109 protein-coding genes, 3 tRNA genes and 2 pseudogenes (2 of these 114 cut by a window edge) are annotated in these 113,457 nt (G+C 70.2%); 57 read left to right on the forward strand and 57 right to left on the reverse strand.

The genetic code is table 11. The features are described 5' to 3' along the window. From AB0G04_RS24505 to AB0G04_RS24520, 4 genes are all read left to right on the forward strand, one after another. A protein-coding gene (locus AB0G04_RS24505; protein ID WP_360986989.1) for an FAD-dependent monooxygenase crosses the window boundary here: on the forward strand, positions 1-409 show its 3' end. It extends 839 nt beyond the left edge of the window; 409 of the gene's 1,248 nt are visible here — the last part of the coding sequence; its start codon lies beyond the left edge, outside the window; its stop codon occupies positions 407-409. Between the two features lie 8 nt (positions 410-417). Further along, positions 418-906, forward strand: a complete 489-nt coding sequence (locus tag AB0G04_RS24510) for a MarR family transcriptional regulator (RefSeq protein WP_360986992.1) — start codon at positions 418-420, stop codon at positions 904-906. Positions 907-1,079: 173 nt separating this feature from the next. Then, positions 1,080-2,063: a sigma-70 family RNA polymerase sigma factor gene (locus AB0G04_RS24515; protein ID WP_360986995.1), complete on the forward strand. Its 984-nt coding sequence runs from the start codon at positions 1,080-1,082 to the stop codon at positions 2,061-2,063. A 128-nt stretch (positions 2,064-2,191) separates the two neighbouring features. Next, the gene (locus AB0G04_RS24520) at positions 2,192-3,172 is read left to right on the forward strand and encodes an NADPH:quinone oxidoreductase family protein (RefSeq protein ID WP_360986998.1); all 981 of its coding nucleotides are present in this window, start codon (positions 2,192-2,194) and stop codon (positions 3,170-3,172) included. Between the two features lie 107 nt (positions 3,173-3,279). Here AB0G04_RS24520 and AB0G04_RS24525 read toward each other — a convergent pair. The 4 genes from AB0G04_RS24525 to AB0G04_RS24540 form a co-directional block, all read right to left on the reverse strand. Next, positions 3,280-3,354: transfer RNA gene (locus tag AB0G04_RS24525), tRNA-Val, on the reverse strand. Between the two features lie 25 nt (positions 3,355-3,379). Then, positions 3,380-3,859 (reverse strand): peroxiredoxin, encoded by a 480-nt coding sequence (locus AB0G04_RS24530; protein WP_360987000.1) that lies wholly within the window; start codon positions 3,857-3,859, stop codon positions 3,380-3,382. Positions 3,860-3,936: 77 nt separating this feature from the next. Continuing rightward, positions 3,937-4,368 (reverse strand): DUF3052 domain-containing protein, encoded by a 432-nt coding sequence (locus AB0G04_RS24535; protein ID WP_043525386.1) that lies wholly within the window; start codon positions 4,366-4,368, stop codon positions 3,937-3,939. A gap of 99 nt (positions 4,369-4,467) precedes the next feature. After that, a complete protein-coding gene (locus AB0G04_RS24540) occupies positions 4,468-6,708 on the reverse strand; it encodes a transketolase C-terminal domain-containing protein (RefSeq protein WP_360987003.1) in 2,241 nt (746 codons plus the stop codon). A gap of 187 nt (positions 6,709-6,895) precedes the next feature. Between AB0G04_RS24540 and AB0G04_RS24545 the strand changes: the two genes are divergently transcribed. After that, positions 6,896-7,300 (forward strand): YjbQ family protein, encoded by a 405-nt coding sequence (locus AB0G04_RS24545; protein ID WP_360987006.1) that lies wholly within the window; start codon positions 6,896-6,898, stop codon positions 7,298-7,300. A 186-nt stretch (positions 7,301-7,486) separates the two neighbouring features. Then, positions 7,487-10,225, forward strand: coding sequence for a pyruvate dehydrogenase (acetyl-transferring), homodimeric type (gene aceE, locus AB0G04_RS24550; protein WP_360987009.1), 2,739 nt, complete (start codon positions 7,487-7,489; stop codon positions 10,223-10,225). Between the two features lie 38 nt (positions 10,226-10,263). On the opposite strand, the gene AB0G04_RS24555 is transcribed toward aceE, so the two are convergent. Continuing rightward, positions 10,264-10,803: a dihydrofolate reductase family protein gene (locus AB0G04_RS24555; protein ID WP_360987012.1), complete on the reverse strand. Its 540-nt coding sequence runs from the start codon at positions 10,801-10,803 to the stop codon at positions 10,264-10,266. 86 nt (positions 10,804-10,889) lie between these two features. Between AB0G04_RS24555 and AB0G04_RS24560 the strand changes: the two genes are divergently transcribed. The 4 genes from AB0G04_RS24560 (at position 10,890) to AB0G04_RS24575 (ending at position 15,425) form a co-directional block, all read left to right on the forward strand. Then, positions 10,890-11,120, forward strand: a complete 231-nt coding sequence (locus AB0G04_RS24560) for a hypothetical protein (RefSeq protein ID WP_360987264.1) — start codon at positions 10,890-10,892, stop codon at positions 11,118-11,120. After that, positions 11,093-13,006, forward strand: a complete 1,914-nt coding sequence (locus AB0G04_RS24565) for a methyl-accepting chemotaxis protein (protein WP_360987254.1) — start codon at positions 11,093-11,095, stop codon at positions 13,004-13,006. The genes AB0G04_RS24560 and AB0G04_RS24565 overlap by 28 nt, the downstream gene beginning before the upstream one ends. Positions 13,007-13,031: 25 nt before the next feature. Next, positions 13,032-14,438 (forward strand): glutamate--tRNA ligase, encoded by a 1,407-nt coding sequence (gene gltX, locus AB0G04_RS24570; protein ID WP_360987015.1) that lies wholly within the window; start codon positions 13,032-13,034, stop codon positions 14,436-14,438. Between the two features lie 321 nt (positions 14,439-14,759). Further along, the gene (locus AB0G04_RS24575) at positions 14,760-15,425 is read left to right on the forward strand and encodes a hypothetical protein (protein ID WP_360987018.1); all 666 of its coding nucleotides are present in this window, start codon (positions 14,760-14,762) and stop codon (positions 15,423-15,425) included. On the opposite strand, the gene AB0G04_RS24580 is transcribed toward AB0G04_RS24575, so the two are convergent. Beyond that, positions 15,406-16,008: a TetR/AcrR family transcriptional regulator gene (locus AB0G04_RS24580; protein WP_360987021.1), complete on the reverse strand. Its 603-nt coding sequence runs from the start codon at positions 16,006-16,008 to the stop codon at positions 15,406-15,408. The genes AB0G04_RS24575 and AB0G04_RS24580 overlap by 20 nt on opposite strands. A gap of 72 nt (positions 16,009-16,080) precedes the next feature. Continuing rightward, entirely contained in the window at positions 16,081-16,305 is a 225-nt protein-coding gene (locus tag AB0G04_RS24585; protein ID WP_360987023.1) for a hypothetical protein, read from the reverse strand. Positions 16,306-16,618: 313 nt separating this feature from the next. Between AB0G04_RS24585 and AB0G04_RS24590 the strand changes: the two genes are divergently transcribed. The 5 genes from AB0G04_RS24590 to fabF all read left to right on the forward strand — a co-directional run bounded on the left by AB0G04_RS24590 (position 16,619) and on the right by fabF (position 21,333). Next, on the forward strand, positions 16,619-17,773 hold the full coding sequence (locus AB0G04_RS24590; RefSeq protein WP_360987256.1) for a helix-turn-helix domain-containing protein: 1,155 nt from the start codon (positions 16,619-16,621) through the stop codon (positions 17,771-17,773). A 159-nt stretch (positions 17,774-17,932) separates the two neighbouring features. Continuing rightward, entirely contained in the window at positions 17,933-18,862 is a 930-nt protein-coding gene (locus AB0G04_RS24595) for an ACP S-malonyltransferase (RefSeq protein WP_360987026.1), read from the forward strand. Continuing rightward, positions 18,859-19,809: a beta-ketoacyl-ACP synthase III gene (locus AB0G04_RS24600; protein WP_360987029.1), complete on the forward strand. Its 951-nt coding sequence runs from the start codon at positions 18,859-18,861 to the stop codon at positions 19,807-19,809. The genes AB0G04_RS24595 and AB0G04_RS24600 overlap by 4 nt, the downstream gene beginning before the upstream one ends. Before the next feature lie 53 nt (positions 19,810-19,862). Continuing rightward, positions 19,863-20,105, forward strand: coding sequence for an acyl carrier protein (locus AB0G04_RS24605; protein ID WP_106316632.1), 243 nt, complete (start codon positions 19,863-19,865; stop codon positions 20,103-20,105). A 1-nt stretch (position 20,106) separates the two neighbouring features. Next, positions 20,107-21,333 carry a beta-ketoacyl-ACP synthase II gene (fabF, locus tag AB0G04_RS24610; protein WP_360987032.1) on the forward strand — a complete coding sequence of 409 codons (1,227 nt, stop codon included), beginning with the start codon at positions 20,107-20,109 and terminating at the stop codon, positions 21,331-21,333. Between the two features lie 1,354 nt (positions 21,334-22,687). Here fabF and AB0G04_RS24615 read toward each other — a convergent pair. Together AB0G04_RS24615 and AB0G04_RS24620 are read right to left on the reverse strand one after the other, a co-directional pair. Beyond that, positions 22,688-24,418, reverse strand: a complete 1,731-nt coding sequence (locus tag AB0G04_RS24615) for a glycoside hydrolase family 3 N-terminal domain-containing protein (RefSeq protein WP_360987035.1) — start codon at positions 24,416-24,418, stop codon at positions 22,688-22,690. Positions 24,419-24,509: 91 nt separating this feature from the next. Next, complete coding sequence (locus AB0G04_RS24620; protein ID WP_093611019.1) at positions 24,510-25,001, reverse strand: DUF3145 domain-containing protein; 492 nt, start codon at positions 24,999-25,001, stop codon at positions 24,510-24,512. A gap of 245 nt (positions 25,002-25,246) precedes the next feature. On the opposite strand from AB0G04_RS24620, the gene AB0G04_RS24625 reads away from it, so the two are divergent. Then, positions 25,247-25,573 carry a hypothetical protein gene (locus AB0G04_RS24625; protein WP_360987038.1) on the forward strand — a complete coding sequence of 109 codons (327 nt, stop codon included), beginning with the start codon at positions 25,247-25,249 and terminating at the stop codon, positions 25,571-25,573. Positions 25,574-25,634: 61 nt separating this feature from the next. On the opposite strand, the gene AB0G04_RS24630 is transcribed toward AB0G04_RS24625, so the two are convergent. Further along, on the reverse strand, positions 25,635-26,252 hold the full coding sequence (locus AB0G04_RS24630) for a carbonic anhydrase (RefSeq protein WP_360987041.1): 618 nt from the start codon (positions 26,250-26,252) through the stop codon (positions 25,635-25,637). 179 nt (positions 26,253-26,431) lie between these two features. Here AB0G04_RS24630 and AB0G04_RS24635 point away from each other — a divergent pair, with 179 nt between their 5' ends. Then, on the forward strand, positions 26,432-27,370 hold the full coding sequence (locus tag AB0G04_RS24635; RefSeq protein ID WP_360987044.1) for an alpha/beta hydrolase: 939 nt from the start codon (positions 26,432-26,434) through the stop codon (positions 27,368-27,370). A gap of 207 nt (positions 27,371-27,577) precedes the next feature. Next, a complete protein-coding gene (locus AB0G04_RS24640; RefSeq protein ID WP_360987047.1) occupies positions 27,578-29,701 on the forward strand; it encodes an AAA family ATPase in 2,124 nt (707 codons plus the stop codon). 1 nt (position 29,702) lies between these two features. Here the strand turns inward: AB0G04_RS24640 and AB0G04_RS24645 are convergent, their stop codons facing one another. Beyond that, entirely contained in the window at positions 29,703-30,629 is a 927-nt protein-coding gene (locus tag AB0G04_RS24645) for a superoxide dismutase (protein WP_360987050.1), read from the reverse strand. Positions 30,630-30,761: 132 nt separating this feature from the next. Here AB0G04_RS24645 and AB0G04_RS24650 point away from each other — a divergent pair, with 132 nt between their 5' ends. The 3 genes from AB0G04_RS24650 to AB0G04_RS24660 all read left to right on the forward strand — a co-directional run bounded on the left by AB0G04_RS24650 (position 30,762) and on the right by AB0G04_RS24660 (position 33,657). Further along, the gene (locus AB0G04_RS24650; RefSeq protein WP_360987053.1) at positions 30,762-31,679 is read left to right on the forward strand and encodes a cation diffusion facilitator family transporter; all 918 of its coding nucleotides are present in this window, start codon (positions 30,762-30,764) and stop codon (positions 31,677-31,679) included. Between the two features lie 170 nt (positions 31,680-31,849). Beyond that, a complete protein-coding gene (locus AB0G04_RS24655; RefSeq protein WP_360987056.1) occupies positions 31,850-32,794 on the forward strand; it encodes a PfkB family carbohydrate kinase in 945 nt (314 codons plus the stop codon). Further along, positions 32,791-33,657 carry a 5'/3'-nucleotidase SurE gene (locus tag AB0G04_RS24660; protein WP_360987059.1) on the forward strand — a complete coding sequence of 289 codons (867 nt, stop codon included), beginning with the start codon at positions 32,791-32,793 and terminating at the stop codon, positions 33,655-33,657. Before AB0G04_RS24655 ends, AB0G04_RS24660 begins: the two co-directional genes overlap by 4 nt. A gap of 35 nt (positions 33,658-33,692) precedes the next feature. Here AB0G04_RS24660 and AB0G04_RS24665 read toward each other — a convergent pair whose 3' ends face one another. Then, positions 33,693-34,037 carry an STAS domain-containing protein gene (locus AB0G04_RS24665; protein ID WP_360987062.1) on the reverse strand — a complete coding sequence of 115 codons (345 nt, stop codon included), beginning with the start codon at positions 34,035-34,037 and terminating at the stop codon, positions 33,693-33,695. 287 nt (positions 34,038-34,324) lie between these two features. Here AB0G04_RS24665 and AB0G04_RS24670 point away from each other — a divergent pair, with 287 nt between their 5' ends. The 3 genes from AB0G04_RS24670 to AB0G04_RS24680 all read left to right on the forward strand — a co-directional run bounded on the left by AB0G04_RS24670 (position 34,325) and on the right by AB0G04_RS24680 (position 37,027). Next, positions 34,325-34,702, forward strand: a complete 378-nt coding sequence (locus AB0G04_RS24670) for a hypothetical protein (RefSeq protein ID WP_360987065.1) — start codon at positions 34,325-34,327, stop codon at positions 34,700-34,702. 106 nt (positions 34,703-34,808) lie between these two features. Further along, entirely contained in the window at positions 34,809-36,287 is a 1,479-nt protein-coding gene (locus AB0G04_RS24675) for a serine/threonine-protein kinase (protein ID WP_360987068.1), read from the forward strand. A gap of 113 nt (positions 36,288-36,400) precedes the next feature. Further along, on the forward strand, positions 36,401-37,027 hold the full coding sequence (locus AB0G04_RS24680; RefSeq protein ID WP_360987071.1) for a hypothetical protein: 627 nt from the start codon (positions 36,401-36,403) through the stop codon (positions 37,025-37,027). A gap of 4 nt (positions 37,028-37,031) precedes the next feature. Here the strand turns inward: AB0G04_RS24680 and AB0G04_RS24685 are convergent, their stop codons facing one another. Further along, the gene (locus tag AB0G04_RS24685) at positions 37,032-38,807 is read right to left on the reverse strand and encodes a 5'-nucleotidase C-terminal domain-containing protein (protein ID WP_360987074.1); all 1,776 of its coding nucleotides are present in this window, start codon (positions 38,805-38,807) and stop codon (positions 37,032-37,034) included. 105 nt (positions 38,808-38,912) lie between these two features. Further along, positions 38,913-40,556, reverse strand: coding sequence for an arginine--tRNA ligase (gene argS, locus AB0G04_RS24690; protein WP_360987077.1), 1,644 nt, complete (start codon positions 40,554-40,556; stop codon positions 38,913-38,915). Positions 40,557-40,744: 188 nt separating this feature from the next. On the opposite strand from argS, the gene AB0G04_RS24695 reads away from it, so the two are divergent. Further along, positions 40,745-41,173: a protein phosphatase gene (locus AB0G04_RS24695; RefSeq protein ID WP_360987080.1), complete on the forward strand. Its 429-nt coding sequence runs from the start codon at positions 40,745-40,747 to the stop codon at positions 41,171-41,173. Here AB0G04_RS24695 and AB0G04_RS24700 read toward each other — a convergent pair. From AB0G04_RS24700 to AB0G04_RS24715, 4 genes are all read right to left on the reverse strand, one after another. Beyond that, a complete protein-coding gene (locus tag AB0G04_RS24700) occupies positions 41,163-41,564 on the reverse strand; it encodes a hypothetical protein (protein WP_360987083.1) in 402 nt (133 codons plus the stop codon). The genes AB0G04_RS24695 and AB0G04_RS24700 overlap by 11 nt on opposite strands. Beyond that, positions 41,561-42,373: an ABC transporter-binding protein gene (locus AB0G04_RS24705; protein ID WP_360987086.1), complete on the reverse strand. Its 813-nt coding sequence runs from the start codon at positions 42,371-42,373 to the stop codon at positions 41,561-41,563. Before AB0G04_RS24705 ends, AB0G04_RS24700 begins: the two co-directional genes overlap by 4 nt. An 84-nt stretch (positions 42,374-42,457) precedes the next feature. Then, complete coding sequence (locus AB0G04_RS24710; RefSeq protein ID WP_360987089.1) at positions 42,458-42,748, reverse strand: hypothetical protein; 291 nt, start codon at positions 42,746-42,748, stop codon at positions 42,458-42,460. Between the two features lie 63 nt (positions 42,749-42,811). Then, positions 42,812-45,064 carry a DUF6250 domain-containing protein gene (locus tag AB0G04_RS24715; protein ID WP_360987092.1) on the reverse strand — a complete coding sequence of 751 codons (2,253 nt, stop codon included), beginning with the start codon at positions 45,062-45,064 and terminating at the stop codon, positions 42,812-42,814. A gap of 379 nt (positions 45,065-45,443) precedes the next feature. Between AB0G04_RS24715 and urtA the strand changes: the two genes are divergently transcribed. The 8 genes from urtA to AB0G04_RS24755 all read left to right on the forward strand — a co-directional run bounded on the left by urtA (position 45,444) and on the right by AB0G04_RS24755 (position 53,195). Further along, the gene (urtA, locus tag AB0G04_RS24720) at positions 45,444-46,742 is read left to right on the forward strand and encodes an urea ABC transporter substrate-binding protein (RefSeq protein ID WP_360987095.1); all 1,299 of its coding nucleotides are present in this window, start codon (positions 45,444-45,446) and stop codon (positions 46,740-46,742) included. A gap of 87 nt (positions 46,743-46,829) precedes the next feature. Continuing rightward, positions 46,830-47,714 carry an urea ABC transporter permease subunit UrtB gene (gene urtB, locus AB0G04_RS24725; protein ID WP_360987098.1) on the forward strand — a complete coding sequence of 295 codons (885 nt, stop codon included), beginning with the start codon at positions 46,830-46,832 and terminating at the stop codon, positions 47,712-47,714. Continuing rightward, complete coding sequence (gene urtC / locus AB0G04_RS24730) at positions 47,711-48,808, forward strand: urea ABC transporter permease subunit UrtC (RefSeq protein ID WP_360987100.1); 1,098 nt, start codon at positions 47,711-47,713, stop codon at positions 48,806-48,808. Before urtB ends, urtC begins: the two co-directional genes overlap by 4 nt. After that, positions 48,805-49,608 (forward strand): urea ABC transporter ATP-binding protein UrtD, encoded by an 804-nt coding sequence (gene urtD / locus AB0G04_RS24735; RefSeq protein WP_360987102.1) that lies wholly within the window; start codon positions 48,805-48,807, stop codon positions 49,606-49,608. Before urtC ends, urtD begins: the two co-directional genes overlap by 4 nt. Before the next feature lies 1 nt (position 49,609). Next, positions 49,610-50,293 (forward strand): ATP-binding cassette domain-containing protein, encoded by a 684-nt coding sequence (locus AB0G04_RS24740; protein WP_360987104.1) that lies wholly within the window; start codon positions 49,610-49,612, stop codon positions 50,291-50,293. Positions 50,294-50,377: 84 nt separating this feature from the next. After that, positions 50,378-52,054, forward strand: coding sequence for a hypothetical protein (locus AB0G04_RS24745; RefSeq protein ID WP_360987106.1), 1,677 nt, complete (start codon positions 50,378-50,380; stop codon positions 52,052-52,054). Beyond that, positions 52,054-52,620, forward strand: coding sequence for a TetR/AcrR family transcriptional regulator (locus AB0G04_RS24750; protein WP_360987108.1), 567 nt, complete (start codon positions 52,054-52,056; stop codon positions 52,618-52,620). Before AB0G04_RS24745 ends, AB0G04_RS24750 begins: the two co-directional genes overlap by 1 nt. Next, entirely contained in the window at positions 52,617-53,195 is a 579-nt protein-coding gene (locus AB0G04_RS24755) for a TetR/AcrR family transcriptional regulator (RefSeq protein ID WP_360987110.1), read from the forward strand. The genes AB0G04_RS24750 and AB0G04_RS24755 overlap by 4 nt, the downstream gene beginning before the upstream one ends. Before the next feature lie 36 nt (positions 53,196-53,231). Here AB0G04_RS24755 and AB0G04_RS24760 read toward each other — a convergent pair whose 3' ends face one another. From AB0G04_RS24760 to AB0G04_RS24770, 3 genes are all read right to left on the reverse strand, one after another. Further along, positions 53,232-53,939 carry a hypothetical protein gene (locus tag AB0G04_RS24760; RefSeq protein WP_360987112.1) on the reverse strand — a complete coding sequence of 236 codons (708 nt, stop codon included), beginning with the start codon at positions 53,937-53,939 and terminating at the stop codon, positions 53,232-53,234. Between the two features lie 116 nt (positions 53,940-54,055). Next, positions 54,056-54,919, reverse strand: coding sequence for a GDSL-type esterase/lipase family protein (locus tag AB0G04_RS24765; RefSeq protein ID WP_360987114.1), 864 nt, complete (start codon positions 54,917-54,919; stop codon positions 54,056-54,058). Positions 54,920-54,968: 49 nt separating this feature from the next. Continuing rightward, complete coding sequence (locus AB0G04_RS24770) at positions 54,969-56,015, reverse strand: substrate-binding domain-containing protein (protein WP_360987116.1); 1,047 nt, start codon at positions 56,013-56,015, stop codon at positions 54,969-54,971. Between the two features lie 138 nt (positions 56,016-56,153). Between AB0G04_RS24770 and AB0G04_RS24775 the strand changes: the two genes are divergently transcribed. The 3 genes from AB0G04_RS24775 (at position 56,154) to AB0G04_RS24785 (ending at position 59,989) form a co-directional block, all read left to right on the forward strand. After that, positions 56,154-58,094 carry an EAL domain-containing protein gene (locus AB0G04_RS24775; protein ID WP_360987118.1) on the forward strand — a complete coding sequence of 647 codons (1,941 nt, stop codon included), beginning with the start codon at positions 56,154-56,156 and terminating at the stop codon, positions 58,092-58,094. 153 nt (positions 58,095-58,247) lie between these two features. Further along, positions 58,248-58,763 carry a SigE family RNA polymerase sigma factor gene (locus AB0G04_RS24780; RefSeq protein ID WP_360987120.1) on the forward strand — a complete coding sequence of 172 codons (516 nt, stop codon included), beginning with the start codon at positions 58,248-58,250 and terminating at the stop codon, positions 58,761-58,763. Further along, positions 58,760-59,989: a hypothetical protein gene (locus tag AB0G04_RS24785; protein WP_360987122.1), complete on the forward strand. Its 1,230-nt coding sequence runs from the start codon at positions 58,760-58,762 to the stop codon at positions 59,987-59,989. Before AB0G04_RS24780 ends, AB0G04_RS24785 begins: the two co-directional genes overlap by 4 nt. 45 nt (positions 59,990-60,034) lie before the next feature. On the opposite strand, the gene AB0G04_RS24790 is transcribed toward AB0G04_RS24785, so the two are convergent. After that, the gene (locus tag AB0G04_RS24790) at positions 60,035-61,495 is read right to left on the reverse strand and encodes a glycosyl hydrolase (protein WP_360987124.1); all 1,461 of its coding nucleotides are present in this window, start codon (positions 61,493-61,495) and stop codon (positions 60,035-60,037) included. Positions 61,496-61,778: 283 nt separating this feature from the next. Between AB0G04_RS24790 and AB0G04_RS24795 the strand changes: the two genes are divergently transcribed. Beyond that, positions 61,779-62,570 (forward strand): metallophosphoesterase, encoded by a 792-nt coding sequence (locus AB0G04_RS24795; protein ID WP_360987126.1) that lies wholly within the window; start codon positions 61,779-61,781, stop codon positions 62,568-62,570. On the opposite strand, the gene AB0G04_RS24800 is transcribed toward AB0G04_RS24795, so the two are convergent. Genes AB0G04_RS24800 through AB0G04_RS24815 form a run of 4 tightly spaced genes read right to left on the reverse strand, consistent with a single transcriptional unit; the run spans position 62,560 to position 68,199 of the window. Further along, positions 62,560-63,303: an endonuclease/exonuclease/phosphatase family protein gene (locus AB0G04_RS24800; protein WP_360987128.1), complete on the reverse strand. Its 744-nt coding sequence runs from the start codon at positions 63,301-63,303 to the stop codon at positions 62,560-62,562. The two genes, AB0G04_RS24795 and AB0G04_RS24800, sit on opposite strands and share 11 nt — an antisense overlap. A gap of 1 nt (position 63,304) precedes the next feature. Further along, complete coding sequence (locus tag AB0G04_RS24805; RefSeq protein WP_360987130.1) at positions 63,305-65,296, reverse strand: prolyl oligopeptidase family serine peptidase; 1,992 nt, start codon at positions 65,294-65,296, stop codon at positions 63,305-63,307. A gap of 15 nt (positions 65,297-65,311) precedes the next feature. Continuing rightward, positions 65,312-66,610, reverse strand: a complete 1,299-nt coding sequence (locus AB0G04_RS24810) for an SPFH domain-containing protein (protein WP_360987132.1) — start codon at positions 66,608-66,610, stop codon at positions 65,312-65,314. Continuing rightward, a complete protein-coding gene (locus AB0G04_RS24815) occupies positions 66,607-68,199 on the reverse strand; it encodes an SPFH domain-containing protein (protein WP_360987134.1) in 1,593 nt (530 codons plus the stop codon). Before AB0G04_RS24815 ends, AB0G04_RS24810 begins: the two co-directional genes overlap by 4 nt. Positions 68,200-68,480: 281 nt before the next feature. On the opposite strand from AB0G04_RS24815, the gene AB0G04_RS24820 reads away from it, so the two are divergent. After that, a complete protein-coding gene (locus AB0G04_RS24820; RefSeq protein ID WP_360987136.1) occupies positions 68,481-70,154 on the forward strand; it encodes an alpha/beta hydrolase-fold protein in 1,674 nt (557 codons plus the stop codon). 211 nt (positions 70,155-70,365) lie between these two features. Here AB0G04_RS24820 and AB0G04_RS24825 read toward each other — a convergent pair whose 3' ends face one another. After that, positions 70,366-70,830, reverse strand: coding sequence for a MarR family transcriptional regulator (locus AB0G04_RS24825; RefSeq protein ID WP_360987138.1), 465 nt, complete (start codon positions 70,828-70,830; stop codon positions 70,366-70,368). A 71-nt stretch (positions 70,831-70,901) separates the two neighbouring features. On the opposite strand from AB0G04_RS24825, the gene AB0G04_RS24830 reads away from it, so the two are divergent. From AB0G04_RS24830 to AB0G04_RS24840, 3 genes are read left to right on the forward strand one after another with little or no spacing between them, the layout of a single operon-like run. Then, positions 70,902-71,837, forward strand: coding sequence for an LLM class flavin-dependent oxidoreductase (locus AB0G04_RS24830; RefSeq protein WP_360987140.1), 936 nt, complete (start codon positions 70,902-70,904; stop codon positions 71,835-71,837). Between the two features lie 22 nt (positions 71,838-71,859). After that, a complete protein-coding gene (locus AB0G04_RS24835) occupies positions 71,860-72,798 on the forward strand; it encodes a nucleoside hydrolase (RefSeq protein ID WP_360987142.1) in 939 nt (312 codons plus the stop codon). A gap of 9 nt (positions 72,799-72,807) precedes the next feature. Continuing rightward, the gene (locus tag AB0G04_RS24840) at positions 72,808-73,860 is read left to right on the forward strand and encodes a DUF2293 domain-containing protein (protein WP_360987144.1); all 1,053 of its coding nucleotides are present in this window, start codon (positions 72,808-72,810) and stop codon (positions 73,858-73,860) included. 46 nt (positions 73,861-73,906) lie between these two features. On the opposite strand, the gene AB0G04_RS24845 is transcribed toward AB0G04_RS24840, so the two are convergent. From AB0G04_RS24845 to AB0G04_RS24855, 3 genes are all read right to left on the reverse strand, one after another. Next, complete coding sequence (locus AB0G04_RS24845; protein WP_360987146.1) at positions 73,907-74,626, reverse strand: hypothetical protein; 720 nt, start codon at positions 74,624-74,626, stop codon at positions 73,907-73,909. A gap of 166 nt (positions 74,627-74,792) precedes the next feature. Next, positions 74,793-75,992 carry a mannosyltransferase family protein gene (locus AB0G04_RS24850; RefSeq protein WP_360987148.1) on the reverse strand — a complete coding sequence of 400 codons (1,200 nt, stop codon included), beginning with the start codon at positions 75,990-75,992 and terminating at the stop codon, positions 74,793-74,795. After that, positions 75,980-76,954: a glycosyltransferase family 2 protein gene (locus AB0G04_RS24855; RefSeq protein ID WP_360987150.1), complete on the reverse strand. Its 975-nt coding sequence runs from the start codon at positions 76,952-76,954 to the stop codon at positions 75,980-75,982. The genes AB0G04_RS24850 and AB0G04_RS24855 overlap by 13 nt, the downstream gene beginning before the upstream one ends. Positions 76,955-77,270: 316 nt before the next feature. Here AB0G04_RS24855 and AB0G04_RS24860 point away from each other — a divergent pair, with 316 nt between their 5' ends. After that, entirely contained in the window at positions 77,271-78,092 is an 822-nt protein-coding gene (locus AB0G04_RS24860; protein WP_360987152.1) for an MIP/aquaporin family protein, read from the forward strand. On the opposite strand, the gene AB0G04_RS24865 is transcribed toward AB0G04_RS24860, so the two are convergent. Continuing rightward, the gene (locus AB0G04_RS24865; RefSeq protein ID WP_360987154.1) at positions 78,010-78,477 is read right to left on the reverse strand and encodes a hypothetical protein; all 468 of its coding nucleotides are present in this window, start codon (positions 78,475-78,477) and stop codon (positions 78,010-78,012) included. The two genes, AB0G04_RS24860 and AB0G04_RS24865, sit on opposite strands and share 83 nt — an antisense overlap. A 61-nt stretch (positions 78,478-78,538) precedes the next feature. Beyond that, the gene (locus AB0G04_RS24870) at positions 78,539-79,486 is read right to left on the reverse strand and encodes an alpha/beta hydrolase (RefSeq protein ID WP_360987156.1); all 948 of its coding nucleotides are present in this window, start codon (positions 79,484-79,486) and stop codon (positions 78,539-78,541) included. 67 nt (positions 79,487-79,553) lie between these two features. Between AB0G04_RS24870 and AB0G04_RS24875 the strand changes: the two genes are divergently transcribed. Next, complete coding sequence (locus tag AB0G04_RS24875) at positions 79,554-80,132, forward strand: GNAT family N-acetyltransferase (RefSeq protein WP_360987158.1); 579 nt, start codon at positions 79,554-79,556, stop codon at positions 80,130-80,132. After that, on the forward strand, positions 80,129-80,893 hold the full coding sequence (locus AB0G04_RS24880; RefSeq protein WP_360987160.1) for a PaaX family transcriptional regulator: 765 nt from the start codon (positions 80,129-80,131) through the stop codon (positions 80,891-80,893). Before AB0G04_RS24875 ends, AB0G04_RS24880 begins: the two co-directional genes overlap by 4 nt. 38 nt (positions 80,894-80,931) lie before the next feature. On the opposite strand, the gene AB0G04_RS24885 is transcribed toward AB0G04_RS24880, so the two are convergent. Continuing rightward, positions 80,932-81,738 (reverse strand): hypothetical protein, encoded by an 807-nt coding sequence (locus tag AB0G04_RS24885; RefSeq protein WP_360987162.1) that lies wholly within the window; start codon positions 81,736-81,738, stop codon positions 80,932-80,934. Positions 81,739-81,843: 105 nt separating this feature from the next. Here AB0G04_RS24885 and AB0G04_RS24890 point away from each other — a divergent pair, with 105 nt between their 5' ends. Then, positions 81,844-82,221 (forward strand): DUF732 domain-containing protein, encoded by a 378-nt coding sequence (locus tag AB0G04_RS24890; RefSeq protein WP_360987164.1) that lies wholly within the window; start codon positions 81,844-81,846, stop codon positions 82,219-82,221. A 406-nt stretch (positions 82,222-82,627) separates the two neighbouring features. Here the strand turns inward: AB0G04_RS24890 and AB0G04_RS24895 are convergent. The 4 genes from AB0G04_RS24895 to AB0G04_RS24910 all read right to left on the reverse strand — a co-directional run bounded on the left by AB0G04_RS24895 (position 82,628) and on the right by AB0G04_RS24910 (position 84,801). Beyond that, a tRNA-Ile gene (locus AB0G04_RS24895) sits at positions 82,628-82,701 on the reverse strand. Positions 82,702-82,751: 50 nt separating this feature from the next. Further along, on the reverse strand, positions 82,752-82,922 hold the full coding sequence (locus tag AB0G04_RS24900; RefSeq protein WP_360987166.1) for a hypothetical protein: 171 nt from the start codon (positions 82,920-82,922) through the stop codon (positions 82,752-82,754). Between the two features lie 21 nt (positions 82,923-82,943). After that, positions 82,944-84,209, reverse strand: coding sequence for an NAD(P)/FAD-dependent oxidoreductase (locus tag AB0G04_RS24905; protein WP_360987168.1), 1,266 nt, complete (start codon positions 84,207-84,209; stop codon positions 82,944-82,946). A 519-nt stretch (positions 84,210-84,728) separates the two neighbouring features. Next, a tRNA-Asn gene (locus AB0G04_RS24910) sits at positions 84,729-84,801 on the reverse strand. Positions 84,802-85,004: 203 nt separating this feature from the next. Here AB0G04_RS24910 and AB0G04_RS24915 point away from each other — a divergent pair. Beyond that, positions 85,005-85,325, forward strand: coding sequence for a hypothetical protein (locus AB0G04_RS24915; protein ID WP_360987170.1), 321 nt, complete (start codon positions 85,005-85,007; stop codon positions 85,323-85,325). 136 nt (positions 85,326-85,461) lie between these two features. Here AB0G04_RS24915 and AB0G04_RS24920 read toward each other — a convergent pair whose 3' ends face one another. The 10 genes and pseudogenes from AB0G04_RS24920 to AB0G04_RS24965 all read right to left on the reverse strand — a co-directional run bounded on the left by AB0G04_RS24920 (position 85,462) and on the right by AB0G04_RS24965 (position 95,286). Beyond that, positions 85,462-86,355, reverse strand: coding sequence for a hypothetical protein (locus tag AB0G04_RS24920; RefSeq protein ID WP_360987172.1), 894 nt, complete (start codon positions 86,353-86,355; stop codon positions 85,462-85,464). 494 nt (positions 86,356-86,849) lie between these two features. Continuing rightward, positions 86,850-87,974 carry a YihY/virulence factor BrkB family protein gene (locus AB0G04_RS24925; RefSeq protein ID WP_360987174.1) on the reverse strand — a complete coding sequence of 375 codons (1,125 nt, stop codon included), beginning with the start codon at positions 87,972-87,974 and terminating at the stop codon, positions 86,850-86,852. 158 nt (positions 87,975-88,132) lie between these two features. Then, a complete protein-coding gene (locus tag AB0G04_RS24930; RefSeq protein ID WP_360987176.1) occupies positions 88,133-88,945 on the reverse strand; it encodes an ABC transporter permease in 813 nt (270 codons plus the stop codon). A 1-nt stretch (position 88,946) separates the two neighbouring features. Beyond that, positions 88,947-89,705: an ABC transporter permease gene (locus AB0G04_RS24935; RefSeq protein WP_360987178.1), complete on the reverse strand. Its 759-nt coding sequence runs from the start codon at positions 89,703-89,705 to the stop codon at positions 88,947-88,949. Beyond that, positions 89,705-90,628 (reverse strand): ABC transporter ATP-binding protein, encoded by a 924-nt coding sequence (locus tag AB0G04_RS24940; protein ID WP_360987180.1) that lies wholly within the window; start codon positions 90,626-90,628, stop codon positions 89,705-89,707. The genes AB0G04_RS24935 and AB0G04_RS24940 overlap by 1 nt, the downstream gene beginning before the upstream one ends. Positions 90,629-90,662: 34 nt before the next feature. Beyond that, on the reverse strand, positions 90,663-91,193 hold the full coding sequence (locus AB0G04_RS24945) for a hypothetical protein (RefSeq protein ID WP_360987182.1): 531 nt from the start codon (positions 91,191-91,193) through the stop codon (positions 90,663-90,665). Beyond that, positions 91,190-93,055: a DNA primase gene (gene dnaG, locus AB0G04_RS24950; protein ID WP_360987258.1), complete on the reverse strand. Its 1,866-nt coding sequence runs from the start codon at positions 93,053-93,055 to the stop codon at positions 91,190-91,192. Before dnaG ends, AB0G04_RS24945 begins: the two co-directional genes overlap by 4 nt. 93 nt (positions 93,056-93,148) lie before the next feature. After that, positions 93,149-93,340, reverse strand: a pseudogene (locus AB0G04_RS24955) (LAGLIDADG family homing endonuclease); the annotation flags it as partial. 492 nt (positions 93,341-93,832) lie between these two features. Next, positions 93,833-94,027 (reverse strand): annotated as a pseudogene (locus AB0G04_RS24960) (CHC2 zinc finger domain-containing protein); the annotation flags it as partial. A gap of 47 nt (positions 94,028-94,074) precedes the next feature. Continuing rightward, the gene (locus AB0G04_RS24965; protein WP_360987184.1) at positions 94,075-95,286 is read right to left on the reverse strand and encodes a deoxyguanosinetriphosphate triphosphohydrolase; all 1,212 of its coding nucleotides are present in this window, start codon (positions 95,284-95,286) and stop codon (positions 94,075-94,077) included. Positions 95,287-95,331: 45 nt separating this feature from the next. Between AB0G04_RS24965 and AB0G04_RS24970 the strand changes: the two genes are divergently transcribed. Further along, positions 95,332-96,897, forward strand: a complete 1,566-nt coding sequence (locus tag AB0G04_RS24970) for a methyl-accepting chemotaxis protein (protein WP_360987186.1) — start codon at positions 95,332-95,334, stop codon at positions 96,895-96,897. Between the two features lie 17 nt (positions 96,898-96,914). Here the strand turns inward: AB0G04_RS24970 and AB0G04_RS24975 are convergent, their stop codons facing one another. Next, a complete protein-coding gene (locus AB0G04_RS24975; protein WP_360987188.1) occupies positions 96,915-97,268 on the reverse strand; it encodes a VOC family protein in 354 nt (117 codons plus the stop codon). Between the two features lie 275 nt (positions 97,269-97,543). Here AB0G04_RS24975 and AB0G04_RS24980 point away from each other — a divergent pair, with 275 nt between their 5' ends. The 8 genes from AB0G04_RS24980 to AB0G04_RS25015 all read left to right on the forward strand — a co-directional run bounded on the left by AB0G04_RS24980 (position 97,544) and on the right by AB0G04_RS25015 (position 105,714). Continuing rightward, positions 97,544-97,891, forward strand: coding sequence for a hypothetical protein (locus AB0G04_RS24980; RefSeq protein ID WP_360987190.1), 348 nt, complete (start codon positions 97,544-97,546; stop codon positions 97,889-97,891). Positions 97,892-97,936: 45 nt separating this feature from the next. Further along, entirely contained in the window at positions 97,937-98,983 is a 1,047-nt protein-coding gene (locus AB0G04_RS24985; protein WP_360987191.1) for a DUF4388 domain-containing protein, read from the forward strand. Positions 98,984-99,019: 36 nt separating this feature from the next. Then, positions 99,020-99,508 carry a roadblock/LC7 domain-containing protein gene (locus AB0G04_RS24990; RefSeq protein WP_360987193.1) on the forward strand — a complete coding sequence of 163 codons (489 nt, stop codon included), beginning with the start codon at positions 99,020-99,022 and terminating at the stop codon, positions 99,506-99,508. A gap of 52 nt (positions 99,509-99,560) precedes the next feature. After that, positions 99,561-99,932 (forward strand): hypothetical protein, encoded by a 372-nt coding sequence (locus tag AB0G04_RS24995; protein WP_109591698.1) that lies wholly within the window; start codon positions 99,561-99,563, stop codon positions 99,930-99,932. 221 nt (positions 99,933-100,153) lie between these two features. Beyond that, a complete protein-coding gene (locus tag AB0G04_RS25000; protein WP_360987195.1) occupies positions 100,154-101,773 on the forward strand; it encodes a family 43 glycosylhydrolase in 1,620 nt (539 codons plus the stop codon). 79 nt (positions 101,774-101,852) lie between these two features. Continuing rightward, positions 101,853-102,929 carry a DUF2786 domain-containing protein gene (locus tag AB0G04_RS25005; protein WP_360987197.1) on the forward strand — a complete coding sequence of 359 codons (1,077 nt, stop codon included), beginning with the start codon at positions 101,853-101,855 and terminating at the stop codon, positions 102,927-102,929. Between the two features lie 306 nt (positions 102,930-103,235). Then, a complete protein-coding gene (locus AB0G04_RS25010; RefSeq protein ID WP_360987199.1) occupies positions 103,236-104,219 on the forward strand; it encodes an arabinan endo-1,5-alpha-L-arabinosidase in 984 nt (327 codons plus the stop codon). Position 104,220: 1 nt separating this feature from the next. Then, positions 104,221-105,714: a family 43 glycosylhydrolase gene (locus tag AB0G04_RS25015; RefSeq protein WP_360987201.1), complete on the forward strand. Its 1,494-nt coding sequence runs from the start codon at positions 104,221-104,223 to the stop codon at positions 105,712-105,714. 87 nt (positions 105,715-105,801) lie between these two features. On the opposite strand, the gene AB0G04_RS25020 is transcribed toward AB0G04_RS25015, so the two are convergent. From AB0G04_RS25020 to AB0G04_RS25035, 4 genes are all read right to left on the reverse strand, one after another. Then, complete coding sequence (locus AB0G04_RS25020; RefSeq protein WP_360987203.1) at positions 105,802-106,920, reverse strand: hypothetical protein; 1,119 nt, start codon at positions 106,918-106,920, stop codon at positions 105,802-105,804. Between the two features lie 48 nt (positions 106,921-106,968). After that, entirely contained in the window at positions 106,969-107,841 is an 873-nt protein-coding gene (locus AB0G04_RS25025) for a hypothetical protein (protein ID WP_360987205.1), read from the reverse strand. Beyond that, on the reverse strand, positions 107,841-108,959 hold the full coding sequence (dusB, locus tag AB0G04_RS25030; RefSeq protein WP_360987260.1) for a tRNA dihydrouridine synthase DusB: 1,119 nt from the start codon (positions 108,957-108,959) through the stop codon (positions 107,841-107,843). Before dusB ends, AB0G04_RS25025 begins: the two co-directional genes overlap by 1 nt. A gap of 65 nt (positions 108,960-109,024) precedes the next feature. Continuing rightward, entirely contained in the window at positions 109,025-109,333 is a 309-nt protein-coding gene (locus AB0G04_RS25035; RefSeq protein WP_360987207.1) for a hypothetical protein, read from the reverse strand. A 140-nt stretch (positions 109,334-109,473) separates the two neighbouring features. Between AB0G04_RS25035 and AB0G04_RS25040 the strand changes: the two genes are divergently transcribed. Beyond that, positions 109,474-109,956, forward strand: a complete 483-nt coding sequence (locus AB0G04_RS25040) for an XdhC family protein (protein ID WP_360987209.1) — start codon at positions 109,474-109,476, stop codon at positions 109,954-109,956. Between the two features lie 7 nt (positions 109,957-109,963). On the opposite strand, the gene AB0G04_RS25045 is transcribed toward AB0G04_RS25040, so the two are convergent. The 5 genes from AB0G04_RS25045 to AB0G04_RS25065 form a co-directional block, all read right to left on the reverse strand. After that, on the reverse strand, positions 109,964-110,668 hold the full coding sequence (locus tag AB0G04_RS25045; protein WP_360987211.1) for a hypothetical protein: 705 nt from the start codon (positions 110,666-110,668) through the stop codon (positions 109,964-109,966). A gap of 33 nt (positions 110,669-110,701) precedes the next feature. Then, positions 110,702-110,932, reverse strand: a complete 231-nt coding sequence (locus AB0G04_RS25050) for a hypothetical protein (RefSeq protein ID WP_360987213.1) — start codon at positions 110,930-110,932, stop codon at positions 110,702-110,704. Positions 110,933-110,970: 38 nt separating this feature from the next. Further along, positions 110,971-112,350 carry a glycine--tRNA ligase gene (locus AB0G04_RS25055; protein WP_360987215.1) on the reverse strand — a complete coding sequence of 460 codons (1,380 nt, stop codon included), beginning with the start codon at positions 112,348-112,350 and terminating at the stop codon, positions 110,971-110,973. A gap of 68 nt (positions 112,351-112,418) precedes the next feature. Next, entirely contained in the window at positions 112,419-112,913 is a 495-nt protein-coding gene (locus AB0G04_RS25060) for a hypothetical protein (protein WP_360987217.1), read from the reverse strand. 16 nt (positions 112,914-112,929) lie between these two features. Next, positions 112,930-113,271 carry an antibiotic biosynthesis monooxygenase family protein gene (locus AB0G04_RS25065; RefSeq protein ID WP_360987219.1) on the reverse strand — a complete coding sequence of 114 codons (342 nt, stop codon included), beginning with the start codon at positions 113,269-113,271 and terminating at the stop codon, positions 112,930-112,932. Positions 113,272-113,274: 3 nt separating this feature from the next. On the opposite strand from AB0G04_RS25065, the gene AB0G04_RS25070 reads away from it, so the two are divergent. Beyond that, positions 113,275-113,457 carry the 5' portion of a DUF6703 family protein gene (locus tag AB0G04_RS25070; protein ID WP_360987221.1) on the forward strand. It continues 96 nt past the right edge of the window, so 183 of the gene's 279 nt are visible here — the first part of the coding sequence; the start codon lies at positions 113,275-113,277; its stop codon lies off the right edge, out of view.

Raw genomic sequence — 113,457 nt, forward strand, 5'->3', positions numbered from 1 at the left:
TACGGACTTCCACCCGCTCATCCGGCGACTGATCGACACGGCCGAACTGGACGCCACCGTGCTCAACCTCTTCGCCACCGGCCGGCGCCCGCGGCGGTGGGTGGTGCCCCGGGCGACGATGATGGGCGATGCCGTGCACACCATGCCGCCGTTCGGCGCGCACGGCGGCAACACCGCGCTCCGCGACGCCGCCCTGCTCGGCCACAGGCTGGTCGAGGCACGGGCGAGCGGCAGGCCGGTGGAGGAGGCGATCACCGACTATCAGGACGAGATGGTGCCGTACGCCTTCCGCGCCGTCGACACCGCCGCCGGGCTGATGCGCCGCCTCACCGGGGCCGCGGCTGCCCCGCACTGGCTGCTGACCCGCGTGTTACCTCGGCTGCACCGGGTGACCGTACCGGAGGCATGATTGCGGGCATGTCCCACGAGCCGGCCCGTGCGTCCGCGACAGCCGACCTCATGCGCGCCGGGCGGGAGACCGCACGGCTGTCCACGGTCTTCCGGTACGCCATCGCCGAGCGGCTGGGCCTCACCGTGAGCGACCTGGAATGCCTGGACTACCTGGCGGAGGTCGACTTCGCCACCGCGGGCCAGGTCGCCGAGCGGACCAACCTCACCACCGGGGCGGTGACCAGCATGCTGCGCCGGCTCCAGCAGGCGGGCTACGTGACGGCCGAGCGCGATCCCGGGGACCGCCGGCGGATGATCGTCACCCTGCGGCCGGAGCGGATCCCCGAGCTGGAGCGACCGTACGAGCGGTTCGCCGAGGGGGCGGCGCGGCTCATCGAGGGCTACAGCGTCGACGAGCTCATGCTGCTGGTCCGGCACTATGACCGCATGCAGGCGATATACCTCGCCGAGCTTGACCGCCTCCGCACCGGCGACACCGCCCAGCAATCCGCCTGAGATGTCGTCGCCCCGCCGGGCGCGGCACTCGCGCCGCCCGAGTCCAGGACATGGTTGCGGTGTTTGAATGAGCATCGTGGACGGCAATCGCGGCCTCGGCAGGTGGCATCCGACCCAGCCCGCCTCACGTCCGGAAGGCACGTTCGGCGTTCCTCCGCAGGGCGGTGTGAACCGTGCCGGACAGGGGTGACTTCGCCGGAGTCGCCGAGCCGTTCCGGCGTGAGCTCCTCGCGCACTGTTATCGCATGCTCGGCTCGATCCAGGATGCCGAGGACGTGGTCCAGGAGACCTACCTGCGTGCCTGGCGATCCTACGGTGGGTTCGAGGGACGTTCCTCGATACGTACCTGGCTCTACAAGATCGCGACCAACCGGTGCCTGACGGAGCTGACCAGGCAGAGCCGCCGGGTGCTTCCCTCGGGAATCGGTGACCCGGAGCCGGATCCCGATACGATCCCGCAAGCCGGCGGCACCGACGTGAACTGGCTGCAGCCGGCGCCGGATGCGATGGTCCTGCCGGATGCGGCCGACCCCGCGACGATCGTCGCGGCGCGTGCGTCCGTGCGGCTGGCGCTGATCGCCAGCCTGCAATATCTCCCGCCGAGGCAGCGGGCGGTGCTGATCCTCCGGGACGTGCTGGCGTTTCCGGCCGTGGACGTCGCGGTCATGCTCGGCACCACGACAGCGTCGGTCAAGAGCGCGCTGCAACGGGCCCGTGGACGGCTGGCAGAACTCGCTTTGACCGATGGCGGGATCACGGAGCCGTCCGGGCCCGACGCTCGCGAGCTCCTCGCTCAGTACATCGCGGCATTCGAGAACGCCGACGCCGCAGCGCTGGAGCGACTGCTGCTGAAGGACGCCACCCTGGAGGCGACACCGCTGCGTACCTGGTTCGCCGGCCGGAGTGTCTGCGTCCCCTTCCTGCACCGCCACCTGCTGGGCTCACCCGGTGACTGGCGCATGCTTCCCACCAGCGCCAACGGGCAGCCCGCCGCGGCCGCCTACCTGCGGGACCGGCACGGGGACCACCAGGCGTATGGAATCTGTGTCCTCACCGTCAAGGGCGCGGGCATCCACCGCATCTCCTCGTTCGGCGATCCGAGCCTGGTGGCCGCGTTCGGGTTCGCGCCGCGTCTGGCGCAGGCACAGCGGACTTGACCGGGAGCAGTTTCGGCAAGGTGAGCCGGTGAGCGATTCCTTCGCCGCTCCCGCCGGGTCTTCCTGGGTGCAGGCAGCCGGCCTGTCACCGACCGAAGGAAGCCACCGTCAAGAGCATCTCCTCCACCATGCGCGCCCTGCAGCAGACGTCGCTGAACGGCCCTCAGGACCTGCGCCTGATCACCGGCGCTCCGGTACCGTCGCCGGGTATCGGCCAGGTCCTGATCCGGGTGACCGCGGCAGGCGTCAACTTCGCCGACATCCAGCAGGCCACCGGCACCTTCGCCGGTGGCCCGAACCCGCCGTACGTGGCGGGCATCGAGGGCGCCGGTGAGGTCGTCTCGGTAGGCGAAGGGGTGGCCGGGCTCGAGCCCGGCACCCATGTCATCGGTGTCGGCATCACCGGTGGCGCCTTCGCCGAGTACATGCTGCTGCCCGCCGCTTCGGTGATCCACGTGCCGGCGGGCTGGACCGACGAGCAGGCACTCGGCCTGGTCGTGAGCCTGCCGACCGCGCTGGCCGCACTCAAACCGCTGGGCCACCTCACCTCGGGGCAGACCGTCCTGATCCACGCCGCAGCGGGAGCGACGGGCCAGGCCGCGGTCACGATGGCCAAGCACTACGGCGCAACCGTGATCGCCGCGGCCTCGCCGGAGAAACACGACGTGGTCCTGAGCCTGGGGGCCGACCACGCCATCGACTCCCGCGGCACGGACCTCGCCGCCGAGGTCATGCGGCTGACCGGAGGTACGGGCGCCGACCTCGTCCTGGAGTCCGTCGGCGGCCCCGCCCTGGAAGCCGGCCTGGCGTCGGCCAAGCGGGTCACCGGCCGGGTCGTCGTCTACGGGATGGCCGCAGGAGAGGCGACGATCACCAACTGGGACCTGATCTACAGGCACCAGGTTCATGTCATCGGCCTCAACATCGGCACCCTCATCCAGGACGCACCGTCGACCTTCGGCGAGGTGATGGGTGAGATGTTCGGCCTCCTGGCATCCGGAGTGCTCCGCCCCGGCCGGCCCACGTGCTACCCGCTCGCCGAAGGGCCGAAAGCACTGACGGAACTGGAAGCGCGAGCCACCGTCGGCAGACTGGCACTGCTGCCCTGACAATGCCGCCGGTCATCACCGGAACCGGAACTCATGGGCCGGTCACGGAGCTTGAGACGGGAGCGGGTCACCGGAATTCCGGCGGCCCGCTCCGCTGCTGCTCGGACTGGTGGGCGCGGTAGGTTTCGAACCTACGACCCCTCGCTTGTAAGGCGAGTGCTCTCCCACTGAGCTACGCGCCCGGCATGAATCACCGGAGCCGTCATCCTACCCTGCCGCCGATCGTGGTCCGAGAGCGGCGAGGGCGGTACGCCAGGCGCTCTGGTCGCGGGCCTCGCCGGGGCCGTTCATCTCGGCGTAGACGACGGTGCCGTCGGTGTCCACCAGGAACGTGCCGCGGTTGGCGATGCCGCGTTCGTCGTCGAAGACGTCGTAGGCCCGGGCCACCTCGCCGTGCGGCCAGAAGTCGGCGAGCAGCGGGAAGTCGAAGTTCTCCTGGCCGGCCCAGACCTTGTGGCTGTACACGGAGTCGACGCTGACGGTGAGGACCTGTACCCGGTCGTTGGCGTACTCGGCCAGGTTGTCCCGGATCTCGGTGAGTTCGCCCTGACAGCGGCGACTGAACGTGAGGGGGTAGAAGACCAGCAGGACCGCTTTGCGACCGCGGAAGTCACGGAGGCGTACTTCCTGGTTGTTCTGGTCCTTGAGGACGAAGTCCGGGGCTTCGCTGCCCACCTCGATCGGCATCCACCCACCCTAAACCAGGCCAGCACCGCTGGGTCGGCGCCGCCTCGGGCGCCGACCTGGAGTGGGGTGGTAGTGAGCTACTTCTTCTTGGCGCCCCGGGGGGAGACCAGGCGTGCACCGGTCCAATCCTTGCCGGCGTTCACCGTTGAGGTCTGCTGCAGGCCCGCCGTGGGGGCCGATTCGCTGATCTCGCTCGGCTCGACGTGTCCGTCGCGGCCGGCCTTGGGGGTCAGCAGCCACACCACGCCGTTGTCGGCGAGAGGGCCAAGGGCATCGGTGAGGATCTCGAAAAGGTCACCGTCGCCGTCGCGGTACCACAACAGCACCGCATCGACGACCTCGTCGGTGTCCTCGTCGACCATGTCACCGACGCGTTCGGTCAGGGCGTCACGGAGATCCTCGTCGACGTCATCGTCGTACCCCATCTCCATGACCACCATGTTCGGCTCGAGGCCGAACCGGTCCGCCAGGCTACGTACGCCGTCGGCCTGACCCGCGGTCGCGCTCACTGTCCAAATCCTCCTAGCCGTCAAAAATGCACCGGAACCTGGGGGTAGTCCACACATTCCGGCGCCGGTGCGCAAGTGGCGCACCGAGTGTGTGGCAATTTACCGTGCCAGCAGCGCGTGGGCACCCTGTGTGATGGCATCCTCTCCCACCAGAACCTGCTGGGCTGCCGGACCGAGGGGAACCGGCACGTCAGCGGCCGCGACGCGGCGTACGGAGCCGACGAATGAGCCGTCCACGAGAGCGGCGAGTACGCCCTCGCCGACGCCGCCGGAGCGCCGCGTCTCGTCGACGATCAGCACCCGGCCGGTGACGGTGGCTTCGCGTACCAGGTCAGCGGCGGGTAGTGGGTTGAGCCAGCGCAGATCGACGACCCGCGAGCCGTATCCGTCGGCGGCCAGTTGAGCGGCGACACGCAGCGCCATCCGGACGCCGTTGCCGTACGTCACGATGGTCAGGTCCTGGGCGGTGCCCAGCCCGTAGGTGCGGGCCCGGCCGATCGGCACGTGGTCCTCGGCCCACGAACCGGGGGCCGGATAGGTCGCCAGCCACTCGCTGTCGCCTTGTTGATAGAGGTCCCTCGTCTGGTAGAGGGCGACCGGTTCGAGGAACACGCAGACGCTGCCGTCGACCTCCGCGGCGGCGAGGCAGGAGCGCAGCATCGGCGCGGCGTCGGAGGCCCGGGCCGGCACCGCGACGACGAGGCCGGGCACGTCGCGCAGGGCGGCCACGGTGTTGTCGTTGGCCAGGTGCCCGCCGATCCCGAACGGGCTCGCCAGGCCGGGCACGCGCAGCACCATCGGGTTGCGGTAGGCACCTGACGAGAGATACGCCATACCGGCCGCCTCGGCCCGCAGCTGGTCCGCCCCGCCGTGCAGCGCCGAGAGGCAGTCGAGTTCCGGTACCGGGAGCAGGCCGCCCAGTCCGGCGCCGGCGGCGAGTCCGAGGATGGTCGTGGTGTCGGGCGGGCTGTCGAAGACCCGTTCGGCGTGGTGCCCGGACAGCCCGGTGGTGACGCCGTGCCGTCCGCCGCGGGTGGTGGCCGGGCCGAAGAGCAGCATCCGCGGGTTCACGGCGAGGGCGTCGGCGAGGGTGGCGGTGATGGTCTGCGCGAGGGTCATCGGCCCGGCGTCCTCGGGCAGCCGGCCGTCGAAGACGCGCAGCCGGGTGGGTGCCCCGGCGCCGAGTGCCCGGCCGGCGTGCTCGGAGACGGCGTGGGCGGCGCGCAGCGGGCGGCGCGGGGCGAGGGTCGCGACGACCTCACCGGCGGAGGCGAGTTTGGGTTCGCCGAGCACTTCCTCGGCGGCTTTGCGGACCTGCCAGCCGACCTCGTCGTAGCGGGTGATCACTTCGTCCGGGCCGTACAGCCCGGCCTCGATGAGCAGTCGCGCGGCGGTGACCAGCGGATCGCGGTCCAGGCCGTCGCCGGGGTCCGGGTCGCCGGGGCTGCCGAGCAGCAGGACGGTGGACAGGTGCAGGACGGCGGGGCGGCGCTCGGTGCGTACGAACTCCGCCGCCTCGGTCGCCGCGTCATAGGCCGCGGCCAGGTCGCAGCCGTCGGCGTAGGAGTAGCGCAGGCCGGGCCGGCCACGCAGTGCCGCGGCCACCCAGCCGTCCGGGCCGGGTCCGCCGGGTGTGTTGTCCTCGCAGATCAGCAGCAGCGGCACCCGCTGGCCGGCGAGTTCGAGCCGGCCGGCCGCGTGCAGGGCCGCGGAGGCGGCGGCACCGCCGGCCCCGCCGTCGCCGAACGAGGCCGCCACGATCGCGTCGCCGGGCCAGGTGGTGCCGGTGGACCGGGTGAGGGCGTGTGCCAGCCCGACGGCCCGGGGCAGGTGGCCGCCGGGTGCGGAGATCGCCGGGATCAGGTGCAGGGCCGGGTTGCCGAAGATCTTGGCGCGGCCGCCGGTCGCCGGGTCCCGGACGGAGGCGACGACTCCGCGCAGGACGTCGCGGGCGGCTTCCTCGAGGCGCGGGCCGGAGTCGTGCCCGGCCGCACCGGGCCGGCCGGCCGCCCGTACGCAGTAGAAGGCCGCGGAGCGGTGGTGCAGCAGCACCGGGTCGTCGCCGCGCAGCGCCGCGGCGACCGCCGCATTGCCCTCGTGCCCGGCGGAGCCGATGGTGTGGAAGCCCTCGTTGAAGCTGCGCAGCCAGCGTGCGGCGAGGTCGAGGTGGCGGCTGGTCAGCTGGGCGTCGAAGAGTTCCCGGGCACGGGCACCGGTCAGGCCCGCACCGTCCCGGACCGGGTCGCCGGGGGAACGCCCGGATTCCGGTGGGCGGAGGGACGAGACCGCATCGCGGAACCGCTCGTCGAGGCTTTGCGGAGTGGTCACGCGATTCAGCATTCCCGACCGCGGCCGGTGATGCCACTGCGAGGACGATCGATCTGGCGCACACGGGCCGTCACCCGGTGGTGTACTCAGGGACATGATCTTGTGGGCCGCCGTCGCGCGCCTGGCGCAGTGCGTGTGCTGGCTGGCCGGCACCGCGTTCGTGTTCCTGCTGCTCGATCTGTACACATAGGCTCGGCGGATGCGCACCGAAACGATCACCGTACGGACCGGCGGGTCTCCGGCCGTCGTGGACATCACCAGCGAGGCGGCGGACTTCGCCCGCTCCGAGGGGGACGGCCTGCTGCACGTCTTCGTGCCGCACGCGACCGCCGGGGTGGCGATCATCGAGACCGGGGCCGGTTCGGACGACGACCTGCTGACCGCGATCGACGATCTGCTGCCGACGGAGGACAAGTGGCAGCACCGGCACGGGTCGCGCGGCCACGGCCGCGATCATGTCCTTCCGGCCTGGATCGCCCCGTACGCCACGTTGCCGGTGATCAACGGCCAGATCGCGCTCGGTACATGGCAGTCGATATGCCTGGTGGACACCAATGGCGACAACCCGATCCGGCAGGTGCGTTTCTCCTTCGTGAACGGCTGAGATCGGGACGTGTCCACAAAGTTACTGGTCAGTACGTGTGTCGAGCATCGCTGAGACACCCCGTAGACGTGACGACGCACACCGTAAGGGGGCAGGATGGAGACCTATTCCGCGCGATTCGCCACCTTGACCCATGAGGCGGACGGGTAGCACGGACGTCCGACACTCACACCAAGAGGATTGCCTGTGGCCACGGAGCGCAAGCGCCCGGTGATCAGCGATGGCCTGCCGAGCCAGCTTCCCGACATCGACCCTGAAGAAACCAACGAATGGGTCGAGTCGCTCAACGGAGTCATCGACGAACGCGGCGCGAAAAGAGCCCGTTATGTGATGTTGCGCCTGCTGGAGCGGGCCCGGGAGCGACAGGTCGGCGTGCCGCCACTGACGTCCACGGACTACATCAACACCATCCCGCCGGAGCGTGAGCCCTGGTTCCCCGGTGACGAGTTCGTCGAACGGCGGATCCGGGCCTACATCCGGTGGAACGCGGCGATGCTGGTGCACCGCGCGCAGCGGCCGGAGATCGGCGTCGGCGGTCACATTTCGACGTACGCGTCGAGCGCCAGCCTCTACGAGGTCGGCATGAACCACTTCTTCCGGGGCAAGGACCACCCGGGCGGCGGCGACCACATCTTCTACCAGGGTCACGCCTCCCCCGGCATGTATGCGCGGGCCTACCTGGAGGGCCGTCTCAGCACCCACCAGCTCGACGGTTTCCGCCAGGAGCTGTCGCACCCGGGTGGCGGCCTCCCGTCGTACCCGCATCCGCGTCTCATGCCGGACTTCTGGGAGTTCCCGACGGTCAGCATGGGTCTCGGCCCGCTGAACGCGATCTACCAGGCGCGCTACAACCGGTACCTGCACAACCGCGGGATCAAGGACACCAGCCAGCAGAACGTCTGGGCGTTCCTCGGCGACGGCGAGATGGACGAGGTCGAGTCGCTCGGTGCGATCGGCCTGGCCGCCCGCGAGGAGCTGGACAACCTCACCTTCGTGGTCAACTGCAACCTGCAGCGCCTCGACGGCCCGGTTCGCGGCAACGGCAAGGTCATCCAGGAACTGGAGGCCTTCTTCCGCGGTGCCGGCTGGAACGTGATCAAGGTCGTCTGGGGCCGGGAGTGGGACTCGCTGCTCGCCGCCGACCCCGACGGCGCGCTGGTCAACCTGATGAACGTCACCCCCGACGGCGACTACCAGACCTACAAGGGCGAATCCGGGGCGTACGTCCGGGAGCACTTCTTCGGGCGCGACCCGCGCACCCGCAAGCTCGTCGAGGGCATGACCGACGACGAGATCTGGAACCTCAAGCGCGGCGGGCACGACTACCGCAAGCTGTACGCGGCCTACAAGGCGGCCACCGAGCACACCGGCCAGCCGACCGTCATCCTGGCCAAGACCGTCAAGGGCTGGACGCTCGGGTCGCACTTCGAGGCCCGGAACGCCACGCACCAGATGAAGAAGCTCACCCTGAACGACCTGAAGGGCTTCCGGGACCGGCTGTACCTGGACATCAGCGACAAGCAGCTCGAGGAGAACCCGTACCTCCCGCCGTACTACCACCCCGGCGAGAAGTCCGACGAGTTCCAGTACATGATCGAGCGGCGCCGTGAGCTCGGCGGGTCGATCCCGACCCGGCGTACCAAGGCGAAGTCGCTGGCGATCCCGGACTCGAAGGTGTTCAGCGGCCTCAAGGGCGGCAGCGGCAAGCAGAAGGTCGCCACCACGATGGCGTTCGTCCGGCTGCTCAAGGACCTCATGAAGGACAAGGAGTTCGGGGCCCGCTGGGTGCCGATCATCCCGGACGAGGCCCGCACGTTCGGCATGGACTCGCTCTTCCCGACCAAGAAGATCTACTCGCCGCACGGCCAGACGTACACCTCCGTGGACCGGGAACTGTTCCTGTCCTACAAGGAGGCGACGAACGGGCAGATCCTGCACGAGGGCATCAACGAGGCGGGTTCCACGGCCAGCTTCATCGCGGCCGGCACGTCGTACGCGACGCACGACGAGCCGATGATCCCGCTGTACATCTTCTACTCGATGTTCGGGTTCCAGCGCACCGCCGACGAGCTGTGGGCGGCCGCCGACCAGATGACGCGCGGCTTCCTGCTCGGCGCCACCGCCGGCCGGACCACGCTCAACGGGGAGGGCCTGCAGCACGAGGACGGGCACTCGCTGCTGATCGCGGCGACCAACCCGGCCGTGGTGTCCTACGACCCGGCGTTCGGGTACGAGATCGCGCACATCATGGAGAACGGCCTGCACCGCATGTACGGCGAGAAGCAGGAGAACATCTTCTACTACCTCACCATCTACAACGAGCCGGCGATCCAGCCCGCCGAGCCGGCCGACCTCGACACCGAGGGCCTGCTCAAGGGCATCTACCGGTTCAGCGAGAGCTCGCTCAAGGAGGGCCCGAGGGCGCAGCTGCTCGCCTCCGGCACCGGCATGCGGTGGGCGCTCAAGGCACAGGAACTGCTCGCCCAGGACTGGGGTGTGAGCGCCGACGTCTGGTCGGTCACGTCCTGGACCGAGCTGCGCCGCGACGCGATCCAGGCGGAGGAGTACAACCTGCTCCACCCGAGCGACGCGCCGCGCAAGCCGTACATCCAGCAGAAGCTGGAGTCCTCCGAGGGCCCGTCGGTTGCGGTCAGCGACTGGATGCGGGCCGTGCCCGACCTGATCTCCCGCTGGGTGCCGAACGGCTACACCTCGCTGGGCACCGACGGGTTCGGCATGAGCGACACCCGGCACGCCCTGCGCCGCCACTTCCACGTGGACGGCGAGTCGGTGACCGTGGCGACGCTGCGTGAGCTGGCACTGCGCGGTCAGATCCCGGCGCACGTGCCGGGCGAGGCCGCCAAGAAGTACGCGATCGACGACGTCAACGCCGCGCCGGTGGGCGAGACCGGCGGCGACTCGTAGGAACCACGATGAGGGGGCCCGCGGGCCCCCTCATCGCCCTATGCGGGTCCGTAGTTGATCACCTCGACGCCGGTGGCCGACCGCCAGCTGCCGGTGTGTGCCAGAGCGATCCGGGTGCCCTCCTCCCAGAGCCTGCGGCCCTCGCCGGCCACCACCGGAAAGATCATGATCCGGTACTCGTCGATCAGGTTGTGCCTGGTCAGATAGTTGACGAGGCTCCCGCTCCCGTTGATCAGGAGGGTGTCGGAGCCGGTTCTCAGCTTCGCCACCGCCTCGGCCACGTCGCCGTCCAGGAAGCTGGCGTTCCACTCGGCCTGATCGGCGGTGAGCGTCGTGGTGGCGACGTGCTTGGGCATCCCGTTCATCTTGGCGCCGAAATCACCGGTCTCGGCGGCCATCCGCGGCCAGGCCGCCTTGAAGCCCTCGTAGGTCTTGCGGCCGAGGAGCAGCGCGTCGGCCTCCCGGAGGTTGTCGGCCTGCCAGGCGCCGAGTTCCTCGTTGAAGTACGGGCCACTCCAGACCGGCTCCTCGAAGACACCGTCGAGGGTCACGTACTCCACCGCCACGATCTTGCCCATGGTTCTCACCTCGTTGCTCGCCGGGTCGTCGGGTCGAAAACGGCAACGAGCGGGCGGCGAGGTGGTCGCGGCGCGATGATCGGGATGTGGGATTCCGAATCAGCCACAAACTGCTCCTTCTCGGCCTGGGGAGCGTTCTGGTCACCGCTGTCGTGCTGGTGGCCGTCGGCGCCTGGCAGTGCGGCCGCTTCGCCGACAACACCGAACGCGAGGTGCTGCGGCAGAACCGGTCGCGCTCACGCAGAGTGCCGCCGACGCCGGCGCCCTGGTCGCGACCGTCGGCGACGAGATCCAGCAGAGCATGGACCGGAGCATGAACAGCGCCTCGGCGTTCCTCGCCCAGAACGGCGGGATGCGGTTCACGGACAGACGGGTCACCTGGACGGCCACCAACCAGGTCTCCCAGGGGGCGACGAGAGCCGCGCTGCCCCGCGTCGAGATCGGCGGCAGGTGGCTCGGGCAGAACACGGATCTGAAGCGGACCACCCCGTTCGTCGACGACGCGAAAACTCTTTCCGGCGCGACCATCACCGTCTTCCAGCGGATGAACGCGGCCGGTGACCTGCTGCGGGTCGCCACGACGGTGAAGTCGGCGAAGGGCACCCGCGCCATCGGGACGTACATCCCGGCCACCGCGGACGGCAAACCGAACGCCGTGGCGGCCGCGATCAAGGACGGCAAGCAGTACCGCGGCGTCGCGGCGGTGGTCGGCACGCCGTACGCCTCGGTCTACGACCCGATCAAGGACGCGGCCGACGCCGTGATCGGCGCGCTCTACGTGGGCGTCCCGCAGGCCGAGGCGCTGGTGAACCTGACCGCGACGATCAGCGCGATGAAGATCCAGACGAACGGGTGGGTCTCGGTCTTCAGCACGGCCGCCGCCGACCGCGGCCGGGTCGTCGCCTCCAGCATCGAGGGCATGGCCGGGCAGAACATGCTCGACGCCGCCGACGCCGACGGCACCCGGTACGTCGAGGAGATCGTCACCGGCGCCCCGCAACTCGCCGGCGGTGCCATCCAGCAGGCGAAATACCGGCTGCCCGGGGCCGCCGGCGCACCGGCCGGGAACACCACCACGACGGTTGCCTACTACGCGCCGTACCAGTGGGCGGTGACAGTGGGCGGCTACGACGCCGACGCCGGCGCCGCGGTCACCGCGGTCCGGGAGGGACGCGGCACGATGCTGACCGCGTTCGTGATCGCCGCGGTGCTGCTGGCCCTGGCCGGCGCTGCGGCGGCGTACCTGCAGGCGTCCCGGATCGCGCGCCGCATCGCCGCGCTGACCGGAGCGCTGACCCGGCTCGCCGGCCGCGACCTCACCGTACGGATCGACGATCGGGGGCGCGACGAGATCGGCGAGGCCGGTGCCGCGCTCAACACGGCCGCCGGCGAGCTCCGTACCGTCATGCAGGAGGTGATGAACGCCTCCGAGGAGGTCACCGGAACCGCCCGGCGGGTCTCGGCCACCGGCGGGGAGATGTCCTCCGCGACCGACACCGCCGCGAACCGGGCCGGCACGGTGAGCGCCTCAGCGGACGCGGTGTCGCACGTGGTGCAGACCGTCGCCGCCGGCGCCGAGCAGATGGGCGCGTCGATCACCGAGATCTCGCACAACGCGCAGGAGGCCGCACAGGCCGGCCGGGACGGGGTCGGCCTGACCGCCGCGGCCGCGGACGTGATCACCGAACTCCGGGCCTCGACCGCGAAGATCACCGATGTGGTGCAGCTGATCGCCAGCATCGCCGAGCAGACCAATCTGCTGGCCCTGAACGCGACCATCGAGGCCGCACGCGCCGGCGAGACCGGCAAGGGCTTCGCGGTGGTCGCCGGTGAGGTCAAGGAGCTGGCCCAGGAGACCGCCAGGGCGACCGAGGACGTCACCGGGCGGGTGGCCGCGATCAACGCCGACACCGCCCGCGCGGTCACCGCGATCGATGCCATCTCGGCGCGGATCGCCCAGGTCAACGATTACCAGACGGCCATTGCGGCAGCGGTCGAGCAGCAGGCCGCGACGACCGCCGAGATGGCCCGCAACATCGCCGAGGCGGCCGGTGGCAGCCGGGACATCGCCGACGGCATCGGCACCGTGAGCGGGGCGATGCAGAGCACCCGCGCGTCGGTTGCGGAGTCGCACCGGGCCGCGGACGAGCTGACCGCCACGGCCAATCGGCTGACCGGGCTGGTCGGGCGGTTCACCGTCTGAACCGAACCATCGGTACGCTGGGTCCGTGACTGTTCGCGTACGTTTCGCACCCTCGCCCACCGGGATGTTCCACGTCGGCGGCGCCCGCACCGCGCTGCAGAACTGGATCTACGCCCAGCAGCACGGCGGTGTCTTCGTGCTCCGAATCGAGGACACCGACGCGGCCCGCAACAAGCCGGAGTGGACCGAGGGCATCCTCTCGGCACTCGACTGGATCGGCATTGAACGCGGGACGTACGAGGGCCCCTACTACCAGTCGTCCTACGCGGCCGACCACACCGCTGCCGCCACCCGTCTCTACGGAGAGGGCCGGGCGTACTACTGCGACTGCAAGCGCGAGGACGTCATCGCGCGCACCGGCAACACCCACATCGGCTACGACGGCTTCTGCCGCGAGCGGGCGCTGGGACCGGGCGAGGGGCGGGCGCTGCGCTTCCGGACCCCCGACGAGGGCGAGACCGTGGTCGAGGACCTGGTCCGCGGCAAGCCGACCTTCGAGAACAAGCTGCTCGAGGACTTCGTCATCGCCCGCAGCGACGGCTCGGCGGTGTTCCTGCTGGCCAACGTGGTCGACGACATGAGCCTCGGGATCACGCACGTGTTCCGCGCCGAGGAGCACCTGCCCAACACCCCCAAGCAGCAGCTGCTCTGGGAGGCGCTGGGCGCGACCCCGCCGGTCTGGGGTCACGTGCCGGTGATCGTCAACGAGAAGCGGCAGAAACTGTCGAAGCGCCGCGACAAGGTCGCCCTCGAGTCGTACCGGGACGAGGGTTATCTGGCCGCCGCCATGCGCAACTACCTGATGCTGCTCGGCTGGTCGCCGACCGGTGACCGGGAGATCGTCCCGTGGTCGGTCATCGAGGAGGAGTACCGGATCGAGGACGTCAGCCACGCTCCGGCGTTCTACGACGTCAAGAAGCTGCGGGCGTTCAACGGCGAGTACATCCGCGCCCTGACGCCGAGCGAGTTCACCCAGGTCTGCGCGCCGTGGCTGACCGGCACCGAGACCATTCCGGCCCCGCCGTGGGCGCCGGCGAGTTTCGACGCCGACGTCTTCATGACGATCGCCCCGCTCGCGCAGACCCGGATCGCGGTGCTGTCCGAGATCGTGGAGAACGTCGACTTCCTCTTCCTGGACGAGCCGGTGCACGACGAGGCGTCGTGGGCCAAGGCCATGAAGGAGGGCGCGGCGGAGATCCTGGACGACACCGCGGCCGCCTTCGGCGCACTCGGCGACTGGTCGGCCGAGTCGTTGAAGACGGCGCTCGAGGGTGTCGGTGAGGCTCGAGGTCTCAAATTGGGCAAGACTCAGGCTCCGGTCCGCGTCGCTGTGACGGGCCGCACCATCGGCCTGCCGCTCTTCGAATCGATCGAACTGCTCGGCCGGGAGCGCACGCTGGCCCGTATCTCCGCTGCTCGCGCTCGTCTCTGACCGATTCGCCCCCTTTGCTGAACGGCTTACCGTATTCGACGGCCGGCTGGCCATAGCCGGTCGTCGAATACGGTGATGCTCTCCGTCACCAGGGTGACCACCGACCCCATCGATTGCGGGGAGTGGGTACTATTCGGCGGCTGATCGACCGCCGTCCGGTCGTCCTGGCCATCCCACACATGGTTCGAATTCACCCTGTCTCGAGATGCGGCCGGGGCTGAGTGCGGGAAGGCTGGGGGGACGGGCCGTGTACCGGTTCCACCGACCGGGTACGAGCAGCGGTCAGCGATCCATGTCCATCCACGGGGGCGGGGAGGTCGGATGGTGCGGGGGACGATCACGAGGCTGGTGACGACGATCACGGCGGTGGCCGTGGCGGTGGCGCTGGCGTTCGCAGCGGTACCGGCGACGGCTCAGGCCGCGCCGAAGTCGCCGCCGAAACCCGACGCGTTGCAACTGGTCGGTACCGGTATCGAAGAAACAATTCTCGTCAAGCAGGACGAACGGCCGAAGCTGTTCCAGATGCTGCTCAGCGAGGTGAACTGGCTGGCGCAGGCCTCGGGGTCGACCAGCGGTGTGCCGAAGCCCGCGGACCTGGGCCCGAAGTTCACCGTGACCCTGCTGGTCAAGAATGCGCCGAATCAGCTCTACCACCTGTACCCGATGGCCGAGGGCGGCCCGCGGGCACACCGGCCGGCGAAGCAGCCGTCCGGCAAGAAGACCGACGCCTGGTTCTACGGCCGGCTCTCGATGCCCGAGTCGCTGCGACTGGGCGGTGCTCCGCTCGAGGGCAAGCCGGACGTCGTGCAGAGCGGCATCGGTGGCGGCGTCGGCACCGACCTGGCGGTCGAGGAGGTGAACCCGGTCGAGGAGATGACCGTGGCGTTCGCCGAGTTCCGTCGGCTGTTCCTGCTCAACGGAGCGGTCCTGCTGGTGATCCTGACCGGTCTGGCCGGCATGGCGTTCCTCATCCGCCGGCGGGTCTGACACCCTCCGGCCGATCGGCGCTCTTCCGGGGCGTCGCCGAGTTCTCGACCAGGCGGACCAGGTCCTCCAGGTCAGCGTCGAACTCGGCGGCGCCCTCGAGCATTTCCCCCGCCGTTCCGGGCAGCCCACCGGTGACCTCACCGGTCGTGTAGCCGAGCAGGAACGCACAGATGAGCCGGGCCTGCCGGGGCACCTCGGAGTTGGGGACCCCGGCGTCGGCCAGGATGCCCTGCAGCGCGGCGGCCATCCAGGAGGCCGAGGGCCCGGCCGCGGAGCGGTTCAGCAGTAGCGGAAAGGCGCTCGGGTGGGCGCGCGCCAGCGAGCGGACGGCCCGGCCGAGCGCGCAGAGCCGGCGACGCCAGTCCACGTCGGCCGGGTTCTCACCGACCGCGGTGCCGAGCTCCAGGTGCAGCAGGTCGACCAGACCGTCGAGGAGGGCGTCCTTGCCCCCGACGTACGGGTAGAGGGCCATCGACGTGAGCCCGACCCGCTCCGCGACGGCACGCATCGACATGGCGGCCAGCCCGCGCTCGTCCACGAGAGCGAGCGCCTGATCGAGGATCTGCCGTCTCTTGTCGTCCACCACGCCAACCTGACCAGTCCGGCGCCCCGAGAACCCGGAAACGCGCCCGTCACTCACCCGTACGAGGCACTGCTAGCACCAGCGGCCGGGTGGGCGGCCGCGACCGGCGGCGCGACGGCGCGGCCGGACCGCGCCGTGCAGGTGTGCTCCGGCCCATCCGCGTAGTTCGGTACGACAGCCGACCCGTTCGGTGCGCGGGTCCACGATCAGCTCCTCGTCGGCCGGCGACACTGCCGGCGAGTCGTCGAGGGCGGGATCCCTGTCGGAGCACGCGAACGCGTCGTCCCGTTCCATCATCTCGCCTCCTCGATCCGTGGCCTCGGCGCAAGTGTCCGTCGGCGCCGACTTTTCATCGGCACCTCAACGCCCGGTGTTAACTCCCGACGGACCGACGTCCGACACCTTGCCAGGTCACCGACCGAAATCACGGGAGAGGCGCACCGCTACGCCGGTCAAATGTCATAAAAACCCCTAAACAGTGCATAAAACTCGTTTCTGGTGCATGTCAGCCCGATTCCGGTCGCGGGCCCCGGCGTGACACGCTGGGCCGGTGGCAGACAACGACACCGGTACAGCAGCCGGGGCCAAGCCGGACACCACGGCGAAACCCCTGGCCCCGGGCACGCTGCGCCGCATCGAACGGCAGGCCGGCGCGCTGGCCAGCGCCGCCGTCGCCCGCATGGATGAGACGCTGCCATGGTTCCGCGCGCTCCCGGCCGACCAGCGATCCTGGGTGATGCTCGTCGCACAGGCCGGAGTGCGCTCCCTCGTCGAGTGGCTGCGCTCCGGCGGCACGGTCGCCGCCAGCACCGAGATCTCCGACGAGGTGTTCGCCGCGGCGCCCCGCGCACTGGCCCGGGTGATGACGCTCACCCATACCGTGCAGCTGATCAAGGTGACCGTCGACGTCGCCGAGGCCGAGGTGCCCGGCTACGCCGAGTCCGGCGAGCAGGACGCGCTGATCCAGGCCATTCTCCGGTTCTCCCGGGAGATCGCCTTCTCGGCGGCCCGGGTCTATGCCCGCGCCGCCGAGTCGCGCGGTGCCTGGGACGCCCGGCTGCAGGCCCTGCTCGTCGACGCCCTGCTGCGCGGCGACTCCTCCGACGTGCTGGCCAGCCGGGCCGCAGCGCTGGGCTGGGCGGACGCGCCACCGGTCGCGGTGGCGGTCGGCCGCTCCCCCGGCGGCGACCTCACCGCGGTGCTGCACGCCGTCTACCGGGCCGCCCGGCGGGCCCGGCTCGAGGTGATCGCCGGCGTGCACGGCGACCGGCTGGTGGTCGTGGTCGGTGGCGCGACCGATCCGGTGGCCGCGGCGTCCGCGCTCGGTGGCGCCTTCGGCGAGGGCCCGGTCGTGGTCGGCCCGGCGGTGCCGTCGCTGGACCAGGCCACCGAGTCGGCACGGGCGGCGCTGGCCGGCTTCCGGGCCGCGTCGGCCTGGCCCGGAGCACCGTCCCCGGTGGCCGCCGACGACCTGCTGCCCGAGCGGGTGCTGTCCGGCGACATGGACGCCCGGCGCAAGCTCCGGCACGACGTGTTCGGTGCGCTGGCCCGGGCCGGCAGCGGCCTTCTCGAGACGCTTGACGCCTTCTTCGCCTCCGGGGGCGTACTGGAGAGCGCAGCCCGGGAACTCTACGTCCATCCGAACACGGTCCGTTACCGGTTGCGGCGGGTCGCCGAGGTCACAGCGCTGTCCCCGCTGGACGGGCGCGACGCGTTCGCGTTGCGGATGGCGCTCACCATCGGCCGTCTGGACCCCGCGACGTGACCCGGATCTCTCACCATCCGCGCCGATAAGCGGAGGTGTGAATGGGGATGAAGTTACCCAACAACACCCCTGTTTTGTAGGAACCCTACAACGCGGGTCGTAGGGTTTGGTCGTGCCTGGCTACCCCGCAAACCCGTTCGATCCGGAAGAGTCGAGGACGTGCTCGCCGTACTCTCGCCCGGCCAGGGTTCCCAGAAGCCCGGCTTCCTCACCCCCTGGCTCGACCTCCCCGGCGCCGAGGCCCGACTGACCGAGTGGTCCGCCCTCGCCGGCGTCGACCTGCTGCACCTCGGCACCCGCGCCGACGCCGAGGAGATCAAGGACACCGCACGCACCCAGCCGCTGCTCGTCGCCGCCGCGCTGCTGGCCGGTGAGCACCTGCCCCTGGATCGCGTCGGCGTGGTCGCCGGGCACAGCGTCGGCGAGCTCGGCGCCACCGCCCTGGCCGGGGTGCTGACCCCCGCCGACGCGATCACCCTGGCCGGTGTCCGCGGCCGGGAGATGGCCGCCGCCTGCGCCCTCGAACCGACCGGCATGAGCGCCGTCCTCGGCGGCGACCCGGACGAGGTGGTCGCCACCATCGACAAGCACGGGCTGTTCCCGGCGAACCGCAACGGTGCCGGCCAGATCGTCGCCGCCGGCGCGCTGCCCGCACTCGCCGATTTCGCGGCCGCACCGCCGGCGAAGGCCCGGGTGATCACGCTGCAGGTGGCCGGCGCCTTCCACACACCGTTCATGGCACCCGCCGAGACCGCGCTGGCCGCCGTCGCGAGCGGGGTCGCCACCCGGGATCCGGCCCGGGCCCTGCTGTCGAACCTGGACGGCACCGCGGTCGCCGACGGCGCCGAGATGCTGCAGCGGCTGGTCCGCCAGGTCACCGCGCCGGTCCGCTGGGACCTGTGCATGCGGGCACTGAAGGACCTCGGCGTCACCGGCATCATCGAGCTGCCACCCGCCGGCACCCTCGCCGGCCTGGTCAAACGCGAGCTCAAGGGCGACGGTGCCCCGGAGATCGTCACGCTCAACACCCCGGACGACCTGCCGGCCGCCCTCGACCTGATCGCCCGCACCGAAGGAGAAGCTCGATGACCGCGGGTTCCCGCATCCTGGCGATGGGCCACTACCAGCCGTCGCGTGTGATCACCAACGACGACCTGGCCAGCACGCTCGACACCAACGACGCGTGGATCCGGGACCGGGTCGGCATCGCCGAACGGCGGGTCGCGGACGGCGAATCGGTCGCCGACATGGCCACCTTCGCCGCCGAGAAGGCGCTCGCCGCCTCCGGGCTCACCGCCTCCGACATCGACCTCGTCATCGTCGCGACCTGCTCGGCCATCGACCGCTGCCCCAACGTGGCGACCCGCGTCGCGGACCGGCTCGGCATCAACGCCCCGGGCGCGTTCGACGTCAACACCGCCTGCTCCGGCTTCTCCTACGCGCTCGCCACCGGGGACCACGCGATCCAGGCCGGGGCCTCCCGCAACGCCCTGGTGATCGGCGCGGAGAAGCTGTCCGACATCACCGACTGGTCCGACCGTACGACCGCCGTGCTCTTCGGTGACGGTGCGGGAGCAGCAGTGCTCAGTGCCGTCCCGGACGGCGAGGCCCCCGGCATCGGACCGGTGGTCTGGGGTTCCACCCCGGAGAAGGGCGAAGCCCTCAAGATCGCCGGCTGGCAGCCCTACATCAAGCAGGAGGGCCAGGCGGTCTTCCGCTGGGCCACCACCGCGCTCGCGCCGTTCGCGATCGAGGTGTGCGAGCGCGCCGGGGTCGCCCCGTCGGAACTGGCCGCCTTCGTCCCGCACCAGGCCAACACCCGGATCATCGACGGCATCGTGAAGCGGCTCGGCCTGAGCCCCGACGCGATCGTCGCCAAGGACCTCGTCGAGTCGGGCAACACATCCGCCGCGAGCGTCCCGCTGGCCCTGTCCAAGCTGATCGAGCGGCGCGAGGTGCCCTCCGGGGCGCCGGTGCTGCTCTTCGGCTTCGGCGGCGGCCTCACCTACGCCGGCCAGGTCGTCCGCTGCCCCTGAGCAGCGCGCCCGGCCGACGACAGTTCCCACCATCGAGAGGAAAGATTCCCACAATGGCAACTCGCACAGAGATCACCTCCGGCCTCGCCGAGATCCTCGAGGAGGTCGCCGGGGTGAACCCGGACGACGTCGCCGAGGAGAAGTCCTTCACCGACGACCTGGACGTCGACTCGCTGTCCATGGTCGAGGTCGTGGTGGCCGCCGAGGAGAAGTTCGGCGTCAAGATCCCGGACAACGAGGTGCAGAACCTGAAGACCGTCGGTGACGCCGTCACCTACATCGAGGCGAACCACTGACATGAGCAACGTAGACGTCGTCGTCACCGGGCTCGGCGCGACGACCCCGCTGGGCGGGGACGTCGCGTCCACCTGGGACGCCTTGCTCGCCGGCCGCTCCGGGGTGGGACACCTCACCCAGGAGTGGGCCGGTTCCCTCCCGGTGCGGATCGCCGCGCAGCTGGCCGTCGAACCCTCCGAGGTGATCGAACGGGTCCGGCTGCGCCGGATGGACCGCTCCGAGGCGATGGCCGTGATCGCGGCGAAGGAGGCCTGGGCGGACTCCGGGCTCGCTGACTCCGGGCTCGACCAGGAGCGGCTCGCGGTGAGCTTCGGCACCGGCATAGGTGGCGCGATCACCCTGCTCGACCAGGACGACATCCTGGAACAGCACGGACCGCGGCGGGTCAGCCCGCACACGGTGCCGATGCTGATGCCGAACGGTCCGGCCGCGCATATCGGACTGGAACTCGGCGCCAAAGCCGGCGTCCGGGCGATGGCCAGCGCCTGCGCCACCGGCGCCGAAGCGGTCGCACTCGGACTCGACCTGATCCGGCTCGGCCGCGCCGACGTGGTGGTGGCGGGCAGCACCGAGGCCGTCATCCACCCCCTGCCGGTCGCCGGGTTCGCCTCGATGCGGGCCATGTCGACCCGCAACGACGACCCGGAGCGGGCGTCCCGGCCGTGGGACAAGGGGCGCGACGGTTTCGTCCTCGGCGAGGGCGCCGGCGCGCTGATCCTGGAACGGGCCGACCACGCGATCGCCCGAGGAGCCAGGATCTACGCGCGTCTCGCCGGTGCGGGCATCACCTCGGACGGATACGACATCGTCCAGCCCGACCCCGAGTGCCGCGGAGGCATCCGCGCCATGCGGATGGCGATCGAGGACGCCGGCCTGACCGGCGCCGACATCCACCACGTGAACGCCCATGCCACCTCGACCCCGGTCGGCGACATGGGTGAGATCAAGGGCATCCGGGCAGCCATCGGCGGCCACCCGATCCTGACGTCGACCAAGTCGATGACCGGCCACCTGCTCGGCGCGGCCGGCGCACTCGAGTCGATCGCCGCGATCCTGGCCCTCCGGGACGGCATCATCCCCCCGACCATCAACCTCGACGACCCCGACGAGCGGCTCGACCTGGAGGTGGCGGCCCACAAGGCGCGGACCGCAGACATCCAGGCGGCGATGAACAACTCGTTCGGCTTCGGCGGCCACAACGTGGCCCTGGTCTTCACCCGCGCCTGATCCCCGCCGACGAGCCCGTACTCCTCGGGTGTCGATCCCGCCTCCGGCCGGACCACGACCCCGAGGAGCGGCTCCGGCTCCGCGGCCCTCCAGCCCAGCTCCCACCGGCTTCCCGGCCACTGCCGGCACCTCCCGGCCCGCCCGCCAGGCCGTTGGCTTCCCGGCCACCGCCAGCACCTCTCGGCCCGCCGCCGACTTTCCAGCCGGCTGTTGGCTTCCGGTCGGATATGGCTCCCCGGGCGGCTGTGGGCCTCCCGGCCTGCGGCCGACAGCCGTGACGCCCGACCACGGCCTTGCGGTGAGTTGCGGTGCTGGTTGAGCGGAAGACGCAAACCTCTATCCGATACGGCCACAACCCCGGCAACCGCACCATCGCGAACCGGGGCCACCCCGGCGCGAGGCAACGGCCTCTCTCGCCCGCCAGCGCGCCTCACGGGCTGCAGCGTTGCTCACCGCCAAATCCCCGGACGCCCCACCCCGACGCCGTGCCCGCTCGGGAGCAGGCCCGCCGGCCGTAGCCCAGCCACGCAATCCGCACTGCAATCCAGGCCTGACCTACGGCCGGCGCTCCGTCCGGGCACTCGCGGAAGCAATCCACCCAGCGGAACCAGGCACTGGTGGGCCCCGAGCCGGCGAGAGGCGGCCGCACCGAGACCGGCACATTCGGACCGGCCGCGTTGAGGAACCCACTCATGGTCGACTCTCCGCCACGCCTGGCCGCCCAGCCCGGACGCTCAACAGTCGCTCGCCTGCCGTCCACCACCTGGCTACCGGAATCGTGTGAGTTTGCGGCGAGTACCCAGGCGAACTTCACGAGATCGACCCCGATATGCACCGTGCCGCCCCAAAACCCCGCCCCACCGCGACCGTGTGAGCTTGCGGTCGTGGCAGGGGCACAACCTCACAAGATCGCCCGTGGACATCACAACGAGCAGCACCGCCAACCCCCCGCCCCGCAAGCATGTGAGTTTGCGGCAGCCACCGCGGCCGAAGCTCACTAGATCGCATACGACACACGACATGCGGCACCCAGCCGCACGCGGCACCCAGCCGCACCCAGCCGCACCCAGCCGCACCCAGCCGCACCCCGCCGCACCCAGCCGCACCCAGCCGCACCCAGCCGCACGCGGCACGCGATTGGCGGGAGCACGCGTTGCGCTTGATCTTGCCGGGCGAGCCGGCTTTCGGCGACGGGTGGAGGCAGCGGCCGGTGCTTTGGCGACGCCGGCGGTGAGGGGACTTCCTCAGCCCGTGCGGCGCGTTGGGGCCGCGACGGGCCGCACGCGTCGCGATCGTCGTGGCCCCGGTACGTGATCGGTGCGGTGGTGGAAGCGATGGCCGTACCGGAAAGGGCCTATTTCGCGCATGCGCTCCGGGGCAGCTTGCCGACCGCGACGGGTGACCGCCCGGGTGCCTTGGCCTTGCCGGCGATGACGGCGGCCAGCGCGTCGAGTGACAGCTTGCTCGACGAGTAGGTGGCGATGAGGGTGCGTGTGTTCGCCTGGGCGAGCAGTCCCGGCGAGTCCATCATCACGGTGATCGCGGCCGAGTCGTCGAGGTCGACGCGCTGGTCGCCGTAGCCGACGAGGCGGATCACGCTGCCGCCGGACGCCTGGACCTGCATGCCGGCTCCCTGGAGGGCCTTGACCAGGTTGACGCGGGCCACCTCGCGGCTGGCGGGCGCGGAGACCGAGACCGGGCCCCGGGCGAGCGGGCCGGAGCAGGCGCCGCGGAGGACCGTGACGGCGGCGGCGTCGAGTGCCGACACGGCCTGCAGGTGGGCGGGTGAGCCGATGACGGAGAGTTCCGGCTGCGGGGTCTGCGCGGTGCGGAACTTGAGGGTGAGGATACGGGTCACGGCTTCGGTGAGGCGTTCGCGTTTGAGGCTGCCGTTCTTGAGCGCGTTGACGATGCCGTCGCGGGCGGCGCCGATGTCCGGTGGCATGAGGAGCATGTCGTTGCCGGCGTTGAGGGCGCGGACGGCGGCTTCTCCGGCGGGCCATTTCTGGGCGGGGGCCATGTTCATGGCGTCGGTGACGGCGACGCCGGTGAACTTGAGGCGGCCGCGCAACTCGTCGGTCATGATCTTGCGGGAGAAGGTGGCGGCCACGCCCTTGTCGATGGCCTGCAGGTTGAGGTGGCCGGACATCACCACGCCGGCGCCGGCGTCGACGCCGGCCTTGAACGGTGGCAGGTCCTGCTGTTCCCACGCCTTGCGGCTCTGGCCGATCAGCGGCAGTTCGTCGTGGCTGTCGGCGGTGGTGTGGCCGTGGCCGGGGAAGTGCTTGAGGGCGGCCGCAACGCCGGACGACTGCAGGCCCCGGACGGCGGCGGCGACCTGCTGGGAGTTGGCCTTGGCGTCGCTGCCGAAGGAGCGGGAGCCGATCACGCCGCCGCCGGCCGTGCCGAGGGTGTCGGCGACCGGGGCGAAGTCGACGGTGACGCCCATCGCGGCGAGTTCCGTGCCGGCCGCGCGCCAGGCCTGCTCGGTCAGCGTGGGCTGGCGGGCGGCTCCGAAGGCGAGCGCGGACGGCAGCATGGTGACGCCCTCGGTGACGCGGGTGACGATGCCGTACTCCTGGTCCATGCCGATCATCAGGGGCGCACCGGCCGGGATCTTGCCGGCGGCGTCCTGGAGACCGGCGGTCAGGGCGCGGACCTGTTCCGGGTTCTCGACGTTCGTGGTGGGGTTCGTCTTGCCGGTCGGGTCGTCGGGGGCGAAGCCGACCAGGATCAGGCCGCCGAGCCGGTACTTGGTGATCATCTCGGCGGGGGTGTCGACTCCGGCCAGCTGCTGGTTGCCCTGTCGGTTGACCGGGTCGACCTGCGTGGCGGAGCTGCCGTAGGCGTAGGGCATGAGGACCTGGCCGGCCAGGTCCTCGTCGCTGAGGCGAGCCACCACCTCGGCGGCTCGCGCGGCCGGGTCACCGGTCACGGCGGGCGGGGCACTCGCGGTCACGGCCGGCGAGACCGGGGCCGCGGTGGCCGGCGCGGTCCGGGTCGGCGCCGGCTCGTCGCTACAGGCCCCCAGAGCCAGGAGCAGGGGTACGGCGAGCGCGCGCGACAGAGTTCTCACGATCGCCATCGAACCAGTTCACGGCAAACGTCGCCACTTCAACCCGCCATCACGTTTTGGGCATGCTTCAGGACGATTTGCCTGTACGGCCGGGGCGGTGTCAGCCGACCCGGGTCAGCAGCGTGACCGGTGCGCCGTCGCCCGCGTAGCGGTAGGGCTCCAGCTCCACGTCCCAGGCAGTGCCGAGCGCCTTCTCCAGCGCATGCGACAGCGCCTCGGGCGCACGGACCGAGGACATGATGGCGCGCAGCCGGTCCTCGCCGATCTGGATGTCGCCGGAAGCGCCCATGACCCCGTGGAACAGCCCGCGACCGGGAACGTGCATGAACCGTTCCCCGTCGACGCCCGGACTGGGTTCCTCGGTGACCTCGAATCGGATCATGGGCCACTGTCGCAGGGCAGCAGCCAGCTCGGCACCAGTACCAGCCCGGCCGGTCCAGCTGCACTCGGCTCGGCGCATGCTCGGATCGACCGGTTGCACGGTCCATTGCAGATTGACCGGCGCGGTCAGGACGCGCGCGATCGCCCACTCGACATGCTGGCACACGGCGAGTGGGGTCGAGTGGACGTATACGACGCCACACGTTGGCACGGTGACCTCCCGGAGACCGAGGTGCGTCTTCCCCTACGACCTCGACCGCGGTTGATCGTGTCCCATGATGCCGGGTGGTACGGATGGTGCGCCAGAGAATCCGCAACATCGACTATGGGAGCTGCCGTAGTGGCATACCCTGCCCAACGCTGTTACCTGCTCCGACGGTATGGTTGACCCGCCGTCGTGTAGAGTTGCCACGGCCTTTTTTCTACTCTTCTCAGCTTTCTCCAAGGAGTACCGCCGTGGCGAGCAACACTTCAAAGACCGCCCGCGCATCAGTCCGCGCCGGCCAGAGCACCGGTGGCGCCCTCAGCGTGCTCGGTGAGTACAAGTACCTCATCCCGCTCGCCAACGGCCGCTTCGCGTACGTTCGCAACCTGACCAACGGCAAGACCCAGCACCTCAGGACCGACTCCGACGCTTTCGTCGAGGAGATCCGGGTGCTGGCCGCGGCCGGTCACGGTGCGAAGATCCGCACCGAGCTGAACAGCCTGCACAACACCAACCCGGAGCACGGCTGGAACGAGACCGAGAAGCGTCTCGTCGACGCCGGCGTCTTCGAGGGCTGATTGTTCGAAAAACGCGCCGCCCGGCTACGGCCGGGCGGCGCGTTTTTGCATGATCAGTGGATCAGGGCAGGAACTCGACCCAGCCGCTGTCCAGGTCGTACACGGCTCCGGCGACGTTCACCTTGCCCGCGGCGATCCCCTCGGCCAGCTCAGGCACCGCACGCAGCCGCTCCACCGTGCGGACCACGTTCGCCCGGACCGCCTTCTCGGCCGCGTCCTCGCCCTCGAGGCCGACCTCCTGCACGGCCGGGGCCAGTTCGTCGACCAGATAGCCGACCGGGCTGGTGTCACCGCCGGGGACGGCGCCCCCGCGCAGCGCCTTGACCGTGGCGTGCACGGCCCCGCAGCGCTTGTGGCCGACGACAAGCACCAGGGAGACGCTCAGCTCGGCCACCGCGAAGTTGATGGAGCCGATCAACGAACGGTCCAGCACGTGCGCGCCGGACCGGGCCACGCAGATCGAGCCGAAGGTCTGATCGAAGATCGCCTCGAGCGGCACGCGTGAGTCGATGCAGCCGAGCACCAGTGAGTGCGGTTTCTGCCCGTTGGCGGTCGCGGCGGCCCGGGCCACGTCGTGGCCGTACCGCGGCCGGCCGTAGACGAAGCGCTTGTTACCCGCTATGAGCTCGCTCATGGCGGCGGCGGGGGTACTGACCTGGGCGTCACGAGTAGCCGTCATGTTAGGGATTTTCGCTGCCCCGGCCCCGGGGTGAAGTGATTGCGAGCTAACTCACTGTCCCGCCGGTACGAGCGGTAGGGCCATAAGTCCTCCGGAAACATGCTGGTAATACTCCACATCACGAGTGATGCTTATTACCCGTGGGTACTGCGGGGAGGGTGACCCTCACGGAGGTACCCATGCTCACTCTTGCCGACGGCGTACAGCTGCACGTCTCCGTCTCCGGCCCGAAGGACGCGTCGACCACTGTGGTGCTCTCGCACGGCTGGTGCCAGGACCGGCGTACCTGGCGCCATCAGATCGCCGCCCTCGGTGAGATGGGACACAAGGCTCCCCGGGTGGTGGCGTACGACACACGTGGCCACGGCCGCTCCAGCGCCACCCGGCTGCGGGGCGCCACGCTGGCCCAGCTCGGCGACGACATGGCCGAGGTCGTCCGGCGGTACGCCCCCTCCGGTCCGGTGATCCTGGCCGGCCACTCGATGGGCGGCATGACGATCATGGAGTACGCCCACCGCCACCCCGAGGAGTTCGCCTCCCGCGTGTCCGGCCTGCTGCTGGTCTCGACCACGGCCGAGGGCCACACCCACACCCGGTACGGCCTGCCCCCGCAACTGGCGAACGTCCTGCGGATCGGCGAGACCGTCGGTGCCGGCCTGCTCGCCCGTGCCGGCGCCTGGCGCCCGCACCGGGCCGTCCTGCCCGCGCTGCGCCCGGCCCTGCGCTGGCTGCTGTTCGGCGACGAGTGCGCCGAGGACGCGATGCTGCTGACCATGCGGGCTCTGGGCCGGGCGCCGCTGCGCTCGATCGGCGGCTTCCGCGAGTCGATCGGCACGCAGGCACGCCTGGACACGCTGGCCGGGCTGGGTGACATGCCGGCCGCGGTGCTGGTCGGCTCCCGCGACCGGCTGACCCCGCCGGCCTGCGCCGAGTCGATCGCGGGCGCGCTGCCCGATGCCGACCTGACCGTGGTTCCGGGCGCCGGTCACATGCTGCCGCTGGAACGGCCGCGTGAGGTGTCCGACGCGTTGATCAAGATCGTGCGCCGGGTGTCCCGCCAGGCGAAGCGCGACCGTCGCCGGATCGCCGCACCCGGCCGCGCCCAGAAGGCCGCCTAGTCGTTTTCCGAGGAAATGCACACCTCGGCGGTGATCCGGCGACGATCCTGGGAAGTTCGAGCCTTTGCGTGACTCCCGGCACCGTGCGACGCGGACGGACGGGGCATTCGACGCGGGCCCGCGGGCAGGAGTAAGTTCGATTGCCCCCTTCGCGCGAGCATGCCCGCGCGTTCGGTGGTGCGCCACGCGAGAGGGAGAGCAGCGGACTTGAGTGACACCACCGTTCTGGAGCAGGAGATCGCGGTCGAGCAGCAGCACGTCGACCGGGTCTATGCCCGGCTCGCCGAGTTGCGCCGGGATGCGTCCCGGGCCGAGAAGGAGGGCTATCAGCTCGCCGGGGTGGGCACCTTCGGAGCGCTGGTCGAGCGCGACGCGATGGTGTTCCACGCGGCCCGCCGCCGGCACGCCCTGGACACCGAGTACGAGGGCCTGGTCTTCGGCCGGCTCGACCTGAGGACCGGCGCCACCCACTACGTGGGCCGGATGGGTATCCGCGACGACGGCTCGAAGCCGCTGGTGGTGGACTGGCGGGCACCGGCCGCGGCCGCGTTCTACCGGGCCACCCCGGCCGATCCGCTGGGTGTGGTGCGCCGCCGGATGATCCAGTCGAGCCGGGAGAAGGTCACCGGCATCGAGGACGACCTGCTCGACCCGGACGCTGCGCCCGAGGACATGCGGGTGGTCGGGGACGGCGCTCTGCTGGCCAGCCTGGCGAAGGCGACCGGCCGTGGCATGCGCGACATCGTCGCCACCATCCAGCGCGAGCAGGACGACGCGATCCGCTCCCCCGCCTCGGGCGTGACGATCGTCACCGGCGGCCCCGGCACCGGCAAGACCGCGGTGGCGTTGCACCGCGCCGCGTACCTGCTCTACGCCGACCGCAGCCGGTTCGCCGGCGGCGGCATCCTGGTGATCGGCCCGTCCGGTGTCTTCGTGGAGTACATCGCGACCGTCCTGCCCTCGCTCGGCGAGGAGACGGCGACGCTGCGCTCGCTGGGCTCGCTGGTGCCGGGCTGGGACGCGACCCGGGTGGACTCGGGCGAGGTGGCCGCGATCAAGGGCTCCCTGCGCATGCGGCGGGTCCTGGAGCGGGCCTCGCACGACGCGGTGCCGGGTTCGCCGGGCGAGCTGCGGCTGCTCTACCGCGGCGCGCTGCTCCGCCTGAACGCCAATGACCTGGACCGGATCCGGCGCTCGGCACTGCAGCGCGGGGCGCGGCGCAACGAGGTCCGCGGGCACGGCTTCGACCGGGTCTTCGACGCGCTCTGGGCACAGGCCCGGGACGCGAAGGTCAGCGGGCTGCCGGAGAAGCGCGAGTTCGAGTCCGAGCTGGCCGACCGCAACGACTTCCGGGAGTTCCTGAAGGCCTGGTGGCCACGGTTCACGCCGATGCGGGTGCTGCGCTGGCTGGCCGACCCGGGACGCCTCCGGGCGTACGCGAACGGGATCCTCTCCCGGGACGAGATCGCCATGCTGCAGGGCTCGTTCGACGCGCTCGCCACCGAGGGCCCGACGATCTCCGACGTGGCGCTGCTCGACGAGCTGGACGAGCTGATGGGCCGGCCCCGGCAGCCGCAGAAGAAGTCGAAGAACCCGTTCCACGTGCGCGACGGGATCCAGGAGGTCAGCACGTTCGCGGACCGGCAGGCCGCGAGCCGGGCCCAGCGGGTGCAGCGCGAGGAGGACTACCGCGACTACGCGCACGTGGTGGTCGACGAGGCGCAGGACGTGTCGCCGATGCAGTGGCGGATGATCGGCCGCCGCGGGCAGTACGCGTCGTGGACGATCGTCGGCGACCCGGCGCAGACGGCCTGGTCCGGTGACCCGGCCGAGCTGGACCGGTCGCGGGACCGGGCGCTGGGCAGCCGCAAGCGCAACAGCTACGCGCTGACCACGAACTACCGGAACTCCTCGGAGATCTTCGAGGTGGCGGCGAAGGTGATCCGGACCATCATGCCGGACCTGCCGTTGCCGTCGGCGGTGCGCAGCACCGGGGTGGAGCCGGTCGACGTGGTGACCGGGGCGCCGGCGCTGCCGGAGACGGTCCGGGAACTCACCGAGAAGCAGCTCACCGAGGTGGACGGCACGATCGGTGTGATCACGCCGGTGCCCCGGCGGGACGAGATCGCCGGCTGGGTCGCCGGGCTGCCGGAGCGGGTGCAGGTGGTGACCGCGCTGGAGGCCAAGGGCATGGAGTACGACGCCGTGGTGCTGGTCGAGCCGGCGCGGATCGCGATCGACCCGGCCGGTGTCCGCACCCTGTACGTGGCCCTGTCCCGCGCGACGCAGCGGCTGACCACGGTGGGTACGGACCCCGGCTGGCTCCCCTGACTCAGGGAATCGGCACGGCGACCGCGTTGTAGGTGGTCTCCGGCGTCGGTGTGGTGGTGAAGCGGGCGTTGGGCAGGTAGAACCGCTTGCGGTACTCGGCGATGGTGGTCGGCACGTCGAACGCGGCGTTGCCGGTACGGGAGATCACCGTGCCGGTGGCCGCGCGCCGGTCCAGGGCCACCTTGGTGATCACGTTGAGGCGGTTCTGCACGACGTAGAGATCCTTGCCGCGCAGCCACAGCCCGTCGCCGTTGACCACCGTCTCCGCCCCGAGGTCGATGCGCGAGGTGACGCCGGAGGTGGAGACCCGGAACAGGAAACCGGTGTTCGACTGGACGATGATCAGGCCGCGGCCGTCCGGCGTACGGCTGATGCCGTTGGCGTTGTTGCCGGTCTCGAGCTTGATGTCGCCGGTGAGCGGCACCGCGACGGCCGCGTCGGGCAGTCTGCCGTGCCGGCCGAACGGAACCTTGAACAGCACCAGGTTGCGGGAGTCGGTGAACCAGGCGGCGTCATCGGTGACGATCACGTCGTTGATGAACGTGTTCGAGCCGGCCGGCTGTAGCTGGTAGGACTTCAGCACGGCACCGGTGCGCAGATCGATGACCCGGGCGTTACCGCCGGCGCCACCGGCCACGAAGAGCCGCCCGTCGTCGATCTTGAGGCCCAGCGAGGCGGTTCCGGGCCCCTCGCTGAGCGTGGCACCGGCGCCGGTGCGCAGGTCCACGCGGTAGATGTCGCCGTCGACGCGGGAGCCGAAGTAGGCGTACGGCTTCCCGCCGATGGCGATGCCCTCGGGCTGGAAGCCGCTCGGCAGGGTGATTGTGCTGGGTAGTGGCCTGGATGACGTCGCCGCGGCGGGCACGCCGGTTACGGTCACCGCACATGCGGTGAGGCAGAGAACGTTCGCAAGGGTACGACGAAGCACGAAACTTCCTTTCCGATGCAAAACCGGACATCAAGATTCTCGGCGCACGGGAAGGCAGGCACAACCGATTGCATATATAGCGATGTCCGCATACATTGGCGACGGCCTGCCGGACGACGGAAGGTGAACACCATGGGAGCCGGCCACGACCACGGGACCCGGGACCTCCTCGCGGGCGGGGCCGGGCATCGGCGACGCCTCTGGTGGGTGGCCGGGCTGCTGACCACCTTCATGATCGTCGAAGCGGTGGCGGCCTGGCTCACCGGTTCGCTCGCGCTGCTCTCCGACGCCGGGCACATGTTCACCGACGTGCTCGCGATCGCGATGACCCTGGCCGCCATCACCGCCGCCCACCGGGCCGGGACGGACTCGGGCCGCACCTACGGCCTTTACCGGCTCGAGGTGCTGGCCGCGCTGGCCAACGCGGCGCTGCTCACCCTGGTCGCCGGCTTCGTGCTGGTGCAGGCCGTGCGCCGGTTCACCGACCCGCCCCACGTGCCGGCCGGCTGGATGCTGCTGGTCGCGCTCGGCGGCCTGGCGGCGAACCTGGTGGCGTTCGCGCTGCTGCGCCCGGCCGCCAAGGAGAACATCGGGGTCCGTGGGGCCTACCTGGAGGTGCTCGGCGACCTGCTCGGTTCGGCCGGGGTCATCCTGGCGGCATTGATCATCTGGGGCACCGGCTGGGCGTACGCCGACCCGATCGTCGCCGTGGTGGTCGCCCTGATGATCCTGCCCCGCACGTTCGCCCTCGGCCGGTCGGCGATCCGCATCCTGGTCCAGGCCGCTCCCGAGCACCTCGACATCGCGGCGGTACGCGATCGGCTGGCCGCTGTTCCCGGCGTCTGCGATGTGCACGATCTGCATGTCTGGACCCTGACCGAGGGCATGGACGTGGCCTCGGCGCACCTGAGTCTCGACCCGCGGGCCGAGCTGGGTGCCGTCCTCAGCGTGGCCCGCGAAGCCCTGCACGAGGACTTCCACATCGACCACGCCACCCTGCAGGTGGAACCGGCGGGCGCGGGGCGGCACTGTACCCCGATCAGCTGGTAGCGATCATCCCACTGGTCGCGCGACCATCGGTGTATGTCGAACACAGTCGCCCATCGGTCGGGAGCCGCCCGGGACGGCGCGCCGGCTGATCGTTCCGCGCGATGCTCCGAGCCGTAAACGGGATCCGTACTTTTTGCGATCCGCCACGCCGGATGCGCAAAAAGATAACAATGCGAGACATGAGTGACGGGCGGGTCATGGTGTTCGCACCGGCCCCACAGCTGACGGTGACCATCGAGCAACACCATGACGAACCGGAACTGCACGTCCATCCGGGCGGCCAGGGCATCTGGCAGACCCGGATGATCACCGTGCTCGGTGCGCAGGTGACGCTCTGCACGGCGGCCGGGGGTGAGGTGGGGCGGGTGCTCGCTCCCCTTCTCAGCGAACTGCCGGGGGTGACGTTGCGGCTGGTGCGGCGCGAGCACGGCAGCGGCTGGTACGTGCACGACCGCCGGGGCGGCAGCCGGCAGGAGATCGCCGAGCGACCCGGGAACCCGCTCTCCCGGCACGAGCTGGACGAGCTCTACAACCTGACACTGGCCGAGGGCCTGCGCGCCGGCATCGCGATCCTCAGCGGCCCGGCCCACCCATCGGTCATCAAACCCGAGGTGTACGGCCGGCTCGCCGCCGATCTGCGGGCCAACGGCTGCCAGGTGATCGCCGACCTGTGCAGCCGCCACCTGGCCGCCGTCCTGGAGGCCGGCATCTCGGTGCTGAAGATCAGCCACGAGGAGCTGATCGCCGACGGGATGGCCCCGGACGGCAGCACCGGCGCCCTGACCAAGGCCCTCGTCCAGCTGCACGAGGCCGGCGCCGAGACGGTTCTGGTCTCCCGGGCCGACATGGGCGCGCTGGCACTGTTCAACGAGGAGATCTACACGGTGGCGCTGCCCCGGCTCACCCCGGCCGAACACCGTGGCGCCGGCGACTCGATGACGGCCGGAGTCGCCGCCACCCTGGCCAACGGGGGCCCGATGGACGAGGCCGTCCGCACCGGCGCTGCGGCCGGTGCGCTCAACGTCACCCGGCACGGGCTGGGCACCGGGCACGTCGACGCGGTCCGGGTCCTCACCGAGCGGGTCCGGTTGACCCCGATAGAGAAGGCATCATGACCCCTGCAGCGGGCAATCACCAGCGAATGCGCATCCTCATCACCAACGACGACGGCATCGAGTCCCCCGGCATCCGCTGGCTCGCCCGCACGGCCGCACACGCCGGGTATGAGGTCGTGGTGGCGGCACCGCTGAGCGAGTCGAGCGGTGCCAGCGCCTCGGTGACCGCGGTGGTCCAGGACGGGAAGATCGTCTCGGAGCCGCGGGAGCTGGCCGGATGCAAGAACATCCCGGCCTTCGGGGTGGCCGCCTCCCCCGCCTACATCGTCCTGCTCGCCATGCGCGACGCCTTCGGGCCGGCGCCGGACGTCGTACTCTCCGGGATCAACCGGGGCGCCAACGCCGGGGCCGCCGTGGTGCACTCCGGCACCGTGGGCGCCTGCCTGACCGCCGCGCACGCCGGCCTGCGCGGGCTCGCCGTCTCACTCGACGTGCTCACCCCGGCCGCGGCCAGCGCCTCGAGCGGCGGCGCCGCCATCGCCGCCCTCAACAAGATCGACGACGAGCAGCACCACTGGATCAGCGGCGCCGAGATGGCGGTACGGCTACTGCCCTCGCTGATGCACACCCCGCCCGGGACCGTCTTCAACCTCAATGTCCCCGACCTGCACGTCGACGGCATCCGTGGGCTGAAGCAGGCGACGCTCGCCCGTTTCGGCCAGGTGCAGATGAGCATCGCCGAAGCGGGCGACGGTTACGTCCGGACGGCGGTGCAGGCCGCCGAGGAGAACCTCGACCCGGGCACCGACCTGGAGGCGCTCGCCGAGAATTTCGCCGTGGTCACGCCGATCCGCGCACCCCACGAGGACCGCGAGGTGCGGATCAACGTGGAAGGCGTGCGGGTGCAGAGCCCGGCTTACTGAGACCGGCTCACCGGAACCGGCCTGCTGCAACCGGCTCAGGCGGTCACCGTCTCCTCGTCGAACGGTTGTGGGTTGCCGAAGAGGCCGAGCAGCCCAGTCACCCACAGCTGGCGGTGTGCAAAACGGCTGGGCCGCGTCACCACGAGCTTGACCCCGCTGACCCCGGCCAGCTGGAACGCCGCGACCAGGGCACTGATACCGACCGAGTCGATGAAGGTCACGTGCCGCATGTTCAGCTCGATCCGGACGGGCGATCCGGTGGACAGCTGTGCACCCACTGCCTCACGGATCTCGTACGCGTTCTCGACATCGATCTCGCCACGCGGGGACACTTCCACCGCGCCGTCGGCAAGCGTCGACGTCGTTATCGACAGCGTCACGTCTTTCCCTCCACCCACCCGGCAGGTCCGGGTGCTGTTCCTCTATACGCGGGCGGCCTCAGCACCGTCCCTGGACAGGGCGGCGAGGGTTACCCTCGAAAGGTTCGGTGAAACTGCCCGAAAGGTTAGGCCCCGAACCTGTTAGCCACCTGAGTGGCCCGTGCGAACCTGGTCAACAGTACTGCGGCCCGTCAAATCGTTTTCGAAACGTGATGACGTCCACACCGGACGTTTTGCGCCGGACCGAGGCGGGAACAGTGACGACGATCGTGACGGAGGTGACGGACATGTTCGCTGGTAAGAACCGGGCGGAACGGACCGCCGAGGAAGCGTGGGAGCACCTCTCCGGTGCCTGGTCCACGGCCGGGGAGAACGCCGGCCGGGCCGGACGGAAGGGACGGCGCCTGGCCGCGCGCGCCGGCGGGCGGGTGACGTCCGCCACGGACGAGGCTCTGACGCGCGCCTCCGCGGCCGCCGACGCGCTGGCCGGGCGGCGTCCGGCCCGCCCGTGGGGACTGATCGCCGCGGTCGGTGTGATCGCCGCGGCGGCCGGCTGGGCGATGGCGAGCGCGGCCCGCGCGGCGCTGGAACGACAGGCCGAGAACGAGGAGATCGAGCTGGCCGAGACGGCGGTCGTGGTCACCCCGACGTACGACGACCACTGACCCGCGAGTGCCGTTCTTGCAGGCCCTTGCTGCTCTCCCATGTTGAGCCCCGGCTCTGTACAGTTGAGCGGCATTCGGCTTGAACTCCTACAGATAAGGTCCGCTGGTGCTCAGTGCAGGAAGCCTCCTGGACAACCGCTACCGGTTGGACGACCGCGTAGCCACCGGCGGCATGGGTGACGTCTGGCGCGGCACCGATGTCGTGCTGGGCCGCACCGTCGCGGTGAAAGTCCTCCGGACCGCGATGCTCGAGGATCCCGAGTTCGCGGCCCGGTTCTACGGCGAGGCCCGGATGATGGCCGCGTTCCGGCACCCGGGCGTGGTCGAGGTCTACGACTACGCGAGCGACGGCGACTACGACGGTCCCGAGCAGGTCGCCTATCTGGTCATGGCGTTCGTCGAGGGCGATCCGCTCTCCAGCCGCGTCAAGGAGGGCCCGCTCGGCGTCGCCGAGACGATGGCGATCGTCGCGCAGGCCGCTGACGCACTGCACGCCGCCCACGAGAACGGGATCGTCCACCGCGACGTCAAGCCCGGCAACTTGATCGTGAAACCGACCGGCGCGGTCATCCTGGTCGACTTCGGGGTGGCCCGGTCGACGGCCATGACCAGCGTCACCGGCCTCAACGCGATCGTCGGCACGGCGCTCTACATGGCTCCCGAACAGGTCGCCAAGGGCAACCTGACCCCGGCCACCGACATCTACGCGCTCGGCGCGGTGGCCTACCACTGCATCGCCGGCCGTCCGCCGTTCGACGGCGACAACGCGCTGCAGGTGGCCCTGCGCCACCTGGAGGACGATCCCGACCCGCTGCCCGACCACGTGCCCTACGAGGTGCGTGAGCTGATCGCCCGGGCGATGGCCAAGCAGCCGTCCGACCGTTTCCAGAGCGCGGCCGAGTTCGCCGAGGCAGCGTTCGCCGTCGCCGGCCCGCTGGACTGGAAACGGCTCACCGGCACCTCGTTGAACGCCCCGGTCAGCCCGGCCCGCGTCGGTTCCGGGGCCTATCCGGCGGCCCGTTACGCGACCGGCGCCCATCCGATCCGTGCCGGTTTCGCCGGCGACCAGGGCATGACCGCCCCGATCAGCCCGGCGGCACCCCAGCCGCTGCCGGTCCAGCGCAGTGTCGCGACGTCGGCGCCGTTCCCGGTCTCGCGGCCGGGCCAGCCGCCGGCCCAGCGCATCCTGATGTTCGCAATCCTCGGCCTGTTCGTCCTGGCCGGCGGTCTCGGTGTGGCGTTCGCCCTGGACAAGGACGATCCGCCGGCGAATTCGACGGGGAATCCGGTGAAGGAGGGCCCGGCGCTGCTGCCCGGCCCGGCCGAGTCCCCGGAGCCCAGCACGGGGCCGTCCCCGCAGGAGTCGACATCACCCACGGGCCGCCCGAAGAACATCAAGACGCGGACCACTCCGTCCAGCGCCCCGGCGAGCGTGACCTCGCCCACGCCTGCCGCGAGCTCGTCCTCGCCGGCCCCGAGTTCTCCCTCGCCGTCTACGGACAAACCCACCGATCCGACGAAGGATCCCGATCCGACCGATCCGACGACCGATCCGACGACCCTTCCCCCGATACTCGGCGGCTGAGCACGCGGCCACACCTGAAAAGCAACTAACCCTCAACTCGGGCGGCCCGCGGCCGATGGTCCCGGCGGCACGGTGAAGCAGCCGGGCCGATACGGGAAGAGGGTCGCACCACGATGACAGTCCAGACTCCGCCGGAGCCGGGCCACTACCCGAGCGCACCATCCTGGGCCCCTCCGGAGCCCGCGCCGGCACCGCCCGCGGCCACCCCGCTGTACGGCGGGACCGTGCCCGCCTACGACTCCCCCGACAACAAGCACGGTCAGTTGCTCGTGCGCTTCCCGGGCGAGGTCCATGCCGGGCATCGACCGGAAGCGCCGTCGTGGCGACCCGTGGTGGCATGGACGTTCGTGCTCAGCGTGCTTGGCGTGATCTCGGTGCTGCGCCGCGCGTCCCAGGCCCGGGGGTACGGCCGCAGCCGTCGCCCGTACTGGATCGCCTTCGTTGCGACGCTGGTGGCCGGCGCCGCTTTCTGGACCGGGGCGGTGGCCACCGTGGCGATGCCGCTGTACCGATACCACGTGGAGTCCGGCATCACCGGGCAGCTGCAGTCGGCCGTGGCCTCGGACGCCCGGGTGAAGAAGGAGTTCGGCGCGGTCTCCGGAGTCGAGTGCACTCCGGAGACCGACCGTGACGCCGAGGGCCTGCGCACCTACCTGTGCACGTTCCAGATGTCCAACGGCAAGACCAACGGCCTGTACGTCGACGCCGACATCAACGGCAACTGGCAGGAGAAGAGGTAGGGCGTCAGAAGACCGGGACGCCCTCCCGGACGAGCTGCCAGTTCCTCGTGGAGAAGTCGGCCGGATCGATCCGGCCCTTGGCCTGCGCCCAGTCGATGAGCAGCTGGCGGATCTCCTGCTGCTCGTTGTAGACCTGCGTCTTCACGATGCCCGGGAAGCTGCCGCCGCCGGAGCGCCGGTAGTTGTTGACGGCGACCACGAACCGCGCGTCGGCCGCGACGTCCGCACCACCGGCCTGCAGGCGGGTGATCCGGCTGCCGACCGGCTTGCTGATGTCGATGTCGTAGTCGACGCCCGAGAAGACGTCGTAGTTGTAGTCCGGCACGGCGGGGTCGCTGATCGTGGCGGGGTCGACCGGGGCGCCGGCGGCGTGCGTCACGAAGAACTTCGCCGAGTACTCGAGGTACGCCTTCACCTCGGCGCCGGTCAGCACGACCGCCTCCAGGGTGTTGTCGTAGATGTAGAGGCCCGCGACATCCTTGATCTTCACGTCGCCCCGCGGGAACACCGCGGTACGGCTGAACGGCGCCGCGATCGACAGCACCGGCAGCGAGGCGTACTCCGAGCCGGCCAGCGCAGCCGTGACCGTGTCGGTCTGGACCTTGTTGATGAAGTCCAGGATCGGGGTGTCCTCGTACCGGCTGGTCGCGGCGGAGAGCTCCACCGTCGAGGCGGCCACGACCTGGTTGACGTACGCCACGGTCTTGTCGTGCTGCTTCTTCACCACGGCCAGGACCTTGGGGTCGGCCTCGACGGTGTTGGTGTTCAGCGCGGCGGCGGCCTTCGACGTGATCCTCCACCGGCCCTTGACGCGAGTGAGGTCGAAGTCCATCTTCGTGAGCCGCTGACCCCACTTCGACGGCTCGGAGAGCAGCACCTGCTCACCGGTCTTCAGGTTGGTGACGAACCGCTGCGGTACCTCGCGGTGCGCGTGCCCGAAGAGGATCGCGTCGATGCCGGGCACCTGTTCGGCGATCAGCGCCGTCGGGTTCTCGTTCGGCAGCTCGGGACCGTAGCTGGAGGTCCCGCTGTCGCCGCCGTGCGCCGAGATCACCACCACGTCGGCACCGCGGGCCCGCATGATCGGCACCCACTTGGCCGCCGCGGCGATCATGTCGGTGAACTCGATCTTTCCTTCGACGTTCGCGCGGTCCCAGATCGCCGACCCCGGGTTGGTGAGACCGAGAATGCCGACCCGCAGGGCCGGTGCGTGCCGGCCGACCGACACCTTCTTGATGACGTACGGGGTGAACGCCGGCCGCCCGGTCCGGACGCTGATCGCGTTCGCCGCGAGCGCCGGGAACCCGAGCTGCCGGATCCAGAGATTGAGCAGCGGAAGGCCGTAGTTGAACTCGTGGTTTCCCAGCGTCACGGCGTCGTAGTGCAGCACGTTCATGGCCCGCGCCATCGGGTGCTTCTCACCGGTGGAGGTGATCGGCTCCTGCTTGGCGTAGTAGGTGGCCAGCGGGGTGCCCTGGATCGTGTCGCCGGCGTCCAGCACGAGCACCGGGCCGGTCGCCTCGGCACGCAGCTTGTTCACCAGCGCGGCCAGCTTGGCCACGCCGACGTCGTTGTGCGCGCTGTCGTCGTACTCGGCGTCGCGGTAGTAGTCCCAGTTGTAGACGTTGCCGTGGGTGTCGGAGGTACCCAGCACGGTCAGGCGGTACGTGGTCGTGCCACCGCCGGCCTGCGCCGCCTCGGAGACCATCAACGGCGCGGCGATGCCGGCCGCGGACGCGGCCAGGACGTTGCGCCGCGACATGCCGGTGGGACGGTTCATAGCGGACCTCTCAGCATCGGATCAGGTGGCGCCTCGTGGGCGCTGAGAAGAGCACCCTAACGGTCGATAAGCGAATCGGTCGATGAAAGGCATATCGCGTGCCGGTCAAATCTGGTCCAGGGCCTCGATACCCAGGAGGAACATTCCGGTGTGGAGGGTCCGTGCGGTGAGGTCGGCCAGCCCGAGCCGGCTCGCCCGCACCTCGCCGCCGGCCCGCAGCACCGGGCACCGTTCCCAGAAGACCGAGAACGCCGCGGCCAGTCCGTGCAGGTGGACCGCGAGCCGGTGCGGCTCGGCGGAGGCTGCGGCGGCCCGTACGGCCGGCTCGAACCCGAGCAACGCCAGCGCGAGCGCCCGCTCGGCCGGTTCGGTCACGGTCACCGGGCCCGGGCCGCTGCCGGCCTTCCGGAACAGTGACCGGATCCGCGCGTAGGCGTACTGCAGGTAGGGCCCGGTGTTGCCGGTACTGGCCAGCATCCGGTCCCAGTCGAAGACGTAGTCGCCCATCCGGTCGCCGGAGAGGTCGGCGTACTTGATCGCGCCGATCCCGATCGCCGGCTCGCTCGCCCGGGCGGTCGCCTCGTCGAGCAGTTCGGCCAGTTTGACCGTGTCCCCGGCCCGGGACTTCAGCATCTTGCCGTCGGCGCCCAGGATCGACCCGAATCCGATGTGCTCGGCCACCACGTCCGCGGGCAGCCAGCCGGCCTCCCGGGCGACCGCGAAGACCATCTGGAAGTGGATCCGCTGCGGACTGCCGACCACGTAGAGCATCCGGTCGGCGCCGAGCTTGCCGACCCGGTGCCGGACCGCGGCCAGGTCGGTCGCGGCGTACCCGAAACCGCCGTCCGCCTTCCGCACGATCAGCGGCAGCGGGGCACCGTCCCGCCCGGTGAACCCGGCCGGGAACGCGCAGAGGGCACCGTCGCTCTCGGTCAGCAGGCCCTTCTCGGCCAGACCGGCCACCACCGCGTCGAGATCGTCCTGGTACCGGCTCTCCCCCGCGAAGTCGTCCGGGCCGAGCGTGATGCCGAGCCGGGCGTAGACGTCCAGGAAGTACCGCTCGGACTGGGCGACCAGCTGCCGCCACAGGTCCCGGGAGAGCGGGTCGCCGGACTGCAGCGCGACGACCCGCAGCCGGGCCCTGGTCCGGAAGTCGTCGTCGGTGTCGAACTTGACCCGGGCCGCCTGATAGAACGCGGTCAGGTCGCCGATCGAGTGGCCGCCCGCGCCGCCGAGGTCGATGAGGTGCTCGACGAGCATCCCGAACGGGGTTCCCCAGTCGCCGAGGTGGTTCACCCGGATCACGTCGTGGCCGAGCCACTCGTACGTCCGGGCCAGCGCGTCGCCGATGATCGTCGACCGCAGGTGGCCGACGTGCATCTCCTTGGCCACGTTGGGGCCGGAGTAGTCGACGACGATCCGTTCCGGCGCGGTGACCGGCGCGACACCCAGCCGCTCGTCGGCGGCCGCGGCCCGGAGCGCACCGTCGATCAGGCCGCCGGTGAGGACGAGGTTGAGGAACCCCGGGCCGGAGACGGTGATCTCGGCGATCCCGTCCAGGTCGGCGGCGGCGGCCACCTCGGCGGCGATCTCCCGGGCCGGCCGGCCGAGTTCCCGGGCCAGCGCGAGCGGCGCTCCGGACTGGAAGTCGGCGTGCGGCGAGGCCCGGACCGCCGGATCGACGGGATGACCGGCGACCGCTTGCAGTGCGGGCGCGAGCCGGTCATGCAGAAGGGATTCGAGATTCATGGTCCACTCCGTCGGTGTGCTCAGGACGGGTCGGACCGGTGCCTTCTCCGGCTCCGGCGGGTGTCGACCCGCCGGATGGAAAGCATGGCTTCAGCGGCGGCCGTGAGGACGCCGGCGTCGCTCGACGAAGAGCGGGACGCTGAAGCAGGACATGCGGCGACTATAGCCCGCCTGGCAATATCGGGGCCATGACCGGGTGGGACGAGGACGGCGACGGGGTGCTCCGGCTGCCGTCCGGGCGGTTGGTTCGTGGACGTGGCCTGCGGGCGCCCATGCCGACCGGGCATCCGCCCACGTTCGGGGTCTATCTGCTCGGCTCGGCGCCGCCGGAGTTCGGATGGACCAGCCGCTGGATCCGGTGGCCGGACTTCTGGCTTCCGCACGACCGGTCGTACGCCACGGAGGTTCTGAAGGAGACGTGGACCCGGGCCGCGGGTGAGCGGGTCGAGGTCGCCGATCACGGAGGCCTTGGCCGCACGGGGACCGCACTCGCCTGTCTCGCCGTCCTCGACGGTGTGCCGCCGGGCGAGGCGGTCGCGTTCGTTCGCCGGCATTACCGTCGCCATGCGGTCGAGACACCCTGGCAGCGGCGGTTCGTGGAGCGGTTCAAGGGGTAGGCGGGCCACCCGGCGGCGGTCCGGGGGTGATCTGCTCGAGATAGGCGCTCAGCCGTTTCGACTCCCGGTGGCTCTGCCAGGCAAGCCAGAGGGTGAGGCCGCCCAGGCCGGTGCCGGTCGCGCCGGCCAGCTGGTCGGCCAGGGTGGGGCCGAGAAAACTGACCGCGAACAGCGGCACCGCGATCACGCCGAGGGCCACCAGGACGCCGGCCCGCAGGCGTTTGCCGGCCAGTTCCCGCTCCACCTCCGGCCGGCTCGGCTCCGGCCGCGGCTTCGGCTTCCGGTCGGCGTGGACGTTGGCCAGGATCCGGTCGGCCACCAGCTGGGCCAGGAGGATCACGGCCGTGACGAAGAGCGGGATGTGCCAGCCCTGCAGTCCGGACAGGCTCACTTCAGCGCCTCCTGGATGTCCTGGACGAACCGCTGGGTGAGCTGTTCGCCGCGGTGCAGATAGGCGTAGGTGTGTTCCTTGAACAGCCGCGCGAAGTCGGCGTAGCCCGCCTTCATCGGCCGGGGCCGGGCGTCCTCGATAGCGTCGCGGACCATGGCCAGGTGCGGCGCGGTCTCCTTCAGCTGCGCGTCGATGTAGGCGTCCAGTCCGGTCGGCGCGAACCCGAAGGTCGCCAGCAGCTTCTGTGCCGGCGTGTCGGTGAGGAAATGGATGACCTCCTCGGCCGCCTCCCGGTGCGGGCTGTCGCTGGCGACCGCCAGGTTCTGGCCGCCGAGGATCCCGATCGGGAGGCGGCTGAGCCGGATCTCCGCGGTGTCCGGCCGGGCCCGTTCCTCCCGGTCGACGCCCGGGTACCAGACCGGCCAGTTGCGCATGTAGCTGAGGTGTTCCTGCTGGAACGCCCGGATCGTGTCCTCCTCGCTGACCCGGGCCTTGATCCGGCCGGACCGCATGGCGTCGGCCAGCGGTGTCAGCGCGCCCTGCCACTGGGTCAGGCTGGTGGACAGCACGCCCTCGGGATCGAGGATCAGCGGGTCCTGCGCGAGGGCGTGCTCCAGCACGTTGATCACGAACGCCTCGTCGGTCTGGGCGCCGATCGTGTCGAGCTGCCCGATGAAACCGTCCAGGGCCAGCACGTCGCGCAGCTCCGGTTCCTTGTCGGGCGCCCGTTTGTCGGTGATCCGCCGGTAGAGCATCCCGACGTCGGAGTTGAACGGCAGGGCCCAGAGCCGGCCCGACCCGTCGTTCATCTCGCACGCCTTGCGCACCGGGTCCAGCAGCGAGATGTCGTTGCGCTGGGTGATCGGCGAGATCCGGCCGGCGTCGGCGAACCGCTAGATGTGGATGACGTCGAGGTTGTAGATGTCCGCGCGGTTCTCGGTGAACTTGGCGAACTGGTCCTGCGTGGTGCTGTTGATCTCCCGGGGCACGATCGTGATGTCCGGGTGCAGCTCGTTCCAGAGGGTGATCAACAGGTTCCGGCCGCCGCCGGTCGGTTCGGCACCGGTCGCGAGGGTCAGGGTGACCGGATCCCGGCGGGTCAGGACATATCCGGCGGCGGAGGAGAGCAGGCCGGTACTCAGGACCCCGACCATGAACGACCGTCGTGAGTAGACCTCCGCCATGTGATCCACGTTACTCGATGGCGGACCCGGCGGCGGGGTCACACCGGGTCCGCGGTCGCGTGGTCAGGCGTTCGCCGGGGGACGCCAGACGGTGAAGTCCCGGATGTGGAAATGGCTGGCCACGGTACGGAACGCGAACCAGCCGCTGTCGTACGGCGACGCGTCGTCGTAGTCGAAGACCAGCCGGTCGTCGCTGTAGTATCGGATCACCGAGCCGTTCACCACGATGCGTACCCGGATCGGGACGTTCGCCTCGATCAGCGGTGCCGTGTAGTCGTGGATCAGTGGCCGGTTGCCCGGCTCACCCACGTACCTGCGGAACCTCGTGGTGGTGTTGAGGTTCGCGCCCTGGCCGACGTAGTAGGTCTTCAGGTGGTCGTACTGGGCGAACGACCCGTTCCGTGCGGTGGCGAAGATGTCCCCGGGCGAGCGCACGTCGCGGGCGTTCCAGAACGTGTTCAGGTCCGTGACGTGATCGTTCGGTCCGCCGTTGCCGACCGGGGTGGCGGCGAACTCGATCTCGTACGGGCCCTCGATCTCCTGCTTGAGCCAGACGGTCGCGCCGTTGGGCACGTCGATGTCGAGCACTCCACCGGAAGCGGCGACGGTGCCGCCGCTCTGCAGCTCGGCGGACCACTTGCCGGAGTCGCTCACGAAGTTGTCGTACGCGATGACGGACCAGGCACTCTTCTTGACGGTCGTGATCCGCGGCTTGGCCGGCGGACGGCTGCCGTACCCGAGGAAGAAGTCGGTGAGCGTCGACTGCAGGTAACCCCGGACGGTCCAGCCCAGCCGGTAGGCCGGGTTGTGTGCCAGGGTGTACAGCTTCACGTGGGTCTCGATGTTCGTGGTGAACAGCTTCAGCGCGGTGTGGTCGGCGGTCTCGGCGAAGTACTCCTCACGCCAGTCGCCGAGGATGTCGCCGTAGAACGGGACCGCGTTGCGCCACGACGAGACGACACCGGACGGCTCGAACAGCTTCGCGGTGGTCTGCTTCTTGTGGTTCCACTTCTCGACGTACGTGTTGTCGAGCAACTCGGAGCCCTTGTCGCCGTCCCACCAGATGCGGAAGTTGACGCTCGGCGTGGTCCGGCTGATCCGCGTGCCACCGACGTTCCAGACGCCGGCGCCGGGCAGATCCGTGTTCGCGGTGGCGGCCCAGAACTCGTACCCGTCGTGGGTGGGATCGATGTCGGCGGTGGTGCCGCGCGGGATGTCCCAGAGCTTGGCGTCCTGCGGGACGTCCGGGTGCGAGCCGGTGATCAGCCGCTCGCCGGTGGCCGCGTCGTAGTAGTACCAGGGGAAGTTCGTGAAGACCCCGCCCTCGGTCTGCTGGATGGCGTAACCCTCCAGGCCGGGCCGGGACGGGTCCAGATCTCCGATGTGGAACCGGCCGCCGTGCACCGAGCCCTCGACGACGTAACGGAACGTGCCGTCACTGTTGACGACGTAGTTGCCGTCCGCGATGTCGTCCCTGCCGTCCTGGTCCACGTCGACGATCCGCAGCTGATGGAAGCTGGTGCCCCGGTCCTTCACGAAGGTCCAGCGCCGGGTCAGGTCGCGGCCGTCGAAGTCCCAGGCCGCGAACAGGACCCGGAAGTCGCCGCGCCTGGCACCGATCCGGACCACCTGCTTGGTGATCAGGCTGGGATGCTCGCCGTCCAGGTAGGCGATGCCGTACTGCCCACCGGACGGGCCGTCGGCCGCGAAGTCGCCGGCGACCGGCACACGCGAGCGCTCGACACCGGTCCGGCCGTCGATCACCGAGACGAACTGGTCGAGGGCACCCTGCGTCTCGACCACCGCGCCGTCACTGAAGGTGGTACCGGCGGCGGTCTTCACGAAGACCTCGGCGCGGCCGTCACTGTCCAGGTCGTACACCGTGACGTTGTCGTCGTTACGGTATCCGGCCACCTCGCCGTAGCCGCTGATCGCGGCGAGCGGCGGGTCGTTGGCGGCGTTTCCACCGGCCCGGGTGTACGAGTTGACGCCCAGGTCCACCCGCCACAGGTTCGCACCGGCGAGGGTGTACGCCTCGAGGTAGTTGGGCTTGTCCAGCGCGTACGGCAACCGGGACACCACGATCTCGTAGCGGCCGTCGCCGTCCAGGTCGCCCGGCCAGGCGTGGTGCACGTAGTAGCCGTCGGCCGGGAGCAGCGGGATGTCGCCGGGGGTGAACGCCGGACCGCTCGGCGCCTGCTCCCGGTTCTTGACGATCGCGCGCACGGTGTAGACGCCGGTCCCGGGGGTGGTGTCGGTGAAGTTCGTCGAATCGCCGACCGGCTTCCGGTTGAGTTTCGCTTTGCCGCGCTGCAAAAGTGAGACGGTGACCACGCTTCCATCAAGGGTGATCGGCACGTAGCCGCAGCCAGGCCTCGGTCATGTCAGAACTGTGCCATACCTCTCGCGACCTTACCGGTGGTGGCAGAACTTTGACATCGCTGCTCCATGAGGCCACGCCTCTCTCCAGGACATTCATCTCGGGCCGATCCGGCGGCTACAGAGTTGGAACAGTCAAGAAATGTCAAAGCAATGACTCAGGCCCACTCTGCTCTCACCTGCAGCAGCCGGCTGCACGTCGACGGCGGCACGGAGCGGGGAGCTCCGGACGCCGGCGACTCGACCTGGACATGTACATCCGCCGTGCCGCGCCCCCGGCGTCACGCCCCCTCCACCAGGAACGGAGTTCTCATATATGTCCACCACCAGCAAGCGGCTGCGCACGCTCATGGCTACCGGCGCCATCGGAACGACCCTGGCCCTCGTGCTCGCCGGCTGTGGCGCCCGAGCCGGCGAAGAGACGGCCGGCAGCGGGACCTCCGCGGCACCCAGCTGCGTCGACGCCTCCGGCGGCACCATCAAGCTCGGCTTCCTCAACTCCCTCACCGGCGGCATGGCGATCTCTGAGAAGACCGTCTCCAACGTGCTGCACATGGCCGCCGACGAGATCAACGCCGGCGGCGGCATCCTCGGGAAGAAGATCGAGTACATCCAGGAGGACGGCGCCACCGACTGGCCCACCTTCGCGGAGAAGACCGAGAAGCTGCTCACCCAGGACTGCGTCGCCGCGATCTTCGGCGGCTGGACCTCGTCCTCCCGCAAGGCCGTCAAGCCGGTCGTCGAGAAGCACAACGGCCTCTTCTTCTACCCGGTGCAGTACGAGGGCCTCGAGTCGTCGCCGAACATCTACTACACCGGCGCGACCACCAACCAGCAGATCATCCCGGCGATGGACTTCCTCGCCTCCAAGGGGGTGAAGAGGCTGTTCCTGGCCGGCAGCGACTACGTCTTCCCGCGCACCGCGAACGCGATCATCAAGCTGTACGCGGCCAAGCTCGGCATCGAGATCGTCGGTGAGGAGTACGTGCCCCTCGACAAGGACGACTGGACCAGCCAGGTGGCGAAGATCGTGGCGGCCAAGCCCGACTTCATCTTCAACACCATCAACGGCTCGTCGAACGTCGGCTTCATCAAGGCGTACTACGACGCCGGCCTCACCGCCGCGACGACGCCGATCATCTCGGTGTCGATCGCCGAGGAGGAGGCGCCGGCGATGGGCCACGAGGTCACCGGCCACTACGCGTCCTGGAACTACTTCCAGTCGCTCAAGACACCCACCAACCCGAAGTTCATCGAGAGCTGGAAGGCGTACCCCAACAGCAGTGGTGTCACCTCCGACCCGATGGAGGCCGCCTACATCTCGCTGTACCTGTACAAGGCCCTCGTCGAGGCAGCCGGCTCGTTCGACGTCGACGCGGTGAACGCCGCAGCGAAGAAGAACACCATCACGTTCGACGCACCGGAGGGCAAGGTCACGCTCGACGGCGACAACCACCACATCTCCAAGCCGGGCCACATCGGCCAGATCAACTCGAACAACCAGTTCGACATCGCCTGGGCCTCAGGCAAGTTCATCGAGCCCGACCCGTACCTCGAGGGCTACGACTGGTTCCCCGCAGACATCCGCAAGCAGCTCGTGGACGCGGCGGGCTGATCGCCCGGCGGGGTCGGGTGCCGCAGGCGGCACGCGACCCCGCGCACCCGGACCGGAACATCAACCCGATACAGAGAGCGAGTGCACGTGGACGCATTGATCGCACCGCTGCTGAACGGCAGCGCACAGGGTGCGCTGCTCCTGCTCGCCGCGCTGGGCCTCTCGCTCACCTTCGGTCAGATGGGCGTGATCAACATGGCCCACGGCGAGTTCCTCATGATCGGCGCCTTCGCCGCCTACCTCGTTCAGCAGGTCATCGAGGCCAGCAACCTGTCGATCCCGGTCGCGCTGCCGGTCGCGTTCGTCGTCGCGGGCCTGTTCGGCCTCCTGCTGGAGGTCACCATCATCCAATGGATGTACCGCAGGCCCCTCGACACCCTGCTCGTCACGGTCGGTGTCAGCCTGATCCTGCAGCAGGCGGCGCTGCAGATCTTCCCGTCCCAGGGCGTCCCGGTGGAGAAGCCCGGCTGGCTCGACGGGCAGCTGAGCATCCTCGGTTACGAGTGGCCGCTCCGGCAGCTGTTCACCATCCTGCTCGCGACCGTCTGCGTCGCCGCGCTGGCAGCCTGGCTCAAGTACACCTCGTTCGGCCGCCGCATCCGGGCGACCGTGCACAACCGGGACCTCGCCGAGACCTCCGGGATCTCCACGCGCACCGTCGACCGCCTCACCTTCTTCACCGGGTCGGGTCTGGCCGGGGTCGCCGGCGTGGCCGCGTCGCTCATCGGCGGCACGAACTCCCAGATGGGCGCGCAGTACATCATCCCGGCCTTCCTCGTCGTCGCCGCCGGTGGCATCGGCCAGCTCAAGGGCACCATCATCGCCGCATGGGCGGTGGGCGTCGCCCTCTCGTACTTCGCCTACTGGACGACCGGCAGCCTGGCGCAGGTGCTCGCCTTCATCCTCGTGATCGTCTTCCTCCAGCTGCGCCCGCAGGGCCTGTTCACGGTGCGAACCAGGAGTCTGGCATGACCAAGCTGAAGCATTGGATCTCCCTCAGCGGCATCGGGATGTTCGCCGTCCTGCTCCTCGCGGTCGCTCCCCTCGTACTCACCGATCACTGGCTCAACAACGTCGGCAAGTACTGCTGCTGGGCCATCGCCGCCGTCGGTATCGGCCTGGCGTGGGGCCGGGGCGGGATGCTCGTGATGGGGCAGGGGGTGTTCTTCGCCCTCGGCGCCTACTCGATGGCCATGCACCTCACGCTGGAGAGCGCCGGTGACCGGATCCCGGGGTTCATGGTGCTCTACGACCCGCTCGCGCCGCTTCCGGTGTTCTGGGAGCCGTTCCGCAGCGCGGGGTTCACCCTGCTGGCGATCGTGCTGCTCCCGGTGCTGGTGGCCGGCGTCCTCGGCTACGCGCTGTTCAAGCGCCGCGTGAAGGGCGCGTATTTCGCGATCCTGACGCAGGCGCTCGCCGTCGCGCTGGCCACTCTGATCAGCTCCACGATCCGGGAGACCGGGGGCGACACCGGGCTCAGCGACTTCAAGTACTTCTTCGGCTTCGTGCTGAACGACCCGGCGAACAAGCTCATGGTGTACCTCATCGCCGCCGCGCTTCTCATCGTCTGCCTGCTCGCGGTGTGGCAGCTCTACCGCAGCCGGTTCGGTGAGCTCCTCGTCGCCACCCGGGACGCCGAGGAACGCGTGCGCTTCCTCGGCTACGACCCGGCCAACGTCAAGCTCGTGGCCTTCGTCGTCTCCGCGCTGATGGCAAGCATCGGCGGAGCGATGTTCGTGCCCATCGTCGGCATCATCACTCCGGCCGAGATCGGCGCCGCCGCCTCGATCCTGATGATCGCGGGCGTCGCCTTCGGCGGCCGCGCATCGCTCTTCGGCCCCGCGCTCGGCGCGATGGCGGTCGGATGGGGGCAGTCGAGCCTCGGATCGACCTGGCCCGACGGCTGGACCTACATCCTCGGTCTGCTGTTCATCGTCGTGATCCTCTTCCTGCCGAACGGGCTGTCGTCGCTGACGACCAGGTTCAAGGTGCGGGCGCGCCGGAGTCCCGACGTACAGCCCGCCCCGGCGATCGCCGCCGCAGAGCTCGAGAAGGTGCGCTCATGACCGACGCTTCACTCGTTGTCACGGATCTGCACGTCGAGTTCTCGGGCTTCGTCGCGGTCGGCGGCGTCTCCTTCGACGCGCGTCCGGGCGAGGTCCGGTTCCTGATCGGCCCGAACGGCGCCGGCAAGACGACCTGCATCGACGCCATCACGGGGCTGACCAGGGCCACCGGGTCGGCGAGGCTCGGCGAGAAAGAGCTGCTCGGCAAGCAGGTACACAAGATCGTCCGACTCGGGATCGGCCGCACGTTCCAGACCGCGAGCGTCTTCGATGAGCTCACCGTGCTGCAGAACCTCGACATCGCCGCCGGACGTCACCGACCCTCGGTCTCGCTGCTGCGGGCCCGGCGTGGCGTCGACGTGTCGATCGAGCAGGCGCTGGAGGAGACCGGGCTCGCCGGCGAACTTGCCACGCCGGCCGGCATCCTGTCGCACGGCCAGAAGCAGTGGCTGGAGATCGCGATGCTGCTCGTGCAGGACGCGAAGGTGCTGCTGCTCGACGAGCCCGTCGCCGGCATGAGCCAGGACGAGCGCACCGCGACCGGCGAGCTTCTGCAGCGCATCGCGGCGAAGCGGATCGTGCTGGTGGTGGAACACGACATGGATTTCATGCGCCGCTTCGCCACCCGCGTGACAGTGCTGCACCAGGGCAGGGTGCTCTCGCAGGGCACGGTGGCCGAGGTTCAGGCCGATCCCAAGGTGCAGGAGGTCTATCTCGGCACCGCCGGCGCCGCGACCACGGCTGCCATGTCGGTCGTGCCCGAACCGGTTGCCGGGACGCAGAAGTGGACGGAGGACTGACATGCTCGAGCTCACCGACATCGAGGCCGGTTACGGGCGTACGCGGGTGCTGCACGGCGTGACGGTGCCGTCCGGCAAGGTCGTGGCCGTGCTCGGTCACAACGGCGCCGGTAAGACGACGCTGCTGCGTCTCGCGATCGGCCTCGTCAAGCCGTCGCGGGGCCGCGTGTTGTTCGACGGCGAGGACGTCACGTCGCTCGCCCCCAACCAGCGCGTTGCCCGCGGCATGGCGTACGTGCCGCAGGGTCAGCAGTCGTTCGGCCAGCTCACCACGCTGGAGAATCTGCAACTCGTCGCCGACGGGCGCCGGGGCGGCAAGGCCCTCATCGACGCGCAGATGGCTCGCTTCCCCGCACTGGAGCAGTTTGCCGCCCGGAAGGCGGGCCTGCTCTCCGGCGGGCAGCGCCAGCAGCTCGCGATCGCCCGCGCCCTCATCACCGAGCCGAAGCTGCTCATCCTCGACGAGCCGACCGAGGGCATCCAGCCCACGATCGTCGCCGAGATCGAGCAGACCATCATGCAGCTGGCCGGAGAGGGCATCAACGTGCTGCTCGTGGAGCAGCACATCGGCTTCGCCCTCGAGGCCGCCGACCGCTACGTCGTGCTCGCCTCGGGCCTGGTCACCCACACCGGGGAGGGCGGCAAGACTGCCACCTCCACCGTGCGAGCCGCCATGGCGATCTGAGCGACCATGACCCACGCCCGCAATGCCGTCGTAACAACGGACAGCGAGGATCCCCCCACGCAAGGTGCCTTAGGGGATGCCACTGTGTCGACGGACAACGCGCGCGCGGCCGCAGAGGACAGTCTCGAGGACTACGCCTTCCGCTATGTGCCGCGCACCTTCCGGCGCTGGAGCGCGGCCTCCGTCGGCGCGACCGCTCTCGGGTCCATCGCGTTCCTCGCCGACTTCTCGATCGGCGCGAGCATCGGCATCGACCACGGCACCACCAACGCCGTGCTCGGCATCGTGTTCGCGTCGGTCGTCATCGTCATCGTGGGCGTGCCCGTCGCCTACTACGCCGCCCGCTACAACCTCGACCTCGACCTCATCGCCCGTGGCGCGGGGTTCGGCTACTACGGCTCCATCATCACGACCGTGATCTTCGCGGGCTTCACCTGCATCTTCTTCGCCCTGGAGGGCGCCATCATGGCGCAGGGGCTGCAGGTGGCGACGGGGATGCCGCTGTGGCTCGGCTATCTCGTCTCGACCGTCGTCGTGATCCCGATCGTCATCTACGGCATGCGTGCGCTGGAGCGCCTGCAGTTCTGGACCACGCCGCTGTGGCTCGCCCTCGCCCTGTTGCCGCTGCTGTGGATCCTCCTCTCCGACCCCGAGGTGGTGCGCGCCTTCACGTCGTTCACCGGCGACTCCGACGGCTCGATCAGCCTCGGCGCCGTGGTCTCGAGTGCGGCCGTGTGCTTCGCCCTCACCCCTCAACTGGCGGAGCAGATCGACTACATCCGCGCCATGCCGCCGCGTACGCCGTCGAACGCCCGCTCGTGGTGGACGTCGTTCGCGTTCGCCGGCCCGGGCTGGGTCGTCTTCAGCGGGACCAAGCAGGTGATCGGGGTGTTTCTCGCCGTCTATCTGCTCGTGAGGGTCGAACCGGCTCTCGGGCACCAGGCGGCCGAACCGGTCAAGCAGTTCGTGGAGATGTACCGGACCCTGGTCCCCGACTGGCTCGCGATCGTTCTCGCCCTCGTGCTCATCGTGGTGGCGCAGGTGAAGATCAATGTGACGAACGCGTACTCGGGCTCGCTCGCGTGGTCGAACGTCTTCACCCGGATGGCGAAGCACTACCCGGGCCGTACGATCTTCGTGCTGTTCAACCTCGTGATCGCGTACGTGCTCATGATGATGGACATCTTCACCCTCATCTCCTTCGTGCTGAGCCTGTACGCGAACGTCGTCATGGCGTGGCTCGTGACGATCGCCACCGACATCGCCGTCAACAAGTGGGTGCTGCGCATCTCGCCGCGCTTCCCCGAGTTCCGCCGCGGCATGCTGCACGACTGGAACCCGGTCGGGCTCGTGTCAGTGGGGCTCGCCTCGGTGCTGTCGCTGCTCGCGTTCGCCGGGCTGCTCGGCGCCGCGGTCAAGCCGTTCTCCGTGCTCATCGCGATCGGCGTCGCGATCGTGGCCACGCCGGCCATGGCCCTTGCCACGCGAGGGCGTTACTACCTGCGCCGCCGCTCCGACGGCATCGACTCCCCCCGGTTCGACGAGCACGGCAACCCCTCGGGCGAGCGGCTCCGCTGTCATGTCACCGGATACATGTTCGAGCGGCCGGATATGCTGGCCTCGGCCGAGAGAGGACCGCACGGCGAAGTGCAGTACGTCTCGTCGCTGGCGCTCACGCTCGACGATTCTGATCACTACGTGCTCCCGCCGGAAGTCACCGGGCCCCCGCACTGGGCGGCCGCCCGAAAGAGGGAGACGTGATGGAGGAGCCGGTCGACACGGCGACCGCTATTCTCGCGAGCGCCGCGGTGCTGCTGCGCGAGCGCACGTTCGACGACATCTCCTACCGTGCCCTCGCCGACGAGGTCGGCATCTCGGAGCGCACGATCTACCGCCAGTACCCCACGCGCGCGCACCTGCTCGCCGCCCTCTCGAACTGGCTCGAGCAGACCTGCTTCCCGCTGCCGCCGTTCGTGACCGTGTCCGATTTCTGTGCCGCCGTGCACGAGCGCTTCCACGCCTTCGACGCGTCGCCCGCGTACGCGTACGTCGGCGCGCGGGCGTCCGCGATCTCGCCGACGCTCGACACCGAGCCGGCCTACATCACGCGTGCGATCGAGGCGATGCTCGAGGTGGCGGCGCCGACGCTCAACCGGCGGGATCGGCGGCGGGTCGCGGCATCCTTGCGTTACTTCTCGTCGGCGATGTTCTGGGCTCGGCTGCGCACGGGCTTCGACCTGGATGCCGGCGAGATCTGCGACGCGTTCGACCGCGCTGTGGGGACCGTGCTCGCGAGGTTGCCCGCCGCGACGTGGGCGGAGCCGTGACCGAGCGGGTCCCGGCGCTGAGCGGCACGCAAGCGGCGATCCTCGCCGCCTACGCCGGACTGATCGAGGAGCTGGGCAGCGATGACGTGTCGTACCGGGTCATCGCGCGCCGGGCCGGCATCGCCGAGCGCACGGTGTTCCGCAACTACCCCACGCGCGTCGATCTGCTGCTGGCGACCGCATCCTGGATCGAGGCGACGCTGTTCGCCCGCGAGGAGTCGCGATCGATCTTCGACATCCCCCTCGCGATCCGCGAGGCGATGCAGCGGTACGACGCGCGGCCGGAACTCGCGCACGTCGTCGCCGAGACGGCGATGCGCGGCGTGAGCGGCGCGGCGCCGTCGCCCGGCCGGGCGCAGCTCGAACGGCTGCTGGATGCCGAGGTGCCCTCTCTCGACGCGGCGCAGCGCAGGGCGGTCATCGCGGCGCTGTCGCACCTGGACTCCGTCGGGACCTGGGTGATGTTCCACCGCGAGTTCGGTATGGACCGCCGTGACATCGCCGACGCCGCCGCGTGGGCAGCGGAGGCAGTACTCGACAGCATCCGCGACCGCGTGACCCGCCTGGATCCATGAGCGAAGGAAGGGGGGCGGTGACCGGCCCCCTCCCCGTCACATCTGGCCGGACGGTTCGCCGGGGAGCAGCTTGTCGACCTTGCCATCGATCTCGGTGAGAGCCGCCTCGGCGCGGGCGTGCTCCCCCGGCACGTGGGCCATGATCGAGCCGGCCTCGGCCATGTACGGCGCGCTGCCCGGTTCGAAGTTGATGTTCCACCTGGTCTTCCAGACCCGCTCGGCGGCGGTGGTGGCGGCCTTGTCGATCTGAGCGGCCAGCCACTTCTTGTCGGCTTCGGTGAGTGCCACGGGAATGTCCTCCAGACGCCAGGAAGCGGTCGAGGCTTCGAGCCTTGTCTCGTACGAGGCGGAGAAGTGCGCATGCTGGGTGTGCGGGTTGTCGCCGCTGTAGGCGCGCTGCCGCCAGCCGTTCGACCCCTCCCAGATGCGCCGGTTGTAGATCACATAGCGGAGCCGTTTCTCCGCACCACTGCGGCAGCGGGCCACCACGTGCCGCACCACCATCTCCATCGTGAGGTTCGGTTCACGCAGGTTGATGTCGAGGTCGATGGCGTGGACCTCGTGTTTCGAGTCCGCGTCCCGGATCGGCACCCGGCCGATCTCGTCGTCGTTGTGGTCGGAGACGCGGCTCCGGTGCGCCGTGTCACCGATGGTGCCGTCGCTGGACTTGTCCCTGTTCGGTGCGAGCCGGTTCAGCTCGGTACGCAACTGAGCCAGACACGGCACGAGGATCCAGGTGGCCATCGGGCTCCTCTCAGCGTTCGCTGCCGTTCCTGGAGCAGGTATATCTCCGGGACAGGAATGCTGAAATCACCCGTTACCGCTAAAGGAGGTGCCAAGTTCTCCCGATGTGATGCCGGTCACCAATTGAATCGGCCGGGATAGACCACATCGGCCAGTTCCTTCTGCCCCTCGGCATTCGGATGGAAATAGTCGAACTGGTTCAGCTGGTCGAGATCGAAACGGACCCGGTGGGCGGCCCCGCCGTCCCAGCGGCAGCGGTCGCCGTACTCCCGGCAGGCCTGCCGCAACGCGGTGTTGTAGTCGTCGATCCGGTCCCGGACCTGCTCGCGCCGTTTCCGGTCGGCTGCGGCCGTGGAGGTCGGGGCGGCCAGCATCGACGGGCAGATCCGGCCCTGACTCCAGATCTCGACCGCTTTCGGCTCCTCGCGGCCGACCTGCCAGAGCCGGTAGAGGTCGGGGATGCTGACCATCAGCACCCGCGCCTTCGGCAGGCCCTTCTTCAGCCGGGCGAGACCGTCGTCGATCTGCTCCCGGAAGGCCGCCACCGGCGTCATGTCCTGCACCCGGCCGGCGCAGGCGTCGTTCGCGCCGATCAGGATCGTCACGTACTGCGGTTTCCGGTCGATCGCCCGGCGGGCCTGACCGTCGAGCGCGTCCGCCTCGGCGCCGGGCGAGGCGAGGTTGTCGGCGTTGCCCTTGATCTTGCCGTTCTTCTCCAGGATCCGCTGATAGTGGCTCTGGATCGCGGAGTTGTTCCCGGTGGACCAGGAGTTGCGGGCACACGCCACGTAGGCCAGGCAGGCGCCGAGACCCGCGGTGATCGAGTCGCCGAGCGCGACCATCGAGGTGGGATAGCCGGCCGCCGGTCTGGTCGGCTCCGGTTCACCGGACGGCTTCGGAGTGGCGCGGCCCGCCCCGTCGCACGCGAGGGCGAAGGCTGCGAGTGCTGCCAGAGCGACGACATGCCATCGGTGAATCACGGTCCCCCCATCACGGCTCCACCGGTGCCGCAACAGTACCCGCCGATCCCTAGCTCACTTCGGACATCGGACGCAAATTGGCAGGGTCTGACAGGATCGCCTCGATCTGGCCGGCGAAGGCCTGCGCCCGGGTGGTGATGGTCGCCTGCCGGGCCACCACGGCATCGACGTTCGACTCGTCGATCGCGAGGCCGGGCACGACCAGCCAGCCCTCGGGCAGTGCCTTCCCGGTCTTGGCGTGCCCGGCCTGCAGCCGGCCGGCGACCGCGCCCTTGATGAAGTTCTCCGGCGAGACGAGCAGCAGGTCACCGGCCTTCACAGCGGCCAGCGACCTGGAGTCGATGTCGAAGGCCCCGGCGATCCAGCCGGCCTTGTCCCGGCGGCGGATGCCGGCCAGGTTCCAGCCGTCGGCATCGCCGGTGCCGATGAACGCCAGGGCCGATGAGTTCGCCTTGACCAGGCTGTTCCAGGCCTCGAGGTTCGCCTCCACCTCCTGCTTGGTGTCCACCGGGCCGACCAGTGTGACCTGCGGGAGTTTCTCCTTGATCTCGTCCCGGACACCTTTTGCGCGGCGGTCGAGGACGGCGACGCCGGGCGAGGAGGTGCCCAGGACGATCTTGCCGCTGACCGTGCCGGGCGGAAGCTTCGCGATCACCTGCCGGGCGAGGAGGCGGCCGAGCGCGTAGCTGTCGTTGCCGATGAACAGCCGGACGCCGGCGGACGGCAGGACCGGGCTGTCCACCGCGATGACCGGCACGCCGGCGGCGATCGCCTCGGCCATCGGCTCGACGAACAGGTCCGGGGTGAGGGTGAACACCGAGATGCCGTCCCGGGCGGTCGTGACCATGTCGCGGAACAGGCTGAGCTGCCGCGGCCCGTCGACGATGTTCGGGCCGTCGACCTGGTAGGAGACGTCTCCGACCAGGTCGACGCCGGAGATGAACCCGAGAGACATCTCCTGGGAGAAGTTGAGCTGCTTGTTGGCCACCACGAAGCCGACGGTGTGCGATCCGTCCCGGTCGCCCTCCTGCTCGGTGCACCCGGACGAACCGATCAGTACCAGAACCAGCAGAAGGCCAAAGATCCGATTTTTCATGGTCTTCCTATTTTCGCCCCAGCTCGAAGACAGTATGGGCGATCTCCTTCAACCGGGCGGGCCTTCGACCGATCGGACGGCCGCGAACGGCCGCCTCGTGGCGGCGGCCGGTGACGGGACACGTTCTGGGAGGGTCGAGTGCTAGCGAAGGTCGTCCGCAGCAAGGCCGTGGCCCGGGCCGCCGTGATCGGACTGGCTCTCGGCGTCTTCGCCCTCGCCGTGCTGGCCGCCGTCAGCATCACCACCAACGCCCGCACCACCGACCACATCGAGCGGAACTCCCGGATCAGCGACCACTGGTCCCAGATCGACGTGCACATCAGCGTCGAGACCGAGGCGCTCAACGACTACATGGTCGCCAAGAAGTTCGGCAAGGACCTGCTGGACAACGCCGTCCACTCGACCCGGCCCGACATCGAATGGCAGGCCACCCACGGCGACCGCCTGGACAAGGAGAACGTCGTCCTGGTGCAGGACTCCTACGCGGCCTTCAGCGACACCCTCAACGAGCTGCGCCGCACCACCAGCAACCGGGACCGCATGAAGGAACTGGCCGACCAGGCCACCCTGGGCGCCTCCTTCCTGCGCAAGTCGGCCAACGCCAACGTCAACCGGCACCGGCTGGCGATGGACTCGTACCTGGCCGACGCGGCCCGGTTCAACGAGAAGCTGAGCCTGGCCGCCGCGGTGATCTGCGGCGCCGACTTCCTGCTGCTCGTGCTCTGCGCCTCGGTCCTGCTGACCCACCAGCGCCGGATCGAGGGCCAGGCCGTGGAGAGCCGCTACCGGGCCCTGCACGACGATCTGACCGGCCTGGCCAACCGCGCCCTGCTCGCGGACGAGATCGAGAAGGCACTGCGGGTGGCCGAGCAGGAGCGCGAGTCCGTCGGTCTGCTGCTGCTCGATCTCAACAAGTTCAAGGAGGTCAACGACACCCTCGGCCACCACGCCGGCGACCTGCTGCTCAAGGAGGTGGCGGACCGGCTCACCGCCGCGGTCCGCAGCACCGACACGGTGGCCCGGCTGGGTGGTGACGAGTTCGCCGTGCTGATGCCGGAGATCCACTCCCCCGACCACGGCGCGGAGATCGCCCGCCGCCTGCTCGACTCCCTCGAGGGCCCGGCCGAGCTGGACGGCGTGACCGTCGACATCAGCGGCAGCATCGGTGCGGCGGTCTTCCCGCTGCACAGCTCCTCGGGCCCGGAGCTGCTGCAGCACGCCGACATCGCGATGTACACGGCCAAGCGCAACCGGCTCGGCATCGCCGTCTACGACCCGTCCGCCGACCGGCACAGCTCGCAGGAGCTCGGCATGATCGGCGAGCTGCGCCGGGCCATCGACGAGGAGGAGCTGGTGCTGCACTACCAGCCGAAGGTGTCGACCAGCAGCGGACGGGTCGTCGGCGTCGAGGCCCTGATCCGCTGGCAGCACCCGCTGCGCGGGCTGCTCTTCCCCGGTGACTTCATCCCGCAGGCCGAGGAGAGCGAGATCATCGTGCCGCTCACCGACCACGTGCTCGGCATGGCGCTGGATCAGCACCGGATCTGGCGGGCCCAGGACACGCTGCTGCCGGTCGCGGTCAACGTACCGACCGTCTGCCTGCTCGACGACACGTTCCCGGACCGGGTGGCCCAGGCCCTCGCGACCCGTGGCGTCCCGGCCGGCGTGCTCACCCTGGAGATCACCGAAACCTCGATCATCAGCGATCCGGTACGGGCCTCGACGATCCTGACCAGGCTGCGGGGCCTCGGTGTCCGGCTGTCGGTGGACGACTTCGGCACCGGGTACTCGTCGATGTCCTACCTGCAGAGCATGCCGCTGCACGAGCTGAAGATCGACCGCAGCTTCGTCCGTACGGTGGCCGAGTCGCACGGCGGAGCCGCGATCGTGCGGGCCGTGCTGGAACTCGCGCGGGCCCTCGACCTCGAGGTGGTGGCCGAGGGTGTCGAGGACGAAGCGGCCCTGGTCATGCTCGGGCAGCTGGGCTGCGCCAACGCGCAGGGGTACCACATCAGCCGGCCGGTACGAGCCACCGATCTGATGGCATGGCTCGGCCGGCCGGTGCTCGAGTCGGCGTGACCTGAGACGGATCCCCGGTGGCGCGTCGCCCACCGGGGATCCGTTCGTGTTCCCCTCGATGACACCCTGAGCCGGACTTCGGCGAAAATCGTCTACAACCGATCCTCGCGAGTCGCCGTCGGACAGGGAGAGACAGCGACAGGGAGCGAGGACATGCCGGAACGAACCGACCGTGACTATCTGGCGTTCGTGCATGCGCGCGTGGCCGAGTTACGGCGTACCGCCTATCTGCTCTGCGGTGATCCGCACCAGGCCGACGACTTCGTCCAGGAGACCCTGACGAAGCTCTATGCGCGCTGGCCACGGATCGGGCGGGTGGAGAACGTGGACGCGTACGTCCACACCATGCTGGTCCGGGTCTTCCTCGACGACCGCCGGCGGGGCTGGTGGAAGGTGCGGCTGCTGAGCGGCGCACCCGAGCCGCCACCGTCCGACCGGAACCCCGAGGACGGCCCCGTGGTCCGGGCCGCGCTGGCGCAGCTGCCGCCCCGCCAGCAGGCCGTTCTGGTGCTGCGTTACCTCTGCGACAAGCCGGTCCGTGAGGTGGCCGATCTGCTGCGCTGCTCGGAGGGGACCGTGAAGAGCCAGACCGCTCACGGGCTCACCCGGCTGCGCGGCCTGCTCGGTGTTCCGGCTCTCGCTCCCGCTGTCTCCGGGGAGGAACGATGAGAGGTGAGGACGAGATGACCGACGAACGCGCCGTCCGGCTGCTGCGCCCGCTGCGGGGGGAGCCGGAGGGACCGGCGCGGATCGACGTGCCCCGGGCGATGGCCGAGGGCCGCCGGCGCCGGGTGGTGCGGCGCTGGTCGGGAGGCGTGGCACTGGTGGCGCTGACCTCGGTCACGGCCGGCGGCGGGACGCTTGCGGTGAGCGCGCTGCGGGACGGGACCCCGGTTCCGGTGCCGACCGTGGTCGTGACGGCGTCGGTGACACCGAGCGCGGCCCCCGCGGCACCGGCCGGGCCGACCGGCTGCCGGGTGACCCGGCTACCCACCGGCGGAGTGACGAAGGCGCTGGTCACCGCCGGTGACCCGAGCGGGCGGTATCAGACCGGCCGGCTCTACGGCACGAGCGCCAACACGATCGTCTGGCGGGACGGGAAGATCCTCGCCCGGCCGGTGGTGCCCGGAGGTGACGGCCGGTTCGCCGACGTCAACCGGTCCGGGGTCGCGGTCGGTTCCGGATTCGTCACGGACGACCGGCAGCAGGCGTTCATCTACCGCAACGGGCGGGTGACGGCGCTCGACGGCTCGCACACCTTCGCCAACGCGATCAACGATGCCGGTGTGATCGTCGGCGCCGTCGGCGAGAGCGGGGCCGAGGTACCGGCCCGCTGGAACTCCGCCGGAGCCAGGGTGAGCAGGCTGCCGCTGCCCGCCGGCATCACGGTCGGCACGGCGGGCGGGATCGCGGAGGACGGCACCGTGGTCGGCACGGTCTCCCCGGACGAGACCGGACTGGGCAGCGGCTATCTGTGGCTGCCCGACGGCACCGGCAGGCCGATGCCGATGCCGATGGTCGACGGCCGGAAGGCGGACTTCTTCTGGCCGGAATCGATCATCGACGGCTGGGTGGCCGGGCGCGCCGTCATCGAGGAGAAGGACAGCCGGGCCTTCCGGTCGTTCCGCTACCGGATCGCCGACGGCACCTACGAGGAACTGTCCCGGACCGTCATCCCGGCCCTGATCGCGGAGAACGGCTGGGTGGCAGGCGGCTACGACCAGCTGGTCGTCCTCGCCGGTGACGAGATGGTGAAGTTGCCGCGCTATCCGGAGGCGGACGACTACCAGGTGAGCAGCATCAGCGCGGACGGCCGGGTGATCAGCGGATCGAGCAGCTCACTCCTGCCCGGCGACCAGGTGGGCAACGACCCGCTCGTCTGGACCTGCAAATAGCGGGAAGGGGGCCCGCGGGCCCCCTTCCTCGATGCCGCGCCGCTCTCAGGAGACCGCGACGTCGTCGAACCAGACGGTGCCGGTGTTGTCACCCGACTTGAGGTGCAGCTGGACGCTGGTGGCCCCGGCCGGGGCGACCGCCTCGACGACGAGCTTGGTCCAGGTGGTGTTGCCGGCCGGCAGACGGTTCGAGGTGCTCTGGCTGATCCACTTGCCGTTCACGTCGAACCAGCTCAGCGCGATCTCGGTGACACCGGTGGCGGCCGCGCCGCGGGCGTACGCCTCGGCACGCCAGCGGTAGCCGGCCTGGACGGGGGTGATCGGGGCGGTGACCAGCGAGGGCAGACCGGCGGTGGTACGGGTGGTGCCGGAGAACCGGACCGATCGGGTGCCGGTACGGACGACGTCGGTGCCGACCACCGGAACGCCTGCGGCGCTGTTGGACAGGCGCCACGGCGAGTCGTTCGCGTCCGCCTCGAAGCCCAGGTTCAGCAGCGAGTTCGGGACGGTGCCGGTGGTCCACCAGGTACGCACGACGGTGGAGGCGAACTTGGGGGCACCGTCGGCACGGTAGAGGCCGAACTTGTACTGGGCCGGCATCTGCGAGACCTGCGAGTTGCTGGGGATGGCCCCGTCGGAGAAGTCGTTGAGCGTCCACGGCGACACCGAGCCGACACCGGCCTCGGAGGCGGCGCGGAAGACCCGGGCCAGGTAGGCGCCCTGCTCGCCCTCGCTGACGACGGCGCTGCTGACACCGGTCTCGCCGATCACGATCGGCGCCGGGGAGACGGCGGCCTGCGCCTTGCGGATCTCGGCGAGCGCCCGCTCCGAGGAGCCGTAGAAGTGGAAGTCGTAGTAGTCGAGCGGGGTCGCGGCCAGCTCGGACTTGATCCTCGCCATGCCGGCCGCGCCGGTGCCGCCGTCGACCGACAGGGTCAGCGGCATGTCCGGGGCGTACGCCCGGATCGCGGGGATGAGCTGCTTGACCCAGGTGACGGCGGCGGTGTCGGCGGGCTGGAACTCGTTCTTCAGCTCGACGGCGAGGATGCGGGGGTCGTCCACGTACGGCGCGAGCACCGCCTTGGCCCAGGTGACACTGTTGGTGACCTCGTTGTAGCCGGACCACCAGTCGAACAGAGTGATCTTGACGCTGAGGCCGTGGGCGTCGGCGATGCTGACGAACTTGCGCAGCTTCTCGGTGTACTCCGGCTTCGGCGTGGGCCAGCCGAACGCCTGCGGGAAGACGATCACCCGTACGTTGTCGGCGCCCAGTTCCGCGATCCTCGCGAGGTCCGCGTCCACCTTGACCGCGTCGAAGTTCGTCCACATCGCCGACCAGCCGGCGTCCGACGGGTAGTAGTTCATCGACTTGGCGGTCTGCACCGCGGCCATCCGGTCGGCCATGGATGAAGTCTCGCCGGTGGCGAGAGCCGGGGCGGCGGTAGAGCCGAAGGTCATCAGAACGGAGGAGGCAAGGACGGCGGCACGCACACGGAAGCTGCTCATGGGGGGGATCAGTGCCTCTCGCAAGGTTGCTTTTCGGGGGTGACCTCTCATTCGGCGGCGGCGTCGGTTCCTGCAGAGTCCCGTTGATGGCAAAAGGGTTGCGAACCGGGTGTGGTCCCTTTCTAACGTTGCGGCCCGGTTGCTGCCCCGGCAGATCGCCGCAGTCCCCCTCCAGCGGTACCCGGCCCCACGTTGCCGGACGGTTACCGGGTTGCGGTGATCCACGACTCACGATTCGATGGACGTCGACCTCCGCCTCGACAGAAAGTACGGACCGAACGACATGCGGCTGCTTGACGACAGACCGAAGCGGCTCGCGACACTCCCGTACCGGGCCGCGGGCCCCGGCGGCGCCACCCGGAACCTGCAACTCGCCGTCGAGACCCTCCGGGTCGACACGCTCCCGGCCGGCTGTGCGGCCCTGCTCGCCACCGGCGACCTGCAGGGCGTGGCGCCCGGGCCGGCCGGTGGCGGCCCGGTCCTGCTCGGCATCGCCCTGGCCGGCTATCTGCGGCTGTGGGCCGAGGGCGGCCTGGTGCCCCCGCCCGGCGAGATCGGGGTGCTGCTCACCGGCGACCTCTACTCGTCGCCGAACGCGGACCGGCGCGGCGCCTCCGGCGACGTGCACGACGTGTGGGCGGCCTTCGCGGCGGCCGGCTGCCCGGCGGTGCTCGGCATCGCCGGCAACCACGACGAGGTCTCCGCCGACCGGGTCGCCGGCCTGGGACCCGCCGTCCTGCTCGACGGATCCCGGCACCGTTACGGCGACCTCACGGTCGCCGGGGTCAGCGGCGTCATCGGAGACCCGGCAAAACCTTTCCGGCGTACGGAGGACGCGTTCCTCGCCACGGTCGGCGAGGTCACGTCGCCCCCGCCGGACGTCCTGCTGCTGCACGAGGGCCCGCGTGGCATCGGCCCCGACCAGCCCGGCCGGGTGGCCCTGCGCGAGCTGCTGGAGCGGCGGACCCCCTCGATCACCCTGTGCGGTCACGTCCACTGGACCCGCCCGGCCGCTCCGCTCGGCACCGGTCACATCGTCAACGTGGACGCCCGGGCCGTGCTTTTCACCAGGTGAGCTCGGTCTCCACGCCATAATGGTCGGAGAGGTACGCGGCGCGGCCGTCGCCGAGGCGTACCTGCCCGGCGAAGACCAGCCGGGCCTCGGCCCGCATCGACGGCCGGACCAGGACGTGGTCGAGAGCCGGTGGTGACGGCCAGACCGGGGTCGGGCGGTAGGTCGGCCGGGTGTCGCCGGCCAGGACGTCACGCAGGCCGGCCGTCGCGAGGAACCCGGCGAGCACCGCCGAGTCGCGGGGCACGTTCAGGTCACCGGCGACCACGAGCGGCACGGTCGCGTCGAGCCCGGCCAGCCGGTCGGCAAGCCGCTCGAACTCGGCCCGCTGGACGCGGGTCCAGCGGTTGCCCGGGGACCAGTCGTCGTCCCGGTTCGCCGACAGATGCGTGTTCACCACGACGAGTTCCCCCGCACCGGTCGCCACCGTGACGACCTGGGCACCCTTGCGCATGAGGTACTCGGGGCGGGCCGGGGACGTCAGCGGGTACCGGACGAACCGCCGCCGGGTGATCGGCCACCGGGACAACAGGACGAGGCCGCCTTTCAGGACGACCGGGCCGGCGTACGCGTGATGCCGCAGTCCGGGGGCGAGGCGGCGCAGCAGGCGGGCGTTGCGGCGGAACATCACCTCCTGGAGACAGACCACGTCGTAGCCGTCCAGTTCCGGCGCGAGAGCCCGCAGCCGTAGCCACGCGTCCGGGCGGTACAGCGTGTTGAAGGTCAGCAGTCGCACGTCAGTCCGTGAGCCGGCGCCAGAGGAACTCGACGACCAGGGCCTCCATGGTGGCGGCCTGGCTGTTGTCGGCCGATCCGGCGTGGCCACCCTCCACATTCTCGTGGTACGTGACGTCGTAGCCGTACTCGATCATCAGGGCGGCCATCTTGCGGGCATGCCCGGGATGGACCCGATCGTCGCGGGTGGAGGTGAGGAACAGGACCGGCGGGTACGGGCGGCCCGGCCGGACGTTCTGGTAGGGCGAGTACTCGCGCAGGAACTCCCAGTCGGCGGGATCGTCGGGGTCGCCGTACTCGGCGATCCACGACCGGCCGGCCAGCAGTTTCGTGTAGCGGCGCATGTCGAGCAGCGGCACACCAGCGACGACCGCCCCGAACAGTTCCGGGTAGCGGGTCAGCATGACGCCCATCAGCAGGCCACCGTTGCTGCCGCCCCGGATCCCGAGCCGCTCCGGTTTGGTGATCCCGCGGGCGACCAGGTCGGCGGCGACGGCGGCGAAGTCCTCGTACGCCCGCGGCCGGTTCTCCCGCAGCGCGGCACGGTGCCAGGCCGGGCCGTACTCCCCGCCGCCCCGGATGTTGGCCAGCACGAAGTTGCCGCCCCGGGCCAGCCAGCCGCGCCCGGCGACACCGCTGTAGCCCGGGACCATCGGGACCTCGAAGCCACCGTAGCCGGTGAGGAGGGTGGGTCCGGCGTCCGCACCGCCGACCACGAAGTACGGCACCCGCGTGCCGTCCGCCGAGGTGGCGAAGAACTGCCGCACCGTCATACCGTCCGCGTCGAAGAACGCGGGCTGCCGCTTGAGCACCTCGGTGGCGCCACCGACCGTGCCGAGGCTGAGGGTCGCGGGACGCAGGAAACCCTCGGAGCAGATCAGATAGGCGTCGTCGTTGTCCGGGTCGGTGTCGACGACCCAGGTGCAGTCGAACTCGCCGGCGCCCGGCAGGGGCTCGCGCCGCCACTCCGGCGTGTCCGGGGTGAGGATCTCGATCCGGGTCCGAACATCGCTCATCGTCACCAGCAGCAGGTGGTTGCGGGTCCACGCCCAGCTGGTGAGCGACGTGTGCGCGTCCGGCTGGAACAGGACGGTGAACTCACGCCGGTCGGACTCGGTGACCAGCAGCGCGCCGGCCGGGTGGGTCCGCCCACCGGTCGTCCACGGTGACCGGAGGAAGACCAGCAGCCAGTCGCGGTGGTACTCGACCGCCGCGTCGTCGGGCACGTCGACCCGCACCAGCGCGCCGGACGGCGTGCACAGAAGGTATTCGGTGTGGTGGAAGTCGCGCCGCCGGATCACCACGTCGCGCTCGTGGCCCTCGGTCGGGTCGTGCACCGCGTGGATCAGCACGTCGTCGGGGTCGCCCTCGAAGACCGTCATAGCCTCGCTGAGCGGGGTCCCGCGCCGCCACCGCTTGGCGACGCGGGGGTATCCCGACGACGTCGTCGAGCCCGGCCCGAAGTCGGTCGAGACCCAGATGTGGTCGGCGTCGATCCAGCTGACCCAGGTCTTCGCCTCGGGCAGCGTGAACCCGCCGTCGACGAAGGTCCTGCTGTCCAGATCGAACTCACGCACCACCACGGCGTCGGCCCCGCCGCGGGACAGGCTGACCAGGCAGCGGTGGTAACCGGGCCGCAGCACGGTCACGTCGCTCCATGTCCAGTTCTCGCCCTCGGCCTCGTTCAGCGCGCCGATGTCGAGCAGCACGTCCCAGTCCGGCTCGTCCCGCCGGTACTCCGCGGCGGTGGTCCGTCGCCAGACGCCGCGCGGGTGCTCGGCGTCCTTCCAGAAGCCGTACCAGAAGCCGTCGCCGCGCCACGCCGGGTACGGAATGCGGTCCTTGCTGTCGTAGACCTCCCGCAGCGCGTCCCTGGTCCGCGCGAACCCCTCGCCGCCCAGTGCGGTCAGCGTCTCGGCATTGCGATCCGTGACCCACCGGGCGGCGGCGGGTTCGTCGAGGGCTTCCAGCCACAGGTACGCGTCGTCGATCACCGCTCGACGATGGCATCAACCTCCGGCGTTGCCAAGACCGTCGGCCGGCTTGCCGTTGCGCTCGGCGGCCGGCAGCGCGACGGTTCGCGGCAGCAGCTGGGCGGCGAGCAGGGTGGCCAGCGCCGACGTGTCGGCCCCACCGTCGCCGTCGGTACGCACCACGACCGGCTGCGGTGCCTGCCCGGCGAGCTCAGCGCCCACCTCCAGCCGGCGCAGGGCCAGTTCGTACTGCAGGACCGCCCGGTTGTCCCGGTACGCCTGGGCGAGCCGCCGCTGGGCCTTGGCCTCGTTCTCGGCCGCGATCAGACCGCTGCGGCCCCGCGTCTCGATCTCGAACCGGACCCGCTGCGCGTTGGTCTCCTGCTCCTCGAGCAGCTGGGCGACCTGCTCGCGGGCCTTGTTGAGCGACGCCTTCACCTCGACGATCCGGGCGTCGCGCACCTTCTTGGCCCGCTCGATGTCCATCTGCAGCTGGTCGATCCGGCGCTTGCGGGTCAGACCCCACTCCTGCTCGTAGGCGGCGCTCTCCTTGGCGACCCGCTCCCGGGTGGCCAGGTGCTGCTGGTACTGGGCGGGCAGCTGCACGTCGGGGATGTTGCAGCCGGTGATCCGCACGCCGTACCGGTCCAGCTGGCGGTTCAGCAGGTCCTGCATGTCGGCGACGTCGGAGCCGCGCAGGTCGTACGCCCGCTCGGTCTGGACCTGCCGGGCCCGCTGCCGGATCGCGTCCTGGACCGCGCTGGAGAGCACCAGGTCGAAGTTGCCGGCGCCGATCGTCCGCACGAACAGCACGGCGTCGGTGATCCGCAGCTTCATGAAGAACTCGATCGAGCGCAGCGGCACGTTCTCCCGGGTCGGGCAGGCCATCACCGGCGCCGAGTACGGGATCTCGGTGGCCACGTCGACGACGAACGCGACCCGCGACCACGGGTGCCACAGGTAGTGCCGTCCCGGGTCGAGGGTGCGGCTGACGGCGCCGTACCGGGTCAGCACGCCGTTGGTGCCCTGCTCGATCTCCACGATCGACGACCGCCACCACCACAGCGCGCCGGCCAGCAGGAACAGGATGCCGGAGGCGTACGCCAGGAAGGACAGTGCCCCGTCGTCGCCGTTGATCGTGAACATCAGGCCGGACAGCAGCGCGAGCAGGCCGAGCCAGAGCGGGGCGAGCCAGCCCTGCCGGCGGCGATGCTTCGGGATGACGACCGGGATCAGGGTGCCCGCGTCGCCGCCGCGCAGCAGCCGGGCGACGTCGCTCCACGGGGCCACCGCCTCCGAGATGGACGAACTGCGGTTCTTCGACGTCACGCTCATGCCTGCTCCTCCGTGTCCTCGTCCTCGGCACGGACGACGGGGACAGCCACGACTGTCGGCCGGTCGGCGTCGCGCAACGCGTTGATCTCCTGCTCACGGTCGGCTATCCGGGCCGCCACCGCGCCCAGCCGGGTCCGCATGGTCGCCATGTCGGCCTCGGTGAACAGCTCGTTGCCGCGCTCGCCGACCATCTCGCGGGCGAGTTGCAGCAGGTCGACACCGACCGAACCGTCCGCATCGGTGGCGCCGCCGATCCGGATGAGCCGTGGCAGGTGGCCGGCCACCTCCTCCAGCCGGTCGAGGACCTCCCGCTGATAGCGGTACTCCAGGATCTCCGGTGCCTCGGCCGCCGTCACTGCGCGGATGTCCAGGGCCTGGGCGTCCAGCAGCGCGGCGTTGGCCTTCGCCTCCGACTCGGCCAGGATGTAGCGCTGTCGTGCCGTCGCCTCGGCGCGGTTGGTCTCCCGTTCCAGGGCGGTGTCCATCTGGGCCTGGTACTGGGCGATGTCGGCCTGGATCGCGGACAGCGTCTCCTGCAGGCTGGCGAGCTCCTTGATCAGGTCGCCCTCGTCCTGCTCCTTGCGCAGCTGCAACGCGTACTCGTGGGTGTAGGCGTCCTTGGCGACCCGGACCATCTCGGGTGCGGCCAGGTCCATCCGGTACTTGCGGTCGGACGGCTCGGCGTGGGTGATGTTGGCGTTGGTCAGCTCGACCGCCGGACGGAACTGCTGGTTGAGCTGGTCCAGCAGCCGGCCGGTGTCCTCACCGACCATGTTGTAGATGTCCGCCGCCGCCTGCTCGTAGATCAGGCTCCGGATCGTCTCGCTGACCGCGTTGCTCAGCTTCTCCTCGAAACCGCGGACCGCGCCGAGCGTGTAGACGAACTCCACCGGGTCGCTGATCCGGAACTGGATGAACAGGTCGATCGACGCCTTCACCCCGCCCTTGGTGGGCGCTTCCCGGACCGGTGCGTTGAACGGGTACTCGCGGGTGGTGTTGACGATGTAGGACACCCGCTTCCACGGGTTCAGCAGGATGATCCGGCCCGGCCCGACCACCTGCTCCAGCTTGCCGAACCGGGTGATCAGAGCGGCGCAGCCGTCCGGCACCATGACCATGCCCTGCCGCCACCAGACGAAGCCCACCGCCAGCAGCGACAGCACCCAGTAGTGGACGCCGAAGTACGGGTTGGTCAGCACGTCACGGCCGGTCACCCCGAGCCCGGCGGCCGCCAGCAGGCCGATCACCGGCAGCAGCAGGACCGGGAGCATGGTCACCAGCGACCGGCCACGCGGAATCACCATCGGGCAGATGACGTGCGCCTGCTCGCCGTTCTCCCGGCGCAGCTCGCTGCGGTTGAGCACCTCGCCCGCCTCGTCGAGCGGCACCATCCGCTGTTCCATGACGGTGTCGACGCTGCCGCCGAGGTCGCGGGCCGCGGGGAAGTCGACCGGGTCGACGCCCGGGTTGGACGGCTCGGTCAGCGCGCCACCGAGCCGGCGTGCCTCCTCGATGGCCACCGCACGGGGGTCGCCGCCCTCGGCGATGGTGCTGGCGGCTCTGCGTAATCCCTGCTGGAGACGTGTCACGGGGTCCTCTCCCGAAAGCCTGGCGGTGCCGCGATGCTATCGAGCTCCATCAAGCTGAGCAGCCCGCCGCCGCAATGAAGTCGCACATTTTCCAACATGTCCGCTGCCGGTTAGGCCCCTGGTTGACATCGATCGCGAATGTTGCGAATGTGCGTCCACCACGTTTCGTGTGTGAACCTGTGAATACGTCCTCGAGGAGAGGCTCGATGTCACCGAAACCTCACTCCACCCGCCGAGCGGGTGCCGCCCTGCTGGGCACCATACTCCTGACTTTTGCATCTGTGAACGTTCCCACATCGGCTTCAGCTGGGCCTAAGCCCGGCGACACGTCCTGCGCCACGACCGGATCCGTCGACTTCGGCGTCGACCTGGCCGGCGCCGGATGGAAGTTCACCACCGGTGACGACACCGCGTGGGCAGACCCGGCCTTCACCGACGGCGCCTGGCGCGACTGGACCGTCCCGGACAACTGGGGAGCGCACACCGACCTGTCCTCGTACGACGGTTTCGCCTGGTACCGCAAGACGTTCACCCTGCCCGAGCGCCCGGCCGGGATCACCGACTCGGCCGTGGTCGCCGCGCTCGGCAAGATCGACGACGCCGATCAGGCGTTCCTCAACGGCCGGGAGATCGGGCGTACCGGCGGCTTCCCACCGGCCTTCGACTCCACGTGGGAGGTGCCGCGGGAGTACTACCCGGCCGACGGGCCGCTCAACTGGGGCGGCACCAACGTGCTCGCTGTCCGCGTCTACGACGGCACCGGCGGAGGCGGCTTCCACCAGGGGCCCGTCGGGCTGTTCTCCAAGGCCCGGCTGCGCGCCCTCGCCGGCACCACCGGGACCGCCGCCACCCGGACCCAGCTGGCCCATGTCTGCGCCGTTCTCCACCGGCAGCATCGCGCCGTGGCCGCCGGCGACCTCCGCGGTTACGCCGCGACCCTGGCACCCGGCTTCTTCCATCAGGGCGACACCGCCGACCGGCGGCTCGCCGACCTGAAGGCGCTGCTCAAAGCCGGGAAGGTGACGCTGACCGACGCGCAGGCCGAGGTCTTCGTGGACGGCCAGGGCCGGCTCGTGGCCGACACCATCCGCAGCTGGACCGGCCTGCCGCCGACCCGTGAGCTCCTTTACCTGGACCCGCGTAAGCAGCTCGAACTCGGCGACCACGCCCGGTTCTTCCGCGACGACTACGCCTCCGCGGCGATGGGCCGCCGGGCGCAGTTCAACGTGTACCTGCCCAAGGACTACACCCGTACCGGCGCCAAGCGGTTCCCGGTCGTCTACATGCTCAACGGCTTCAACGGCAGCAACATCGAGTGGGAGGCCCGGGACATCGACACCGTCCTGGACGCCCTCGGCGTGCAGGCCGTCGTGGTGTTCCCGGACGGCGGCAGCGGCTGGTACGCCGACACCTCGGCCGGCAACTACCGCACCATGATCGTCGACGAGATCGTGCCGCTTGTCGACCGGGCCTACCGCACCATCGCCGACCGGGACCACCGCGGTGTCAGCGGCGTCTCGATGGGCGGGCAGGGCGCGTTCACCCTCGGGCTGAAGAACCCGGCGGTGTTCAGCTCGATCGCCAGCCACATGGGCGCGCTCAGCCTGCCGCCTCTCGCCGGCACCCCGGCCGAGCAGGCCGCCAACACCGGCCTGCGGCCACTCACCCTGGTCGCCGGCATGACCGCGGCCGACCTGAACCGGCACCGCTACTACTTCGACGGCGGCGACTCCGACGAGTACCGGTTCGGTGCGGCCGCGCAGCAGATGAGCACCGCGCTGGCCGCCAAGGGCGTACGCCACGACTACCAGCTCGGCGCCGGACGCCACGACGACGCGTACTGGATGCCGAAACTGGACCGGTCGTTCGGCCTGCACGCCGAGCAGTTCCGCGCCCACCCGGTCCGGCAGCCCCGCGAACCGAGGCCGATCCCGTCGCCGTACACCTGGCCGTGACCGGAAGCAGTCCAGAACCCCGGGGTCGTTGACCCGCTCGGGAACACCATCGGCGGCGGGCCGCCGGAGTCGAGCTCGCCGCCGCGGACCAGTGGCACCCGCTCCACGGTTCGCGGCGGCCGGCCGCTTTCGGCATCGCGCCCCACCGGCGGCCCGAACTCCGGACCGGCGACGAGGCACGACCGCAACCGATCACCGCTGTCGGCGGACCTCAGTCCGGTGGATGCCCGGACTCGGCGAAGACGATCGGGACCTCGTTGTCGCGGACCATCCGGCCCAGCAGGGTGGCGAGCACCTCGCGCTCGTCCGGGGCCAGGCCGGCGGGCAACTCGTCGACGCGCCGGCATGTCTCGTCGTAGAACTCGCGGGCCAGCGTGCGGCCACGCGGGGTGAGCGTGACGAGGGTGCCGCGCGGATCCCGGGGGTGCGGTTCGCGGCGGACCAGGCCGTTGCGTTCGGTGCGGTCGACCAGGCCGGTGAGGCTCGATTTGGCGAGTCGCAGCAGGGTGCTGAGTTCGCCCATCGCGTACGACCGTGGCATCAGTACGCACAGCAGCTGACCCTGCTGCGGGGTGAGCCCGTACTCCCGGGCCGATTCGGCATAGACCGCATTGACCAGGAACGTGGCGCGCACCAGCGCGGCCACGACACCGATTCGCCCGCCCTCGTCCGCCACCGGACCATCCTATCTTTCACCGCAGGGATAGTTCGTAGCCCGAACTACGGTTACAGTTCGTACTACGAACTATGGGTCCGGGGAGAAAGGGCACCACCATGGCCGTACGGCAGATCGTCTTCGGTTTCGGCTCGCACGACATGATCGCCGACGCCCGGCATTGGCTCGAGCTCGTCGACCAGGCCGACCGGGACGGACTCGACCTGTTCTCCCTCTCCGACCACCCGTACCTCGGCGAACGGCTGGACGCCTACGCCGCGGCCGGCCTGGCCCTCGGGCGCACCCGCCGGATCTCCGGATTCGCCAATGTCACCAACCTGCCGACCCGGCCGCCCGTCATGCTGGCGCGCACCGTGACCACCCTGTCCGCGCTGAGCGGCGGCCGGGTCGTGCTCGGGATGGGCGCCGGCGGCCGGTGGGACCGGATCGCCGACATGGGCGTCCCGCACCTGTCCGCGGGTGCCGCCGTGGAGGCGTTCGAGGAGGCCGTCGTCCTGATCCGGAAACTCTGTGGCGGCGGCGAACCGGTCACCTTCGAGGGCCGCCACTACCGGGTGCACCGGATCGAGCCCGCACCGGTGCCCGCGCCGCCGGTGTGGACCGGCTCGGTCGGGCCCAGGTCACTTGCCGCGACCGGGCGCGTCGCCGACGGCTGGATCCCAGGGCATGCGGCGGACTGGCTCAGCACCCGGTTCCGGGAGAGCCGCCCGATCATCGACGAGGCCGCCGTCTCCGCCGGTCGTGACCCCGCCGCGGTGCGCACCGTCTACAACCTGCCGGGCCGGATCACCGACCGCCCGCTGGCCACCACCCGCGACGACACCGGCCGCTGGCTCGGCGGCAGCCCGGCCCAGTGGGTCGAGGAACTGACCGGTGCCGTCCTGGAACACGGTGCGGCCGGATTCCTCCTCTTCTCCCCCACCGGCGGTACGCCCGACCGCGCCGCCCTGGCACGCTGGGCAGCCGAGATCGCGCCCGCCGTGCGGGAGGCCACCGCCCGCGCGTAGCCGGGCGTCTATCGTCGAACGGATGAGAGCCCATCCGGTGATCATCGACTGCGACCCGGGGCACGACGACGCGCTGGCCCTGCTGCTTGCGGCCGGTGATCCACGGCTGCACCTGGTCGGTGTCACCACCGTCGCCGGCAACCAGACACTCGAGAAGACGACTACGAACGCCCTGCGGATCCTCGGGCTGGCCGGAGTCACCGATGTGCCGCTCGCGGCCGGCTGCGACCGGCCGCTGACCGGTGAGCTGACCGTGGCGGAGGACATCCACGGTGTGTCCGGGCTGGACGGGCCGGAACTCGACGTACCAGCCGGTGCGGTGGCCGGCGTCCACGCGGTCGAGCTCATGCGGCGGCTCATCGCGGACGCGGCCGAACCGCTCACGCTGATCGCCACCGGGCCACTGACAAACGTGGCGTCGCTCCTGCGTGACCACCCGGAGGTACGGGCCGGGATCCGGCGGATCGTGTTCATGGGCGGCTCGACCGAGCGGGGCAACACGACGCCGTACGGGGAGTTCAACATCGTCACCGACCCGGAGGCGGCCGACATCGTCCTCCGGTCCGGGCTGCCGGTCACCATGATCGGGCTGAACGTGACACATCAGGCGCTGGCGACCACCGAGGTCATCGCCGAGTTCCGCGGCCTGGGCACCCGGGCGGGCGACGTCTGCGCGGAGCTGATGACGTTCTTCGCCGGTACGTACCGCCGGGTGTTCGGGTTCGAGCATCCGCCGGTGCACGATCCGATCGCCGTGGCGCACGTGATCGAGCCGTCGATCGTCCGGACCGTCACGGTTCCCGTCGCCGTGGAGCTCGCCGGGACGTACACCCGCGGTGCGACGGTCGTCGATCTCCATGGCCGCACCACGGGTGTACCGCACGCGGACGTCGCGGTGGGTCTCGACGTCGACGCCTTCTGGCGCCTGCTGATGACCGCGGTACGCCACGTCGGTCGGTAGCATGCCGCCATGCAGCCGGTCACCAAACTGGAACGACGGGTGATGACCGCGGCCGAGCAGGCGCTGTCGAGGCAGCGTCACGTGAGCCCGCTGGACGTGCTGACCGGGCTCGGCTGGATCCCGGCCGGCCGGGTGACCGACTGGAGGCAGGCCCGCGCGCCGCACCTGGAGGCGGTCGCCGCGGTCTCCGCCGACCGGCTCGCCGACGCGCTGGAGATCTTCCACCGCTGGGTGGGCAGCCGGGATCTACGGCCGGGCGAGGTCGAATACCTCGCCGCCACCCGCGACCGGCGGCCACTGCGATTCACCGCGACCGGCGAACCCGGGCGGGAGCGGGCCTACCGTACCCATTGGATGCCGGCTGACCTGCCGGAACCGCACCGCGAGCGGCTGACCGCCCGGCAGAGCAAGCCGCCGGACCTCGTGGTGGTGCAGGCGCTCACGTCGTTCACCTGCACCGGCTGCGGACGCACCGACGCCGGCCTGCTGATGATGGAGGACGCCGGACCGCACTGTCTGGACTGTGTGGACCTGGGTCATCTGGTGTTCCTGCCGGCCGGCGACGCGGCGCTGACCCGCCGGGCCAGGAAGGCGAGCCGGCTCTCCGCGGTCGTGGTGCGGTTCAGCGGCACCCGCCGGCGCAACGAGCGGCAGGGCCTGCTCGTCGAGGAGGCCGCCGTCGAGCAGGCCGAACGGGAATGTCTGTCCGACGAGGAGGCTCGCGCCCGCCGCCGCGAACGCGACCGGGAACGCCGTGCGGTCGCCGACGAGCGGTTCCAGGCGGAGCTGGCCGAGCACATCGGCCGCCTGTTCCCGGGTTGCCCGCCACGGCGTGCCGCCGAGATCAGCCTGCACACCGGCACCCGGGGCAGCGGGCGGGTGGGCCGCAGCGCCGCCGGCCGGGCCCTCGACCCGGACGCCGTGACCCGTGCCGTGATCGCCTCGATCCGGCACGCGGACACCGCGTACGACGAACTGCTCATGGCGGGTGTGCCGCGTGAGGAGGCCCGGCAGCGGATCCGCGCCGACATCGACCGCGTGCTGCATCGATGGCGGTCCTGACGTCCTCCGGCTCCCGGCCGGCACCGGCGGCACCGCCGGTGCCCGATCACGAGAACAGGGACGCCAGGACACGCTTGAGGGGCCCGTCGTCGCGCTCGTCGGCCCAGGTCACGACGCTCACCGCGCGTCCCTGTGCACGCGCGTCCGCACAGTAGCGCCGCACCTCCGCGTCGATCGGCCGGTCGACGACGGACAGCGCGCCGTGGGTCCGCAGCCGGTACGCCGCGTTCTCGGCGGCGGGCACACTGATCCGGCCGTCGTCGCCCAGATGAGCCGTGATGGCGACCGCCCTCTGGTACGCGGAGACGTACATGACACCCGGCGGTGCGCCGCCGGGCACCGTCACCTCGGCATTGGCACGGCGCAGCGCGTCGGTGACCGCGTCCACGTACAGCTTCGTCCGTACGTCCAAGGCATAGGTTTGATCCAGCTCGCCGAGCAGTTCGTTCCGCTGTTTCGCGGGAAGCGTCGTCAGCAGCGCCGACCGGACCGGTTCGGGCAGCTCCCGGAACAGGCGGCGCAACCGGGCGGCGGGCAACTCGGCGAGCAGCGTGGCCGCCTGTGCGGGCGAGGCCGCCGAGCCGGCCCGGACCACATCCTTGTCGGCGAACATCGTCAGGGTCCCGGCGCGGCTGCCGGGCTTGCCGGCCAGCATCAGCCGGGCCAGATCGGCGGGGGTCAGCATGTCGGTCAGGGCCGTGAACCGGTCCGCGGGCAGACCGGTCAGCATGCTGACCGCCGACTGCGGCGGGGTCCGGCGAATCATCGCTGCCAGCTGAGTTATGGGCATCATCCCGCCGGGCAGCATGACTTCACCTTTCGCCATCGGTGTACGTAGTCGATAGGACTAGCACCCCGCACAGGCCCGTGAACATCATCTGTCCCGCCGCACCGCGCACCCGGAACGGCCGACGGGTCCCGGAACCGATCGGTCAGGCCACCAGGAACGTTCCCGACATGAAGATCACCAGGAACACCGCGTGCAGCGATACCCCGGTCACCAGGACCGCCCGGTCGGTCATCGGATGGGACCCGATCCGGGCCAGTACCAGCAGAACCGCCACCGCCTCCATCGCATACCGCGCCGCGGACTGCATCGACCGGCCACCGACCTCCGTGGACATCAGCATCAGCAGGGTCAGCCCGGTCTGGACGACCAGGTACATCTGATCGCGCCGGAACTTCCACGGCCCGACCGTCGTGAGTATCAGCAGCAGCACGGCGACCAGCATCGTGCCCGCGTCCACGAGCGCACCCAGGGTCCCCGGCGACAGGGGGTCGTCGCCGATCTGCCCCACAGCGGTGAACCACGCCCCGCCCGGGAACGTGTACTGCCGGCCCCACTGGTCCTGCGCGATGCTGAACGCCAGCGGGCTGCCCAGCTCCACCGCGCAGTAGACGCTGTAGGCGACCACCCCGAGCGGCACCAGCGCCAGGCCGAGCACATCGGCCCGGATCCGCCTCGGCTGCCAGCCGGCCTGCCGCAGGTACTCCACCGCCAGCGGCAACACCAGCAGCAGCCCGAAGAGCCGGGTCGCGGACGACAGCGCACCGAGAGCACCCGCCAGCCACCAGTGCCCGCGCCTGCCGGCGTACAGCGCACCGACGGCCAGGAGCAGGAACAACGACTCGTTGTATCCGATGAACAGGAAGAAGCCCATCGGGAACGCGGCCAGGTACCAGGTCACGCGCTGCGCGACCCGCGGCCCGAACTCGTGATCGGCCAGCCGGTGCAGCACCGCCAGCGCGCCGATCGCGGCGGCGTTCGCGACGATCAGCGCGGCGACCACGCCGTCGCCCGGGGCGACCACGTTCACCGCCCGCACCAGCAGCGGGAACAGGGGGAAGAAGGCGGGGAAACCGGGCCCCAGCCGGTAGCCTCGCTCCGCGATGGTGACGTAGTGACCGGCGTCCCAGTTGTTCCAGCCGAGAACCGTCGTCCACACGTCCGGGGCCGGTGTGTCCCCGCCGCCGCGCGGCAGCCACGCCAGAGCGCTCACCGCCAGGTGCATCACGGTGAAGACCACCCACACGATCAGGGCCGCGCGCGCCGCCGTACGCCAGGGACCGGGCTGTTCCGGCTCGGCGGGCCGGTGTGCCGCGCTGAGCCCGGCCTCCATCAGAGCCGGCACAGCGCCTCCTCGACCTTCTGCCGGTCCACAGCGGAGTCGAACGCGACCACATACGCGGGCCGTCCCTGCAGCGAGGTGAAGATCCGGGCCACGTACTCGCCGAGCAGCCCCAGACAGAGCAGCTGCAGCGCCCCCAGGAACAGCACCGCCACGATCAGCGACGTCCAGCCGGGCACCACGTTGCCCGACAGGTACGCGGCTCCACCGGCCACCGCCAGCGCCGCGCAGAGAGCGATGCCGACCACTCCGAGCCAGGTCGCGACCCGCAGCGGTGCCGCCGAGAAACCGATGACACTGTCCAGCGCCAGCCGGACCATCTTGGCGATCGGATACTTCGAACGTCCCGCGGCCCGCGGCTCCCGCCGATAGGTCACCTCACCGCTGGGCAGGCCCAGCCAGGGCACCAGGAGCCGGTACACCGGCAGGTGCTCGGGCATCTCCGTCAGGGCGTCGACGGCACGACGGCTGAGCATCCGGAAGTCACCGGCGTTGTGCGGAACGGTGGTGCCGACCACCCGCCGGATCAGGCGGTAGTACAGACCGGCGGTCCAGCGTTTGAACGGGCTGTCGGTGCTGCGGTCGGCGCGTACGCCGTGCACGACGTCCAGCCTCGCGCTCTCGGCCAGCCGTAGCATCTCACCGATCACCTCGGGCGGATCCTGGAGATCGACGTCGATGCTGGCGACGTATTCCCCGCGGGCGCGGTGCAGTCCGGCGGTCAACGCGTTCTGGTGCCCGCTGTTGCGCCGCAACCGGATCACCCGCAGTTGCGGCCAGCGCCGGCACAGCAGCTCGAGCACGACGGGCGTGTTGTCCCGGCTGCCGTCGTCGACGGCGAGCAGTTCGTACGGCACCTGCAGACCGTCGAGCACGGGCCGCATCCGGTCCGCGAACAGTGGTAGCACGTCCTCTTCGTTGAACACCGGTACGACGACGGTCAGCCGCGGCGCCTCGCTACTCATGTGCGCTCCCCTCTGGATCTTCACCGCGGGGATGCTGACCGAGCCGGAGAACCCACCGAGCCGCGCTCCGGCGGGCCTGGCACATTCTGGGGAGAAGCACAGCCGATTCAACGAGTCGAATGTCTCACCTGCGGATACGGTGCAACCACTGCGCCACAAGCCAGGTCCATGATGCTCGGCGTACGACCGGAAAGTGCTCCTGGACCCTGGCGGCCCGGTCCGACGGCCCTCACCGGTGACCGCCGGATTTCCTAGGCTGCAGGGGAGCAACGACAACGCCGGCTCGCCGCGACCCGGCATGGTGACTGGAGCGCTCATGGACCACCCGTCACTACCTCAGCGGCTTCTCGCCGAGTTCCTCGGCACGGCGCTCCTGCTCGTGGCCGTCGTCGGCACGAGCGCCATGGCGGCCGGCCTGTCGCCGGGCGACGCCGGGATCCGGCTGCTGCAGAACTCCAGCGCGGTCGCCCTGGCCCTGATCGCCGTGATCTACACCTTCGGACCGGTCTCCCAGGCGCATTTCAACCCGGTCGTCTCCGCGGCCGACTGGATTCTGGGTCGCCGGACCGGCACCGGGCTCACCACGAGGCAGCTGGCGGGTTACGTCGGCGCACAGATGACCGGAGCGCTCGCCGGCACCATGCTGGGCAACGCGATGTTCGACCGGCCCGCGATGACCGTCGCGGACACCACCCGGTCCGGTGGTCACCTCCTGCTGAGCGAAGTGGTCGCGACGACCGGCCTGCTGGTCCTCATCGCCGCGCTGGTACGTACCGGCCGCGGCGCGTCCGGCCCCGGCGCGGTGGGCGCCTACATCGGCGCGGCCTGCTGGTTCACGTCATCCACCTGTTTCGCCAACCCGGCGGTGACCGTCGCCCGGATGTTCACCGGCACCGAGGCCGGCATCGCGCCCGGTTCCGTTCCGGGTTTCCTGCTGGCCCAGGCGGCGGCGCTGGTGCTGGCGTGCGGGCTGGTCCGGTTCCTGTACCCGCGAGACAGCCGGGTGCCGGCCGGGTCTCCCACTTCGAACCCTCCGGCTGGACACCAGCGCTGTCTCAGCCGCGCGGAGACAGCGCTGGTGTCCAGCCGCAACCGTCCGGCAGGTACGCCCGGAGCGCGGCCATCTGCTCGGCGGTGACGAAGGAGGGGTTGGCGGCCTGAGGCTGTCGCAGCACCTCGAGATCGGCGAGACGCCCGTCGGACCGCACGGTGTCCCGGTGCACGCGCCGGTCGTCGTCCAGCCAGCGCAACTCCAGCGGTACGCGAAGCTTGCCGTCCGCCACCAGAGCCGGACCCGTCAGTTCGCCGGCCGCCCAGATGCCCGGCGTCACCCGGCGGCGATCACCACTGACCCAGAGCAGCACCGGTTGCCCGGCCGCCATGAGACGGGCGCGATAGCCGGGCCGCACACAGAATCGCCGTACCGGTTCCCGGCGCGCGGCCACCTCGGCGATGTCTGACGTCATGCCGTTGGCCTTGAGCAGCCAGGACCCCAGGTCCTCGAGGTTCAGAGCACGGATCACCCCGCCACGGTACGCGCGGCGAGCCGCCGAGATGGTGGTCCCGGTAGCGGTCGGCCGGGAGTCAGTTCGGCAGCTGCTCCAGGTAGGACCGGTACCGGTCGAGGACGCCGTCCGCGAGCAACGCTCTCGGCCAGAGGATTCCGGTGGCCAGGCCGGCCGGCGCGGACCGCTCCATCACCGGCCGGGCCATCGAGTGGGCGGCGTCGAAGCGTTCGACCCGGACATCAGGACCGAGGATCCGCTGGTACGTGCCGGCAGTCTCGGCGACATCCACGTTGAGGTCATGGTTCCCGAGCATGAGCAGAGTCGGGACGCGCTTATCCTGTGCGGCGATCAGGTCCGCGGTCGCGTCGGATCTGTAGTTCAGCCTCACGAAGCCCCAGCGTGCCGCGTCCATGGGCTCCGGATCGGCGGTCGCATCACGATAGGTCGCGTAGTCGGCACCGTCATCGAGCAACCGCCGGGTCTGATCGCTGACGGCGACGGCCCGCTCGCGGTCCGCCGGGCTCGCGTCGCGCAACTCGGCGAGCAGGTGGTATCGCCCCTGCCGCAGCCAGTTGATCGCCGGGCTGACCGCGACGATCCCGGCCAGGTCGTCGCGGGCGGCGACGACTTTCGGCAGCACCCAGCCGGCCTGGCTGGCACCCCACAGCACCACGGTGCCGGTCGGGAGGCCGGCCAGCCCGCGTGCCCAGTCGATGGCCGCACCGACCTCGCGGGCCCGGTCGTCCATGGTCTGTGTCAGCCAGCCGGCGCGTTTGCTCCAGGACAGGGTGGCGAAGCCGGCGTCGGCGGCGGCCTCGAACCACGGCCGGTAGAGCCCGTGGTGCGTGGCCTCGACCGGCCCGTCGCCATGAACCATCACGACCAGGCCTCTCGCCGTGCCGTCACGTGGGCGGGCCAGCACCGCGTCGAGGCGGCCACCGGCAACGTCGATGGTCAGCCGCTCCTCGGAGATGCGGTAGTCGTTGCCCACGACCGCCACGACCGCCAGCCCGAGAATCGCCATGACGGCAACCACGAGCAGTCTAACTATCCTTTTCTTCACGGTCGTATCGTACGTGATAGATTACGGCATGATCGAGCTCCGGTTCTCCGCATCCGAACGGTCCCGAGTGGGCGAGCTCTACTGGTCCGCCTTCGGCCGCAAGCTGCGAGCCGCCTTCCCCGACGCGGCGAGCGGCCAGGCGTTCGTCACCGACACCCTGCGCAGCGACCGCACCCTCGTCGCTCGCATCGACGGGGAGATCGCCGGCATCTGCGGCTTCCACGAGAACGGGCACGGCGCGGCGGGACTCTCCTGGCGCGCTCTGAGGGAACGCTTCGGTACCCGTACAGCGATATGGGCTTCCCTGGTCCTGGCCCCGTTGAGCCGGACGGAACGCGGCGGCGTTCTCCTCCTGGACGGCATCTGTGTCAGCCCCGGCCTGCGCGGCAAAGGCATCGGCACAGCGCTGCTGACCGCCGCCGAGACGCACGCCGCCGCCCGCGGCGACGCAGAGGTGCAGCTGACGGTCGTCGACACCAATCCGCGTGCCGAAGCCCTCTACCGGCGGCGGGGCTTCCGGGTCGTCGACGAGGGATCGTTGGGTGCGCTCGGTAATCTCTACGGCTTCCAGCGCTACCGGACGATGCGGAAGAGGATCGGACGATGACGGACACCGCGCCCTCCCCGCGTACGGTCATCGAGGCCTTTCTGCCGTTCGACGGCGATGTCGACCTGGGCCTTGTCTACGACACCGCCAACGCCGCCGGCCTCGAAGATCAGCCGCTGCGCCTGGCGATCCGCCGGATGATCACAGCCGGTGAGGTGGTCCAGTCCGGACGTGGCCGCGGCGGCCGGCTCGCCCTCACCCCCGTCGGCCGCGACCGGCTGCGACGCGACCGGCTCGCCCTGCGGCTCGCGTTCGCCCAGGACGCCGGCCGAGCACCCTGGGACGGCGCCTGGCGGCTTCTTGCCTTCAGCGTTCAGGAGGACGAGCGTGCGGTACGCGACTCCCTGCGCCGCCAGCTCGTCGGAGCGGGTGCCGCGCCGATCGCACCCGGTCTCTACGTCAGCCCGCACGACCTGACCGGCATGCTCGACACCCCAGCCCACCTGATCACCGCCACCGCGACCGAGCTGAACGTCCGCGGCGTCACCGACCCGCACACACTCGCCGAACAGCTGTGGCCGGCCCGGCCGATCATCGACGCCTACGCGGTGGCCGAGTCGGTGCTCGCCACCGCGGATCCGGATCCGCTCGTCCAGCAGCTCCGCCTGGCCGAGGCACTCGAGCAGGCGCTACGCGACGATCCGCTGCTCCCGCCCGAACTTCGCCCCGGCCCCTGGGCGCCGGCCCGCACCCGCGGCGCCTGGCTGACCGCGTGGAGCGCCCGTTCCGAGGACCGCCTCTACCGCGGTTGGCTGACCTGACCGGGCACGAGACCCCCCGACTACGGCCGGCACCTCCGTCAGCCGGCGGGTGCCGATCCACACTCCCGGCCCGCGCCGTCGACGTACGGTGCCGCATATCGGATGTGACTCGACATCCCGCCCAGCATCTGCGCCGACGCCAGATCGAAGGCGATGTCCCGGTCCCCGCCGTGATTCACACCGCCGAGCCGGTTGACCTCGAGGTACCAGGGTGACAGACCTTCCCGCGGACCGTTCGGACTCATGACGGTGCCGCCGAGGTGCTCCATACCGAACACTTCGTACCGCTCGTCAGCGTCGTCGTCCTCGTCGTCGTCCTCGTCCTCGTCGAAGTCCGCCGGGTCCACACCGGCGTGGGGGTCGTCCCGTTCGGCGAGCCACACCGCACCGAGAGGCGCATGACGTGGCGGCACACCATCCGGGTCGTCCTCGCCGTCCACCGGCGGCGCGGCGGGAGCCGGGCGGGCCGTCCGTGGTCCGGAATACTCGGCCTCGGTGAGCCACAGCAGTGCGAAGACCTGGTCGACACCATCGTCGGCGAGCTGCAGATGCGGATGCGCCGCCGTGGCCGTGCCAGGGTCCGCCGGTCCGCGCCAGTAGTAGGCGTCGCACCACTGGAACACCGACACGGCGACCAGGTCACCGCCACGGCGGCGGTACTCCGCCGGAAGCCACAGAGTGAATCGGTGGTGCATCGGCTGGCCGGTACGCGGCGACCGGGGCCAGGTCAGTGGGTTGATCGAGGGGCCCTGGGGTCCTGCCCATCCAGCGGGGAGCGATGCCGGCCGTCCGGGCGCCGGTGCTGCCCCGTCACCGACGACGATGTCGTACGCCTTCGTGATCATCGGGTCACCGTAGGCCGTCACCGCTTCGGACCGGTCGCCCGGCCCGGTCGCGCCGGGACGCCGTACCGTGGTCGCGGCACCATTCCACACGGGACGGGAGCGGCAATGCGATCAGGTCACATGTGGGTAGCCGGCGCGGCGGTCGCTGTCGGCGCGCTGGCCGGCTGTGCCGGCAGTGAGCCGCAGACACCGCCGACGGCGGCATCGACACCCACGGCGCCACGAGGGGCGGAGTTCCTGAAACCTGGTCTGCGATTCTCCGTGGACGCGGAGAAGGCGTTTCGCGAAGCCCTGGCCGAGGTGGACGGGCAGCTCGCCGGGAGTGACGACGCTCTCGGCTACGGCATGACCATCTGTATGGAGATCCAGCAGGCCAAGACGGATGCCCAGGTGGCCGGGAACGCCGCGGCCAACTTCAAGGTCGACGAGCCGACCGCGAAGGCAATCGTCGAGGCGGCGAAGAACAGTCTCTGCCAGCAGTGATCCGGCCGGCCATACACCGGTCGCCCACCCGGCTGGATCAATGCCGGCCTACTTGAAGAGCATCCGATCGACCTGAAGCCAGACTCTCCCACCAGCGCTCACGCACCCGGCAAGGAAGCGGCATGAGCTTGCGCATCGTCTTCACACCCAACGCCTGGCAGGACTACGACCGCTGGTTACGCCGGGATGTGAAGATGCTTCCCCGCGTTGATGGAGCGGTCATCACCAGAACCTCCGTCACGCCCGGTTCCCGGCGACGATGGAGATCTACTCGGTGGTCTCGTCCAGGAAGATCCGGGCAGCGCTCAAGCAGTTGGCGAGTCGTTCACCTGACGGCCGCTGCCGCACTTCGCTGCCGTACCGGGCAGTTGCGGCTGCCCGGCCTACCAGTTTTGGCTGGCAAGAGTGGGGCGGACGGGACTCGAACCCGTGACCGATCGATTATGAGTCGACTGCTCTAACCCACTGAGCTACCGCCCCGTACCGGCGGCGATCCTATCCCGTGCCCTGCTCCCAAGCCTAGCGATCTATCACCGCACCAGGGATTTCGGCAGAAGGATGATCTGCAGCCGGGGATCTTCCACCATGTCCGGTGGCTGGAGATCCTCCACCCGGGGCGTCTCGTCGTCACAGCAACTGGGACAATCCGGGCCGTCCTGGGTGGTGAATTCAGCGTAGTTCTCTGGGTTGATGTCGCTCATTGAAACCCCCTGAAACGGGCATTAAACCCCGATCCGGGCGCCGAGTGACGCCAGGACTGATCCTGCGGTGCGCCAGCCGCTGGCCATCGCACCCTGTATCGACGGGCTGTCCCGGTGGTCGCCGGCCACGAACAGGCCGTCGCCCAGGTTGACGGGGCTGCGCAGCCTGGCCTGGGGCGGCCGGGCCGCGGGGAGGGCCTGGGGCACGGTGACCACGTTGAGCAGTTCCCAGTCGTCGGTCGGCACTCCGTACATCCTGGACAATTCGACCCGGATGACGGTCTCGGAGGCGCCGGAGGGTGCCGAGACCCCGACGACGGTGGCTGCGATGAGGCTGCGGCCGCTCGGCGCGTACTCGGGCGCCGCGTTGCTCATCACCACGGTGTTGGCGATGATCTCGCGCCGGTCGCCGTCGAGCAGCAGGATCGGCTCCGCATTGGGGGCTCGGTCGGCGCCGAAGTAGAAGGTGGTGAGCCCGTGCACGTCCGGCCGGGGCAGGCGGCCGGGCAGCAGGGTGGCCGCGGCGATCGGGTCGGTGGCGACGATCACGGCCCGGCAGCGGATCTCGCCGCCCTCGGTGACGACCATGCCGGGGCCGAGGGCGAGTGCGCGGGCTCCGATGAGCAGTTGCGGGAACGGCAACGGGCCGGCGATCGCGGCCGGCAGGGCGGCCATGCCGGCGGCCGGTACCCCGATCCGGCCACGGGTGAAGGAGCGCAGGACCATGGCGGCGACATGGCTCGACGTCTCGAGGGAGCGGTCGGCGAAGACCCCGGAGAAGAACGGCCGCAGCACCTCTTCGATGATCCGGTGGGACAGGCCGGCGCCCCGCAGCATCTCCTGGGTGGTGGTTTCCGGCGCGTCGAGGAGACGGTGGACCGGCAGGGTGGCGCAGCGGGTGGCGAGTGCGGCGAATTTGAGGCGGTCGGCGAGGGTGCCGACGCCGGAGATCAGGGTGTGCGGGGTGGCGAGCGGTTCGCGGACCGGGTTCTCCAGCCGGTGCAGCTCTCCGCAGCGGCGTACCAGCACGCCCGAGGTGAAGTACCGCATGTCGAGCGCGTCGATGTCGACGAGGGCGGGCAGACGCGGGTAGGCGGTGTTGATCGTCTGGAATCCGCGGTCCATCCGCCATCCGTCGATCACGTCGGTGGCGACCCGCCCGCCGACCCGGTCGGAGCCCTCCACGAGGAGCCATTCGACGCCGGCGCGGTCGAGCCGGCGGGCGGCGGACAGCCCGGCGAGCCCGCCGCCGATGATGACGACGTCCACCTCTACCGGCTGCGACATGTACACCTCACAGGCTGCAATCAACGCGATGCTCAGCGTAACCGGGCAACTGCCGCGCTGGAGGCGAAAGAGCCAGGCCACCGAGAGCCCGAAGATCAAGACCCTGCGGCGGTACGCTCTCCGCCCACCCCATCCACGAAGACCCCGCCCGCTCGCCCCAAAACCCAGCTGTGCAAGGCCGCTGCCTCAAGCCCGCCAAGACAACGGTGCCGCACAGCTGCGGGATCACGGCTGCTCGAGCGGGTCTGGTTGCTCGGCGTGTGCGCTCGCACGCGCCGTCCGAGCAGCTGCTCGGACGGCAGCGCCGGCTCACTCGTACAGCGCAAAGGGCGAACGGCGACGGGCCGCGGCCCGCATGCTCGCCTGCCGGCGTCCGGGACCGCAGTGGCCTGGGGTGACGAAGGCCACGAACAGCCGCCGGAAACAGGGCGGCCCCGGTGTGGAGGCGCCGCCCACCCAGCGGGCACAGAGCGCGGAAAACAGGAAACCCCAGGCCAGGGGCCTGGGGTTGAAGGTCTGCTCCCCGAATTGGACTCGAACCAATAACCTGCCGGTTAACAGCCGGCTGCTCTGCCAATTGAGCTATCGGGGATAGTCTCACCGCTTTGTCGCTCGGTCTCCCTTGCGACGGACAACAGACTACATGACCACCGGGAGGCCCCGCGAACGGGATACCCCGGTTTCGCGCGGTGGCCGGTCAACCGGGTGAAACCCCGGTGCGGGGAGTATCGCCCCGGCAGGATGGGTATGCACCTCACGACGCACGCGCGTCGAACTACGGAAGGAGCCGCCACCATGCGCGGAAAGCTGATGTTCCTCACCGGTCTCGCGGCGGGCTTCGTCATGGGCAGCCGTGCCGGCCGGGAGAAGTACGAAGAGATCCGGGCGAACGCTCAGAAGGTCTGGCAGCACCCGACGGTCCAAGAGGCAGCCGGCGTGGCTCAGGCGCAGGCCAACAAGCTCTACACCGAGGGTAAGGACAAGATCCAGTCGTCCAAGCTCGGTGAGAAGCTGAACACGACCGGTACCAGCAGCACGGACACCACGGATGAGCTGCTCGCGCCGAGCGACTCGTTCACCAGCTCGAAGAGCACCACCACCGGCACCACCTACTGACGCCGGTTCGCCGCGGCGCCGCTCCCGGGTGGGGGCGGCGCCGGTGTGCGTCAGGAGCAAAAACTCGGCTGGCTCTCTCCGCTGTCTCAGATGATCTGAGACAGCGGAGAGAGCCAGCCGAGTTTTTTACAGAGCGTCAGGGCGCGGTGCAGGGCTGCTGTTCCGGTACGAGGCCGAGGGCGGTCAGTTCGCCCAGCACGTACGCGACCGCGGTCCCCCGCTGCTCGTCGGTCCCGGGCACATCGACGTCCACGTACTCCGTGCGCGCGGTGTCGGCCGCGAGCAGGTGCCGCAGGACGGGCTGCCATGCGATGGCCGGGTCGGTGATGCGGGCCGTGGTGACGGAGAGTCCAGCGTCGGTGATCCGGTCGATGCCGGCTTCCGGACCGGGCCAGTCGCGGAGCACCGTGGTCAGGTCGAGGCAGACGCCGAGCCGGTCCTTGTCGATGCGGGTGAGTGCGGCGACGGTCTGTTCGGGGCTGTCGAGAACCCTGCCGGGGGCGGGCTGGAATCCGGCGCGGACGGCGCGCCCGACCCGCCACGCCAGGTCGGCGAGACCGCCGGAGAGCCGGGACAGGTGACGGGCGCCGGCTTTTCGGTGTTCGTCGTCCCAGGCATCGGCACGGCCCAGCCCGCAGGTCGCTATCGCGCCGCGCACCTCCTCGAAGGGAAGCAGGTCGACGAGGATGCGGGCGAGGTCGAGGGTGTGACGGACGCGGGCCGGGTCGCTCCAGTCGGCGGGGTCGCCTCCGTCGGGGCAGGGGGCGCCGCTGAGGGTGACCACCTCGAGGCCGCGGGCGTCGAGTTCGGTGCGCAGCCGGGTGCGCGCGCGGGAGCCGTCGGCGAGGGTGCTGGCCAGCCGGTACGACAGTCGCAGTGCCACGGCGAGGGTGCCGGTACCGAGCTGCGCGCGCAGCGCCGTGTTGGTGGCGTCGAGGCCTTCGACGGCGGAGGGCACGTCCTCGGCGTGGTCTAGGCTGATGCCACAGCTGAGGTGCACGATTCGGCCGGAGGGATGTCGCAGCCGCATCAATTTCCTCCCCGGACGAGCTCACCCGTGCAGGTGCACGTGCATTCGCACGCGCTTCGGTTTCCAGTATGGACCATGCCGGAGCGGGTTCCCGATCGTCCGATCTCACGCTGCCGGGGTGCCATCGACGCCTCCATCCGTGGAATGTCTGCCCTCGGATACGAGCCTGTGCCGCATACCGGATCACCGGCGCACGCCCCGTGCGACGAGAAGACCAGCACGAACATGATCCAAAGCAGCCGAATTCATTGAAGCACGACGATGAGCCTGCCATGGGTGACCAGCGAGTAGCGTTCGGCGGACGCCGCCGCAGAGGCGAAGTCCGACGGTCCGGATGTTCACATAATGCTCAAACGGACATGCAATGTTCGGCTGCGCGTGCGTCCTGCACGTGCCGAAGCACCACCGTGCGGATGCACGGGACGACAGCCCGTGCATCCGCACCGTGAAAACGGGCCCCTCCGCACGCGGAGAGGCCCGTTCGAGAACCGTGGTCAGTTCTGGCTCAGACCGTGCTCGCTGCCCTTCTTGAGCTTGCGGGTGTCCCGCAGCTCCAGGAACGGCTCGTCGTCGGCCGGGTGGCCGGCCGCGATGGCCCGGCCCCGCTCCAGTTCCGCGTCGAGCTCCGCACCGAGCAGGATCGCCATGTTCGAGATCCACAGCCAGACCAGGAACGCGATGACACCGGCCAGCGTGCCGTACGTCTTGTCGTAGCTGGCGAAGTTCGCCAGGTAGAAGGCGAAACCGCCGGAGGCCACGACCCAGAGGAGGACCGCGAAGATACCGCCGGGGGTGACCCACCGGAAGCCACCGGTCTTGGCGTTCGGGGACGCCCAGTAGAGCAGCGCGAACATCAGGCTCACCAGCACCACCAGGACCGGCCACTTGGCGATGTTCCACGCCGTCACGGCCGCGCCACCGAAGCCGAGACGCTCACCGACGACCTGGGACAGCTCACCGGTGAAGATGACGATGGCGGCCGAGAGGATCAGCATCATGCCGATGACGGCCGTGACACCGACCCGGATCGGCAGCGTCTTCCACACCGGACGGCCCTCGGGGACGTCGTAGACGGCGTTCGAGGCGCGCATGAAGGCGGCCACGTAGCCGGACGCCGACCAGAACGCGACGACCAGACCGATGATCGCGGCCAGGCCGGCCGCACCGGAGTTACCCACCTGGGTGAGCACCGTGTCGACGAGGCTCCGCAGCTGCGCGTTCGGCGTCAGGTCGTTGACCGCCTGGGTGACGGTGGTCTTGCCGTCGTTGCCGAGCAGGCCCAGCAGCGACACCAGCACCACCGCGGCCGGGAAGATCGACAGGACACCGTAGTAGGTGAGCGCCGCCGCCCAGTCCGAGATGTTGTCCTCGGAGAACTGCTTGAACGTGCGCTTGATCGCGGCGAAGAGGCCTTTGCCCTTCAGCTGGGCCGGGCTGTCCGGACCGGCGTCCGGCGAAGGTGCGTCCAGGTTCTGTTCCCGGTCCTCACCGGTCCGGGCGGTGGCGGCGGCCTCGACGTCGTAGTCGGTACCACCCTTGCGACGGGCGTCGCTGGTCTCACGGTCCTCCGTGCCGGCGGCCCGTGACGGCTGCTCATCAGCCTTGTGATGAAGTTTCATGGCGGGGTTCCCTCCGGGCATGAGCGACGGCTCTCGGCCGCTCCGCTCGCCGTGTCCCCGCCACGACGGACGCGGACGACCTGCGACTTTGTTGCCCACCGGCGGGTGTCCTTAACCCGATCGGTTCGTGATGACCCGATCGGGACAGAACACCCCACTCACTTGCAGAGCAGCCGTTCCATCCGGCGGCCCGCGATGACCAGACCCGCGGCCAGCATGGCGAGGAGATAAAGCACGTCCAGCACCTGGACGAGGCCGGCCGTGCCCAGGCTCACGCCCCGGATCAGGTCGACCGCGCGGTACAGCGGGGTGACCTCGACCAGCCAGCGCAACACGTCCGGATAGGCGGTCGCCGGGACGAACGTGCCGGAGAACAGGAACAGCACGAACATCCCCGCGCCGATCATGTCGAAGTCCTGCCAGCCGCGCATCAGCGTGGAGATCGTCATGCCGAGCGCACCGAACGCGAAGCCCACCAGCATGCTCGCCGGGAAGGCCACGAGCGCCCGGACCGGGGTGGTGAGGTCCATCGCGACCATGATCACCAGGAAGGCGGCCGAGTAGATGCTGCCCCGGGCCATCGCCCACGACAGTTCACCGAGAGCGATCTCGATCGGGCGCACCGGGGTGGCGAGCATCCCCTCGTACAGCCGCATGAACTTCATCTTTCCGAAGAAGTTGAAGGTCGTCTCGGACAGCGCCCCGCTCATCGCCGACGACGCGAGCATGGCCGGGGCCACGAACTGGGCGTAGTCCACGACCCGGCCGTCCGGCAGCGGGATCGCACCGACCAGGGCACCGACGCCCACCCCGATCGAGAACAGGTAGAGGACCGGCTCCAGGAGACCTCCGAGCATGACCAGGCCGTAGGCGGTCTTGAGGGCGGCCACGTTGCGCTCGGCCACGGCGGCCGAGCGGACACCCATCGCCTTGACGGCCATCAGCCGCCGCGGAAGCATCAGGGTCAGCACGTCAGATCACCAGCCGTCGCCGATAGCGCCAGGACGCCAGGAACCACCCGGCCACACACCAGAGCAGCAGGTAGAGCACCTGCCAGACAGCGTCCGGGCCCGGATCGAGCCCCAGCGTCGCGGCCCGGCTCAGATCGACGCCGTGCCACAGCGGCAGCGCCCACGCCACCCATCGCAGCACCTCCGGCAACGACTCGATCGGGAAGAACACCCCGGAGAACAGCGACATCGGCAGCACCGCGAACCGCAGCAGGATCGCCAGGTAGCTGTCGCTGGTCACCGAGGCCGTGTAGGCGGCCACCGGTGCCGCGACCGCCGCACCGACCAGCAGCGCGATCGGCAGCACGGCCACCGCCCACGCGGACCGCAGCGCGCCGAAGCAGAACGCCACCAGCAGGAACGCGGTCGTGGTGATCATCACCCGGAACAGCATGAACGCCAGATGTCCACCGAGGATGTCGGTGGTCCGCAGCGGCGCCGCGGCCTGCGCGAAGTAGATCTTCACCCAGGTGAAGCAGCTCATCACCGGCCAGGTCGACTCACCGACCGCCGTCTGCAGAGCGGTGCTGGCGATCAGGCCCGGCACCATCCACTGCAGGTAGGAGACGCCCTCGACGCCGCCGGTCACGAACCCGCCGACCCCGAGACCGAACCCCAGCATCGTCAGCAGCGGCAGCACCAGCGACGAGAACACGCTCGCCCGCCAGGTCCGCCGATAGTTGATCAGGTGGTATTCCAGGACGTAGGCCGACGGCGTCATCAGTCCACCAGGGTGCGGCCGGTGAGGCGGAGGAAGACGTCCTCCAGGCTGCTGCGACGTGCCAGCGAACTGGCCGGGCTCAGCGACCGCCGGTGCACCTCGGCCAGAGCGTCGTCGCCGTCGGTGACGTAGAGCAGCACCCGGTCCGGCAGGACCTCGGTGCGCTCGCCGATGCCCGCCAGTTTCCCGGCGTAGAGCCCCTGGTCCTCGGTGGCGAACCGCAGCTCCACCACCTCACGGGTGGAGTGCGCCTCGATCAGCTCCCGCGGCGAGCCCTCGGCCACGATGCGGCCGCCGTCCATCACCACGAGCCGGTCGCACAGCTGCTCGGCCTCGTCCATGTAGTGGGTGGTCAGCACCAGCGTCACACCCTGCTGCTTGAGCCGGAACAACCGCTCCCACACCAGATGGCGCGCCTGCGGGTCCAACCCGGTGGTCGGCTCGTCCAGCAGCACCAGGTCGGGCTCGTTGACCAGCGCCCGGGCGATCGTGAGCCGTCGTTTCATGCCGCCGGACAGCGGCTCCACCTTGCTGCCGGCCCGCTCCCCCAGTTGCACGAACTCCAGCAGCTCGGCGGCACGGGCGCGGGCCACCCCGCGCGAGATGCCGAAGAAGCGGGCGTAGGTGGTGAGATTCTCCAGCACGGTCAGCTCGGGATCGAGGTTGTCGAGCTGCGGGCAGACCCCGAGCCGGGCCCGGATCCGGGGACCGTCACGTCGCGGATCCATCCCCAGGATCCGCAGCACGCCGTCGCTCGGTGGGGACACACAGCCGATCATGCGCATGGTCGAGCTCTTGCCCGCCCCGTTCGGCCCGAGGAAGCCGAACGCCTCGCCGGCCCGCACGTCGATGTCGATGCCGTCGACCGCGGTGAAGTCACCGAACCGCTTGACCAGCCCGCGCGCGTGGATGAGGGAGTTCACGACTCCAGACCCTACGGCCGGGGTACGACAGATTTCAGTCCACGGCCTCGGTCGCCGACCGGGCCACCCCGACCAGATCGTCGGTCGCCTCGGTCACCTCCGGCTGCTCCACCGGCGTCCCCGAGTCGTACCGCACCGCCCAGCTCAGGCCGTTACGGCCGCTCACCCGCCGGCCGACGACCCGAACCGCGCCCTCCGGGAGCGGGTGGTGCGTCGTGTACGCCACCGACCGGGTCACCCTCGCCCGCACCTGGTCGGGCAGCTCCCCCGGCTCCAGCAGCAGGAACGACATCACCGGCCCGTCCACCAGCACCGTGTACCCGTCGCGTTCCTCGGCCACCTCGGCCGGCGTGATCCGCAGCTCACGCCCCGACCAGGCCGCCTTGTGGATCTCGTGCCAGCCCAGCCGTTCGACCGCCGACGGCAGCCAGAGCCCGTGGTTGGTGGCGACCACCACGTCCTCCGGCGACTCCGCGACCGTGCACCAGGCCACCACCCGTTCCTCCGGGCCCAGTGGCGGCCGGAGCCCGGCCGGGAGGGAGGGACGTCGACGGAAAAGCTTCACAGTTCACCTGCCGCCTGCTCGCGCAGGGCCCGCGCCTGCTGTTCGAGTGAGAAGAGTTCACCGGCGAGAGCGAGGTACTCATCCTTGTTCGCCACCGGGTTGAGCCGCTGCACCTTGGACTTGAGATCGCGGATCCGGGTGGCCAGCGCCCCGCCCTGCAACCGGGCCAGCGTGACCTGCACGTACCGCGGATCGACCTGGCCGTCGACGTAGAGCGGCTCCACCGCGAGCTCGCTGACCAGCATCTGGCCGCCCATGTCGGGGCAGCAGTCGCGGACCTTCTCGATCCACACCACGCCACCGGTCGACGAGGAGACCCCGCCCGCCTGAGCGATCGAGTCCCGGACCGACTGGAGCACCGGATCGCCGTAGTTCTCCGCACCGACCGCGTCGAACATCGGCCCGGCCAGCACCGGCTCCTGCAGGGCCAGTTTCAGCGCCTCCCGCTCGACCAGCCGCTGCGGCGAGTCGGGAGCCGTCCGCGACCGGGGAGCCGCCTGCTGGGTCTCCCCGCGCAGCGCGTTGTTGACCGCCCGCTGCACGGGGTCCAGGTCCATGCCGAGGTCTCCGGCGAGCTTCCGGGCGTACTCCGGGCGCTTCTCCCGGTCCTTGATCTTGGCGACCAGCGGGGCGGCACGTCGCATCGCCTCGACCCGGCCCTCGACCGTGTCCAGGTCGAAGCGGGAGATGGTCTGCCGCAGCGCGAAGTCGACGAGCGGCTCCCGGGCCGCGATCATGTCCCGGACCGCCAGATCGCCGCGGGCCAGCCGCAGCTCACAGGGATCCATGTTGTCCGGCGACACGGCGATGAAGGTACGCCCGACGAAGCGCTGGTCCTCCTCGAAGGCCCGCAGCGCCGCCTTCTGCCCGGCCGCGTCCCCGTCGAAGGTGTAGATGATCTCGCCGGTGAAGCTGTCGCTGTCCATCAGCAGCCGGCGGAGCACCTGGATGTGATCCACGCCGAACGCCGTGCCGCAGGTCGCGACCGCGGTCGGTTCGCCCGCCTCGTGACAGGCCATGACGTCGGTGTAGCCCTCGACGATCACCGCCCGGCCGCGCTTGGCGATCTCCCGTTTCGCGTGGTCGATGCCGTAGAGCACGTGCGACTTCTTGTAGATCGGCGTCTCCGGCGTGTTCAGGTATTTCGGGCCGTCGTCGTCGTCGAACAGCTTCCGCGCGCCGAACCCGATCACGTCGCCGCCCAGGTCACGGATCGGCCAGAGCAGCCGGCGCCGGAACCGGTCGATCAGCGACCCGGAGCGCGCCGGCTTGCAGAGCCCGGCCATGGTCAGTTCCTCGGCGGTGAAGCCCTTGAGACGCAGGTGCTTGGCCAGGGCGTCCCAGCTGTCCGGGGCGAACCCGCAGCCGTACTTTTCGGCGGCGTCCCGGCCGAACCCGCGCTCGGCGAGGAACTCCCGCGCCTTGCGCGCACCGGGCGAGCCGAGCTGGTCGCGGTAGAAATCGACGGCGGTCGCGTGCGCCGCGATGAGCCGCTGCTTCTGCCCGGCCTGCGGCCGGGGTGTGGACGGTGCGCCGGTCTCGGTGTCGTAGCGCAGCTGCAGGCCGGCCTTGCCGGCGAGCCGTTCCACCGACTCGATGAACGACAGGTGCTCCGCGTCCATCAGGAACTTGATCGCGTCGCCGCCCTGGCCGCACCCGTGACAGTTGCCGGTGAGGATGTTGTCCTCAAGGACGAAAGCGTGTGTACCGTCGACGACCGGGCAGAAGACCTCTTCGACCTCGCCGTGATCCTCGATCGCCTCGACGACCCAGCCCCGGCGCTCATATTTCTTGCGAGCCGCCCGGAAGCGGTCCCGATGGGCGGTGATCAGGAAGAAGTCTTCGGGTATGTCCGAGCCCATGAGAGTGAGCCGGTAGAGGGGCGTGGTATAGCCGATCTCGCCGTTCGGACGCTTCGTATCCGGGAATCCGGTACGCACGTACTCTCGGATGCCGTATGTCCCGATCCCGATGCGGGTGCAGAGGTCCCGGACGTACTCCAGATGCTGTCGGTGTGCGGAGTTGAGTGAGATGCAACCGTCGGCCGCTACGTCGCCGTCAGCTGCGAAATAGCCAGCCAGCCAGCCGAAGAGGTAGGACAGCGACTCGGTAAGCGGCGGCAGGTCGGTCTTGAAATACGCCGGCATGTCCGTGACCGTGATGCGACCGTCGCCGACATAGGTGTCGTTGAGCGGGAACCACTTCAGCAGTTCCCTGTCCTTGCCGCCGTACAGAATCGCGACACTGCCGCGATCGAGGACCGTGCCGTCGCCGAAGACGATGCCACGGGCGACACCGAACGGTGACGGAGAAAGCGTGTGCCCGCCGTCACGGGTTGCCAGAGCACGCGGGAACACGTGCGCCAGCCGATCGCCCGGCCGGAGGTCCGCGGTGGTGCGTTCGAGGCGCTTGTCACCCGTACGACTGCGAATGAACCACCGATGATTCCCGGTGGCCCGAATGGTTTTCTTCTGTCCGTTGCGGGACAACTTCAGATGGAGAAGCGGCTGTTCACCGAACGATCGGAACGGCGCCTCGACGAAACGGCCGTGCGTCGTGATGACGCGATGGCGCCCACCGGCGAGATCACGGATCTCGCGGATGCCCTGGTCAGTGATGACCCGCGTCTCGCCCGCCAGGCAGAAGTAGACGTTCCGCGCCGGTGAGACGTTGAACGACGGCGTCTTCTCGTCATGGAAAGGGCACAGCCCTTTCAGGTTGCCGCCGCCCGCCGACCGCAGCGTCACCGTCTCGCTGATCACGTCGACGATCGAGGTCCGGTCGCGGACCAGTGCGATGTCCTCGTCCTTGACCCGTCCCGCCACGGCATACATCCTGCCTCGCGCGACAGCTCACCCGCCAGCAGGGTCCGCCTCGATCGTCACCGTGTCCCGACGACCGCCCGGTGCCAGGCCACGGCCGCGTGGTCGGTCAGGGACGCGACCTGGTCGATCACCACCCGCAGGGCGGCCGCGTCGTCCACGGCGGACGCGTGCAACGGGCGGAAGAGCGGATCCAGCCTCTCCGGCGTACGGGTCAGCGCCTCCACCAGTTCGACGAGGATGGTGCGCTGCTGCTCGTACCACGTCTCGGCGGCCCTGGACCGCATCACGTAGCGCAGTGCCATGCCCTTGAGCAGCGCGCACTGGTTACGGACGGTCCGCGGGACGATCAGGTCGGCGGCGTACCGGCGCAGCGGTTCGGTGCCGTGGCGGCTCTGCGTGGCGCCGACCGCGGAGGCGACGAAACGGCCGGTCAGGACGCTGGTCATCCGTTTGAGGGCGACCAGGGAGTCGTAGCCGCCGTCGTACCCGGCGACCGCGGTGACGGCCGGATCGGCCAGCAGCATGTCGAGGGCGGCGCCGAGTTCGTCGCGGGTCTCGGTGGAGTAGGTGGCGGCCACGTCGGCGCAGAGTTCGCGGCGTTCGTCCGGGTCGTCGATGAGCCCGCGGAGCCGGATGTACCCGCCGTGCACCCCGTCCTCGACGTCGTGCACCGAGTAGGCGACGTCGTCGGCCCAGTCCATCACCTGGGCCTCCAGACAGCGGCGTTCGTCGTCACGGCCGTTGCGCAGCCAGTCGAAGACCGGCCGGTCGTCGGCGTAGACGCCGAACTTGCGGTACCCGGCCTTACGGAACCACGGGTACTTGGAACACGCGTCGAGGGTGGCGCGGGTCAGATTGAGGCCGGCGCCGGGGACCTTCGCCTCCAGCCGGGTGATCACGCGCAGAGTCTGCGCATTGCCCTCGAAGCCACCGCACGGCGCGGCGACCACGTCGAGGGCGGACTCGCCGTTGTGTCCGAAGGGCGGGTGGCCCAGGTCGTGGGCGAGCCCGGCCACGTCCACGACGTCAGGGTCGCAACCCAGGCGGGCGCCCATCTCGCGGGAGATCTGGGCGACCTCGAGGGAGTGGGTGAGCCGGGTACGCAGGAAGTCGTCGGATCCGGCGGTGTGCACCTGGGTCTTGGCGGCGAGACGCCGGAAACCGGCCGAGTGCAGCACCCGTGCCCGGTCACGCTGATACGGGGTACGTCCGTACCCGCTGTCCTTGGCGGGCTCGGCTGCCCATCTCTGCGCCTCGGCGGCCGTCATGATCCCCAGACTAAGCCGGATGTCCGGGTTGCCGATGAGTCAACCGTGGTGATCTCCATCGTCGGCCGCCTCGTGGTGCTGGGCGGCACCGGTCTGTTCTCGGTCGCGCTCGTGACCGGGTTCGCGGTGCGCAACTCCGACGACCAGAGTGCCGCGAACGAGCAGATCGCCAGGATCAGCGCGGCGATGAGCAGTCAGTGGAACGCGGACATGATGCACGACGCGCTGAAGGCGGACGTGATGTCCGCGCTGGTGGCGACGACGGCCGAGCAGCGGCAGGAGTACGAGGCCGAGGCGGTGACCGAGCACAGCGCCACGATGGTCGAGAAGTTCGACGCGGCGGCCGGGCTGGCCCCGGAATCGCTGAAGGCGGACTACACGGCAGCTCGTCCGCAGGTGACGGAGTACGCGGAGGCCGCCGCGGCGACGGTCGAGGCCGCGGAGACCGATCGGGCGGCGGCCATGCGGCTGCTCGGTGATTTCCTGACCGCCTACGCGGCGCTGGAGGAGAGCCTGGGTGCCCTGGACGACGCGATGCTCGCGGAGGTCGACGCGGCAAGCGCACATGGCCGTGAGACGGGCACCAGGAGCACGACGTTCATCCAATGGGCGGCCGTCATCGCGAACCTGCTGACGGTGATCGCCTGTGTCCTCACCGTCCGGGCGATCCGGCGGCCGTTACGGGCGATGCGGGAGACCCTGCGCACGGTGGCGCGGCGGGATCTCACGGTCCGGGCGCCGATCGTCAACCGGGACGAGTTCGGTGAGATGGCGCAGGCGCTCAACGAGGCGATGGACGCTCTGCAGGGCACCGTGTCGGCGACCGCGGATCGGGTGGGCAGCCTCAGCGCGGCCAGCGTCGAATTGCAGAAGCTGGCCGGCGAGCTGGACGGTTCGGCGGAGCGGACGTCGGCAGAGGCACGCAACGCGGATTCGTCGGCGGTCCATGTGTCCGGTTCGGTGACCGACATGATGTCCGCGACCGATCAGTTGTCGGCGTCGATCCGCGAGATCGCCAGGCAGACCGCGACGGCGGCGTCGACGACCAACGAGGCGACGGCGAGCGCGAACACGACCGCGGAGGCGGTGGGCCGGTTGAGCGACGCGAGCCGGGAGGTCGGCGACATCGTTCGGATGATCACGAACATCGCGGAGCAGACGAATCTGCTGGCGTTGAACGCGAGCATCGAGGCGGCCCGGGCAGGGCAGGCCGGCAAGGGATTCGCGGTGGTGGCGACCGAGGTCAAGGATCTGGCGCAGGAGACGGCCCAGGCGACCGGGGAGATCACCGCGAAGATCCACGCGATCCAGGAGATGACCACGAGCACGGCCCAGGCGATCGGGGCGATCGCGGAGATCATCGCCCGGATCGACGACGGCCAGCGTACGATCGCCGCCGCCGTCGAGGAGCAGTCGGCCACCACCGACCTGCTGACCCGCAACGTGGAGGCCGTCTCGTCGGCGGCGTCCGAGATCAGCGGGACGGTCTCGCACATCACGTCGTCGAGCGCGTTCACGGCCGAGGGGGCGAACACCACCCGGCACTCGGCGGGACTGGTGAGCAGCGCCGCCGACGACATCCGCTCGCTGATCACCCAGTTCCGGTACTAGGGCGTACGGCCCGGAACTCAGCGCCTGGAGCTCAGGACGCAGAACTCGTTGCCCTCCGGGTCGGCCAGTACCACCCAGGGCACGTCGTCGCCCTGACCGATGTCGACGGGCCGCGCCCCCATACCGACCAGGCGCTCCACCTCGACCGCCTGATCGTCCGGACGCAGGTCGATGTGCAGCCGGTTCTTGATCCGTTTGACGTCTCCGACCGGGGTGAACAGCAATCCGGGCAGTTCGTCGGGGGTGCGCCGGATCTCCACCTCGTCGGGCGCCTCGTTCACGATCAGGTAGCCGAGGGCCTCGGCCCACCAGCGGGCGAGCCGCGCCGGGTCATGCGCGTCGACCACGATCTGCTCCCACCGACTGGGCACGAAAGCCTCCTCCGGATAGACACGTGACGATCATGTTACGCGACCCGGACGGGTGAACCGGGACGAAACAGCGCACCTGGAGTGCGACGGCGAGAGCCCGTGGTGGCGCCAGGATGACGAGCCGTCAACGGCTGCGCCGGGACGCACAAAACGTGCGACTTGTAGCCACAGGGTCACCGGAGGATGGCCCACGGTGGCGGGCGGGAAGCGTCTGATCACCGACCGAAGCGCTGAGGAGTGAAGTGCCCGGCGTCGACCACTGTCTACAGGAGGCAATGACGATTCCCGGCGCCGTGGGCGCCAGCATCGTCGACTACACCACGGGCTTCCCGGTCGCCACGACCGGTGCGGCGCCCAACGAGGACCACGAGGCTGCGGCCGCCGGCACGGCCGAGGTGGTGCAGGCCGCGAACAGTCGCTCGCTGTTCGTCTCCGCGGTACCGCACGACCTGCTCGAAGACCTGATCATCACCACCGCCGGTGGCTACCACCTCCTACGGATGGTCCAGACCGAGTTCGACAGCCGCCTGGTGCTCTACGTGTGGCTGGACCGGGTTCGCGGCAACCTCGCCGTGGCCCGCCGCATGATGCAACGCCTGGCCGACGAACTGGTCACGCGATGACCGGTACGAGAACCGCCCGATCAACTGACCACGAAGGAGCGATCGGTGGCCCCCACGAGGACCGCAGCGCCCGGGAACCTGCTCACGCAGGTGGCCGGCGCGCGGCAGACCGGAGCGCTGATGGTCGGCGGCCATCCGGGCGGCGCGGTCTTCGTCCTCGAGGGGCGGGTCGTCTACGCCGAGTCGCCGGCCGCACCGGGGGTCGGCGAGCTGCTCACCTCCTCCGGGCGGCTCGCCGGGCGGACCTGGCAGAACGCGCTCGATCTGGGCACCTCGACCGCCCGGGTCGGCCGCCTGCTGGTCGAGCAGGGCCACCTCACGCAGGGTGAGCTGGAGTTGTGCGTGCTCGGCGCCACCTACGACGCGGCCTACTTCGTGCTGGCGGACCGGACGGCGCGGGCCGAGTTCGTACCCGGTGCCACGCACTGGCTGGGGCCGGTCGTGCACATCGACGCGGCCGCGGTCGACCGGGAGGTCCGCCGCCGGATCGCGCTGCTCGACGAGATCTTCCCGAACCCCCTGATCGACGTGTCGCCGGTCATCCCGGTGACCCGGCCGCCCCGGGAACGGGTCACCGTCACGGCGCCGCAGTGGGAGCTGCTGGTCCAGGCGGACGGTCAGCGCACCCCCGCCGACCTGGCACAACTGCTCGGCCGGGCAGGCTACGCGATCATCCAGGAACTCCGCCGGATGGCCGCCGCCGGGCTGATCGAACAGCCCGAGCCACGAACGCCGGAGTCACCGGAGTTCGTCCGGCTCCCGCATCCACGAGGCGTGGCGGTCCCCCTCGCCCGCGAGGCGGTCCCCCTCCCCCGGGAGGCGGGCCCGACCGCTTGGGAGACCGCGTCGATGGCCCGGGACACGGTGCCGGTGATCTCCGGCCCGGAGCCGGTGGCGCGGCATCCGCCGCCCGGAGGGGATCCACCGCCCGGCGAGCACAACGCCGGCCCGAACCGGCTACCGCGGCTGGCCCGCCGGAAACCCGGGGCGAAGCTGCCCAAGGAGATGGCGGGTGAGAGCCCACCCGTCCACCAGGGCACCGACGAGGTCCTGCTCAAGCGCATACGCACCGCACTCAGGGCACTGCGGTGACACGCGCACCCCCGACGAGAAGGAGCGAGGAGAGGAATGACGGTGGACCCGGCGGTACTCGAGGAGCTTGCGCGCCTGCGCAGCAGAGTGCCGGAGCTGGCCGGAAGTGTGCTCGCCACCGCCGACGGGCTGGTCGTGGCGCACGACTCGCACGGCATCGAGCCGGACACCCTGGCCGCTCTGGCCGCGGCCCACCTGGCCCTGGCCCGGCGGTTCGCGCACGCCGTGAACCACGGCGAACTGAGGGAGTCCGTGGTCGAGTGCGACGGCGGCTACATCACCTCGTACACCGCCGGCCCGAACGCGCTGCTCACCGTCGTCACTTCGGGTGACGCGAACCTCGCCATGGTCCATCTGGAGGCGCGCCGGTGCGTACGCCGGCTCGTCCGGATCCTCGCGCTGGAGACCGCACCTCAGCTGCGCCCGGACATTCCCATCCAGGCCGGTCCATCCGCCCCGCTTGCCCGGCGGACGCCGATGGCCACCCTGCCGAACGTGGTCCGCCGTCGCCAGGCGACCGGCTGACCGGTAGAAGACCGTTCGAAGATCCATCCCACCACAACGGAGGAACAATCCCATGCCCGACATGGACACCGCACTGAAGGAAATCATGGAGATCGACGGCTGCATCGGCGTCGCGCTCGTGGACCACACCAGCGGCATGGCCCTGGGCACCCTGGGTGGTGGCAAGGAGCTCGACCTGACCGTCGCCGCCGCCGGCAACACCGACGTGGTCCGCGCCAAGCTGCGTGCGATGGAGATGCTCAACCTCTCCGAGAAGATCGAGGACATCCTCATCACGCTCGATACGCAGTACCACATGATCCGGCCGCTCACGAGCCGGTCCGGCAAGGGCCTCTTCCTGTACGTGGCGCTCCGGCGGGACCGGGCGAACCTCGCGATGTCCCGGCACCAGCTGCGCCGCATCGAGAACGACCTCGACGTCTGAGGTTCGAGGCGTGACCGCCACCCCTGGCGGGGAGGGCCCGCACCGCCCTCCCCGCCCCCGCGCCGAAGCTCGGCAGATCTCCGCACTCTGGACCACCGGACCGTGACACAGGTTTCCGGGGTGTTACCCCTTGCCGTCGGATCGACGGGCGTGCATCCTGTTTTGCAGCGCTGCAAAGAGTGTGCCAGCACCGCGCGCCGCGCATCCGTCTGTGAGGACCCGTGAAAACACTCGGCGTTCTGCTCGCCGCCATTCTCCTGATCACGGCGCCGGCCGTGCCGGCCCGAGCCGCCGCTCCGGTGCGGGCGAACCCCGATCCGGTCGCCCACGACCCCACGCTGATCAAACAGGGCCGCTGGTACTACGAGATCATCACCGGGGACAGCGGCACCCGAACCTACCTGCCGATCCGCCGCTCCACCGACCTGATCCACTGGACCTACACCGGCACCGTGTTCGACACCCCGCCGGCCTGGGTGACCGAGGAACTGGGCGTCACCCCGGCCGACTTCTGGGCTCCGGACATCAGCTTCTTCGACGGCGAGTACCACCTGTACTACGCGGCCTCGTCGTTCGGCACCAACAACTCGGTGATCGGCCTGGCCACCACGAAGTCTCTGGCGGACCCGCGGTGGGTGGACCGCGGGATGGTCCTGCGCACCACCAGCGGCGTCGAGGACGTCAACGCCATCGACCCGGACGTGAGCTTCGACCGGGCCGGCAACGCCTACCTGTCGTACGGCTCCTTCTGGGACGGCCTGCGGATGCGCCGGCTCGACGTGCGGACCGGCCTGCTGTCGGCGACGGACACCACCGAGCACCGGATCGCCTCGCGGGGCGGCATGGCGATCGAGGGGCCGTCGATCACCCACCACGGCGGCTGGTACTACCTGTTCGTCAGCTTCGACTTCTGCTGCCGGGGCGTGAACAGCGACTACCGGGTCATGGTGGGCCGTTCCCGGAGCATCACCGGCCCGTACACGGACGCCGAGGGCCGGCTGCTCACCGAGGGCGGCGGAACCGAGATCCTGGCCGGCTACAACGGATTCACCGGGCCGGGCCACGGTGACGTCCACGGCGACCTGTTCGCCCACCACTACTACGACGCCGCGGACGACGGCGCCCCGAAGGGTTCGATCCGCCGGATCCGGTGGGCGAACGGGTGGCCCCGGCTGTCCGATCCGCTCAGCGGCAACCGCGGCCACGGGCACGGCCCGGCGCCCGTGCAGCTGGTGCACCGCGACAGCGGGGCCGTCCTGGCCAACGCGACCTGCGGCTACGAGGGGGCGGACATCAGCCTGGCGGACCCCGGTCCGGCTGACCGGTGCCGGCAGTGGCGCCTTGACGACCGCGGCAACGGTTTCGTGAGCCTCACCAACCGGCAGAGCAACAAGGTGGCCGAGGTGGCGGCCTGCGTCGACGCGGACGGCGCCCGGGTCGCCCAGTGGGGCTGGCTGGCCAACGACTGCCAGCGGTTCCGGTTGATCCCCAGCTCCGAGGGCTGGTCGCGGATCGTGAACCCGCTGGCCGGCCGGGCCCTGCAACCGGCCGGATGCGGCGGGGCCGGCACCCCGGTGCAGACCTTCGCGGCCGGCGACTGCCAGGACTTCCGTCTCCAGCCGGTCGGCGACGTGCTGCTCACCGACCCGGCGAACACCCGGCTGATCGGCAAGCGCTGGCGTTTCACCCACGTGTCCGACGGCTGGTACCGGATCTCCGGGCCGGGGTCACACCGGTCGCTCGGCGGCACGTCCTGGCAGATCGAGGCACTGCCCGTCGGCGGGTACCGCCTGGTGGGCATGGACGGGCAGAGCCGGGAGGTCCTGCTGCTGGCGCCGTGACCGACCGGCCTGTACGGCAGGTCACGGCCGCCGGGGTCCTGGCCGGGAACCAGGACCCCGGCAACTACCATTCCCTCCCATGGGCGCCCGGGACATCATCGACAGGGTGCGCTCCGGCGAACTCGGCCACGAGGACGCACTCGACGTCCTGACCGGTGTGGCCGCCGCCGAGGTGGACACGGCTCTCGCCTCGGCACTGAGGGCCGAGTTCGAGCGGCTCTTCGGCAACGGCTGGCAGCCGGCCGAGCTGCACCGCGCGGTCGCCCGGCGCGGCAACCCGATCCAGGCGCGGCTGGTCGCCGACGCCACCCGGGACTTCCTCCGTGGCCGGGAGCCCGTCGACGAGCGCTGGCAGGCCCAGGCGGATGCTCTGCGTACCCCCGAAGGCCGTAAGCCGGACCGGATCGCCGTGCTCGATGCCTCGCTGGACCTGGTGGCCGAGTTACGGCGACTGCCGCGCATCGAGGTCCTGATCCCGGCTCCGGGCACTCCGCTGACCAGCGTTCCGCACCACGGTGACCAGCGCATCCTCGACCGGGTGCGGGCGCTGCTGGCGAAAGCGGAGTCGACCGACTTCCCGGCCGAGGCCGAGACGTACAGCGCGAAGGCGCAGGAGCTGATCGCCCGGTACCGGATCGAGATGGTCGCCGCCCCGGCGGTGGACGTGGTCCCGTTCGCCCGGCGGATCGGCGTCGACCATCCCTACGAGAGCGAGAAGGCCGGCCTGCTGGACGCGGTGGCCGGGGCCAACACGTGCCGCACGGTCTGGTCGCCGGAGCTCGGGTTCAGCACGGTCTTCGGCTTCGACGCCGACATCGACGTGGTGGAGCTGCTCTACACGTCGCTGCTGGTCCAGGCGAACCGGGCGATGGTCCGCGACGAGAAGAACGTACGCAAGGCCAGGTTGAAGGCGTTCCGCCGGTCGTTCCTGGTCGCCTACGGGGTACGGGTCGGCGAGCGGCTGCGGGAGACCGTCGAGCGCGAGCTGACCGGACACGATCATCTGCTGCCGGTGCTGCGGACCCGCGAGGTCAAGGTGCACGAGGCGATGGACCGGGCGTTCCCGCGGACGGTCCGGGCCCGTGGGCGACGGGTGGACAGCCTGGAGGGCTGGGAGTCCGGCCGGGCCGCCGCCGACGAGGCCGAATTGCGTTGACAGCAGCGGCAGGATGAGGACATTCATCCGATTTGTCGCTGACCCCTGTATGCGGTGCAGGCCTTCTCGGAGAGCGTGCTCCTCTACCACCCCGGCGTATCTGACCGGCGGTTACCTGCTGGCCGGCCTCGTCACACCGCGGGCGGCCTGCTCGCGCTGGGCCTTCCCGAAGAACCCCCCGGCGGTACGCCCGAAGCAGCCGGCGAGAACGACCGCCCTTCTTTCCTTGCAGCGCTGAAGAGCAACCTTTCCGGATCGGCGGCACACCTACGGGCGAGAGATCCCCATCGAAAGGACGCATCCCCCATGCGACCCCGCCTACGCAAGATCATGCTGGCCGGTGTGACCGGCCTGCTGGCCGTGACCGCCAGCGCCTACGGCCTCACCCGAGCCGACGCCGCGACCTACCCGAATCCCGGGGTGGTCACCGGTTCGACGTTCGCGCACGACCCGACGATCGTGAAGAAGCCGGCCGGCGGATACATCCTTGCCTACACGGCACCCGGCATCGGGCTGAAGACGTCCACCGACCGCACCAGGTTCACCGACGCGGGCAAGGCCTTCCCCAACGGCACGCCGTGGGCCGACGCCTACACGGGCGGTGACACCAACCTGTGGGCGCCCGACATCTCGTACCAGGGCGGTAAGTACCTGATGTACTACTCGGCCTCGACGTTCGGCTCCAGCAGGTCGGCGATCTTCCTGGCCACCAGCAGCACCGGCGCGGCCGGCACCTGGACCAACCAGGGCAAGGTCGTCGAGAGTACGACGACCAGCGGATACAACGCGATCGACCCGAACCTGACGGTCACGCCGGCGGGCGAGTGGTGGCTCAGCTTCGGCTCGTTCTGGAGCGGCATCAAGATGGTCAAGCTGAAGCCGTCGACCGGCAAGCGGGCCGACAGCACCGTCCACCACATCGCCGAGCGGTTCGTGAACAGCAAGTCGGTGGAGGCGCCGCACATCTACCACCGCAACGGCTACTACTACCTGTTCGCGGCGTTCGACCTCTGCTGCAAGGGCGCGTCAAGCACGTACCGGACCGTGGTCGGCCGGTCGACGTCGATCACCGGGCCGTACAAGGACCGGGCCGGCACGCTGATGACCGCGGGTGGTGGCACCGAGATCCTGGCCTCGCACGACGCCGTCCACGGCCCCGGGCACCCGGCGGTGTTCAAGGACGGGACGCAGGACGTGCTGGTCTACCACTACTACACCCCGGCGGGCGACGCTCGGCTCGGCATCAACCTGCTGAGCTGGAGCTCCTCCGGCTGGCCGACGGTCTACTGAGATGCGCGTCCGTCCCCTGAGAGCCGCCCTCATCACCATCCTGATGACCGCCGCGGCCTACGTGACCGTCGCCTTCAACCCGCTCAGCAGCGACGCCGCCGTCGGGTTCACCAACCCGGTGGCGTCCGCGCCATACGGCGCCGACCCGTGGGTCGGCTTCGACAACGGCTACTACTACCTGGCCGCGACGACCTGGAACAACCAGGTCGTGATCAAGCGGGCCAGGTCGGTGGCGGCCCTGCCCGGCGCGGCCGAGTCGGTCGTCCACACCGGCACGGCGACCGCGAGCTGCTGCAACGTCTGGGCTCCGGAACTGCACAAACTGTCCGGCCCGAACGGCACCCGCTGGTACCTGTACTACACCGCCGGAACCGCCGCGTGCTGCGACGGGCAGCGGTCGTTCGTGCTCGAGTCGGCCGGCACCGACCCGATGGGCCCGTACACGTTCAAGGGCCAGTTGAAGGTGCAGGCGAACAACGGCTGGGCGATCGACGGCAGTGTGGCGACGATCGGCGGGAAGAACTACTTCCTCTACTCGTCGTGGGTCGGCGACCTGCAGAGCCTGTTCATCGCACCGATGAGCAACCCGTGGACGGTCAACGCCCTCGGCACCCGGATCGCCTACCCCACCCACGCCTGGGAGCAGGTCGGCACCAAGGTCAACGAGGCGCCCTACGTCCTGCAGCGCGGCGGGAAGACGTACCTGACCTTCTCGGCCAGCTCCTGCAACACGCCGGACTACAAGATCGGCATGCTGACCCTGACCGGTGCCGACCCGCTCGCCGCGTCGTCGTGGACCAAGAAGAGCACGCCGATCTTCCAGCGCTCCGACGCCAACGGCGTCTACGGCCCCGGCCACCACTCGTTCTTCACCTCGCCCGACGGCACCGAGACGTGGATGGCCTACCACGCCAACGACACCACGGCGCAGGGCTGCGGCGCCACCCGGACGACGCGCCTGAAGAAGGTCGGCTTCAACAGCGACGGCACACCCGACCTGGGTACGCCGGACAAGCTCTCGACCACGCTGACGGCCCCGTCCGGCGACCCCGGCGGCACGGTCTCGTTCCCGGCAGCCGGTACGAGGTACCGCCTCACCAACGCGTCGAGCGGCAAGGTCCTGGACGCGAAGAACTGCGCTACCGCCGACGGCACCGCGATCCAGCAGTGGACGTCGCTCGGCAACGCCTGCCAGCAGTGGACGTTCACCAAGACGACCGGCAACCACTACCGGATCACCAATGTCAACAGCGGCAAGGTCCTCGACTCGGTCGGCTGCGGCAGCGCCAACGGGACCGGCCTCAACCTGTGGTCGTCGCTCGGCAACGTCTGCCAGGAGTGGAGCGTCACCCCGGTCGGCGGCGCCTACCTGATCGCCAACCGGGGCAACGGCATGGTCCTGGACGTGGCCGGCTGCGGCAGCGCCGACGGCGTGGCGGTCCGCCAGTGGGCCGCCCTGGGCAACGCCTGCCAGCAGTGGAAGATCGCGGCCTGATCCTCCCCCGCTTGTCGCCTCAACCCCGCGGCTGTGCGCCACCGCTGTCTCAGCGCTGCTGAGACAGCGGTGCGCGCCAGCTGGATCTCACCAGCCGCCACCTGAATCGCCGCCGCTGCTGGAATCGCTGGCGTAGCCGCCACCGGCATCGCTGTAGCCGGCTGGGGACGCGCTCGCATAGGTCGGCGAACTGCCGCCGAGATCGTCGGCAGTGCTGAAGTCCGAGCCGCCGCCGTGCCGCCGCCGGGGCTGAACCGGCTTCGGCGGCACCTCCACCTCGGCGGCCTCCTGCTCACGGCCGGACTCCCGCAGCAGGGTCCGGAGCGTGTGCAACACGTGGTAGTCCGGCTTCCGATGGTCACGCAGCAGGTTCTCGGCCTCGTAGAGCCGGCCCCGCGCCCGCATCAGCGACACCAGCGGCGGCAGGGCGCGGGTGTCGCCCGCCGAATCCCGCAGCAGCGCCTCCGCCTCCTCGGCCCGGAACGCGTCGCGCAGCAGGCGGGCCGTCCGGAGCCGGAATTCGATCGCCTCGGCGAGCGGGTCACGGCTGTCGGCCTGCCGCAACCGGCCGGCCTCCGTGTGGGCGGCGACCGCACCCTCGAAGTCGCCGGCCTCGGCCAGAAGCATGCCCAGGTAGTCGCGGAGTCTTGCGTTCCCGGGGTCGCGGTCGGTCAGCGCCGCCTGGAAGTCGGCCGCGGCCCGGTAGTCCCGCGGGATCCGCTGGTCGCAGCGCATGACGAGGCCCCGCAACTGGGGAACGCCCGCGGTACCGGCCACCTCGGCCCGGACAGCGGCGAGCTCGTCCGCGCGGCCCTGTTTCTCCAGCAGCCTGGCCAGCGGCACGTAGGCCTCCGTGCTGCCCTCCGCGAGGCCCCGCCGCAGGGCCCGCTCGGCGGCGTCCGGGTGGCGGCGGCTGAGCGCCTCCGCAGCGCGGGCATGGCGATCCCAGTCCCCCGGATGCCGGGCCAGTTCGAACCGGCAGGCCAGCCCGGTTCCCCGGCCGGGGATCAGCCCGGCGTCCGACAGTGCACCGCAGAGCACCGCGGCGGCCAGGAACCCGGCCGCGAGCGCCCACCCCCATGATCCGGTGAACCGCATGACGAGCGCCGCCGCCAGGGCGAACGAGCCAGCCGCGATGACCGCCCACATGAAGCAGACCAGCAGCACACTGGTCCACACCCGGATTCCCGACACACTGCCCCGCATGAGCCCCGATGGTGCCCGGTGCGGCGATCTCCCGCAGCCCCGGGAATCTCAGACGGCGAACGCCCGGCCCAGGAAGTCGTCCACCGACCAGATCGCCCAGTGCGGATGGTCGTCCGGCGGCACCCGGGGAAGAGTGAACGGCGAGGACTCGACGGCCCGGCGCTCGGCTTCCCGGCGCATCTGGAGCGGCCAGCCCTCGGCCGGCACCACTTCGGCGGCCTCGGCATGCCGTCCGTCCCGTTCCAACAGGGTGAACAGCGCATACCGTACGCGGAAGTGGTCCGCCGCCGGATGCCGGCGCAGCAGCTCCTCGCCCTCGGCGGTGCGGCCGCGCACCTGCAGGAGCAGAGCGAGGGCGAAGACGGCGGCCATCTCACCGGGGTACGCCCGCAGCAGTTCCTCGGCGTCGTCGAAACGGCCGCCACGAGTCAACGCCCGCAACGTGCGTTCCGGCCAGAGCCGGAAGTACGTCGCACCGTTGCCGAGCCGCAGCGCCTCCCGCTGCGCGGCCACCGCCTCGTCGAAGGAGCCGACCTCGGCCAGCAGCGCCGCGCAGCGTTCCATGCCGACCGCGTCGGCGGGGAACCGGGTGACCCGGGCGACCTGAAAGCGGGCACCGGACACGGCGTCGAAGCTCGACGAGCACAAGTCGACGAGCCTGGTCAGTTCCTTCTCCGAGGCGGTCGCGGCGAGGCGCTCCCGCGACGGTTCGAGTTCCGCCAGGCGGTCCTGCTCCCGCAGGATCTGGACCAGCCGTCTCCAGCACTCCAGGTCGCCCCACTCCAGCGCCCGCCACAGTGTCGGCTCGTCGACGTCCGGCTCCCACGCGATGGACCGCGGCAGAGCGGGGAACCGGTCGTGGGCCGGTGGACCGTCGTCGGTCCAGGTGGGCGGGAAGGGTTCGACCGAACGCGGATCCATCAGCCGCCGGACTCGTCGGTCTCGGCGCCCTCGGGAACGGTCTCGTCGTCGCGGCTGTCCAGCCATCCGTGCGGGAGCGACACCTTGCCGGGCGCGTTCACCCGGCCGCGGGGCTGGCCGAGCGCCTCGGCCGGGAACGGGATCGACGGGTCGAGCTTGGCGAGCAGGTCGTCCAGCTCGGCCAGCGACGAGATCATCGCCAGGTTGCGGCGCAGTTCGCCGCCGACCGGGAAGCCCTTCAGGTACCACGCGACGTGCTTGCGGAAGTCGGCGCAGCCGTGCCGTTCGTCCTCGAGCGCCTCGACCAGCAACTGCGCGTGCCGGGCGATGATCTTGGCCACCTCACCGAGGGACGGCAGCACCGGCCGGTAACCGGCACCCTGGGTGAACGCCGCCTCCAGGTCGGCGAACAGCCACGGCCGGCCCAGGCAGCCGCGGCCGACCACGACCCCGTCGCAGCCGGTGTGCTCCACCATGCGCAGGGCGTCGGAGCCCTCCCAGATGTCACCGTTGCCGAGCACCGGCACGTCCAGGGCCTGCTTGAGGGTGGCGATCGCGTCCCAGTCGGCCTGACCCGAATAGCGCTGCTCGGCGGTGCGGGCGTGCAGGGCCACCGCTGTCACGCCGGCTTCCTGGGCGGCGAGACCGGCTTCCACGTACGTCAGATGGTCGTCGTCGATCCCCTTGCGCATCTTGATCGTGACCGGGATGCCGAACGGCTTGGCCGCCGCGACCGCCTGCGTCACGATCCGGCCGAAGAGCCGGCGTCGCCACGGCAGGGCCGAGCCGCCACCGCGCCGGGTGACCTTGGGCACCGGACAGCCGAAGTTAAGATCGATGTGGTCCGCGAGGTTGTCCTCGCCGACCATCCGCACGGCCGCCGCCGTCACGTCCGGGTCCACCCCGTAGAGCTGCAGGCTGCGGAAGCCCTCGTCCTCCGCGAACGCGATCATCTTGAGCGTCTTGGGGATCCGCTCCACCAGCGCCCGGGTCGTGATCATCTCGCAGACGTAGACGCCACCGCCCTGCTCCCGGCAGAGCCGCCGGAACGCCACATTGGTGATGCCCGCCATCGGGGCGAGCACGACGGGCGGATTGACGGCGTGGTCGCCGAGCATGAGTGGTGCGGTCACGCGCTCTAGGGTGACACGCCCGGCCCGGCGACCTCGAATCGCCCGCTCGGCTACCGTCCGCTGTCCCGCTCGATCAACGTGTCCAGCATCCCGATGATCTGCCGCACACCGCCCTCGACGGTGTCGACCTTGCCTTCCAGCCGGCCGAGTCTTTGCGTGTGATCCACGAGGATCGCGGAGTGCTCGGCGAGGATCGCGGAGTGCTCGGACTGAGTCTTCGCGAGAGCTTGGAGGAGGCCTTTCTGGGCCCGCAGCTTCTCGGAGATGTCGGCAAGATCGCGGTCTTGGCTGGCGCGGAGCCGCTCCTGCTCGTCCATGCGGTCCTCCAGATTGCCGACGCGTTCTTCCAGGGTGGGCAACGACGCCTCCAGGGGTGAGGGTAGCCGGTCACGGTTGCCGGCCGGGGTTTTCCTAGCGGCGTAACAATAGTCACCATACCAGTTGGCGGGCGACACCTTAACGGGTGCTTTTTCCATTGAGGTCTGGCAGAGTCGACGGGGTGAGTGACGCGCTGAGCCCGCGGCGGCTGATCGTCGTTCTCGAGTCGCCGGTGGCCGAGATGCTGGCCCGGTTCGGGGTCGAGCTGGGCTTCCGGACGGTGCTCGTGGAACCGGACCCGACCCGGCGGGGCGGGACACCACGGCCACACGGCGACACCTTCGTGGGTGATCTGGCGGCCGCCGCCCCGGACCAGCACACCGACATCCTGCTGACCGATCATCACCGGCCGGAGATCGGCACGCTGCTCAAGGAGGCGCTGGCCGGGCAGTCCCGATGGATCGGCATCCTGGGCAACCCCCGCCACGAGGGCCCGCACCTGGCGGCGCTGCGTGAGCTGGGCGTGCCCGAGGAGGAGATCGGCCGGGTGCACCGGCCGGTCGGGTTGAACATCGGTAGCCGTACCCCACCGGAGATCGCCGTGGCCGTGCTCGCCGGACTGATCGCCGACCGCAACCACCGCCCCGGCGGTTTCGAGTTCTGACTTCCCGTCAGGGGAGCCGTGCGGCGACGGCCTTCAGCATCTCGGTCTCGACGGTGCCGCGCCAGATCTGGTCGGCGTAGGTGTTCTCCTTCTGGCCCTCGAAGTAGACGCCGTCGTTCAGCAACGGGGCGAGGCCGCTCAGCTCGCCCGTGATGCCGTTCTTGAGGAACGCCCATTTGCCGATGTCCTCGGCACAGCCGTCCAGCCCGGTCGCCGCGACCAGGTCGGCCGGGCACTCCTTGCCGGCGAGGACGACCTTCTCGTCGTAGTTCTTCCTGGCCAGCTCGGGCGTACCGGCCGCCCGGACGGTGACGTAGATGTACGCCGGGTAATCACGCGACTCGCGCCGCTCGGCTCCGGCGAAGTCGATGCCGATGTGGCACGACGCGTCGCCGGGGAAGACGCGGTCCCGGCTGCCGAGATCGCCGGTCTCGAACGTCGGCGTGACGCGTTTCATCTCCACCACGGTCGCCGCGGGCAGGATCTCCCGCACCGCCGGTTCGGGAAGCAGGTCGCAGGCGGCCGGCCATTTCGACATCGGCAGCAGCCCGGTGCGGTCGGGCTTCGCGGCCAGCCGGATCGGCGTCGCGGACCCGGCCTCGCCCAGCGGGATCCGCGGTTGTTCCTCGGCGGCGCAACCACCGAGGGTGGCGCCGGCCCCGATCGCGGTGGCCGTCAGCATCGCCAGTGCAAAGACTCCCCGTGATGACATGTCCCGGAAGCTTAGAGCCCCGTCGAGAAGGGTTCAGTCCCGGCGGGTGACGGTGCAGGCGGAGCCGTTGCGGCCGAAGGCCGACCACAGGTTGAACCCGATGATCGCCAGGCCGAACAGTCCGAGGAAGAGGGCGGAGACGAGCCCCTGGCCGCCGGAGACCATACGCACGGTGGCGAACCCGATGATGCCGAGTCCGACGATCGAGCCGATCACCACCAGTGGCTTGTGGTGAGCCATCCGCATCGAGTCGAAGCGGGGCATGGCGCAACCATGCCCCGCATCGATGGATTCGAACGCCGTCAGCAGCCGGGCAGGCGCTTGATCAGGTAGTCCTCGATCTGGTCGAGGGACACCCGCTCCTGCTTCATGGTGTCCCGGTCGCGAACCGTCACCGCGTTGTCGGTGAGGGTGTCGAAGTCCACGGTGACGCAGAACGGGGTGCCGATCTCGTCCTGGCGGCGGTACCGGCGGCCGATGGCCTGCGAGTCGTCGAACTCGACCACCCAGCGCTTGCGCAGGTTCGCCGACAGCTCCTTGGCCTTCGGCGACAGTTCCGGGTTGCGCGACAGCGGCAGGACGGCGACCTTGACCGGCGCGAGCCTCGGGTCGAACCGCATGACGGTGCGCTTGTCGACGCCGCCCTTGGTGTTCGGGGCCTCGTCCTCGTCGTACGCCTCGAGCAGAAACGCCAGCACGGCACGGGTCAGGCCGGCCGCCGGCTCGATGACGTACGGCACCCAGCGCTCGCCCTTCTCCTGGTCGAAGAAGGACAGGTCCACGCCGGAGTGCTTCGAGTGCGTCGACAGGTCGAAGTCGGTGCGGTTGGCGATGCCCTCGAGTTCGGCGAACTCGGTGCCACCGAACTGGAAGCGGTACTCGATGTCGACCGTGCGCTTCGAGTAGTGCGAGAGCTTCTCCTTCGGGTGTTCGAAGAAGCGCAGGTTGCTCTCGGACAGGCCCAGGTCGCGGTACCAGTTCCAGCGCTCCTGCAGCCAGTACTCGTGCCATTCCTCGTCACTGCCGGGCGCGACGAAGAACTCCATCTCCATCTGCTCGAACTCACGCGTACGGAAGATGAAGTTGCCCGGGGTGATCTCGTTGCGGAAACTCTTGCCGACCTGCGCGATGCCGAACGGCGGCTTCTTGCGGGCCGCGGTCGCCACGTTGTTGTAGTTCACGAAGATGCCCTGCGCGGTCTCCGGGCGCAGGTAGTGCAGGCCGTCGGCGCTCTCGGTCGGGCCGAGGTACGTCTTCATCAGGCCGTTGAACATCTTCGGCTCGGTGAAGGTGCCCTTGTTGCCGCAGTTCGGGCAGTTCAGCTCCTGCAGGGACCCCGGAAGCTTGCCGTGCCTGGCCTCGAACGCCTCCTCCAGGTGGTCGGCCCGGAAACGCTTGTGGCAGGACTGGCACTCGGTCAGCGGGTCGACGAACGCGTCGAGGTGACCGGAGGCGGCCCACACGTCACGGGACAGGATGACCGCCGAGTCCAGGCCGACGATGTCGTCGCGCTGCTGGACCATGGTCTTCCACCACTGCCGGCGGACGTTCTCCTTCAGTTCCACGCCGAGCGGACCGTAGTCCCAGGCCGAGCGGGTTCCTCCGTAGATCTCGCTGGAGGGGAAGACGAAGCCCCGGCGCTTGGCCAGGCTGACGACGCTGTCGATACGGTCGGCAGGCATGTGCGGTTTCCTCCTACGCCGGCTGGGTGTCGGCGGGGAAATCGAGAGTTACAGGACGAAGAGCGAGATTACTCTCCGAGGTCGCACACCTCGAACTTGCCCGTCGACTGGTTCTGCGTGAGGTCGGCCTCCATGCTCACCTGGTCGCCGTCGGGGTAGGTCAGCTCGACCGGCACGGTGAGCCGCATCCCGAGGGTGGAGAGATCACCGACCGAGTAAGAGTCGAACGGCTCCATGTCCGCCATCCGCTCGGTGTAGTCGGCCTGGGTCTCGGAGTCCCGTGCGGACTGGCAGAGCTGCTGGTAGGCGCCGTCGAAGTCGCGATCCTGGAGATCCTCCAGGTATCGGCTGACGACGATTTCGACCTGCTCGTCGAGCGCCCTGTTGAAGGCCGTCACGAACCCGAATCCGGCGATCGAGCCGGCACCGCAGACCAGCACGACGATGCCGGCGACGATGCCGAGGCTCGTCCCGACCCGCTTGCCGCGTCCCTCGACCGGGGGAGCCGGGAACGGCGGGTGCACACCCGGGCCGGCCGGCGGCGGGGGCGGAGGAAGACTCATGTTGCAAGCCTAGTGTTCAGCGCCAGGGTTCGGCCGCCCGGTCGCTGGCGGTGACGATCACGTCCCCGCCGGGCTCCGCGGAGGCGAGGGTCTCGAACGCCGACGGCTCGTCGAGGGAGAGCGCGAGCAGCGGCGTGGCGTGCACCTTCACATCGAAGGCGCCGAGCGCGCGCCGGTAGGCTCCGACCGATTCCCATTCGGTGACCAGGATCCAGCCGGCCGTGTCCTCCAGGGCCCGGGTGAGCCGGCCGGAACGGTAGCCGGGAGTGCGTGACAGGGCGCCGAGCGCGGCGTGCGCGCGGTCCCGGAAGTCGTCCTGCGTTTCCGCCGGGACGGAGAAGCGGTTGAGCACCAGCATGTGATGAGGGTACGCACACGCGACAGGAGCGAGATGACGCGCACATTGCTGCACCGGCTGGCCCGGGTGAATCCGACCGCCGCGTTCTTCGCGGTGCTGGTCGTACTGCTGGCCGGGCTCTTCCTGCCGGGCATCGTGGGCGCGTTGCTGCTCGGCCTGCTGGCCGCCGGCCTGGGCGCGCTGACC

The organism is Actinoplanes sp. NPDC023801 (assembly GCF_040639655.1).
Classification (GTDB): Bacteria; Actinomycetota; Actinomycetes; order Mycobacteriales; family Micromonosporaceae; genus Actinoplanes.

Coding starts and splice junctions, on each gene's coding strand:
- AB0G04_RS24790 (WP_360987124.1), bottom strand. CDS start 61,495: ATGAGCAGCTTCCGTGTGCGTGCCGCCGTCCTTGCCTCCTCCGTTCTG.
- AB0G04_RS24740 (WP_360987104.1), top strand. CDS start 49,610: ATGCTCGAGCTCACCGACATCGAGGCCGGTTACGGGCGTACGCGGGTG.
- AB0G04_RS24670 (WP_360987065.1), top strand. CDS start 34,325: ATGTTCGCTGGTAAGAACCGGGCGGAACGGACCGCCGAGGAAGCGTGG.
- AB0G04_RS24600 (WP_360987029.1), top strand. CDS start 18,859: ATGACCGCGGGTTCCCGCATCCTGGCGATGGGCCACTACCAGCCGTCG.
- AB0G04_RS25065 (WP_360987219.1), bottom strand. CDS start 113,271: ATGCTGGTGCTCAACCGCTTCTCCGTCCCGGCGGAAACGCAGGACGAC.
- AB0G04_RS24705 (WP_360987086.1), bottom strand. CDS start 42,373: ATGAACGACGGGTCGGGCCGGCTCTGGGCCCTGCCGTTCAACTCCGAC.
- AB0G04_RS24830 (WP_360987140.1), top strand. CDS start 70,902: ATGGGTCCGGGGAGAAAGGGCACCACCATGGCCGTACGGCAGATCGTC.
- AB0G04_RS24615 (WP_360987035.1), bottom strand. CDS start 24,418: ATGGCGATCGTGAGAACTCTGTCGCGCGCGCTCGCCGTACCCCTGCTC.
- AB0G04_RS24880 (WP_360987160.1), top strand. CDS start 80,129: ATGACGGACACCGCGCCCTCCCCGCGTACGGTCATCGAGGCCTTTCTG.
- AB0G04_RS24770 (WP_360987116.1), bottom strand. CDS start 56,015: ATGAAAAATCGGATCTTTGGCCTTCTGCTGGTTCTGGTACTGATCGGT.
- AB0G04_RS24660 (WP_360987059.1), top strand. CDS start 32,791: ATGACCCCTGCAGCGGGCAATCACCAGCGAATGCGCATCCTCATCACC.
- AB0G04_RS25005 (WP_360987197.1), top strand. CDS start 101,853: ATGGGCGCCCGGGACATCATCGACAGGGTGCGCTCCGGCGAACTCGGC.
- AB0G04_RS24605 (WP_106316632.1), top strand. CDS start 19,863: ATGGCAACTCGCACAGAGATCACCTCCGGCCTCGCCGAGATCCTCGAG.
- AB0G04_RS25055 (WP_360987215.1), bottom strand. CDS start 112,350: ATGCCTGCCGACCGTATCGACAGCGTCGTCAGCCTGGCCAAGCGCCGG.
- AB0G04_RS24860 (WP_360987152.1), top strand. CDS start 77,271: ATGGACCACCCGTCACTACCTCAGCGGCTTCTCGCCGAGTTCCTCGGC.
- AB0G04_RS24925 (WP_360987174.1), bottom strand. CDS start 87,974: ATGAAACTTCATCACAAGGCTGATGAGCAGCCGTCACGGGCCGCCGGC.
- AB0G04_RS24840 (WP_360987144.1), top strand. CDS start 72,808: ATGCAGCCGGTCACCAAACTGGAACGACGGGTGATGACCGCGGCCGAG.
- AB0G04_RS25025 (WP_360987205.1), bottom strand. CDS start 107,841: ATGGATCCGCGTTCGGTCGAACCCTTCCCGCCCACCTGGACCGACGAC.
- AB0G04_RS24890 (WP_360987164.1), top strand. CDS start 81,844: ATGCGATCAGGTCACATGTGGGTAGCCGGCGCGGCGGTCGCTGTCGGC.
- AB0G04_RS24935 (WP_360987178.1), bottom strand. CDS start 89,705: ATGACGCCGTCGGCCTACGTCCTGGAATACCACCTGATCAACTATCGG.
- AB0G04_RS24510 (WP_360986992.1), top strand. CDS start 418: ATGTCCCACGAGCCGGCCCGTGCGTCCGCGACAGCCGACCTCATGCGC.
- AB0G04_RS24555 (WP_360987012.1), bottom strand. CDS start 10,803: ATGGGCAAGATCGTGGCGGTGGAGTACGTGACCCTCGACGGTGTCTTC.
- urtD (WP_360987102.1), top strand. CDS start 48,805: ATGACCGACGCTTCACTCGTTGTCACGGATCTGCACGTCGAGTTCTCG.
- AB0G04_RS24780 (WP_360987120.1), top strand. CDS start 58,248: ATGCCGGAACGAACCGACCGTGACTATCTGGCGTTCGTGCATGCGCGC.
- AB0G04_RS24545 (WP_360987006.1), top strand. CDS start 6,896: ATGCGCACCGAAACGATCACCGTACGGACCGGCGGGTCTCCGGCCGTC.
- AB0G04_RS24585 (WP_360987023.1), bottom strand. CDS start 16,305: ATGATGGAACGGGACGACGCGTTCGCGTGCTCCGACAGGGATCCCGCC.
- AB0G04_RS24965 (WP_360987184.1), bottom strand. CDS start 95,286: ATGACGGCCGCCGAGGCGCAGAGATGGGCAGCCGAGCCCGCCAAGGAC.
- AB0G04_RS24520 (WP_360986998.1), top strand. CDS start 2,192: ATGCGCGCCCTGCAGCAGACGTCGCTGAACGGCCCTCAGGACCTGCGC.
- AB0G04_RS24855 (WP_360987150.1), bottom strand. CDS start 76,954: ATGAGTAGCGAGGCGCCGCGGCTGACCGTCGTCGTACCGGTGTTCAAC.
- AB0G04_RS24810 (WP_360987132.1), bottom strand. CDS start 66,610: ATGAGCGTGACGTCGAAGAACCGCAGTTCGTCCATCTCGGAGGCGGTG.
- AB0G04_RS24635 (WP_360987044.1), top strand. CDS start 26,432: ATGCTCACTCTTGCCGACGGCGTACAGCTGCACGTCTCCGTCTCCGGC.
- AB0G04_RS24785 (WP_360987122.1), top strand. CDS start 58,760: ATGAGAGGTGAGGACGAGATGACCGACGAACGCGCCGTCCGGCTGCTG.
- AB0G04_RS24655 (WP_360987056.1), top strand. CDS start 31,850: ATGCGAGACATGAGTGACGGGCGGGTCATGGTGTTCGCACCGGCCCCA.
- urtA (WP_360987095.1), top strand. CDS start 45,444: ATGTCCACCACCAGCAAGCGGCTGCGCACGCTCATGGCTACCGGCGCC.
- urtC (WP_360987100.1), top strand. CDS start 47,711: ATGACCAAGCTGAAGCATTGGATCTCCCTCAGCGGCATCGGGATGTTC.
- AB0G04_RS25020 (WP_360987203.1), bottom strand. CDS start 106,920: ATGCGGGGCAGTGTGTCGGGAATCCGGGTGTGGACCAGTGTGCTGCTG.
- AB0G04_RS24685 (WP_360987074.1), bottom strand. CDS start 38,807: ATGAACCGTCCCACCGGCATGTCGCGGCGCAACGTCCTGGCCGCGTCC.
- AB0G04_RS24575 (WP_360987018.1), top strand. CDS start 14,760: ATGGTGCGGGGGACGATCACGAGGCTGGTGACGACGATCACGGCGGTG.
- AB0G04_RS24915 (WP_360987170.1), top strand. CDS start 85,005: ATGCGCGGAAAGCTGATGTTCCTCACCGGTCTCGCGGCGGGCTTCGTC.
- AB0G04_RS24540 (WP_360987003.1), bottom strand. CDS start 6,708: ATGCTGAATCGCGTGACCACTCCGCAAAGCCTCGACGAGCGGTTCCGC.
- AB0G04_RS24870 (WP_360987156.1), bottom strand. CDS start 79,486: ATGGCGATTCTCGGGCTGGCGGTCGTGGCGGTCGTGGGCAACGACTAC.
- AB0G04_RS24795 (WP_360987126.1), top strand. CDS start 61,779: ATGCGGCTGCTTGACGACAGACCGAAGCGGCTCGCGACACTCCCGTAC.
- AB0G04_RS24630 (WP_360987041.1), bottom strand. CDS start 26,252: ATGACGGCTACTCGTGACGCCCAGGTCAGTACCCCCGCCGCCGCCATG.
- AB0G04_RS25060 (WP_360987217.1), bottom strand. CDS start 112,913: ATGAGTCTTCCTCCGCCCCCGCCGCCGGCCGGCCCGGGTGTGCACCCG.
- fabF (WP_360987032.1), top strand. CDS start 20,107: ATGAGCAACGTAGACGTCGTCGTCACCGGGCTCGGCGCGACGACCCCG.
- AB0G04_RS24995 (WP_109591698.1), top strand. CDS start 99,561: ATGCCCGACATGGACACCGCACTGAAGGAAATCATGGAGATCGACGGC.
- AB0G04_RS24875 (WP_360987158.1), top strand. CDS start 79,554: ATGATCGAGCTCCGGTTCTCCGCATCCGAACGGTCCCGAGTGGGCGAG.
- AB0G04_RS24920 (WP_360987172.1), bottom strand. CDS start 86,355: ATGCGGCTGCGACATCCCTCCGGCCGAATCGTGCACCTCAGCTGTGGC.
- AB0G04_RS24695 (WP_360987080.1), top strand. CDS start 40,745: ATGACCGGGTGGGACGAGGACGGCGACGGGGTGCTCCGGCTGCCGTCC.
- argS (WP_360987077.1), bottom strand. CDS start 40,556: ATGAATCTCGAATCCCTTCTGCATGACCGGCTCGCGCCCGCACTGCAA.
- AB0G04_RS25050 (WP_360987213.1), bottom strand. CDS start 110,932: ATGCCCCGCTTCGACTCGATGCGGATGGCTCACCACAAGCCACTGGTG.
- AB0G04_RS25010 (WP_360987199.1), top strand. CDS start 103,236: ATGCGACCCCGCCTACGCAAGATCATGCTGGCCGGTGTGACCGGCCTG.
- AB0G04_RS24900 (WP_360987166.1), bottom strand. CDS start 82,922: ATGAGCGACATCAACCCAGAGAACTACGCTGAATTCACCACCCAGGAC.
- AB0G04_RS24905 (WP_360987168.1), bottom strand. CDS start 84,209: ATGTCGCAGCCGGTAGAGGTGGACGTCGTCATCATCGGCGGCGGGCTC.
- dnaG (WP_360987258.1), bottom strand. CDS start 93,055: ATGGGCTCGGACATACCCGAAGACTTCTTCCTGATCACCGCCCATCGG.
- AB0G04_RS24750 (WP_360987108.1), top strand. CDS start 52,054: ATGGAGGAGCCGGTCGACACGGCGACCGCTATTCTCGCGAGCGCCGCG.
- AB0G04_RS24530 (WP_360987000.1), bottom strand. CDS start 3,859: ATGCCGATCGAGGTGGGCAGCGAAGCCCCGGACTTCGTCCTCAAGGAC.
- AB0G04_RS25015 (WP_360987201.1), top strand. CDS start 104,221: ATGCGCGTCCGTCCCCTGAGAGCCGCCCTCATCACCATCCTGATGACC.
- AB0G04_RS25045 (WP_360987211.1), bottom strand. CDS start 110,668: ATGTCATCACGGGGAGTCTTTGCACTGGCGATGCTGACGGCCACCGCG.
- AB0G04_RS24885 (WP_360987162.1), bottom strand. CDS start 81,738: ATGATCACGAAGGCGTACGACATCGTCGTCGGTGACGGGGCAGCACCG.
- AB0G04_RS24835 (WP_360987142.1), top strand. CDS start 71,860: ATGAGAGCCCATCCGGTGATCATCGACTGCGACCCGGGGCACGACGAC.
- dusB (WP_360987260.1), bottom strand. CDS start 108,959: ATGCTCGGCGACCACGCCGTCAATCCGCCCGTCGTGCTCGCCCCGATG.
- AB0G04_RS24680 (WP_360987071.1), top strand. CDS start 36,401: ATGACAGTCCAGACTCCGCCGGAGCCGGGCCACTACCCGAGCGCACCA.
- AB0G04_RS24980 (WP_360987190.1), top strand. CDS start 97,544: ATGACGATTCCCGGCGCCGTGGGCGCCAGCATCGTCGACTACACCACG.
- AB0G04_RS24710 (WP_360987089.1), bottom strand. CDS start 42,748: ATGGCGGAGGTCTACTCACGACGGTCGTTCATGGTCGGGGTCCTGAGT.
- AB0G04_RS24990 (WP_360987193.1), top strand. CDS start 99,020: ATGACGGTGGACCCGGCGGTACTCGAGGAGCTTGCGCGCCTGCGCAGC.
- AB0G04_RS24845 (WP_360987146.1), bottom strand. CDS start 74,626: ATGATTCGCCGGACCCCGCCGCAGTCGGCGGTCAGCATGCTGACCGGT.
- AB0G04_RS24650 (WP_360987053.1), top strand. CDS start 30,762: ATGGGAGCCGGCCACGACCACGGGACCCGGGACCTCCTCGCGGGCGGG.
- AB0G04_RS24760 (WP_360987112.1), bottom strand. CDS start 53,939: ATGGCCACCTGGATCCTCGTGCCGTGTCTGGCTCAGTTGCGTACCGAG.